Consider the following 115,343-nt stretch of genomic DNA (forward strand, 5'->3'; position numbering starts at 1 on the left):
AGAGGACTGGCCGACCGCCGTCGTCGAGCGCTACCGCGCCGTCGTGCGCTCGCTCGAGGAGCGCGTGGTCCTGGACCCGCGCCCCGGCCGCACGGCCCACGAGGCCGCGGACGAGGCCGCCCTGCGACTGCCCACCCTCACCGACCGGCTCACGACCGGCGCACGCCTGTTCGACGACGTCCGGTACGGCAAGGTGGCGGTCGGCCCCGCGGCCGACCAGACGCTGCGTGAGCTCGACGCCGCGGCCCTCGCCACGACGCCGACGCCTCCCGCTCACCTGCTCGGCGGTCAGGAGCCCGGCTCCCCCGCCCTGGCACCCACCCCCTCCGGAGGCACCCGGTGACGACTGGCCTCGACGCACCCCCGCCCCCGGTCTCGGCGCCCGACACGTCCGCCGCGGCCGTCACCACGGCCTACGTCCCGGTGCGCGTGATGGGTGACGGCACCACGACCGGCTCCCGTGCCGCGCGTCGCTGGCGGGCTGCTCGCTGGCCGCTCGCCGTGCTGCTCCTGATCGCGGTCGTCGCGGGGCTCGCCGCGCTGTCCCGGCCGGCCGTCTCGAGCACACCGTTCGCCCCCGACAACGCCGGACCGAACGGCGCCCGGGCCCTCGCCCAGGTGCTGGGCGACCAGGGCGTCGACGTCGAGCACGTGACCACGACCGCGGACGCGGTCTCGCGCGCCGACGCCGGCACGACGCTCCTCGTGACCTCCGACCTCAACCTCCTGCCCGAGCAGGTCGACGCGATCCTGGCGACCGAGGCCGACCTGGTGCTCCTCGAACCCGGGTACGACCTGCTCGAGGGCGCGACCGACGGCGCGGCGACCCCGGGCGACGACTGGTCGTCGCCCGACGCCCTGCGCAGCCCGCAGTGCACCGACCCCGACGCGACCGCCGCCGAGGAGATCCGCAGCACGGGCTTCGGCCTCACCTCGACCGGCCCGGGGTCGGTCGTCTGCTTCCCCGGCGACGACAGCCCGCCCGACACCGGCGCCTACCTGGTCCACGAGGGCGACCGCCGCGTCGTCGCGCTCGACGACGCAGGACTGATCACCAACGCACGGATCGACCAGGACGGCAACGCGGCCCTCGCGCTGCGCTCGCTCGGCAGGCACGAGACCCTGACGTGGTTCGTCCCCGACCTCCTGGACACCTCGGCCACGGGCGACTCCGCCGTGGGGGCGGCCGCTCTTCCACCGTGGGTGCCGGTCGTCCTCGTCCAGCTCCTCGTGGTCGCCCTGTTCGCGGCGCTCTGGCGAGGTCGTCGCCTCGGGCCGCTCGTGACCGAGGACCTCCCGGTCGTCGTCCGCGCGGCGGAGACGACCCGCGGACGTGGCCGCCTGTACCGCCGGTCCCGCTCGCGCGGCCACGCAGCAGCAGGCCTGCGGGCGCACAGCGCCGACCGCATGGCCGCACGCCTGGGCCTGCCCCGGTCCGCAGCGGCCCCCGCGCTGATCGACGCGGTCGTCCGCGCCACGCACCGCCCGGCCGAGCAGGTCGCGCACCTCCTGTACGGCCCACCACCCGCCGACGACGCAGCGCTGCTCGAGCTCGCACGTCACCTTGACCAGTTGGAGAGCGAGGTCTTCCACCCGTGACGCACCACCCCGAGGGGTCGAACCCCTATCAGCAGCCCGCGGACCGCTACGCGCCGCCGCAGGCCCAGCCTGTCCAGCCGGAGCAGCCCGCACACCCGGTGCCGGCACACCACCAGGGCCAGGCCGAGCCGTCGGCGCAGCCGCCCGCGCACGGCACCCCCGTCGCTCCGGCGCCCACGGCCCCCGCCCCGCCCGCCGTCGCCGACGCACCCGCCCAGGCTGCGCCGTCGGGCCCCTCGCACGAGCTGCGCGCGGCCCTGGCCGCGGTGCGGACCGAGGTCGGCAAGGCCGTGGTCGGGCAGGACGCCGCGGTCACGAGCCTGCTCATCGCGATGCTCTGCAAGGGCCACGTGCTCCTCGAAGGCGTGCCCGGGGTCGCCAAGACGCTGCTCGTGCGCACGCTCGCGGCCTCGCTCGACCTGGACACCAAGCGCGTCCAGTTCACGCCCGACCTCATGCCGGGCGACGTCACGGGATCGCTCGTGTACGACGCGCGCACGGCCGAGTTCTCGTTCCGCGAGGGTCCCGTCTTCACGAACCTGCTGCTCGCCGACGAGATCAACCGCACGCCCCCCAAGACCCAGGCCTCGCTGCTCGAGGCCATGGAGGAGCGCCAGGTCTCGGTCGACGGGACGCCGCGCCCGCTGCCGGACCCGTTCCTCGTCATCGCGACGCAGAACCCCGTCGAGTACGAGGGCACCTACCCGCTGCCCGAGGCCCAGCTCGACCGCTTCCTGCTCAAGCTCGTCCTGCCGCTGCCCGAGCGCGACCAGGAGATCGAGGTCCTCGCCCGGCACGCCGCGGGCTTCAACCCGCGGGACCTCGCCGCGGCAGGCGTGCGGCCCGTCGCGGGCCGCGAGGTCCTGGACCGCGCACGCGCCGAGGTGGCCCAGGTGCAGGTGTCGCGCGAGGTCCTCGGCTACGCCGTGGACCTGTGCCGCGCCACCCGCCACTCGCCGTCGCTGTCGCTCGGCGTCTCGCCGCGAGGCGCCACGGCCCTGCTCGCGACGTCCCGTGCGTGGGCCTGGCTGTCGGGTCGCGGCTACGTCACGCCCGACGACGTCAAGGCCCTGGCCCACCCGACGCTGCGCCACCGCGTCCAGCTCCGGCCCGAGGCAGAGCTCGAGGGCGTGACCGCCGAGAGCGTGCTCGACACGGTGCTGGCCTCCGTGCCGGTCCCACGCTGAGCGCCGCGTGCCTGAAGGGATGACATGGCTCTGACGTGGCGCGCCGTCGCGCTGGCGGCCCTCGGCGTGGTGGCGGTCCTCGTGGTGCCCTCGTACGGCACGGTGCTGCTCTGGGCGCTCGTCGTGGTGGCCCTGTGCGCCCTCGACGTGACGCTCGCGGCCTCCCCGCGCCAGGTCGCCGTCGAGCGGCGCGTGCCGGGCTCGGTACGCCTCACGGGGCGGGCGACGTCGCAGCTCGTCGTGACGAACATGACCGGGCGGCGCCTGCGGGCCGTGGTGCGCGACGCATGGGCCCCCTCGGCGGGCGCGCACGGCAACCGGCACCCCGTCGACCTGCCCCCCGGGGAGTCGGCACGCCTGGTGACCGCTCTCGTCCCGACGCGGCGCGGTGACCGCGCCGCGGGCGCGGTCACGATCCGCTCCTCGGGACCGCTGGGCCTCGCGGCCCGCCAGGTCTCGCTCGAGGTCCCGGGGCGGCTGCGCGTGCTGCCCGAGTTCGCGTCGCGCCGCCACCTGCCGAGCCGGCTCGCGCGGCTGCGCGAGATGGACGGCCGCTCGGCCGTCCAGGTGCGCGGCGAGGGGACCGAGTTCGACTCGCTGCGCGAGTACGTGATCGGTGACGACGTCCGGTCGATCGACTGGCGAGCCTCGGCCCGCCGCGCGGACATGGTCGTGCGGACCTGGCGCCCCGAACGTGACCGCCGCGTCCTGATCGTCCTCGACACCTCCCGGACGTCCGCCGCGCGCATCGGCGACGAGCCACGCCTCGACGCGAGCATCGAGGCGGCGCTGCTGCTCTCGGCCCTCGCAGGGCGCGCGGGCGACCGCGTCGAGCTGTTCGCGTACGACCGCGGCGTCCGGGCCCGGGTCGCAGGGGCGGCAGGACCTCGGCTCATGCCCGCCCTGGCGGACGCGCTCGCCCCCGTCCAGCCCGCGCTGCTCGAGACCGACTGGCCGGGTCTCGTCGGCTCGGTGCACCAACGGCTCTCGCAGCGCGCGCTCGTCGTGCTGCTCACGACGCTCGACCCGGCCGCGGTCGAGACGGGCCTGCTGCCCGTCGTCGGTCAGCTCACGGCCAAGCACCAGGTGGTCGTCGCCTCGGTCGCGGACCCCGAGGTGGCGGCCCTGCGCGACGCCCGCGACTCGAGCGCCGACGTCTACGACGCCGCGGCCGCCGCGCGCGTCGAGCTCGAACGCACCGCGGTGCGGACCGTGCTGTCCCGCAAGGGGGTCGAGGTCGTCGAGGGGCTGCCCGACGAGCTCGCACCGCGGCTCGCCGACACGTACCTCGCGCTCAAGGCCGCGGGGCGCCTCTAGCGGTGTGCTGTCAGAACGAACGTGGCCTCAGGTCCACGCTCGTTCTGACAGCACACGTACCCGGTGCTCACCGCACCGTCACAACGGCCCGTCGAGACACCCCCACCCACCGCCTAGGCTGGTGCATGGAAACCCCCCGACTCCCGAGGAGCACCACCGTGACCCGACCGGCCACCCCGCGCGACCGCGAAGCCCGCAACCGACGGGTCGCGATCATCGTGATCTTCGCGTTGTCCGCGACCTTCGTCATCCCGGCGCTGGGCTTCCTCATCTTCTGACGGGCGCCTCTTCCGACGGCGCCATGCTGGACCGGCAGGGACGGGTCAGCCCGCGACCGGCGCGACGTCCCCCGCGAGGTCGGCCGAGAGGTCGCCCGTCTCCCCCGCCAGCACGGCCCGGCGACCGAGCACGATCGTGTAGACCCAGAAGGCCGCGAGCGCGATCGCGCCGATGACGATCTTGAGCCACCACGCCATGCCCGACCCGGTGACGAACCCTTCGATGAGGCCCGAGACGCCCAGGATGACCACGAGGCCGACGGCGACCGTGAAGAGCGCGCGCCCTTCCTCCGCCAGGGCCCGGAGTCGGGGCCGCGGCCCGGGGTCGACCATGGTCCAGAACAGGCGCAGCCCCGCGGCCCCCGCGACGAAGATCGCGGTGAGCTCGAGCAGGCCGTGCGGGGCGATGAGCGTGAGGAACGTGTCGAGCTCGCCGTAGTACGCCATCATGCCGCCCGTGGACCCGACGGCCACGGCGTTGGAGAACAGGACGTACGCCGGGAAGACACCCGAGATCCCCAGGGCGATGCACTGCGCGGCGATCCAGGCGTTGTTCGTCCAGACCACCGTCGCGAAGTCCGCACCCGGGTCGTAGTAGCTCGCGAAGGCCTCGTTGACGTAGGCCTCGCGCTCGCTGGGCGTGCCCATCGAGGCGAGCGCGTCGGGAGTCGTCGCGACCCACCAGCCCGCGACGACGGCGACGAGGAGGAACAGCGCCGTGACCGTCACGGTCCACCATCGGATCCGGTACAGCGCGGCCGGCACCGAGACGGTGGCGAAGCGGGTCACGTCGCGCCAGGCGGGCTCGTGCGCCCCCGCGAGACGTCCCCGCGCGCGCCCGAGGAGGTCGGAGAGCCGTGTGATGAGCACGGGGTCGGGGGCTGACGAGCGGATCGTCGACAGGTGGGTCGCGACCGACTGGTAGAGGCGGACGAGCTCGTCCGCCTCGGCGCCGTCGAGCGAGCGCTTCTTGGTCAGCTCGGCGAGGCGCGACCACTCGTCGCTGTGCACGGCGCTGAAGGCATCGAGGTCCACGCGGCTACCCTGCCACACCTTGCCCTACAGTGGGCCGGACCCCTCGTCGTCACCGGTCACCGTCCGGGTACGGCGACGATCCCTCGACCTGTGTCGACGACCCTGGAGGAGCACGCGTGCGAGACGGCATCCTGACCGGCGAGGGCGTGGTCCTCGACGCGCGACCGGCGTCCTTCGTGACGCGTGCCCTGGGGGCCGTGATCGACCTGGTCGCCCTCGGGACCTTCCTCGTGCTCGTTCTCTTCGCGGTGGCGGGTGCGGCGCTCAACGCCGTCAGCATCGACTTCGCGCCCGCGGTGTGGATCGTCCTCCTGGTCCTGGTCATGGTCGGCATCCCGACGACGGTCGAGACGCTCTCGAGAGGCCGCTCGCTCGGCAAGCTCGCGACGGGCATCCGGGTCGTGCGCGACGACGGCGGCCCCGTCCGCTTCCGTCACGCCTTCATCCGTGCGCTCGTGGGGGTGGGCGAGCTGTGGATGACGTTCGGCTCGGTCGCGATCGTCGCGTCGCTGTCGAACGACAAGGGCAAGCGGGTCGGGGACATGCTGGCGGGGACGTACGCGATCCGGGTGCGCGGCGGGAAGCCGACGTACGCGGCGATCGCGATGCCTCCCCATCTGGCGGGGTGGGCGGCGCACGCCGACATGCGCAGGCTCCCGGACGGCCTGGCCCTCGCGGTCCGCCAGTTCCTCGGGCGGGCCGCCGGGCTCAACCCGGCCTCGCGCGTCCGGATCGGTCAGGACCTCGCGGGCCGGATCGAGCGGTTCGTGGCGCCGGGCCCGCCGCCCGGGACGCCCCCCGAGGACTTCCTGTGCGCGGTCCTCGCCGAGCGGCGCAGCCGGGACTGGGTCAGCGCCCAGCGGGGACGCGTGCTCGCGCAGGAGCAGGGCGAGATGCTGCACCGCCTGCCGTACTCGGTGCCCGACCCCCGGAGCTGACGGGCACGCCCCGTGCCCCCGCCCGGCGCGGGGTCCCCGCCTCGAAGCGCCCGAACGCGAGCACGAGCGCACCGAGCACGAGCGCGGCCGCCCCGAACCACAGGGGCCGGCTCGCCCACCAGTCGGCGCTCCACGACGCGGGCAGCGGGGTGCCGAGTCCCAGCAGGACCACGCCGAGCACCACGAACATCGCGGTCAGGTGCCACAGGTACAGCGTCATGGACCGCCCGGCGACCCACCCCACGAGGGCCGCGCCACGCCCCTGCGCCCAGCGCACGACGACGTCACGCACCGCGAGCGCCACGCTCACCTGGAGCACGGCATGGGTCACGGCGAGCGCAGTGGGCGGCCCGAGGTTGGAGATCGCGTCGCCCGGCATCCCGATGAGGCTCAGCGGGTAGGGGCCGACGACGACGAGGCCCGCCATCGCCGCGAGCGCGCCGGTGGCCACGAGGGCGAGCGTGCGCCGGGAGGGCAGCGCGTCACGCCGGACGAGGTCGACGTAGGCGATCCCCAGGACGTAGGGCACGGCCCAGCCGAGCAGGACGTTCGCGACGGCCACGTGCTCGACGCCCGCCGCGAAGCGCAGCAGGTCCACGACGAACGGCGCGGCGACGACGACCGCGACCGTGCGCCATCCCCACGCCCGGTACGCCCGCAGCAGGGCCGGGGTGACCGCGAGCAGCAGCAGGTACACCCCGAGGAACCACAGGAGCTGTGGCGCGATCCGGGCGACCTGCAGCACGGCCGTCTCCGGCACGCCTGCGGCGACCAGCGCGACGGCCGCCACGGCCCACGCACCGACGAAGGCCGCGACCGGCTTCCAGATGCGCGGCATCCGGCGCCGCACGACGTCCCAGCCGGCCGCGACGAGGCCTTGCGCGGCGCCCCGGCGACCTTCCCCGGGGAGGCGAGCGGCGCCGTCGGGCCTGCTCGCCGTGCCCGGGCGCCAGAGCTGGTAGGCCGCCGACGCCCCGGCCGCGAGGAACAGCAGCGGCAGGACCTGCAGGACCCACGTGAGCGTCCACGCCCCGCCGTGGGCCAGGGCGTTGCCGATCCCGAGGCGCTCGCCGTCCCACGTGACCTCGGGCATGAGCCAGTGGACGCTCAGGACCGCGAGGGTCGCGAGCGCGCGCACGGCGTCGACGAACACGTCGCGCCGGGTGGGGGCAGCGGCGAGGGCCCGACGGCGGGGCGCCGGCTCCCGGCGTCGGGCAGGGAGGGCAGGACGGGCAGGGCGGGCAGGAAGGCGAGGGACGTCGACGACGGCCACGGGATGCTCCTCGGGACGGAGGGAAGAGGTTCCCCACCAGTCTCGAAACTCCCGGTACGTCCCGGAATGGGAGCCTCCCCCGATGCCCCTGCGGCCGTCCGGTCACGTCCGCGGGGGATGTCCCCCCACAGGTGCCGAACCGCTCAGTCCCGCAGGTACCTGAGCACCGCGAGCACCCGGCGGTGGTCCCCCGCGTCCTGCGGCAGGCCGAGCTTGCCGAAGATCGCCGTGACGTTCTTCTCCACGGCCCCGTAGGACAGGAACAAGTTCTCCGCGATGGCGGTGTTCGAGCGCCCCTGCGCCATGAGCCCGAGCACCTCGCGCTCGCGCGGCGTGAGGCGCGCCAGGCCGTCGTCCGAGCGTGAGGCGCCCATGAGCTGGCTCACGACCTCGGGGTCGAGCACGGTCTGCCCCGCGGCGATGCGCGTCAGGGCGTCGAGGAACTCGCTCACGTCCGCGACACGGTCCTTGAGGAGGTACCCGACCCCCTCGGCCCCGCCCGTGAGCAGCTCGCTCACGAACCGCGTCTCGACGTACTGCGAGAACAGCAGCACCCCCAGCCCCGGCGACGCGGCGCGCAGCGTGAGCGCCGCGCGCAGGCCCTCGTCGGTGAACGTCGGGGGCATGCGGATGTCGATGATGACGACGTCGGGCAGCTCGCCGAGCATGGCCAGGCGCGCGACCTGCGCGACGAGCGCGTCGCCGTCGCCCACGGCCGCGACGACCTCGTGGCCACGACGGGTGAGCAGGGCGACGAGCCCGTCGCGCAGGATGACGGAGTCCTCGGCGATCACGAGCCGCACGGTGGTACCTCTTCTGTGTCGATGGGTCGGCCCGGGCGCCTCGGTCGAGACGTCCGGGCCGCTCCGCGGGTGGGGGCCGGCTACACCCTGCTCGGCAGGACGACCGTGACCACGGTAGGCCCACCGACCGGGCTCACGAGGTCCAACGTGCCGTCGACCGAACGCACCCGCTCCTCGAGGCCCGCGAGCCCCGACCGGTGGCCGCGCGCGTCAGGCGTCGAGATGCGCGCCCCGCCCTGCCCGTCGTCACGCACGCGCAGACGCAGGCGCGATCCCTGCTCCTCGACGAGCACGTAGACGCCCGAGGCGCGCGCGTGCTTGGCGGCGTTCGTCACGAGCTCGGCGACGCAGAAGTAGGCGATCGTCTCCACAGCGGGCGAGGGCGCGATGCCCGGGTCGACGTCGACCGTCACGGGCAGCGGGGACCTGGCCGCGAGCGTCTCGAGGGCCACGGCCAGGCCGTTGTCGAGCGCGGGCGGGTGGATGCCCCGGGCGAGCTCGCGGAGCTCGACGAGCGCCTCCTTGGTCGACGCGTGCGCGTTGTCGACGAGCTCGAGAGCCTCGGACGAGTCGCCGCCCGCCGCGAGCTGCTCCTTGGCCTCACCGAGCTGCATCGCGACCGCGACGAGCCGGGCCTGCGTGCCGTCGTGCAGGTCCCGCTCGATGCGGCGCAGCTTGGCGTCCGCGTCCTCGACGGTCTTGCCGCGGGACTCCTCGAGGGCGGCGACCCGCAGGCACGCCCGGGTGGGGCCGAGCAGGTTGACCGACAGGAGCCGGAAGAGCTGCGCGAACCCGCGCACGAGCTGGGGCCACAGCCACCACATCGCGATGCCCACGGCCGCGAGCGCCGACTGGCGCAGCGGGGTGTCGACGTACCAGTCGGTCCCCATCTGCGCGCCGCGGTGCCACGTGCCGTCCGCGGCCATCTGCGCGGGCAGGAACTGCGACCAGAACCAGTGCGTCGCGGCCCCCAGCGACACGAGGAAGAACGTCACGGACACGACGAACGCGACGAGCGCCAGGAAGAAGCTCACGAACATGAACGTCATGGCCCGCCACCCGGGGCCGTCCGACAGGTTCGACCAGAGCATGCGCCAGAACCCGCGGCGCGGCATGTGCGGCGTGGGGGCCAGCACGTCGACCGACAGCATCGAGCGCGCCATCGAGCGGTACATACCGCCCCAGCCGCGCGCCCCGAGGACCAGGCCGCCCGAGACCACGAGCCCCACGACCGTCACGAGGATCCCCGCCGTGAAGCTCACCGTGAACATCACGTACGTGAACGCGAAGGGCGCGACGAGCAGCGACAGCCACAGGTAGCCGAACTCGCGCCAGGTCTGGCGCGCGAAGGGCGCGGCCAGGAAGCCGACGGGCTCGCGCAGGTCCACGTACCGCGGGTCGAGCCCGGTGGGGGCGTGCCGCAGGTCGCCGGCGGGTTCGGCCGGCCGGGGCCCGACGGACAGGACCGGCTCAGCGGGCGGCGCCGACCCGGGCGCGAGGGCGCCGTCGGGCGCGGCGTCGCCGAGCGGCGGCTGAGGGGATGTCACAGCAGACATGGTGGCAGGACTCCTGGGTCTGGTTCGAGCGGTACCACCAGTCTTGCCGATGGTGCCCGCGCGCCCAGGGTGCGCTCCGCCGTCGTGCAGGGGGGATGTCCCCCCCTTCTCGTGGCGCGCTCAGCGCCCGACGGGCGTCCCGGCCTCCTGCGACGCGGGCCCCTTCTGCCCCGCGGAGCCTTCCTGCTCCGTGGAGCCCTCCTGCCCGACGGCGCCGCCCGGGTCCGGCGGCCCGCTCGCCGTCACCGCGCCGCGAGCAGGCGCGGACACCACCTGGATCGCGACCACGAGGACCGCCGCGACCAGCGCGATGACCAGGATCGTGCTGCCGCTCGGGTAGCGCGAGAACACCAGGACCATCAAGGCCCCTGCCAGGACCAGGGCGATCAGGGGCCAGCGCAACCGCGCGACCCAGACCTCGAACGGATGGGGCGCGCGACCGCTGTCGCCCGCATGCCCGCGACTGGCAGCGCGCACGAGCCAGTTGAACCCGCCGCGGACCGCGACCGCCGACCGGCTGGGGCCCGTGAGGTACGCGGCGAGCACGACGACCACACCGAACGCGAACACCGCGCGCAGCGACGTGCGCAGCGGGACCAGCACCGCGTCGATCAGCGCCGTCGCTGCCGAGGGTGACAGGGCGTCCGACGGTACGGCACCCAGGTACACCGACCGGCCGACCGTGATCGCGACCGCGAGGATCGCCATCGCCACGACGTACGTGACGCCCGCGAGGATCACCGCCCGACGACGACGCCCGGGCGGTGCCGCCCACACCGCGCCGGCCGCGACCAGGAGCGAGAGCCACGGCAGGACGTTCGCCGCCTTGCTCAGGGCAGCCACCGCACGCTGCGCCGTCACGACGTCGTCCGACGTGAACAGCACGAACTGCGGGTTGATCGACGGCAGGTTCTCGACGAACGTGAAACCCCGAGCCGAGAGCCGCTCCGTGACCTCCTCGATCATGGGCCCGAGCGAGAGCGTGACCTGACCGTCCGCGTCGGCCGTGACCGCCGTGTCGCCCTCTCCCGTGAGGACCGACACGAGGTTCCTGTGCGCCTGGCGGTTCGCGACGATCCACAGCTCCTCGAACGTCGGCGACGTGACCATGCGGTCCACGGTCGAACGCACGAACGACTCGCCCTGGCTCGCGAGGAGGGGGGCGAGGCCCTCCACCTGGGGAGGCAGACGGTCGACGTTCTGCGTGAGCGTCGCGAGCGCCTGCGTGGTCAAGGTCTCCAGATCGATCCGCTCGAGGATCGCGTCCGAGACCTTGGTGCTGATCTCGGCCTGGATCGCAGGGTCCGAGCCCAGCGGGGTCACGGTCGCGACGTAGTGGTCCGTGTCGAGGATCTCGCCGCGCACGTACCGGGCGACGACCGAGCCCAGCATGAGGACTCCCGCGAGCACCAGGAGCACCGCGACGGCGGTCCAGCGGAGCCACCCGCCACGGCGGGGCGCCGCGGCGACGACCGGCCCGGAGGGCGGGGCGGCGCGCTCGGCACGCAGGCGCCGGACCTCCGCCCGCAGGGCCTCGAGCTCTGCTCGTTCGGAGTCGCTGATCGTGGGCCCGCTCGGGATCGTCGCCATCGTCTTCTCCTGTCGGCGCGCTGCTGGGACCATCCTTGCGCAGGAGTGCCGAAAGCGCCCACGGTGACGCCCCGGACCGCCGAGGGTGACGCACGAGACCCCCGAGGGTGACGTGCCCACCCGCCGAGGGCGACGCAACGCCGCGCCCAGGGTGACCGCACGCGAAAGGCCGGGCTCCTCCCGGAACCCGGCCCTCCGCCGTCGGGCCCCCTGCTCAGGGGCGCACACGACCGCTCAGTAGCGGTAGTGCTCCGGCTTGTACGGCCCCTCGACAGGGATGCCGAGGTAGTCCGCCTGGCTCGTCGAGAGCTCGGTCAGGCGCACGCCCAGCGCGTCGAGGTGCAGGCGCGCGACCTTCTCGTCGAGGACCTTGGGCAGACGGTAGACCTGGCGCTCGTACGTGCGCTCGCCCTCCGGGCGCTTGCTGTCCTCGAAGAGCTCGATCTGCCCGATGACCTGGTTCGAGAACGAGTTGCTCATGACGAACGACGGGTGCCCCGTCGCGTTGCCCAGGTTCAGCAGACGCCCCTCGGACAGGACGATGATCGAGCACGGCTCCTCGCCGCCCGCGGCCGGGAACGTCCACTCGTGGACCTGCGGCTTGATCTCCGTGCGCGTGACGCCGGGGATCCGAGCAAGCCCCGCCATGTCGATCTCGTTGTCGAAGTGGCCGATGTTCCCGACGATCGCCTTGTTCTTCATCGCGGCCATGTGCTCGGCCGTGACGACGTCCTTGTTGCCCGTGGTCGTGATGAAGAAGTCGGCCTCGTCCAGGACGTCCTCGATGCGCGCGACCTGGAACCCGTCCATCGCGGCCTGCAACGCGCAGATCGGGTCGACCTCGGACACGATGACGCGCGCGCCCTGGCCGCGGAACGCCTCGGCAGCGCCCTTGCCCACGTCGCCGTAGCCCGCGACGAACGCGACCTTGCCACCCATGAGGACGTCGGTCGCACGGTTGATGCCGTCTGGCAGCGAGTGGCGGATGCCGTACTTGTTGTCGAACTTCGACTTGGTCACCGAGTCGTTGACGTTGATCGCCGGGAACAGCAGCTCGCCCGACTCGGCGAGCTGGTACAGGCGGTGCACGCCCGTGGTCGTCTCCTCCGTCACGCCGAGCAGCTGCTCCGCGATGCCCGTCCAGCGCAGCGGGTCGGCCGCGAGCGCCCGGCGCAGGACCGAACGCACGACGTTCATCTCGTGCGTGTGGTCGGGCTCGCCCGGCAGGGTGTCCGGGGGGACCGTGCCGAGGCGCTCGTACTGGAGCCCCAGGTGGACGAGCATGGTCGCGTCGCCGCCGTCGTCGAGGATGAGGTTCGCCCCCTCGGCGCCGTTGCCGCCCGGCCACAGCAGGATCTGCTCGGTGCAGTCCCAGTACTCCTCGAGGCTCTCGCCCTTCCAGGCGAAGACCGGGACGCCCTGAGGGTCCTCGGGAGTGCCGTGCGGCCCGACGACGATCGCCGCGGCGGCCTCGTCCTGCGTCGAGAAGATGTTGCAGCTGGCCCAGCGCACCTGCGCACCGAGCGCGACGAGGGTCTCGATGAGGACGGCCGTCTGGACGGTCATGTGGAGCGAGCCCGCGATGCGCGCACCTGCGAGCGGCTGCGACGCACCGAACTCGGCCCGCAGCGCCATGAGCCCGGGCATCTCGTGCTCGGCGAGGCGGATCTGGTGGCGGCCGGCCTCGGCGAGGGACAGGTCACGGACCTTGTATCGGCCGGGGACCTCGTCGAACGAGGCCTGAGCGGCGGGCGTGGCAGAAGACATGGTGCTCCGAACGACGGTTCTGACGGTGTCGCTCCAGACTACCGGGGGCGGCTCGCCGCGCGCCGAGGGTGACCACCGTGACCACCGACGGCGACGCCGGCAGGCACCGACGGCGACGGGTACGACCGCCGAGGGCGACGCGGGAGGGCGCCGAGGGCGACGCTCCCGAGATGCCGGCCCGCGACGGCGCACCAGGTGCGAGAGGAAGATCGCGCACCGACCTGCAGCGACCCGTGGCTCCCGTAGGAGATACCCCGTGCACAACCGGTCTCCACGGATCGTCGTCCACAGCCGGCCTCGCGTCCCGCACGCCACGGCGACAGCGTTGGGCACGATCCCCGTCATGCGAAGCATCGACGACCACGGCCAGCTCCTCCTGCGTTCGACCGACGTCCCGGACCTCGTCCCGGCGCGTCGGGGCGGCCCGCTCCTGCAACGCGTCGCCCGGGACGTCCTCGCGCCGGCGCAGCACTCACTCACCTATGGCGACCGGGTCCGCGCGGCCCGGCTCACGCTGCCGCCGGACGCCGTCCTGTGCGGCACGACGGCCGCGTGGATCCACGGTGTGGACCAGCTGGGCGCTGCGCACCCGGTCGAGGTCGGTGCCCAGCACGGCCGGCGGGTCCGGTCGGTCGACGGCCGTACCTCTCGCGGCCGTTCGTTCCACCCCGCCGACGTGCAGGACTCCGCGTGGGGACTCGTCACGACACCCGCTCGTACGGCGTACGACCTCGCCCGCGACCCTGTGCTCCTGCGGTCCGTCCCACGGCTGGACGCGCTCGTGCGGGTGACGCCCCTGGCCGTCGCCGACGTCTGGCCCGTCGTCGAACGCAACCCGGGAGCCCGCTGGATCACGATGGTCCCCCGGGCGTTCGACCTCGTGGACGCCGGTGCGGAGTCCGTGCGGGAGTCGATGCTTCGCGTCCTCCTCGCACTGGAGGGCTTTCCACGTCTCGTCGCGCAGCACGAGCTCCACGACCTGGCGGGGGCGTTCGTGGCGCGGCTCGACCTGGCGAACCCTGAGCTCCGCGTCGGCGTCGAGTACGACGGCGCGTACCACCTCGATACCGACCAGGCGGTGAGGGACCGGGTGCGCCGTGAGCGGGTGCGAGCGAACGGGTGGGGACTGCTGGTCGTCGACAACACGCTCTTCACTCAGCGTGGGGCGCTGTTCGCGGCGGTGGCTGCGCTCTTCGCGCAGGCGCAGCGCGCACGCTGGTGACGCCGGCACCCTGCCCGCCCGACGGCGCCGCTCACCGTCACCCTCGGCGCACCGGAGCATCACCCTCGGCGGGCGCGGACGTCACCCTCGGCGTCCTCGCCAGATCAACAGTTCGCGCCCGCGCGCGATAGCAAATCTGCTTGACCAGATCAACGTCACGAAGCAATAACGATCCCGTGAATGGTCAAAACCGCGCGCTTTCAACGATTGCCGGGTCAAGCATCTCCCTCGAAACGGCCATGCACACCGGCCACTCGGTAGCAATTCGCTCTGGGATCGGGCAGGGTGCTGGAGACAGATCGACCTGTCCGCGACCGGCTCACGCCGGCAGCACGACAGGTCAGCGCCCGCTGCGCCTCGCGGCGGCCACCCACCCGGGTGGCCCCCGGCAGCGGGCCTCGATCCGGTGGACCGTGACGCGCCTCGCGGCGCTGAGCGCACCGGGAGGTCGCAGCCAGGTCACCCTGGCGCCCTCCGCGGAGCGTTCCGGACCCGCCACGACACCTGGAAGGTGGCGAGACCCGCCAGCATGACCGCCAGCAGCACCAGCACCGAGCCATCCGCCTCGGCCGCGTCCGTCCCCGTCGAGACCGAGCCCTTCCCAGGCGCTCACGGCGCCGCCCCCCTGCCCGACGACCGCCCCGTGGCCGTGAGCGTCCAGGGGGTCTACAAGGTCTTCGGCCGCCGCCCGCAGGAGGCGGTCCGTCGCCTCAAGGACGGTGCGAGCCGCGCCGACGTCAAGGCCCTGGGCACGGCCGCCGTCATCGACGCGAGCTTCGACGTCAGGCAGGGCGAGATCTTCGTCGTCATGGGCCTGTCCGGATCGGGCAAGTCGACGCTCATCCGCATGCTCAACGGCCTGTGGAAGCCCACGGCAGGCCACGTCCTCCTGGGCGAGGACGACCTCGCGACCGTGAACGCCAAGCAGCTGCGGGCCCTGCGTCGCAGCCGCGTGAGCATGGTGTTCCAGCACTTCGCCCTGCTCCCCCACCGCACGGTCCTGGACAACGCGGCCTACCCGCTCGAGATCCAGGGCATGGGCAAGGCCGAGCGCCGCGAGAAGGCGCAGCAGGCGCTCGACCTCGTGGGCCTCGGCGGCTGGCAGGACTCGCTGCCGTCCCAGCTCTCGGGCGGCATGCGCCAGCGCGTGGGGCTCGCCCGCGCGCTCGCCGCGGACACCGACGTGCTGCTCATGGACGAGGCGTTCTCCGCGCTCGACCCGCTCATCCGGCGCGAGATGCAGGAGCAGCTCCTCGACCTGCAGCAGACGCTCGGCAAGACCATCGTCTTCATCACGCACGACCTCAACGAGGCCATGCACCTGGGCGACCGGATCGCGGTCATGCGCGACGGCCGCACGGTCCAGATCGGCACGGCCGAGGAGATCCTGTCGGATCCCGCGAACGACTACGTCGCGCAGTTCGTCGCCGACGTGGACCGCACGCGCGTCCTGACCGCCTCGTCGGTCATGGTTCGCCCCACGGCGGTCGTCCCGCTCGGCGGTGGCCCGCGCGTCGCGAGCCGCACGATGCGCGAGGCGCAGGTGTCGGCGGCCTACGTCGTCGACCGTCAGCGTGTCCTGCGGGGCGTCGTCCGTGACGCGGACGCGGTCGCGCTGCTCAAGTCGAGCGGCGACCACGCCACGAGCATCGAGTCGATCGTGCACGACGGCGTCGCTCCCGTGAGCGTCGACACCCCCCTCGCGGAGCTCTTCGCCCCGGCGGCCGAGTCGCCCCTGCCCGTCGCCGTGACGGACGACAAGAACCGCCTGGTCGGGGTCATCCCTCGCGTGACCCTCCTCGAAGCCATGGTGCCGCCCACGCTCGACGAGCCCGACGCCGTCGGGCGCGCGGAGAACGAGGGCGACGGGGCCGTCGACGCGGCCGAAGGCGCGACCGCCCCGCTCGACGCCCCCACGACGGAAGGAGCGCGAGCGTGAGCACCACCGACACCTTCGTCCCCCGCCTGCCCCTCGGTGACTGGGTCGACGTCTTCGTCACCTGGCTCATCGCGTCGTTCAAGCCGTTCTTCGCGGTCGTCAAGGACGTCCTGCTGACCTGCTACGACGCGCTCACAGCGGTTCTCCAGGGGCCGCCGTTCATCGTCGTCGCGCTCGTCCTGGCCGCCTTGGCGTTCTTCGCCAAGGGGTGGAAGCTCGCGGTCACGACCCTGGTCGGGTTCGTCGTCATCGCGAGCGTCGACCAGTGGGACAACGCGATGGCGACCCTGGGCCTCGTGCTCGTGGCCAGCGTGATCGCGCTCGCCATCGGCATCCCCCTGGGCATCTGGGCCGCACGGAACGACACGGTCTCGCGCGTCGTGCGCCCTGTGCTCGACTTCATGCAGACCATGCCCGGGTTCGTCTACCTCATCCCCATGGTCATGATCTTCCTCACGGGCGCCGTCCCCGGCATCGTCGCGACCGTGGTGTTCGCCCTCGCCCCCGGCGTCCGCTTCACCGAGCTGGGCATCCGGCAGGTGGACAAGGAGGTCGTCGAGGCCGGCCACGCGTTCGGCTCGTCCCCTCGCCGCATCCTGCGCCAGATCCAGCTGCCCCTCGCGATGCCGACCATCATGGCGGGCGTCAACCAGGTCATCATGCTCTCGCTCTCGATGGTCGTGCTCGCCGGCCTGGTCGGAGCGGGTGGCCTCGGAGGCGACGTCGTCGCGGCACTCCAGCGCATCAACATCTCGCTCGGTTTCGAGGCGGGCCTGTCCGTGGTGATCCTCGCGGTCTTCCTCGACCGCGTGACCTCTGCTCTCAGCACCCGTTCGCCCGTCGCCAAGGCCCTCGCGGCCACCGCGGTCTGAGGCGCTGCGGCCGGGCGGCACCTGCTGCCCGGCCGCACCTCCCGGGGTCCCCCGGTCCCCTGCACCTCCCTGCAACACCACCAACCCAGACGGTCCGCACCGCTCGCGCGGTCGGCCCGCCGAAGGAAGGACATCATGTCTCCCGCACGTCACCACCAGGCCCGTCGTCGCACCGCGATCGTGGCTTCCTCGCTCGCGCTCGGGCTCGGGCTCTCCGCCTGCGCCTCGGGCACCGACGCCGGCTCCGACTCCGGTTCCGGAGCGGCCGACAAGGACATCACGATCGCGATCCACTCGGGCTGGGACGAGGGCATCGCGGTCTCGCACCTGTTCAAGGCCATCCTCGAGGACGAGGGCTACACCGTCCGCACCGAGACGGCCGACCCGGGGGTCGTCTACACGGGCATGGCCGGCGGCGACTTCGACGTCAACTTCGACATGTGGCTGCCCCTCACGCACGCCGACTACCAGAAGCAGTACGGCGACGACCTCGAGGACCTCGGCTACTGGTACGACGACGCCAAGCTGACCATCGCGGTCAACGAGGACGCCCCCGTCGACAGCCTCGCCGACCTGGCCGCGAACGCCGACCTGTTCGGCAACCGCATCGTCGGCATCGAGTCCGGTGCGGGCCTGACCCGCATCACGCAGGACGAGGCCATCCCGACGTACGGCCTGGACGGCATGGAGTTCGTCATCTCCTCGACCCCGGCCATGCTCGCCGAGCTCAAGAGCAAGACCGACGCGGGCGAGAACGTCGCCGTCACGCTGTGGCGTCCGCACTGGGCCTACGACGCGTTCCCCGTCAAGGACCTCGCGGACCCCGAGGGCGCCATGGGTGAGGCCGAGAAGATCCACTCGGTCGCCCGCACGGGCTTCACCGAGGACCACCCCGACGTCGCGTCGTGGATCTCCGCGCTCACGCTGAGCGACGAGCAGCTCTTCTCGCTCGAGAACATCATGTTCAACGAGAACGAGGGCGCCGACAACGACGCCTCGGTGCGCGAGTGGCTCGAGGCGAACCCGACGTTCGTCGACGACCTGAAGGCCGCCGCGGAGGCCTGAGCCGTCTCGGGAGGCGACGGGCCGGCACCCTGCAGGGTGCCGGCCCGTCGTGCGTCCCCGCCCGGGACGCCGCGCAGGACGACGCGAGCCCGGCACCCCTGGGGTGCCGGGCTCGCGTCGTCGACGGAGGTCGCGGGTTCTACGGAGCCTGCACGAGGACCCGCGCGTCGGCTTCGAGCAGCACGGGGATCCCGTCGCGCACCGGGTAGGCGAGCGGGTGCTCCGGGTCCGTCGAGCGCAGCTCGGGGCTGCCGTCCGGGGCCGTGCCGTCCACGAGCGTGGCCCCGGTCACGGGGCACCTCAGCGCCTCACGGACCCACGGGTCGAGGGTGACCGGTCCGGGGGTGCCCGGTGTCGTGTCGTCGCTCATGTGCTCGGCCTCAGCTCTCGTTCTCGGTGGCGGGGTTCTCGGTGGCGCGCACGAGCGACAGGACGTCGTCTCGCACCTTCTCCATGATGTCCTCGTCGGCGGCCTCGACGTTGAGCCGCAGCAGCGGCTCGGTGTTGGACGCACGCAGGTTGAACCACCACTGCGGGTGGGCGTCCCAGTGGGAGACGGTGAGGCCGTCCATCTCGTCGACCACGACCGGTCCTGCCCCTTGCTCGGTCACGTACGCCTGGACGACGCGGGCGCGCGCGGCGGGGACGTCGGCGACCTGGGAGTTGATCTCGCCGCTCGCGGTGTACGGCTCGTAGACCTCGCCGAGCGCGGACAGCGGGTGCTGCTGCCCGCCCAGGGCCGCGAGCACGTGCATGGCCGCGAGCATGCCCGTGTCGGCGAAGAAGAAGTCGCGGAAGTAGTAGTGGGCGCTGTGCTCGCCGCCGAACACCGCGTCGTTGTCGGCCATCTGCGCCTTGATGAACGAGTGGCCGACACGGGTGCGGACGACCTTCGCCCCCGCTGCGGACATGAAGTCGGGGACGGCGCGCGACGTGATGAGGTTGTGGATGATCGTCGGGACCCGTCCCGCGGCCTTCTCGCGCTCGACCTCGCGCAGCCCCACGAGGGCCGTGATCGCAGACGGGGACACCGGGTCGCCGTGCTCGTCGACCACGAAGCAGCGGTCTGCGTCGCCGTCGAACGCCAGGCCCAGGTCCGCGTCGTGCTCGACGACCGCGGCCTGCAGGTCCAGCAGGTTCTTGGGGTCGAGCGGGTTCGCCTCGTGGTTCGGGAACGTCCCGTCGAGCTCGAAGTACAGGGGCACGACGTCGAGGGGCAGCGCCTCCAGACCTGCCGCGGTCCCCAGGACCGCGGGTGCCGTGAGGCCGCCCATGCCGTTGCCCGCGTCGATCACGACCTTGAGCGGGCGGATGCCCCGCAGGTCCACGAGCGAGCGCAGGAAGGCCGCGTAGTCCGCGAGCATGTCGCGGTCGGTGATCTCGCCGCGGTCCGCGACCGGGGCGGGCAGGTCGCCGTCGAGGTACTCCTGGGCGAGCTCGCGCACCGCGACCAGGCCCGAGTCCTGCCCCACGGGCCGCGCGCCCGCGCGGCACAGCTTGATGCCGTTGTAGACCGCCGGGTTGTGCGAGGCGGTGAACATGGCACCCGGGACGTGGAGCGCACCCGACGCGTAGTAGAGGCCGTCGGTCGAGCACAGCCCGATCCGGAGCACGTCCACGCCGGCGTCGGCGAGGCCGTGCGCGAACGCGTCGACGAGCTCGGGTCCGCTGTCGCGCATGTCCTGCCCGACGGCGACGCGCGGGCGGGCGGACACCTCGCCCCCGGTGCTGGTCGCCTCGGGCAGCACGACGACGCGCGCGAACGCGGCACCGATCGCCCGGGCCACCCGGGGGTTGAGCTGGTCCGGGACCGTGCCGCGGACGTCGTAGGCCTTGATGAGCTGGGTCAGGTCGATGGACACCTGGTCAGCCTAGCCGGGACCGCCGGTCGTCAGGTCACGGAAGCGGGCGCGGGTCACTGCCCCGAGCGCGCGTAGCGCGCCTCGGTCGCTTCCTTCGCCGGTCGCCACCAGGCCTCGTTCGCGCGGTACCAGTCGACGGTCGAGGCCAGCCCCTCGGTCAGGTCCGTGAAGCGGGGCGCCCAGCCGAGCTCGCGTCGCAGGCGCGACGAGTCGATCGCGTAGCGCAGGTCGTGCCCCGCCCGATCGGCGACGAACTCGATCTCGTCCGCGGCCCGCCCGAACAGCGCGAGCAGCTCACGGACGATCTCGAGGTTGGAACGTTCCCCGTCGGCGCCGATCAGGTACGTCTCTCCGGGCGCCCCCCGGTCGATGATCCGCCACACGGCGTCGTTGTGGTCGTCGACGTGGATCCAGTCCCGCACGTTGAGCCCGGCCCCGTAGACCCGCGGGGCCCGACCGTCGAGGAGCTCCGTGATCTGGCGCGGGATGAACTTCTCGACGTGCTGGTACGGGCCGTAGTTGTTCGAGCAGTTCGAGATCGTGGCGTGGACACCGAACGACCGCACCCAGGCCCTGACCAGGAGGTCGCTCGACGCCTTGGTGGCCGAGTACGGCGAAGAGGGCTCGTACGCCGTGGACTCCGTGAAGCGGACGGGGTCGTCCAGCGCGAGGTCTCCGTAGACCTCGTCGGTCGAGACGTGGTGGAGCCGCTTCCCGTGCCGGCGCACGGCTTCGAGGAGGGTGAACGTGCCGACGACGTTGGTCCGCACGAACGGGGACGGGTCCAGGAGCGAGTTGTCGTTGTGCGACTCGGCGGCGAAGTGCACCACCACGTCGGAGCCGGCGACCAGGTCGTCGACGAGCTGCGCGTCGGCGACGTCCCCGTGGACGAACGTGACGTCGTCGGCCACCGACGCCAACGACGACCGGTCGCCCGCGTAGGTGAGCGCGTCGAGGACGGTGACGCGTGCGTCGGGTCGCTGCGCGACCGTCGACCGTACGAACCCGGACCCGATGAAGCCCGCACCACCCGTCACCAGGACACGCACGACGACCTCCAGGTAGTACCAGGCGCAGGGGCAGGGGCGGCGGCCCCGACGCGCGCAAGTCTAGCGACCAGCACGCGGGGCGCCCGAGGAGCCGGACGTCATTTCACCCGCCACCGGCTGCGCCCCTGGGGCAGGGCGTGGGATTCTTCCGGGATGAAGGGGATCATTCTCGCCGGCGGCTCGGGCACTCGCCTGCATCCGATCACGCTCGGGACGAGCAAGCAGCTCCTCCCGGTCTACGACAAGCCGATGATCTACTACCCGCTCTCGACTCTCATGCTCGCGGGCATCACGGAGATCCTCGTCATCACGACCCCGCACGAGGCCGAGCCCTTCAGGCGGCTGCTCGGGGACGGCTCGCAGTTCGGGATCTCGCTCGACTACGCGGTCCAGCCGAGCCCCGACGGGCTCGCGCAGGCGCTCCTGATCGGCGCCGACTTCCTCGACGGAGAGCGGGTCGGCCTGGTGCTGGGCGACAACATCTTCTACGGGCCGGGACTGGGCGAACAGCTCCAGCGGTTCGAGCAGGTCGACGGCGGTGCGGTCTTCGCCTACCGCGTGGCCGACCCCTCGGCCTACGGCGTGGTCGAGTTCGACGCCGCCGGGCGGGCCATCTCCCTCGCCGAGAAGCCGAGCTCCCCCAAGAGTCGCTACGCCGTCCCCGGCCTGTACTTCTACGACTCCGACGCCGTCTCGATCGCTGCGGGCCTCCAGCCCTCCGCACGAGGCGAGTACGAGATCACCGACGTGAACAGGCACTACCTGGAACAGGGACGACTCCACGTCGAGGTCCTGCCGCGAGGGACGGCCTGGCTCGACACGGGGACGTTCGACGCGCTCATGGACGCGGGCGACTACGTCCGGGCGATCGAGCAGCGCCAGGGGCTCAAGGTCGGGGCCCCGGAGGAGATCGCCTGGAGGCGGTCCCTCATCACCGACGCGGAGCTGGAGGCCCGTGGTCGGCTGCTCGAGAAGTCGGGCTACGGCCGCTACCTCCTCGACCTGCTCGATGCCCGATGACGTCCGCCGCTCACGGCCCGGACAGCACCTCGTCGGCGGCCGCACGCCATCTCTCGCGCCAGTCCCCGATCGGCGCCACCCCGGCTCGTCGCAGGGCGTCGTGAGCGAGCACCGACCAGGCAGGCCGCGGCGCGGGGCGCGGGAAGGCCGTGCTCGCACACGGACCGACGCGCTCGGCCGGCAGGTGCGCGGACCGCACGACCTCCCGGGCGAACTCGAACCACGAGGCCTTGCCGCTCGCGGTGCCGTGATAGGTCCCGGGGGGGACACCTGCGTCCACGAGCCGCACGAGGAGCTCCGCGAGATCCTTCGCCCACGTGGGCTGCCCGACCTGGTCGTCGACGACGTCGACGTGCTCGCGCTGCGCAGCGAGCGCCGCGATGGTCCGCGGGAAGCACCCGCCCTTCGCGCCGTACAGCCATGCGGTCCGCACGATCAGGTGGTCCTCGAGCTCGGCACGGACGGCGCGCTCGCCGGCCTCCTTGGTCCGGCCGTACGCGCTGCGCGGGGCCGTCGGTGCGCTCGTCGGGATCGGGCCGTCGGACGGGTCCGACGCACCGAAGACGTAGTCCGTCGACACGTGCACGAGTCGGGCCCCGACCTCGCGCGCAGCAGCGGCGAGCAGCCGCGGGGCGAGAGAGTTGACCTCCGCCGCGCACGCCTCGTCCGACTCCGCGTCGTCGACGGCGGTGAAGGCCGCGCAGTTCACCACGACGTCCGCCCCGCGCAGGGCGAGCAGGACCGCGTCCGGGTCGGTGACGTCGAGCCGGTCCCGGGAGAGCGCGACGACGACGTCCTGCTCTCTCGCGGCGAGCAGCTCCACGACCTCGGCACCGAGCATCCCGCCGGCACCCGTCACGACCCAGCGCACACGCACTCCTCTCGACCTCCGACCGGGCACGTCGACGACGCACCCCGGGCTTCGGAGCCCCACGGCGCCGCCGAGCGGCGCGACACGTCCCGCATCCCCCTGAGAGGCTACCCGTGCTCGTGCGAGAACTGACCGTGCCAGGGGCATGGGCCATGACACCGACACATCACCGCGACGACCGCGGCATGTTCCTGGAGTGGTTCACGTCAGGCTCCTTCGAGGGGGCCGTCGGCCATCCGCTGGCCCTGGCGCAGGCCAACCTGTCGGTGTCGGACGCCGGGGTGCTGCGCGGGATCCACTACGCCGACGTCCCGCCGGGACAGGCCAAGTACGTGACGTGCCCCCGTGGTGCGGTGCTCGACGTGGTCGTCGACCTGCGTGTCGGATCGCCGACCTTCGGGCAGCACGACACGGTCCTGCTCGACGACGTCGACCACCGTGCCGTCTACCTCTCCGAAGGTCTGGGGCACGCCTTCATGTCCCTCGAGGCGGGGTCGACGGTGGTGTATCTCTGCTCCACGGGCTACGCCCCCGAGCGCGAGCACGGGATCGACCCGCTGGACAGGTCGCTCGGCATCCCGTGGCCCACGGTCGACCGTGCCGGTCGACCGCTCACCCCCGTCCTGTCCCCCAAGGACGAGCAGGCACCGGACCTGTCCACGGCCCTGCAGCGCGGTGCACTTCCCGGGTGGGAGACGACGAAGGCCTCCGTGGAAGCCCTCCGGCGGGCAGCCGGTCAGTCGCCCTCGGCGCGCAGGACCCGCAGGTGACCTCGACGCCCGACCTCGGTGACGTCGTCGGGCTCGGGGCCCGGGCGCGGGCGGCCCGCCTCCCGGACCGCCTCGGCGAGCGCCGAGAGGTCGTCCGCGCTGGGGCCGGTCTCGACGAAGTGCTGCGCGAGGCGCACGACCTCCCAACCACGAGGCGCGGTGAGGCGCTCCGCGTGCTCGGCACACAGGTCGTAGCTGTGCGGCTCGGCCAGGTGGGCCAGGGGCCCGAGCACGGCGGTCGAGTCCGCATAGACGTAGGTGAGGGTCGCCACCGAAGCACGGGTGCATGCGGTGCGCGAGCACTGTCTGACGGATCTCACGGGCTGACACTACGCCCTGCGAGGTGGTCGCGGTGCCATACACGCCGTGCAGCCGTCCCGCACGTCGTGCCGACGCGTGGTCGCGGCCGACGCCCGACGGTTCGTCTAGGCTCGGGGGCGTGCCCGGTCACTCGCCCTCCCCTGTCCCGCACGGCTCGCGCCGCCGCCCCGAGAAGGCCTCGGCCGACGCCCCCGCGCCCCTCGTCGCGTCGCTGCAGATCCCTCCGCGGGGACCGGACCTCAACGACGTCGGACCGCACCCGCGCCGTCGCGACCGGCGTGGACGAGGCGTCCGGGGCCCGCTCCTCCCACCGTCCGCCCCCGCGAACCGCACGCGCGGCGAGAAGTTCGACGAGCACGTGATCGCGACGATCAGCCTGCTCGAGCGCGGGTGGTCCCGCCAGCTCCACGGCACCGAGTTCGCGGTCGAGGACGTCCCGCCCTCGGACCCAGCCCCCTGGGAGGACGCCGGGGTGCCCCTCGGGCGCTACTTCCCTGCCGACGCCGGCCAACCGGCTCGCATCGTCGTCTACCGCCGCCCCGTCGAGTCGCGGGCGTTCGACGACGACGACCTGGCCGACCTGGTGCGCGACGTCGTCGTCGAGCAGGTCGCGCACATGCTCGCCCGGACGCCCGAGGAGATCGACCCCCGCTACCAGGGCGGCCACTGACAGGTCAGTCGGGCAGCCCCGCGGTCCGCGTGACGCGCACGTCCACGCTCCCCTGGCTCTGCGCCGGAGGAACCGGCAGGAGCACGGACACCAGGGTTCCCGGCGCCCCTTCGGGCGCACCCGCGAGCGGGGCCCCGGCGGTCACGAGGACCGACCAGACGGGCTCTGCCGCGCCCTGGCCGCCCGTCGCCTCGTCCTCGGTCGCGTCGAGCGTCAGGACGGCGGGCTCGGTCCCGGCACCCAGCACCGCGGCGTCGAACGTGGCCGTCGAGCCCGCAGGAACGTCGAGATCCTGCTCCCCGAGCAGGGAGCCGTCCGGTCCGTAGGCACGCAACGTGCCGCGGAACGCCCCCGTGGGTGCGTCGTCCTCGGGACGCTCCCGAGGCACGGCGCCGACACGGACCAGGCTCGACGTACCGGGCACGAGCGTGACGGTGCCGCGATCGAGCGCCCGGGGGGACCTGGCAGGCGTCTCGGCCCCGGAGGCGGTCGCGGCGACCGGGGTCGACGCGATCCACGCACGGTCGACGAGCACCGCGCCCGAGGGCGAACCCTCGACGGCGTCGCCCGCCCGGGCCTCGGACGCCCCGGCCACGACCGGCACCGTGGCGTCCACGACGACCGTGTAGGACCCTGCGGGCAGGCCACCGAGCGACTGGTCGGTCACGGCCCCGGGAGACAGCTCGACCCGCTCCCCCCCACGCACCCGGACGCGACCGTCCGCACCGTAGACCGTCAGCGTCGCGGTCCCCGCCTCGGCACCCGGCGCGAGGAGCCTGACCTGCGGGGCGAGCGCGTCGTCGACGGCCTCACCCGAGCTCGTGAAACCGACGGCCGTGCTGAGGGACGGCGAGGCCCCGGGCACCACGTAGTCGACGCCGAGCGGGACGAGCCCTGCCAGGGTGCTGTGCTGCAGGTAGGCGGCGACCGTCCCCCCCGACGACTCGACACGGACCGTGAGCCGTCGCTGCTCCGGCGCGGCCGCCTCGACCAGCGTCACGACCTCCTCGCCGGGAGGGACCAGGTACTGGCCCCCGCCGCTCAGGACGACCGGGCCACCAGGACCCCACACCTCGATCCGCACGGTCGCAGGGGTGCGGCCCGGGTTCTGCAGCACGAGCTGCGCGCTGCTGCCGACCTCGGTGCTCCCCCCGACGAGCCAGTGGTCGATGTCCGGGGTCGTGCAGCTCGCCGCCGCGAGCCCGCGCAGGTCCCCGGCGATCGTCGTCGACGCCTCGGCGGCCGCGACACGGGTGTCGACCGGCATCCCGGCACCGACCCTCAGCGCCTGCCCCTCGGACACGTCGGCGAACGAGACCACCGTGGCCCCCGCGCCGTCCTGCTCGAGCGGCGCCGCGTCGAGCGCCTCGAGCCCCGTGAGCGTCACCGGTGTCTCACCGGGAGAACCCGTGGTCGAGCCCCCACCGACCACCCCGGCGCGCAGCACGGTCGCCGTCGCGACGGGGGCGGCGCCGAACTGGGCGTCGCCCACCTGTGCCGAGTCCGCCAGACGGACGGGCGCAGGGCACACGAGGGTGCGTTCGGGCGTCGACGCCTCGACCTGCTCGACGTCCGGCACAGCACCGGCGACCGTCCCGAACCCGCCGGGAAGCCCGACGGCAGCGACGGCTCCCGTGAGTGCGACGGCCACCAGGCCGGTGCCGATCGTCGCCACGCGACGCAGCAGGGGGTGCGGTCTGGAGCTTCTGGTGGTCACGGGCACTACCTCGTTCCGGTCCGACGACGTCCCACCGGTACGGCGAGGAGCACGAAGATCAACAGTGTCAGGCCCGCCGCCGCGAGCCAGGGCAACCGGTGCTCGGGGACGAAGTCGACCGACAGCCTGCCCGCCTCGGAGCCGAGGAGGAAGGCCTGACGGCCGTCGACCTCGGCGCGCTCGAGGACGCGACCGTCGAGCGTCGCGACCCAGCCGGGATCTGCGGTCTCGGCGAGCACGACCGCCCGCTCCGGACCGCCCGACTCGACCCGGGTCGCGACGGACCTGTCGTCCGCCGGGAGGAGTCGCTCGACCACGACGGGCCCGTCGTCGTCCCGCCGGTCCGAGGTCGGCAAGGACGCGACCACTCGTGCCCAGGCCGGGGCGTCCGTCTCCAGCGGACCAGGAGCGACCCGCCACAGCACCGAGGTCTGCCCCTCGGTCACCCGCTCGAGGCCCGGCACCATGTCGAGACGCGCCACGAGCTCGGCGCGCTCACGCTCCGCGACCGCGTCCTCGGTCGTCGAGGTCGGCAGCACGACGGCGCCCACTCCCAGGTCACCGAGCTCACGTGCAGCACCGGCGGCGCTCCCCGTCGCCATGCCCGCCACGACCGTCGGCAGGTCCCCCTGCGCGTACGACGGGTCAGTCATGGCGCGCGCCTGCACAACGCTCGACGCATCGATCATCTGTGGTCCGTCCCCGCGCAGCAACGCGTACTCGAGGACCCCGCCGGGGGCGAGCTCGAGCGAGAGCACACGCACCTCGCGCTCGGAGTCCTGCATCTGCTGACCGACCTTGGGAACCACGGGATCGGTCACGACGACCAGATCCCCGACGGCACCGTCACGGTCGGTCGCGCTCACGGTCCACGACGCCAGCGACGCGACGGGGACGAGGACCGCGACCAGGGCGAGCAGGCCGACCCCGCCCGTTCGCCACCGCGCGAGCGCGCGAGCGCGTCGGGCCCTGCGGCGAGGGTGCTTCTCGACGGGCTGACGCGCACCCGTCGTGTCCGACGTGCCCACCCCCGGCGCGTCCACGCCCCCCTCGGAAGCGTCCGCGTCGACCTGCGGATCGCCACGGCGCACCTGACGCAGCCCCGGAGCACCGAGGAGGGCGGCCCCCAGGAGCGCCAGGACGACGACCGAGACCCCTGCACCCGACCAACCACGGACGGGGCCCCCGGCCGAGCCGGCGACCTCGACCGCCCCCGTCACGACGGCGGCGGCGAGGCCCAGCGCGGCGATGAACCAGGCACAGGCCACACCGGCCACCCGCGCACGGAAGAGGGCGAGCACGGCCAGCGTCGCGACCAGCGCTCCCGTCGCCAGGGGCGCGAGGCGCGCAACCTCACCGAGCACCCCGGCGTCGAGACCGAACCACGGGGCACCCTCAACGGGCAGACCGAGGAGCTGCTGCCACGCCGGGGCCGCGTCCGAGCCGACCGGCACGCCAGGACCGGTCGCCAGGAGGCGCCACCCGCCGTCGGTCCAGGTGGTACCGACGTGGTACCAGAAGGGTGCAAGGAGCACGAGGGCGGGAAGAAGGACCAGGAGCAGGTACCGGCGGTGCGCTCGCGCCGCGACCGCGACGACACCCAGCGCCAGGACGAGCACCGGGAGGAGGATCGGGGCCCCGGACACCGCGACCAGCACGGCGAGCCCCGCGGCTGCCGCCGCACCGACCGAGCCCGGCCGCCGTCGCCGGAGCGCTCGTCGGCCCGCTGCCTGCGCACGGCCGCCGACCGGCCCGAGGGCGGGGCTCAGCTCGTCGTACGCCTGGACCCCCAGAGCCCGCAGGACCCCCAGCGCGACCCACGGGAGAGCGGCGTGCGCGACGAGCGCCCCGAGGCGCCCGTCGCCGAGCGCGAGCACGAAGGACGGGGCCGCGACCCACACGAGCACGGCCCATGCCCGCAGCCAGACCGAGCGGGTCACCCCACCCGCCGCGAACCAGGCCCCCAGCCCCGCCACCACGAACGACAGCACCACCATGACACCGACCGCCGGCTGGAGCGATCCGCCACCGAGCAGCACCAACGGGAGGAGGAACGTCGTGAAGGGGTCGGCCGGTGCCGGTGATCCCAGCCCGTCCGCGACCCAGCCACCGGTCGCCGCCCGCCAGACGGCCGCGAAGCTCCCGTCCGCCGGGAGGAGCTCGCCACCGACGAAGCGCCCACCGGCGAAGAGGGCCCCGAGGACCGACCCGAAGACGAGCGCGGTCACCGCGAGCAGGCCGAGCGTCAGCAGCCCGAGCACGACGTGGCGCCGGCGACCGATCGCACGAAGCTCGGCCCGTTCGAGATCGGTGGGAGCCGTGGACACCCGGTGCTCCTCGGCGTTCGCCAACCGGTGGTCCCGGCGCTCCCCGAGGACGTCACGCCAGGTGCCCAGCAGGGGGACCAGCGCGCGTCGGGGAAGGATGCTGGTCCGACGCACCGACCGGCGAGAACGCGCGACCGCCGGGAGCCGGACGACCGCCCACAGCGGCGCGAGGAGCTCGTCCCGCGCCTGCGCGGGGCGCTTGATCGCGAGCCGGTACATGGCCTGGAACGGCGCCCACAGGATCATGGCGAGCACGGTCGGCACGAGCATCGGCCAGGCGACGCTCACGAGCCGGTAGTGCAGGTGGCTGCGCCGCCGGGGTCCGTACGACGCCTCGGCGTCCGGCACCCGGGGCTCGTCCTCGTGGCGTCCTTCGTCGCGGAGGTCGAGGAGCGACGCCTGCGCGTGCCGGACAACGGCACGCGGGACCACGACGACCCGGTGCCCGGCGAGCCGCGCGCGGCGGCAGAGGTCGAGCCCGTCGCCGAAGACCCCGTACTCGGGGTCGGTGCCCTCCAACGCCTGCCAGACCGAGGTGCGCACGAGCGCGCCGGCGAGGCCCACCGCGAAGACGTCCTCACGGGCGTCGTGCTGCCCCTGGTCGATCTCGTGCTCGTCGATACCGGTCATCCTGCGACCGAGCGGGGAGACCGTGAACCCGACCTCGAGGAGCACCCCGTCGGAGTCACCGTCGAGGTCCCACCGGCGCTGCTTCGCGCCGGCGATCGCCACGGTGCTCGAGTGCTCGACCGCCCTGAGCTGCTCCGCCAGGGCGCCGGGCTCGGGGGTGGAGTCGTCGTGCAGGAGCCAGATCCAGGTCGGCGGGTCCTGCGTGTCGCGGGACGCGAGCGCGATGTCCACGGCCTGCCCGAAGGTGCGCGCGTGAGGGGCTGCGAGGAACCGCGCGCCGCCGAGCTGGAGCTCCTGGTACTCGCTCATCGCCTGGGACGCGGCGACGTCGACCACGATCACGGCATCCGGTACGACCGACTGGGACCGGACGGCGTCGAGCGTGTGGGGCAGGTAGCGGGTGTGCCCCTGCGTGACGACCACCGCGGTCACCGAGACGACGCCGGGGACGGAACCGGTCACCGCCGTGACGGCGTGGGGCGCCGCACCACGTGCGCGCTGCTGCGTCGCACCTGGCTGGTGGTAGGGACCGGTCACCGTGGTCGTGTCTGAAGAAGTCATCCTGGCCACATCATGGCCCGCGCTCGCTGCAGATCGTGGGACCTCGACACGGCAGGTCGTCTACCCGAGCGACAGTTCGCCCGCTCCCGACCCGAGAGCCGGAGCGACCTCAGACCACCCGGCGCTTGAGCTTGCGACGCTCACGCTCGGAGAGCCCGCCCCAGATGCCGAAACGCTCGTCGTGCTCGAGCGCGTACTCGAGGCACTCGGCCCGCACCTCGCAGCCCGTGCAGACCTTCTTGGCCTCGCGGGTCGATCCCCCCTTCTCGGGGAAGAACGCCTCAGGGTCGGTCTGAGCGCACAGAGCGCGCTCCTGCCACCCCATCAGCCCGTCGTCCACGACCTCGCCGAAGAGCGGCAGCACCGGAGCCACCGTCTCCACAGGCTGACCTGCGTCCGAGGGAAATGCCCCCAGATCATCGCCCAGCACGTTCCACATGTTGCGCCCCTTCATGCCGTTATTTGAAAACTGCATTGGAGAAATTACACGCGTGTCATCCGCGTCCGTCAAGCCGAAATGTGGTATCCAGACGATTCCGTGGGTGAAATCACGGACACCGAGAGTGTTGACGGGCCCTACCCTGAGCAGATGACAGAGTCCTCCACCACCCCTATGCACATCGCCGACCTGCAGTCGATCCTCACTCGCGATCCCGGGCGGCCACGCGTGACCTGGTACGGGGACGACGACGAACGCGTCGAGCTGTCGGGGGCCGTCCTGCACAACTGGATCAACAAGACCGTGAACCTGCTCGTCGAAGAACTCGATGCAGCACCCGGGGTCCGCGTTCTCCTCGACCTCCCCCCGCACTGGCGCGCCATCGTCTGGGCGCTCGCCACCTGGCGGACAGGAGCCACGCTCGTGCTGCCGCCGGCCACGGAAGGGAGCGCCGCCGTCGGGCCGGAGGACGTTCGTGGCATCGCCGACGCAGACGTCGTGGTGACCTCCCGCCCCGCCGCCTGGGCGGGCACGAGCGCCCAGCTCGTCGCCGTACCGCTCCCCGCCCTCGCGCGCCGGTTCGACGGCGACCTGCCGCCCGGGACGATCGACGCCGGCTCGGCCGTCATGACCTACGGCGACCAGATCGGCTGGGTCGAGGAGATCGACCCGACCGCGGTCGCGATCGAGCAGGACGACGAGCCCGCGGTCCGGCACGCCGACCTCGTCGTGTGGGCCACCGGCACTCAGCCGGCGTCAGGAGGCAACCGCCGCGTCATGCTCGAACCGACCACGCCACGCGACGTGGTTCGTCGCACCCTCGACCTGCTCACCCACGACGGTTCGGTGGTCCTGCTCTCGTCCGCGACCTCGGCACGCCTCACACAGGATCCTGGTGCCCAGGAACGACTGCGGCAGAGCGAACGTCTCACCGCCTGACGCACGGCGGTCGGGGGCACGCGGTGCCGCGTGCCCCCGACCGACCGACCGGGTCGGGAGACGGAGCTAGGAAGCCCGCATCTTGTCCACAAGCACCCTGGTGTCGCCGTCAGCCACGACGACCCCCTTCTCGAGCAGGATCCCTCGGTCGCACAGGTCGGCGACCATGTCGAGATCGTGACTCACGATGACGAGCGTCCGCCCCTCGTCCCGCAGCTCACGGACACGGTCCAGGCACTTGCGCTGAAACGGCTCGTCGCCGACGGCCAGGACCTCGTCGATGAGGAACACCTCGGGGTCCGAGTGGACCGCGACCGAGAAAGCCAGACGGATGAACATCCCCGAGGAGTAGAACTTCACCTCGGTGTCGATGAACTTCTCGATCTCGCTGAAAGCCACGATCTCGTCGAACCTCGCCTCGACCTGTGCCTGGCTGAGGCCGAGGATCGCCGCGTTGAGGTAGACGTTCTCACGCCCCGTCAGGTCAGGGTGGAAACCCGCACCGACCTCGATGAGGCCCGCGACCCTGCCCCGCGTCCCGATCGACCCCGAGTCGGGACGGAGCACCCCCGAGATCAGCTTCAAGAGGGTGGACTTCCCCGACCCGTTGAAGCCGAGGAGCGCGACCGTCTCTCCCTCCTGGACGTCGAACGACACGTCGTCGAGCGCGAGGAACGTGTCCGACAGGTCCTTCCCTCGCACCGCGGCCACCATCAGCTCCTTGAGCGAACGGTTGTGGCGGAGGGTGAAGCGCTTCTGCAGGTTCTTGACCTCGATGGACGTCGTCATCACAGCTCCTGGGCGAAGCGCCCCTCGAGGCGCCGGAAGACGGTCTGGCCGATCAGCACGGTGCCGAGCGAGACCAGGACGGCGATACCTGCGAACATCCACATGTCAGGTGGCATGAGGATCGGGGGCGACGCTGCCGCCCCGGCCGTGGCGGGGAACCAGAAGCAGTAGTGGAACAGCTCGACGGCAGCAGTCAACGGATTGAGCTGGTAGAGCGTGAAGAGCCAGCCCGGCAGGACGTCCGCCACCATCTCCCACTGGTAGAGCACGGGCGAGGCCCAGGTGGCGACCATCGCGATCAGGTCGACGAAGTTCTCGGCGTCCCGGAAGAACACGTTCACGGCGCCGAAGAGCAGCCCCAGCCCGAGCGAGAGCAGCGCCACGATCACGAACCCCACGACACCCGCCGCGAGCTCGACGATCCCCGGGCGCCAACCAGCGATCAAGGTCCCCACGAGCAGGACGATGAGCTGCGGGAAGAAGTGCACCGCGGAGACCCACAGCGAAGCCATCGGGAACAGTTCGCGCGGGAGGTAGATCTTCCGGACGAGCGGCGCGTTCCAGACCACCGACCGCGTCGCGTTGCCGAACCCCTCGCTGAAGAAGTTGATGACAACGATTCCTGAGAACAGGTAGATCGCGTAGTCCTCGATCCTCCCGCTGAGCTGCATGAAGATGCCCAGCGCGACGAAGTAGACCAGGAACTGGACGGCCGGCTTGACGTACGACCACGCCATCCCGAGGACAGACCCTCGGTAGCGCACCCTGAGCTCCTTGCGGACGATGAGCCTCAGCAGGTACCGACGGCGGAAGACGTCGAGCAGTCCGTGGCCGTACCCGGGGGTCGTCAGAGGAACCGCAGGGTTCACGACTCGTCCTGCTGGGTGCTGTCGAAGGTACGCTTCCAGGCCTCCTGACCGACGAGGTCGTCGAGCGCCGACCTGTAGGTGGAGGACAGGGTGCTCCACTCGCGCAGCATCTTCTCGTGGAGCGCGATGCTCCGACCGAGCAGCTCCTTGAAGACGGCAGGGTCACGCTTGTACCAGGCCGCACCAGAGCCGTCCGACGTCGAGACCACAGCCGAGTCGTACTGCGACAGCAGCCACCACCGGGCGTCCATGGCCGCGATCTCGGCCTGAGGATGCTCCTTGCTCATCGGGTTCGCGGGACGGACCGCCTTCGCCAGTCCCAGACCCGCCATGACCAGAGCCGTCACACGATTCTCCGGGAGCACCGCGTCACGCCCCCTCTTGGCGCTCTGAGACCGCAACGCAGGAAATGCCCCCGGGTCGCGCTCGACGCGCGAGTCGTCGAAGCTCGCGCGGGTCGCGCGGATCTCCGCCAGCTTGGTCGCGAGCGTGGCATGCAGGTGCTCCGGACCCGTGAACAGGTCCTCGAGCGCCTGAAGACGGAGCTCGGCCACGGAGTACTGCGCCGCCAGCAGGTGCTTGAGCTGGTGGTACATGCTCTCGCGGACCATACGACCGCCTCGCTCGAACGGCGAGTAGAGCAGCGCGGCCAGAACCCTGTTGCGCTGGTGGTAGTAGGCCTGCCAGTCGAGGCTGTCGTCCTTGTCCGTCCACGGCACGTGCCAGACGGCGGCGCCGGGCAGCGTGACGGTCGGCACCCCGGCCGCTCGAGCGCGCAGCCCGTACTCGGCGTCGTCCCACTTGATGAACACCGGCAACGACAGACCGACCTTGCGCAGGACGGACGTCGGGATGAGCGTCATCCACCAACCGTTGTAGTCCACGTCGATCCGCCGGTGCAGCTTCGGCGACGTGCGCAGCGCCGCCTCGTTGAGGTGGTGCCCTTCCGACCCTGCGATCGCAGGACCCCACCAGAAGCGCCACGGATCGATCCGCTCACCCATCGAGTGGAGGAAGGCGCGGTCGTACATCGAGAACATGTGCCCGCCGACGATCGTCGGCTTCCGGGCGAAGTCCGCGAACGTCACCGCCCGGAGGATGCCCTCCGGCTCGGTCCGGACGTCGTCGTCCGAGAGGAGCACGTAGTCGCTCTCGTCGGCGTCGAGGACCTCGCTCATGCCCCGCGAGAAGCCACCGGATCCCCCCAGGTTCGCCTGGCGGATGATCCGCAGACGTCCGTCGAGACCGCGCTCGGCCTTCTCGAACCCGGGAAGATCAGTCACGTGCTGCGTACCCTGGTCCACGACCAGGACGCGATCGAGGACGTTCAGCAGCGCGTCGTCGGTCGCGACCTGCTCGAGCAGCTGCAGGATGTCGTCGGGCCTGTTGAGCGTCGTGACCGAGATGCTCACGCTTCCCGTCGGGCGCTCGATCGGGGACTCCCACTGGGCCGACGAGAGCGTCGCCCCCGCAGCATCCCCGTCCGCGACGACGTCGAACCAGTACCACCCGCCGTCGGCGAAGTTGGCGAGCGACAGCTCGAAGGTGAACTCGTCCCTCGTCTGGCTCGAGAACGCCCGCGAGGCGACGCGGTAGATGTTCCCCCGCGCGTTGGACCGGTAGACGAAGACCGACCCGGCCCCCTCGACCACGAGGCGCAGGGTGACCTCGTCGACAACGGTCCACCGGCGCCAGTAGCTCGCGGGGAACGCGTTGAAGTAGGTGCCGAACGAGGTGCGCTCCCCGGGCTTGACGCGGAAGGAGCGACGCGAGAGGACCTGTGCGATGTCCTGCCGCTCGGCCGGACCGCTGTGGGAGATGCGCTCCTTGTCGTCCGACCCGATGCTGACCACGGGCTGCCCCTGCGGCCCCTCGACGTACAGCGGCAGGATGTCCTGGTCGCCCTTCAACGGCAGGACGACGCGCTGGAGAACGCGAGGCTCACCCGATCCGGAGATGCTCATGCGTCCACCCCGCCGCTCTGGAGAGCTCCCTGGCCACCGAAGTGGGGAGCCAGCTTGTTGTCGACCATCGAGAGGGCTCCACCGATCGCCATGTGCATGTCGAGATACTTGTACGTGCCCAGACGCCCACCGAAGAGCACGTCCTTCTCCCCCGCCGCCAGGTCGCGGTAGGCCAGGAGCTTCTCGCGGTCCACGCTCGTGTTGACCGGGTAGTAGGGCTCGTCGGACTTCTCGGCGAAGCGCGAGAACTCGCGCATGACGACCGTCCGGTCCGTCGGGTAGTCCCGCTCCGGGTGGAAGTGCCGGAACTCGTGGATCCGGGTGTACGGGACGTCGGCGTCCGCGTAGTTCATGACCGAGGTCCCCTGGAAGTCGCCGGTCGGGAGCACCTCCTGCTCGAAGTCGAGCGTGCGCCAGGACAGCGAGCCCTCGGCATAGTCGAAGTAGCGGTCCACAGGGCCCGTGTACACGACCGGGACGTTCCCGACGACGTTCTTCTTGTTGACCGGCTGTGACTCGTCGAAGAAGTCGACGCCCAGCCGCACCTCGATGTTCTTGTGGTCGGCCATCCGCTCGATCCACGCCGTGTAGCCGTCGACCGGCAGACCCTCGTGCGTGTCGTTGAAGTAGCGGTTGTCGTACGTGTAGCGCACGGGCAGGCGCGAGATGATGCTCGCGGGAAGCTCGGTCGGGTCCGTCTGCCACTGCTTGGCCGTGTAGTCACGGATGAAGGCCTCGTAGAGCGGGCGACCGATCAGCGAGACCCCCTGCTCGTCGAGGTTCGTCGGCTTCTTGCCGCCAAGCTCCGCGGAGAGCTCCTTGACCAGGTCACGAGCGGCGTCCGGGCCGTAGGCCGAACGGAAGAACTGGTTGATGGTCCCGAGGTTGATGGGCATCGGGAACACCTCGCCGCGGTGGGTCGTGTAGACCCGGTGCACGTAGCTCGTGAACGCGGTGAACCGGTTCACGTACTCCCAGACGCGCTCGTTCGACGTGTGGAAGAGGTGCGCGCCGTAGCGGTGGACCTCGATCCCCGTCGTCGGCTCGGCCTCGCTGTAGGCGTTCCCTCCGATGTGGTCCCGGCGGTCGATGACGAGCACCTTGCGCCCGTGCTCCTCCGCCAGTCGTTCTGCCACGGTCAGGCCGAAGAAGCCCGATCCAACCACCACAAGATCCGCGTCCACACATACTCCTCGTTAGCGAAATAGCCGATTCAGCCTAGCGCGGCGCGGATGGCCTCCCGGCCTGGGGGACCCTCCCTGCGACATCGCCACACAACGTTCACAACAGGTCGGGATCACGAGCACGCCGTGATCCGGAGGAGCTCCGCGTCCCCCTCGGAGGCGACGACCTCGGCCACCCCCGACTCGACGAGTCCTTCGAGGCCGGGGTAGCGAGCATCACGCCCCGCAGGGTCCCCTCCCCACAGCGAAGGCCCCATCCTCAGCACGTACCCGAGGTCGAGCGCCCGCACCGCGTCGCAGACCTCGGGGTCCTCCCCGGCCTCGTCGAGACGTTCGGCGACGACCAGCCGCGGGACGTCGAAGACGACGTTGAGGTGCGGGAAGACCGCCTCACGGTCCGCCAGGGCCCACGTGAGAGCACTACCGTCCCATGGGTTCCCCGCGATGGCGACCCCTTCCGGCACCACGTCGCCGATCCGCCCGAGGAGCCTCTCCTCGGCGGCGGACAGCAGACCGCTCGACGTCTCCGCGTGGGGGTCGAGCCGGTACGTCGTCGCGAGCCAGTAGTCGACGTCTCGGGTCGGGGCCATCCGGCCCACGACGAGGACACCCACCGCAGCGACCAGCAGGGAGACGGTCAGGACCAGGACGCCCGAGGGTCGCCACGCGGGCTTCAGCCGACGGAACAGCCACCGGGCCAGGAGGACGAGCGAGAACGCGCCGTAGGCAGCGAGGGGAACCGCGAGAAGCGGAAGAAGGGCCGCCAGCCGTGGCGCGTCCCCGTACCAGTAGCCGGTCAGCTCGGCGCGGCTGGCCGACGAACCAGCGCGTGCGACCACGTACAGGGCCAGGAGCACGAGGTATCCGAACGGGACCCAGCGCAGCGAGCGGTGCCTCAGCATCGCGACGGCGCCGATGGCCACCAGGGCGGCGAACACCCACGAAGGGGCCAGCACGGGGTCGATCGACGAGAACGACAGTGCCGACTTCAACGCCGGCAGGAGATCCATCGTGACCGGCCAGTCGACCTTCGACCGCATGCCGGCGATCACCGGCGACCAGCCGAGCACCACGTACCCGGCGGCCGCAGCCGCCACCGCCAGGAGCCACACGGCCACCCGACGTCCGATCCCGACGCCGCGGAACCGCGCCCTCCGCGAGTACACGACGAGGGCGTGGAACATCAACGGCACGAGGACGAACATCAGTGCGAAGACGGCACTCGTCTGCGCCAGCGCCAGTGTTCCCCACCCCACCAGACCGAGCAGGAGCGCGACGAGCCGGGGCCGCCAGCCTCGCGCGTCCACCGCCAGCACGAACATCGCCAGGACCCCCGGCAGCAGGGCATGGCTCAGAAGCGTCGGGTACAGGATGCCGAACGAGAGAAGACGCACCGGGAACTGCGGCAGCGAGATCGCGAACAGCGCAGCGAGGGCGACCGGCAGCGGGCTGGGACCGACCAGGGCGCGCGTGAGCGCAGCGACTCCCACGGGCCACAGGCCGAACGCGAGCAGGGCCGCGAGCACGTTGCTCGCCTGTGCGACGCCCACCCCGGTGAGCTGGACCAGCAGAGCGACCATCCCGTGCCACAGCGCGGGGTAGAACGACGTGGTGACCGCCGGGTTGGTCAACGTCATGTGCAGCGACGAGGCGTCACCGGTCTCGAGGATCATCTGGACCGTGTTGAGGTGGAACGACGTGTCGTAGGTCTGCGCGATGCGCGCCGGGTCGGGGACCGCCGAGACGAACCTCGCGGTACTGACGACCAGGGTCATGAGGAGCGCGGCGCCCGTCGAGATGCCGATCGCCCGTGCGAGCGCACGGGGTGGTCTCGCCGGCATGGGGCGGAGCCTCAGCACCAGCCGCAGGAGCACCGCCAGCACGAACAGGATCCCGGTGCCGCCCGCCACCACCGCGACCGACCAGGACAGCCCCAGCACGGGGGCGAGGACTGCGGAGAGCGAGATCACGGCACCCGACACGGCCGGCGCGATCCCGAAGGCGATCAGCCCCCTGACGTCGAGAGCCCGCACGACGACGAGCCCAGGCACCCAGATGATCAGCAGACCGACGACACAGGCGAAGGTCAGGGGGATCCACGCCGTCACGGACTACACCTCAGGTTCAGCTCGACAGTTTCAACGCCGGATCGCGCGTCGACGTCACGGACCACGGGCGCACACAGCCTAGCCCAGCGTCCTCACATCCCGACGACCACCTTCCGGTACGCCCGGCGCCGGAGGGACTCCGGCACGAGGCGGTAGCCGCCGCGCACCAGGACGTTGCGGACGAGCTGGCCCTTCGACGTGAAACCGATCCGGTGCATCCGGCGCTGCAGCTCGATCTCGCTCCGCAGGACGAGCGCCCCACCGCGCCGCCCGTAGGCCCCGGCACCCACCCGGTAGAGCAGCAGGACCTCCGGGAGGTTGCCGGCCCGGACCCCTGCCGTGATCATGCGTACCCACAACCAGTAGTCCTCGAGCAGCGGGAGGTCCTGGTAGCCACCCGCCGCACGGACCACCGACCGCCGGAAGACGACCGAGGGATGGTTGAACGGCGAGTAGAGGCGCGACGAGCGGTCGATCTCGTGGCCCGACAACGGAGGCGTCCTGACGACGCCCGGCTCGCTCTCGCTCGCGAACTCCTGGATGGCGGACCCGACGATGTCCAGCGAGTGCATCAGCGGGACCTGTCGTTCGAACCGCTGCGGCAGGGCCACGTCGTCCGCGTCCATTCGCGCGACGATCTCATGGGTGCACGCGTCCAACCCTGCCTCGAGCGCGCGCGCCAACCCGACGTTCGTCTCCAGGACCACGCGCCGCACTGGCTGTGCGCTGGTACTCGTCAGCTTGTCGAGGACGTCGCGCAGGTCGGCCCCCACCGGACCGTCCTGGACGATCACCACCTCGTCGGGAGGGAGGGACTGGTCCTCGGTCACCGACCGGAAGGCCCGGTCGAGGAAGTCGGCCCGGTCACCCGCGTAGACGGGCAGCAGGACGGAGAACGGCAGGAGGGCGGGTTCGGTGGCCCCGGTCATGCGCGACGGCACGAGCGATCATTCCCCCCGACGGCGGGGCGACCCCGCCTCGGCGTCGAGGACCTCGTCCGTCGAGATGCCGCTGCCGTCCAGGACCTTGACCGTGGAACGCGGCCCACGCAGCATCCCGTCCCGGATCCCCTTGATCGCGGCACGACGCAGCACGGCGCGCTGACTCGATCCCGCGAACGTCCGCGTCCACCGGCGCAGCGACGACCCTGCGTACAGGACACGCTCCTCCGGGGAGAGCGAGGTCGAACGGGTGAGCATCCAGATCTTGTTGCGCACCTCGAAGTAGAAGCGGTCGCCCGGGTCCGTGTCCGTCGCGCCGAACTTCTGCGTCCGGTGCTCGACGACGCTCGCCGGCACGTACAGCCCGATCCCACGACGCAGGATCCGGCACGAGTACTCGAAGTCGTCGTTCCAGATGAAGTAGTCGGCGATGGGCAGGCCGTGGTAGCGGACCGCACGGGTGTCGATCAGCATCGACACGAACGACGACGAACGCACCGGTACCGCACCCACTGCCGAGGAGTCCGAGATCTCGTCACGCGTCGCGCCGGGGCGCCGACGCGGGGTGTTCATCGGGTGGTCGCGGCCGTCGTGCCACACGACCCTGCTGCCGAGGAGAGCGACAGGCTCCGGATACTCCTCTCGAGCGCGCAGGAGCTCGTCGAGGGCCGACGGCGTGGGGATGGTGTCGTCGTCCATGAGCCAGAGGCACTCGGGGTCGAACTCCGACAGCGCGTGCGCGATGCCCGCGGCGAAGCCCCCGGCGCCTCCGGTGTTCCGGCTGAGCTCGAGCACGGTCGCACCGATCGGGTGCTCCGCGGCGACGACCGCCGAGTCGTCGTCGGACCGGTTGTCGACCACGACGACGCCGGCCAGAGGGTGCGTCTGGGCGTCGAGAGCGTCGAGAGCGTCCTTGAGCAGGTCACGCCGGTTGAACGCGACGACGACGGCGACGACCTTGACGGACGACCGGTCGGGCAGGGGGCCGGAGCTCATGATGCGCCCCCCTGGCCGATCACGACGCGCGGGGTGCCGACCCACCGTGCCGGATCCGTGCACCGACGACCGTCGACCAGCAGCCTGATTCCCGGAAGGCTCTCCGGGCCGAGGTCCCGGTACTCCGCGTGGTCGGCCTGGAGGACCGCGACGTCGACAGGTTCGCCGTAGTGGTAGGCGTCGAGGCCGAGCTTCGCGAGCTCGTCGTCCTCGTACATCGGGTCGTGGACGAGCACGCTCGCCCCCTGCTTGACCAAGGCCTCGACCGTCGGGAAGACGCCAGAGAGCGCCGTCTCCTTCACGCCGCCCCGGTAGGACGCGCCGAGGACCACGACGCGCAGCCCTTCGAGGCTGCCGATCACCTCGGCCGCGCGTGCGACCACGCGCTCGGGCATCGCGGCGTTCACGCTGCGGGCGTCACGCACGATCGAGGCCTCGGGGTCCACCGACAGGTACAGGCGCGGGTACACCGGGATGCAATGGCCACCGACCGCGATCCCCGGCCGATGGATGTGGCTGTAGGGCTGGGAGTTGCACGCCTCGATGACCGCGTAGACGTCGATGCCCTGCCGGTCGGCGAAGAGGGCGAACTGGTTCGCCAGCCCGATGTTGACGTCCCGGTAGGTCGTCTCCGCCAGCTTCGCCAGCTCGGCGGCCTCGGCGCTGCCGAGGTCCCAGACGCCGTTGGGCCGCGGCAGGTCGGGGCGTTCGTCGAACGTCAGCACCGCCTCGTAGAACTCCCGAGCACGCCGCGCCCCCTCGTCGCCGAGCCCACCGATCAGCTTCGGGTAGCGCTTCAGGTCAGCGAAGATCCGGCCGGTCAGCACGCGCTCGGGAGAGAACACGAGGTGGAAGTCCTGCCCCTCGACGAGACCGGACACCTTCTCCAGGAGCGGCTTCCAGCGATTCCGTGTGACGCCGACGGGCAGTGTCGTCTCGTACGAGACGAGGGTCCCCGGCGCGAGGTGCTCCCCGATCGACCGTGTCGCGGCATCCATCCACGCGAAGTCCGGCTGAGCGGTCTCCTCGTCCACGAAGAGCGGTACGACGACCACCACGACGTCAGCACCGGGGATCGCCTGCGCGTAGTCGGTCGTCGCCCGGAGCCTGCCCGACGCCGTGACCGCGGCGAGCTTCTCGCCGAGGTGCGCCTCGCCGGGGAACGGCTCACGGCCCGCGTCGATCTCCGCGACGAGTGCCGGGTTGACGTCGACCCCGACGACGTCGTGACCGCGGTCTGCGAACTGGACCGCCAACGGAAGGCCGATCTTGCCGAGCGCAACGACGGCGATGTGCATCAAGAAACCTCAATCGTGTGGAGGGATCCCACGGGGTGTGCTGACCTCGGAGACAGGACCCAGGATAGTTGGTCAGGACCACCCGTCGGTCGCGTCAGCGACCTGCGGCGACGGACGCCACCATGAACCTCAACGGCGCCTCACGGTGGAGGACGCGACGCAGGTCGCGCGGGACGAGCGTCGCAGGCCGACCGAACCGTCTACGGGCGACGGACCTGTCGAGGAGCGCCTCGACAGGGACCGACGGGTCGAGCACGGCGTCGAGCAGCGAGCGGTCTGCCCGCGCGAGCGGCGCGGCAGCTCGCGGGGCGAGCGCCAGGACCGTACGGCAGACGGAGGCGAGCTCCTCACGCTCCCCCGAGGACCACCGGTCGGGGTCTGGCCGGTTGTGCACGGCACCGAAGACCTGGACGCGCAAGAACTTCGTCCCGTACGCGTTCAGCACCGCCTCGTCCCGCTTCCTGAGGCCGGAGAGCGCGTCCTGCAGGAAGGAGAACTCGTCGGAGACCGGTCGGGCGGCGCCCGTCACTCGTCCCGAGACGTCGGCCATCACGACGTAGGCGGGTCCTCTCGCCAGGACCAGCCGCGCACCGGAGAACCACATGGAGTTGACGTACTCGATGTCCTCACCGACCGCGACCCCCGTCGTGAACCGCAGCGCGCCGAACTTCGCCCGCGACACCAGCCCCAGGGGGGCGCTGCGGTACGCCAGCCGGTCGCGGACGCCGTCGAGCCCCCGGGTGCGACCGAGACGCGTCGGCGGGGTGCGCACCGGACGACCGTCCTCGTGGCGGACGCGCGCGAGCACGACATCAGCGGACTCCCGCTCGGCGAGGGCCAGCCACGCGTCGACGGCCCCAGGCTCGAGGACGTCGTCCGAGCCCATGACCGATGTGAAGGGGGCGGTCGCCAGATCGAGCCCGTGGTTGAAGGGCCCGGCGGGCGAGCGCACCCCGTCGACGAACGGGACGACGCGGACCCGCTCGTCGTCAGCCAGCCCCCCCAGCCTCGACCTGACTGCCTCGACCCCGAGCCCGTGCGCGACGACCGTCACCCGGACGCGTCGGACAGCCCCCTGGAGGACGGACGCGACCGCCCTCTCGATCGGGCGGCGCTCGTCGTGCACCGCGATGACGACATCGACCTGGGGAGTGACGTGAGGAGCGAGGGTCTCGGGCACGCCGCGACGCTACCAGCCCTGCGCCGGGCCGCCGACGTGCCACCTCCACGCGCCCGCGGCGTGCACGCTCCGGGCCACTGGTAGTCTCACCCGCTGTGGACAACTTGGCGAGCCTTGCACGCATGCCGCGCGCGGACTCCCTGACCGGGCTCCGCTGGTGGGCCGCATTCGGGGTGTTCGCCTTCCACATGGAGGTGCTCGCTCCTCTCCCCATCAACTCCTTGCTGCAGTACGGGAACTTCGGGGTGACGTTCTTCTTCGTCCTGTCCGGGTTCGTCCTGACCTGGTCGTGGTCCCCTCGGACGGATGCACCGACCTTCTGGTGGCGCAGGTTCGCGCGGATCTACCCGTCCCACCTCGTCGCTCTCCTGCTCGCCATCCCGGTCTTCTACGCCGTCGCCCCCGATCCGACCGAGTGGTGGGTCAAGCCCCTCGGGCCGGTCCTGGTGCTCTCCTTCCTCCTGCTGCAAGGGTGGTCCCGAGACCCTGCGATCCTCTTCTCCGGCAACCCGGCCGCGTGGACGCTGACCTGTGAAGCCTTCTTCTACGCGATGCACCCCGCGCTGCAGCGCGCTCTGCGCCCGTTCCGCGTGCGTGGGGCCCTCGTGGGCGCGGCAGTGGTCATCGGCGTCGCGCTCTCCTACCGGATCGCCACGGTGTCCTCCCCCGAGGCCTGGTGGGCCGCCGACATGCCCTGGCCGATCGTGCGCATCACCGAGTTCGCGCTCGGGATGTGCCTCGCCTGGGCAGTGCGCCACGGCCTCCGTGTCCGGCTCACGCCCTGGGTCGGCTACGGGATCGTCCTCGGCTTCCTCGGCTGGCTCGCGTACGCGACCCACCTCGTGCCGAACCCCGGCACACTCACCACGTACGCCATCGCGAGCGCGAACGAGCTCGCGACGATCGCCTGTGCGACGGCCATCGTGCTGGTGGCCGGGCGAGACCTTCGCGGTGGCCGCTCGCTGCTGCGTTCCCGCGTCCTGGTGACCCTCGGCGAGTGGTCCTACGCGTTCTACCTCGTGCACGCCACGATCGTGTACTTCCTGCGCGCACAGCTCGGGATCTTCCCCGTCGGCTGGGACAACCTTCTCTGGTACGCGATCACGTTCGTTCCCGCGCTCGGTGCGGCAGCAGCACTCCACCTGCTCGTCGAGAAGCCTGCCGAGCGGCGCATGCGACGGTGGTGGGACGACCGCCGCGCCGCGCGAGAGGATGCGGTCCCGCCGGCCCGTCCCTCCGCGAGCGGCACCGTGTCCGAGGACACGAGCACCGGTGCCACGGCGCCCCGGCCGCACGTCTAGCTGCACTGCCCAGGGATCTAGCACTGGCCCCGGACGTCGTCGACACGGTCGACGGGGACGTAGACCGTGTCGACCCCGGTACGGGCTCGTCCCGTCGCCGAGCAGGCCGTGGGCCGTCCAGGCCCCTGGCCCTGAGCGGCGGTCGCTCCTCTGGTCGACACCGAGCCGGGTCGGACGGTTCAGAGAAAGAGAAAATGGTCCTCGAGCACACGGCGGGACAGGCGACCGTCGTGAACCGCCCGGACGAACGCGGGCCCTCGTGCAGCCTGCGCCCGATAGTGGTCCCGGCGTGCGACGACGTCTCGAAGGACGTCCTCGAGATCTCCGATCGTGCTCTGCACGATCGGCAGCTCCTCACCCGTCTCGGCCTCGACCGCCTCGCGCGCCTCGGGCAGGACGTGGGAGACCACGAGCCGGCCGGCCGCCATCGCCTCGCACGCAGCGACCCCGTAGTCACCGAGGCGGAACTGGTCGAGCACGACGTCGGCGGCCCCGAAGACGGCCGGCATCTCCTCGTGCTTGACCCCGCTCACGCTCCGGTACTCGAGCACGCCCTCGTCGTGCAGACGCTCGAGCATCGGCACGATCTGAGCCGTCCCCTTGACGTGCGGGTTGGACGGCGCGTGCACCACGACCGGGCGGGAGCGCTCGAGCACCGCGGTCTCCTGCACCCAGTCGTCGGGCGCGATCACCACGGGCAGGAGGTGCGCCCGGGGGACGTCGGGCAGCAGGCCCGGCGTCGAGACGAAGACCGGCGCCCCGAGGTCCTCGAGAACCTTCAGGTTGCCGCGGACGATGGTCTCGAGGGACGCCACCGGGACCCACTCGTCGTCGTGGAACGGAGACCACACGTCGGCCGCCGCATGACGCGAAGGAAGCCGTATGTCGGAGCCGTGGCACAGCATGGCGATCTTGAGCCCGCGCGCTTCGAGGGCTTGCGCCTGCGCCAGGACCTCACCCCCGAGAGCGCTGCCGAGGGGACGCATCTCCGCTTCGATCAGCAGGTGCGTGAACCGCTCCACGAGGGCGCGGTACTGCGCGCGCTGCCACCGGCGCGAGTGCGCCGCGATGCGTCCCGGCACGGGGTTGTCCGCCGGATACCCGAAGGGGTTGATCGAGGAGTAGACCATGTTCATCGCCGCCACGTCGGGGTTCTCCTCGACGGCGCGCGCCCAGCGGTACCCCTGACCCGCATAGTTCGCGGGTGCGATCATCAGCCTCACGTCCCGGTCTCCGGGCTCGGGCGGCGGGGGCACGCGTTCACCTCGCACACGTGCCACCGCCACACCGAGAAGGTCCTGGACGGGCATCGGTAGCGAGCGCCACAGGTCTGTGGTCTTCGGGAACGTCATCGTGCGTCCACCCACCTCTCGAGAAGGACGCTCGCGCTGCGACGTCCGTCGTGCACACGATCGACGAAGTCGACCCCTGCGACCGAGACCTCGGCCCGGTACGCCGGATCGGCCGCCAGCTCGCGCAGCCGTTCCTCGACGGTGTCCGGGGTGGCTTCGACGACCGGGAGCTCCAGGCCGGTCTCGCGCAGCACGGTGTCTCGAACCTGCGGCAGGACGTGTCCCACGACGATCCGTCCCGCAGCCATGGCCTCGCACGCGGCGACCCCGTAGGACCCCAGCCGGAACTGGTCGAGGACGACATCGGCCGCGCCGTAGAGGTCGGGCATCTGCGCCGACGGCACGCCGCTGATCTCGCGGTAGTCGACGATCCCCTCCGTGTGCAGCCGCTCGAGTGCAGGACGTATCAGGTGCGTCCCCTTGATCGTCGAGTGCGAGGGGACGTGCGCGACCACGAGCGGTCCGCCAGGGGCCCGCTGAGGGCGCGCCCACCGGCGTGGGTCGACGACGACGGGGCACCATGTCGCGTACGGGACGTCGACGAGAAGGTCGGGGGTCGACACGAACGTCGGACGGTCGAGTCGGTCGAGCAGGGCACGGTTCCTTCGGGCCTCGTTCTCGTAGCGTTCGAGGTACAGGCCCGGGTCGCGGTACGGCGACCACGGCGTCAGGTCGACGTGCGTGCTGGGAAGACGGACATCGGTGCCGTGGCACATGAACGCGGTCACGACCCCTCGCTCCTCGAGCGCCGCGACCTCGGCGGCCACGTCTCGTGAGAAGAGCCGACCGAACAGCGGGCGTTCAGCCTCGAACAAGACGTGCGTGAAGGCACCGACCGCCTCGAGCTCCCGCTGCTGCCACTCGTGGGACCGGTGGTAGACCGCAACGGGCACCTCGGTGTCGGCGGCGAAGGAGAACCCCCCTGGCACCTCGACCGCCATGTTGCGCGCGCCCACGTCGGCTCCCGACGCGTCCAGGGACCGCGCCCACGACCAGCCCTGCGCCGCGTAGTTCGTTGGGCCGATGTACACGCGCCGCGCCGCGGCCGGGGGGGCTGTCGGAGGCGGGACGTCATCCGGCCCGTAGGTGCCCATCGACCGCGCCGCCAGACGGCCCAGCAACCCGTCGGGGTTGTCCGCGACGTGATCGATCGCACGGTTGACCCATCGGGGGAACGACCGGCGAGAACGGATGGCCCACTCGGCCAGCCGTCGGGGTGCACGCAAGGCCCTGCCCAGGATCGTCATACGGTGATCATTCCTTTCGATACTGTCGCGAGGGCGCAGGTCGTCATCGCCCCAGGCGCATGCGCAACGCTCTGCGAAGCAGCGCGTCACGGGCCAGCGTGTGTCCGAGGCTCGCCGCGACCGCCCGGTCGGACGGACCAGCCGCACCCACCGCTCGGACGGCTGCGACGACCTCGGACACGTCCGTCCCGTCGGCGACGGCCACCACCCGGTGCTCGGCACGCGAGAGCGAGCGTTCCGCGTCAGGAGACAGCGACCTGAGCCACCGGGCGACCCGTGCGAGCGCCTCACGGTCGGCCACGTCCCACTGGTCGGCGTCCGGACGCAGCAGGACCGCGGGCAGGACGTTCAGCCGCCACAGCTTGATCGCCATCGCGCGGCGGTGCGCCGGAGGCAGCTCGAGCGGCCATCGGACCGACGTCAGATGCTCGAGGGCCGACATCTCGTCGGCGAACGACCGTTCGGCGAAGGTCACGCGGACCGGCGCGTCCTGGCCGATCACGTAGGCGGGGAGCGTGGGGACGTGGTCGACGCGCCCGCCCTTGTTGAGGAGTGCGAGCCCCAGCTCGATGTCCTCCCCCGTGGCCAGGCCCTCCGTGAGGCGCACCCCGACCTCTTCGAGGTAGGTCCGGCGGACGAGCCCCAGGGGTGCCGCCCGGTAGTCGAGCCGATCCTTGGCCGGGTCGAGGGCGCCTGTACGGCGGGGTCTGGTCAGAGGATCCCGCCAGACCGCGCCGGACTGGTCCCTGAGAGGCGCGATCAGGTAGTCCGTCCCGTGCGCACGGACGTGCGCGACCCATGCGTCGAGCGCTCCAGGCTCCAGGAAGTCGTCGGAGCCCATGATGGAGACCCAGTCGGCCTCCGCCAGGTCCAGGCCGTGGTTGAACGGTCCCGCAGGCGAGCGGACACCGTCGTCGAGCTCGACGATCCGTACCCTCCCATCAGCCGCGGAAGCTCCCAGGGCCTCGCTCACCTGCTCGGAGGCGATGCCGTGCGCGACGACCGTCACACGCACCGGCGTCCTCGTCCCCTGCAGGAGGGAGCCGACCCCGCGGTCGATACGACGGCGCACGTCATGAACCGCGACGACCACGTCGACCACGGGAGGAGCGACGCTCATCGCTGGGCGTCCGCGCGGCGTGCGAGTCCAGCGAGCCCGACCTGCTCACCGAAGGCGTGCAACGACTCGGCGAGGCCGTAGAACGTATCGAGCCCGAGCACCTTGCCGTCCTCGAGGTAGCAGATCTGGTCGTAGTCCTTGATCGTCGAGAGGCGGTGCGCGACCGAGATGATGGTCATGCCCCCCTGCAGTCCTCGGATCGCCTTCGAGACGTCGTCCTCGGTCTTCGTGTCGAGCGAGCTGGTCGCCTCGTCCAGGACCAGGATCAGCGGGTCCGAGTACAGGGCGCGCGCGATCCCGAGACGTTGCTGCTGCCCACCGGAGAGAGCCACTCCCCGCTCGCCGATCCGGGTGTCGATGCCGCCCTCGCGCTCGGCCACCAGCGAGGAGAGCTGCGCCATCTCCAGCGCTCGCGTCACGCGGTCGCGGTCGAAGTCGGAGTCCCACGTCAGGGCCACGTTCTGGGCGATCGTGCCGTCGAACAGCGCGACCCGCTGCGGGACGTAGCCGACGCGACCCCGCCACTGGCTGAGCACCTCCGTGATCGAGTCGCCGTCGATCATGACCGTGCCCGAGGTAGGAGTGCTCAGGCCGAGGAGGATGTCGATGAGGGTGGACTTCCCGGCACCGGAGGGGCCGACGATCCCCAGCGAGCTGCCGAACGGGATGTCGATGTCGATCCCCTTGAGCACGTCCGCGGCGGCCTTCGGGTAGCGGAACCGTACGTCCTGCAGCCTCAGCATCGCCGGAGACTGCGGCAGGTCCTTGGCGTCCTTGCCTGCTTGCACGGCGACGTTCGTCTCAGCAGCCCGGATGTCACCGATGACGTCCTGAGCCGAGGGGATGCTCGCGCTCGCCTGGATGACGCCGCCCTGGATACCGTTGATCGCGGGAATGAGGCGGAAACCGGTCACGGCGAAGAGGGCCACCGCGACGATCGCCTCCTCAGGCCCGGAGATCAGGTAGGAGGCACCTCCGATGAGGAGGAAACCACCGACGAGAGCCGCTTCGAAGACGAACTTGGGGATGACGCCGAGGAAGGAAGCGTTCGCCCGCGAGCGCACCGCCCGGTGGCGTTCGGTCGTCACGACCCCGAGCACCTGCTCCAGGCTGTTGCGGAGCGTGAGCTCCTTGAGCGCCTCGACCATCTCGGTCATGAAGATCGCGACGCGATAGCTCGAGTCGCGGTTGACCCTCCCGGCCTCGAGTGCGCGGCGGGTGACGAAGACGTTCACCAGCAGCGCGACGAGGCCGAGGTAGGTCAGGGCGATGACGGCCGTCAGGGGCTGGGCCACCACGAGCACGAGGAGGATCAGGGCGAAGGTGGCGACGCTGCTCGGGATGAGCGCGATCGGCAGGATGAAGCCCATGATCGTGTTGGCGATACCTGCGTCCGCGATACGGGTGATCTCGGCGACGCTGCGCTTGGACCGCTCCTCCCACGTCGAGTGGATGTACGCGCCGAAGAGCCGCTGACCGATCTCGAGCTCGTAGCGTGCGAACCGGCGGGTGGCGACCCAGTGCAGGAGCAGCGTCAACGCGCTCTTGAGGATGATGAGACCGCAGGCACCCAGGATCAGCCACGGCGCGGACGAGGCGGGCAACGTCCCCAGAACAGGCAGGGTGATGTCGGACTGGGTGACGATGGGCGTGATGACCAGGGCCAGTACCGACATCGCCGCGACGTCCAGCACCGCAAGCACGCTCGTGAGGACGACGTAGTAGCCGAAGAAGCGGCGAGCGCCCCTCGGGAGCAACGGCATCAGTTCCCGCAGGGTGTTCCAGACGAGCTTCATCGTTGGTCGATGCCATCACTTTCGAGAGAAGGGTTCCAGACCTGCGGCCCGGGACACGGGGTCGAGTTCCGGGCGGCACCATGCTCCCACCCGCGGAAGGAGTCCTCCCAACGATCCTGGGCACGTGCGCCGGGATCCCTGGCCGTGCGTCGCACGGGCGCCACGCCGGACATCTTGCCACCCTCGCCGTACATACCGGGCACCGTGCTCGCGAGGACGGCAGATCGACACCCGATCTTCGCAGGTCCCCCTGACTATGATGGCTGCGCTCGTACGGGGGAACCGTCCTCCGGGCGCGTCGACCTCTTCACCAGTGCCCGTCCACGACCACGACCAGGAGCCATGAGCACACCGACCTCTCGTCCCACGAGCATCGCCTCACGGCTCTTCGCACCGGAACCATCGGCTGCCGGGTTCCGCCTGCTGGCCGCCGCCGTCGCCCTGACCGACTCCGGTCCTGTGAGCGTGCTGACCTCGACGGTCCCCCCGGGCACCCGTCCCAGCCCCCTCGCCGAAGGCATCTCCGTCAGCCGATGGCCCGTCCTGCGGGCTGCGGACGGCGCCGTCCGTGGCTACCTCCCGTACGCCTCGTTCGACGTGCCGCTGGTGCTCCGCCTCCTCGCTCAGCGTCGGCAGGGAGCCGTGCTCGTCGAGCCGCCCCCGACGACAGGGGCCGCCGCGCGGGTCGCCCTGGCCGTCCGGCGGACCCCCTACGTGTACTACGCAGCAGACGTCGTCTCGACGGCCGCCGCGGGCGCCGGCTACCCGCGCGCCGTGGTCGCGCTGTCGCGCGCGGTGGAGAGGTTCGCCCTGCGTGGCGCGGCCGCGGTCGTGGCGGTCAACCAGCACGTCGTCGACGAGGTCGTCGCCCTCGGTGTGCCGCGCTCCCGCGTGCACCTCGTGGGCAACGGGGTCGACACGTCCGTGTTCAGCCCGGTCGGTCCTCTCACGCCTCCACCCGGTGTCCGGGCCGGGTCCCCGTACTTCGTCTACGCCGGAAGCATGAACGATCTCCACGGAGCGCACGTCTTCGTCGAGGCGTTCGTGCAGGTGATCGAACGCAGGCCCGACGCGCGGCTCGTCATGATCGGTCGGGGTACGCAGAGCGACGCGATCCGCCGACGTGGTGAGGAGCTGCTCGGCGAGGCCTTCGTCTTCGAGGACACTCTGCCCGGGCACGAGGTCGCCGGTCGTCTCCGCGGAGCAGTGGCCGGGCTCGCGAGCGTCAGGCCCGACGGCGGGTACACGATGGCGCTCGCGACGAAGGCGATCGCGACGGCCGCGACCGGTGCCCCTGTCGTCTTCGCAGGGTCTGGCACCACCACGCACGTCATCGAGGAGGGGGCGCTCGGCTGGGCCGTCCCGTGGGAGTCGGCAGCCGTCGCCCAGGCGATGCTCGACGCCCTCGAGGCCGCTCCCGACGACGCCGTGCACCGCTCTGAACGGGCTGCTTGGGTCCAGCACAACGCGTCGCTCGCCGGGGTCGGTCACCGCGTCGCGGAGGTCGTCCGGTCGGTGGCTCGACCTCTCGCCTGACCTGCCCGCATCGCAGGCCCCACCATGGGCCTGCGATGCGGGAGGAGGGCCTCGTCTACTCGAACGGCAGGAGGTGCGGGTCCTTGGGGCTCTCCTGTATGTCGAGCTGCAACGAGGAGACGAGCATCTGGACCCCCAGGACGAACGGGGTGACGGCGAGCAGCACGGTCCCGGCCGTCGCCGGCGTCGAGTTCCAGGTCGCCACGATCATCCAGACCCCGGCGACGACTCCCACGAACGTGAGAAACAGCCCGGTGAACAGAAGCAGCGCGACCGGGGAGAAGGACCACAGGACGTAGCGGTACCACAAGCGGTACCAGTAGCCCCGGAAGAGCAGGCTCATGAGCTCCGGCACGACCTTGCCCAACCTGATGCTCGACACCTCGTTGCCGTAGACCGCGGGGATCGGCACGTCGACCGCCGACGTGCCGGCGACGTTCAGGTGGATCAGCAGGTCGTTCTCGAAGCTGTACCTCTCGGAGACCCTGTCCAGGTCGATCTTCTCGAGCACCGATGTCCGGACCGCGGTGTAGCCGTTCTGCGGGTCGAACAGGTGCCAGTACCCCGAGGCGAACTTCGTCATGAACGAGAGCACGACGTTGCCGAAGACGCGGTGCCGAGGCATGCCGACGTAGGAGTCGGGGCGGAAGAACCGGTTGGCCTTGGCGAACCCGAATCCGCCGGACGTCACCTGGTCCAGCAGGTCGGGAAGGTAGGCCGGGTCCATCTGCGCGTCCCCAGCCATGACGACGTCGACGTCGGCCCCCCTCTCCATCGCTGCCCGGTGGCCCGTGACGATCGCCCCGCCGACTCCCTTGTTGACCTCGTGCCGGATGAGCACGACGCGGGGGTCGTCCGACGACTTCACCGCCTCCGACGTCCCGTCCGGGCTGCAGTCGTCGACGATCACGATGAGGTCCACGAACTCAGGCATGGTGTCGATGACCGTACGGATCATCGACTCCTCCTTGTAGGCCGGGACCACTGCCGCGATCCTCGCTCCCTTGTACATTCTCAGTTCTCCTGGGTGGTCGGCCGGGTAGGTTCTTGGTCCGCCTCGGGTGGGCGGCCCGGGGCTCGGGCGCCCGGGGCCGCGAAGACCCAGTAGCGGTACGCGAGGTAGTTCCAGATCGTCTGGGCCAGTGTCACGACGATCTTGCCTGCGGCGAAGCCCCAGCCCATGCGCTCGAACGCTTCGACGACGACGATGTTCACGAGCGAGTTGACGACGAGAAGCGCGCAGTAGCGCAGGAGTGCCCGGCCCGTGGGCGTCTGGCCGCCGAAGGCGAAGCGTCGCTGCAGAGTGAAGTTGAAAGCGAAGCTGCCCCAGAACCCGCACGCCGTAGCGAGCCACAGCGGCGCACCGAATCCACGGTAGAACAGCGTCAGCAGGCCCAGGTCGACGAGCAGCGCCGACCCGCCGACCAGGAGGTACCGCGTCGCGGAGTGGTCGAGGAGTCGGCGCACACCGGACTGACGTGACATCTGATCGCATACCTCTCTATGGCTACCTTGGTCGCCCGCAGCCACCCCTGCGCGTGCAACGCCCGGGCAAGAGTACTCGTTCCCTGCGGTCGCCCAAGCACCGACGTAGCCTGAAGTCGACCGAACCGAGGAGTCTCGCATGCAATCGATGCCCCGTCTGCCCGCAGTGGCGACGTGCCTCACCCTGGCGCTGCTGATGGCAGCCGGCCACGTCCCGCAGGCGACCGCTGCACCCATCTCGACCGTCGACCGCGTCACCCTGCCCGGCACCGGGACGGTCACGGTCGCCGGGCGTGGTTACGGCCACGGGCGAGGCATGTCGCAGTACGGGGCCCGTGCCGCGGCCAGTCAGGGCGTTCAGTACCAGCAGATCCTCGACTTCTACTACCCGGGGACGACCTCCGTCACCCAGGCCGACGAGCCGATCCGCGTCCTGATCTCCGCAGACTCCGACAACGACGTCCGTATCCTCGCCGTCCCGGGCATGACGGCATCGGACAGCGTCAGTCGCAACACCCCGATCGGCTTTCCGGGCCAGACGGTGACGCAGTGGCGCATCACCCGCAGCGGGTCCGGGCTGCTGCTCGACGGGCTCGTCGGTGGCTCCTGGAAGAGGTGGTCGCAAGGCGCCTCGCCCAACTTCCTGAGCATCGCGGCTCCGTCAGGGTTCATCCGCCTGATCGGGCCGACCGGCACCCAGAAGGACTACCGAGGGACGGTCCGAGCAGTCGTCGATGGCGCCTCGCCGCGGATCAGGACCGTGAACGAGGTGCGCATGGACGACTATCTTCGCTCCGTGGTCCCGGCGGAGTCGCCGTCGTCATGGCCTGCCCACGCGTTGCGCGCCCAGAGCGTCGCTGCACGGACGTACGCATCCTTCGAGCGGGCGCAGGACCCGGGAGCGGCCTGGCACACGTGCGACACGACCCAGTGCCAGGTCTACGCCGGCCACAAGTCCTTCACCTCCTCCGGTGTCCAGACCGCCGTGCACGAGGCCGCGACGACCGACGCCGCGATCACGGCGACGGCGAACCAGGTCCGCCACCACGGTGGCCGCCCCGCCTTCACGCAGTTCAGTGCGTCGAACGGTGGCTGGACCGCCGCAGGGAGCCAGCCCTATCTCGTGGCCCGGGCCGACCCGTGGGACGGCACGGGCAACCCCGTGCACGCGTGGTCGGTGAAGTTCAGCGCCGCCCAGCTGCGCTCGGCGTTCCCGTCGGTCGGGACGGTGCGCAGCATCACGGTCCAGTCACGCACGGGGAACGGCGAGTGGGGTGGCCGCGTCGAGCGCGTCGTCGTCGCAGGGTCGACGGGCTCGACGACCGTCACAGGGGCCGGCTTCCGTTCTGCGCTGGGTCTGCGGAGCGACTGGTTCAAGCTCACCGCGTCCTCACGGATCGACTCCGACTTCACCGCCGACGGCCGACCCGACCTGCTCGGCCAGGTTCCCGGTGGCGACCTGCTCGCCTACGAGGGCAACGGCACGGGGGGCTTCCTCGCTCAGACGACCGTGGGGTCGGGCTGGTCCAGCATGCGCCTCGTGGTCCGCGGCGGCGACCTCACCGGCAGCGGCAACCCGGACGTCCTGGCGATCAGCGCCCAAGGGACCTTGTACCGATACCCCTCCAACGGCGCGGGCGGCTTCGGGCCTCGCACCGTCGTCGGTCCGGGGTGGGCCTCCATGGCGACGATCCTGGCCCCTGGAGACGTCGACCGGGACGGCAGCGCGGACCTCCTGGCGATCGACAGCTCCGGTGCGATGTGGTTGTACCCCGGGAACGGCACGGGTGGGTTCGGGGCTCGACGCTTCGTGGGGCCCGGCTGGTCGAGCATGACCTCGGTCCTCGGTGCGGGCGACTGGAACGGTGACGGCACGGCGGACCTCCTGGCCCGCTCGCAGGCGGGAGACCTCTTCCTCTACCGCGGGGACGGCTCCGGGGGCTTCGACCCGGTCCGCATCGGCAACGGCTGGAGCACGATGCGCCACCTCCTCGCCGTCGACGACTGGGACGGCGACGGCATCCCGGACCTGCTCGCGGCAGACGGCACGGGCAGGATGTTCCTCTACCCCTGGTCCGGGAGCTCCTTCCGGGCACCGCGGCAGGTCGGCACGGGATGGAACTCGATCGACCGCATCTTCTGACGTCGCAGATCAGATGCAGACGGCGTTCTGGTCTTCGAGCGGGGCAGGATCGGACGACTGCCAGATGCCGGGAACGCCGGGGTGGCTGTCGTGGGACGCCGCCGCCTCGGCGAACATGGCTTCACCGCCCGGAATCCGGTCCCAGCGGACCTCGTAGGTCCGTGCGATCTCGTTCTCGGCGACCATCTCGAGGGCCTCGACCTGGTCGAGGCCCTCGAGCCCTGCCGGACGCGGGAGATAGCCCCTGACCCGCCCATCGCTCACGTAGACGTGGGTGATGCCGAGCTCTGCTGCGGCCTGCTGCACCTGCGTGTCGGTGTCGAGCTGGTTGAAGTCGTTGAGCAGCAGGAGCTGCCGGTCCGTGGGAACGATCTCGAAGTGGCGGATCATGGGCATCCGGTCGGCCAGGGCGAACATCCAGACCGATCCGTCGCACGCGTCGTTCAGCACCTGCCCCTCGGGCGGCACGATCGCCGTCAGCGACTCCATCATCTGCCGCTCCGCAGCCGTCACGGTGCTTCCTTCCCGGTAGCCGCGCTGCAGCGTCCAGACGTCTCGCGCGACGTCGGCGCGCACGACCGCGCCCAGGACGAGCGCTGCCAGGACGGCTGACGTGACGATGCCCACCTGCCGGAACCTGGTTCCACGCCACAGCTGCACCACCGCGTCCGCGACTCTCTGACCGCCCATCCCGATCACGGGCACGGCGAGCAGGGTGGCGAACCCGACGAGCCTCCACGAGTCGTTGTAGACGAAGGCGGTCAACGAGGTGATGAGCTCCCCGTCCGACCCGGCCGTCATGGCTGCCGCTGCCACTGCCACGAGATAGGCCACCAGGTACCAGCGCACACGGGCGCACCTGAGCATCGCGAAGCAGCCCACGACGAGCAGGACCGCCCAGCTCCACTGCGCCATGCCGTTGCCGTGCGAGAGGAAGAGAACCTCCCCGAAAGCCTGCGGCACCGTCTCGTAGGCCGGCCAGGTGATCTCCGACACCCGGCCGGACTCCCTCATCATCTCCAGGACGAGAGGACCCGCGAGCACCGCGGCGATCAGCCCGGTCGTCACGAGCCCCAGACCACGTCGGGCGAAGGCTCGGGAGGTGGCGGGCACGGCCAGGGCGAACCACACGAGGAGCACGACGACCGCGACGACCGCGATGCTGGCGTGGGCTCCGAACAGCCCGACGGCACCGATCCCCGCCACGAGACGCCAGCGCCACGCGAAGTGATGGCCGGACCGTGCTGCCGCCACGAGGAACGGTCCGAGCAGCGCCAGGCCCACGACGAGCGGGATCAGGGGCCCTCGAAAGAGCAGGTCGTACGGAAAGGAGCTGAGCATGGTGGCCGCGAGCGCCGCGAGCGCCGTCGCGCCGCTGCGGCGCGTCAGGTGCCAGGTCAGGGCGGCGGCGGACACAGGGAGCTGGACCGCGACGATCATCATCTGGAACAGGCTCAGGAACTCTGTGACCGCAAGCCCCGACCCTGGCCACGCGAGCGCTGCCACGGCGTGGAAGGCGATCGGGTAGTTCCGGATCGGCGCGTCCTCGATGACCGTGTCGTAGTAGGCGAAGTTGCCGGCGACAGACGTGGTCCACTCCTGCGTCTCCGCCAGCAGACGGATCATGTTGGCGTGCCACGGGATGTCCCAGTCCTGGTTCAGCAGCATCAAGCCGTCGGTCGCCCGCCACCAGATCACCGCCCCGACCGCGGCCCCCAGCAGGATGCCGGTCGCGACGATCGCGAGTCGGCGCCCCACGAGGGTCGGCGCCCCTGCCGCCTCGTCGAGCCCCTGGGTCGTGGTCTCACCAGCGGCCCCTCCGCCGCCCGATCTCGCGCGCAGTCGCCGCGCGACGAGCAGCCGGGCACCCAGCACGAGGGCAGCGAGGACGACGACCGCCACGGCGACGGTCGTGAGGCTCCATGGCAGCCCGGCGATCCCTGACCAGACACCGAAGGTCGTCAGCACCCCGAGGCTGATCAGCGGGGCGACGGCGACGAGCTGGCGCCAACCGAAGCCGAACGCGGCCCCCACCAGGATCCCTGGTCCCCACCACAACCCCAGGATCAGCGCAAGACCAGGAATCAGCTCCACCACGTTCACCAGTACTCCCACCAGCCTTCGGACGCACGAGCCCGACGTGACTTCGTGCAGGGCACGACCCTACGCGGTCCGGAGACCCGTCCCGGAACGGCCGGACGGCCTGGTCGATCGTCGTCACGATCGACCAGGCCGTCCGGCCGTAGACATGGATCAGGTGGTCACGACACCGCTCCGTCCGCGGGGACGTTCCCGATGCTCCGTGCCACCCCGAACCCGGAAGCACCGTCGCCGGGATAGAGGTAGACCTTCCGGTCGGGGCTCACGGCGAGGATGTCGGGCAAGCCGTCTCCGTCGACGTCACCCGCGCCGACGATCGCCGAGAACGAGGCCCACCCCGAGCCGATCAGCGTCGGAGCACCGAGGGACGCGCCCCCGTTCCCACGGCGCAGGTGCAACCGTCCCGTCCCGCGTTCGCGCGTGACGAGGTCCGGAGCCATCCCCCCTGCCCACTGTCCGACGCTGACGATCATGTCGACCGAGGAGGCGCCCGACCCGATCTGGAACGGCACGCCGAACCCTCCCCTGCCGTCTCCCGGGTACAGCCAGACGAGGCCGGTCGACCGGTTGAGCGCGATGAGGCCGGGCACGCCGGTACCGAGCCAGTCACCGGCCGCGACGACCTGGCTCATGACGCTCCAGCCGGTGCCGACCTGCCGACCTGCCTTGTCGAACCCGCCCCCCGGGAGTCCCGCGTGGAGGTGGAGGGCTCCGTTGGTCCGTCTCGTCAGCAGGTCGGGGCGCCCGTCGCCGTTCCAGTCCCCCGGCGCGATCACCTCGGCGACCCCTGTCGAGGAGATCCCCGTCGAGACCGTCCGATCGATCTTCCCGGTCCCCTGGTAGACGTAGCGGTAGAGGGCTCCGCCCGATGTGATCGCGTAGAAGTCCTGTCCGGGTCCGGCGCGCCCTGCAGGCAGGACGGCGGTGAACCCCTGCCACCCGGAGCCGATGCGAGACCGGCCGAGGTAGCTCCCCGCACCGTCCCCCACGTACACCCACAGGTCTCCGGCCGTGTCCCGTGCCACGAGGTCGACGTTGCCGTCCCCGGTCATGTCGCCCGCTCCGATGATCGCCGTCATGGCGTTCCACCCGGTGCCGAGCGTCAGCACGTCTCCCGAGAACCCGCCCTTGCCGTCTCCGACGTACGTGCGGAGCACGCCGTCTGCACCTCTGGCCGCCAACGCCGGACGCCCGTCTCGCAGGTTGCCGACCATGCTGATCGACGACATGACGTTCCAACCGTTGCCGATCTGCCGGGCTGCGCCGAAACCGCCCTTCCCCGCCGAGGGGTAGAGCCAGAGAGTCCCGTCGCTCGCGCGCCGTGCCAGCAGGTCGTCCCTGCCGTCCCCGTTCCAGTCGTGCCCCCCGATGATCAGGTTCATCGTCTGCCAGCCGGTGCCGATCGCCCGCTGGGTCCCCCAGCCCCCTGCGGCGGTCCCCGGGTACAACCAGAGCCGCCCGTCCGTGCCGAGCAGCATGAGGTCGGGCACCTTGTCGCCGTCCCAGTCGCCGGGTGCGATGGTCCTGGTACCGGTCCATCCGCTGCCGACGAGCGCAGCAGGACGCCATCCGGCGGAGCTCGCGGTGCCGAGCGAGACCGCGCTGGACCCGCGGAGCACGAGGTCGGGCAGTGCGTCGCCCGTCAGGTCCCGGGACGGCCCGCGGTCGAGCGTCGCCCCCTGGAGCGCCGTCGCGGACGCACGGATGCTTCCGAGCAGCGGGTAGAGGTATGCGCCCGGGCAGCTCGTCTGCCCGACGTCGCGGTGACCCACCACGGTGGGCCGCCGCACACCGTTGACCACCGCGGTCCCCTCAGGGTGGACACCGTGCAAGGCCAGCTTCCAGGCGACGACCCTGCTCACGGAGCTGACCGCCGCCTGCGGTACCGCGACCTCCTGATAGTTGCCCATGACCGAGACGCCGAAGAGCTCGGAGTTGAACCCCGACGCGTGCGCGCCGATCACTGCACGGTCGATCCCGCCGCTGCGGCCCTCCCAGATGCCTCCGAACTTGTCGACGAGGAAGTTGTACCCGATGTCGCCCCAGCCACGGGACTGGGCGTGGTACGTGTAGATGCCGCGCAGGATGGAGGGGACGTTGGCGGCTGTGTAGTTGTTGGTCCCTGCCGTGTGGTGGATGACCGCACCCTTGACGACACCGATCTGGGGCGTCCACCTCATGATCGACTCGTCGGCGCCCCACTGTGCCCGTGAGCTGATGGTCGGCACGGGAGCGCTCAGCGCCGTCGGAAGGGCTGACGTCTCCAGCGCGGACGTCGTGGACGACGCCGTCGACCGCAGCACGAGACCGTCCTGCGACGACAGGGCACCCGAGTCGGTCCGTGCTGCAGCGTCGGTCGTCAGGTGGTTCGCGACGAGCTCGACGTCGCCGGCCCCCAGGTCCCCGACGGTCCGAGCCGACGCCGAGGCGCTCGGTGCGCGGCTGCTGGCGGCAGAGTCCGCTCCGGGATCGATGACCACCAGCTCCGGGTTCTCCGGCAGCTCCTCCCCCGTGCCACGGACCACCGCCTGGATCTCGTCGACGACTCCGACGAGCAGCGGCTCGGTCCCGTCACGCAGCACCGGTGCGCCCGTGGGTTCCCCTGTCCCCGGTTCGCTCAACCCTTCGAGCTCGAGCGGCACCCACTCGCTCCAGGTCTCACCGTCCCGTGTCCTGACGGCGACGTTCGTCCCCTCAGGGGCGCTCCCTGCGTCCCACGTGACGCCCACGGTCGCGAAACCCGCCCCTGGGCCGGTCGCGGTGAGCACGGCGTCCGGGGTGGAGAAGATCCGTGTGCCTGGCCCCTGGGGGGCCGCTGGGTCCTGGGCATCTGCGGCGACCAGGGGGTCGACGCCTGCGACGGCCTCTGCCTCGATCTCGACAGCGAGCGCGGGGTCTCCCTCCAGCGCATAGGTGGTCTCGTCGGTGGCGACCGCCGTCTCGTCCTGCGCCGCCACCGCGGCACCCGTGACGCGCCCGGTCGCCTGTCCCGGCACGACCACCGCCACGCTGCTCAGAACGAGCACCGTCCCGAACGCCAGCGCCCTACCGGCGCGTGGATTCCTCATGCTTGCCGCCCCTCGTCTCACGTCACGACGTGCGTCCCGCTCGTCGACCATACGTGAACCTATGGTCGATCGAGCGGTCACAGCCCGCACGTGCGCAGCAGGACGGCGTGTCGACGTGGACGAACAGGCCGCCTGCTCAGACGAGACCGGCGACGATCCCGGTGATGAGTCCCGTGTCGGCAAGGACGACGGCGGCCGCCAGGGCAGCGACGCACAGGAGTGCCGTCGGCCACCGCCCGAGACCGCTCGCACGAGTCAGGGTCAGCAGCGAGGCTGCCCCCGCACCGGCGAGCAGGGAGCCGGTCACCCCCAGGCCTGCGACGAAGACGGCCGCCGGCGGCAGTGCCGTCCACGAGGCGTACCCGAGATAGGGGATCCACGGGGCGGACGCGAAGACGTAGAGCACACCGAGGAGCACGTGGACGGCCGGAAGGGACCTCCACCGTCTCGTGACGACCAGCCCGATCATCCCGCACAGGACCAGAGCAGCACCGACCCACGCGGGCGGCAACCGCAGGGCCGTACCCAGGAGCACCTCACCTGCGGCCTGGGCAGAGGACTCGATCGCCGCCGGCTCCGGCGAGCGGGACGACACCCCGCGCAGGGCGAGCGCGACGAGGACGAGGACGACCAGTCCCCCCGCGACCTGGAGCACACGTCGGGGTCCGCCGCGCAGGCGGCCGTCGAGCACGAGCCCGATGGCCACCGGGATGAAGGACAACGCCACGACGTCGCGCGGCGCGAGCGTCGTCAGCGTCAGCCACGGGTACCACCCGATCGTGACGACCGCGAGCGTCGCCCAGGCCTGGGCCCAGAGGTCCTCTCCCACCAGCCGCCGGAGGACGTACCACTGACCGACCGGCCAGACGACACAGATCGACACCGCGACGAGCACGAACGATCCCGTCGAGAGGTCGACCGCCCCAGCCCGCTGGGCGAGGAGAAGGCGGGCGAGCAGCATCCCCGCCGAGAGCAGGACGGCGAGGGGCACCAGCGCACGACGCAGCGGGTGCCCCTCGCTCAGGACCTCAGAGCTCAACCGTCACGCCGCGCGCAGCCGAGTCGAGGACTGCTTCGGCAACCTTCAGCGTCCGCAGGCCCTCCTCCATGGTGACCACGTCGTTGCTCACGCCGAGGACCGCGTCGCGGAACGCCTCGTGCTCGACGCGCAACGGCTCGCGCTTGGCGATCGCGTAGCGGATGATGTCGCCCTCGGAGACCCCTCGGAACGCCGTGATGGACTCCCACTCGGTCGGGATGACGCCGTTGGCGTAGAACGTCAGGTCGGCGCTCGCGGTGTCGGCGACGTACGCCCCCCGCTCGCCCGTGACCATCGTGAGCCGCTCCTTCATGGGCGAGAGCCAGTTCACGATGTGGTTGACGATCACGCCGTTCTGCAGCTGTCCCGTGGCGAGGACCATGTCCTCGTGCGGACGTCCGCTCCTGTGCGCCGTCTTCGCCGTGATCGACGCGTAGGGGCTCTGCGCGACCCAGGCGGTCAGGTCGATGTCGTGGGTCCCGAGATCCTTGACGACCCCGACGTCGGCGATCCGCGCCGGGAACGGCCCTTGGCGACGCGTCGCGATCTGGTAGACCTCGCCGAGCTCGCCGGCCTCCATCCGTCGACGCATCTCCTGCAGAGCAGGGTTGAAGCGCTCGATGTGGCCCACGCACCCGACGAGCCCGGCGTCCTTGAACGCCTGGGCCACACGTGCACCGGCCTCGCCGTTCTCGGCGATGGGCTTCTCGACCATCGCGTGGACGCCGGCCGCTGCGAGCGCGAGCCCGACCTCCTCGTGGAAGCGTGTCGGTACCGCGACGACCGCCATGTCGATCCCTGCCGCGATCAGCTCGTCGACGTCGCGCAGGACCTCGAGCTCGCCTGCGACGCCGTACGGGTCTCCGCCCGGGTCGGCGATCGCGACGAGGTCCACGCCGGGCAGCTCGCGCAGCACGCGGGCATGGTGCCGACCCATCGCGCCGACGCCGATGAGACCTGCCTTGAGGTCAGCCATCACGCACCTGCCTTGACCACGGCGTTGACCCCGTTCACGATGCGGTCGAGGTCCTCTGCCGACAGCGACGGGTGCACGGGCAGGGAGATCACCTCGGCGGCGGCCTTCTCGGTCTCCGCCAGCTCGAGGCCGGGCGCGAAGTGCTTGAGGCTCTCGAGGCGGTGGTTGGGGATCGGGTAGTAGACCCCCGACCCGACGCCGTGCTCCTCGCGCAGGGCGGTCACGACACGGTCGCGGTCCTCGGCGACGCGGATCGTGTACTGGTGGTAGACGTGGACGGCGCCGTCGGCGACCGCGGGGGTCCGGACTCCTTCGAGGTGCGCGTCGAGGAAGGCCGCGTTCCGCTGGCGGTCGGCGGTCCAGCCGCCGACCTTCGTGAGCTGGACGCGACCGATGGCGGCGTGGACGTCCGTCATCCGCGCGTTGAAGCCCACGACCTCGTTGGCGTACTGCTTCTCCATGCCCTGGTTGCGCAGCAGGCGCACGTTCCGCGCGATCTCGTCGGTCGCGCACGAGACCATGCCGCCCTCGCCCGAGGTCATGTTCTTGGTCGGGTACAGGCTGAACATCGCGAACGCGCCGAAGCTGCCCACGGGGCGCCCACCGAGCGAAGCACCGTGCGCCTGGGCGGCGTCCTCGAAGAGGAGCAGGTCGTGCTCGTCCGCGATCGCCTGAAGCCCGGACATGTCGGCCGGGTGCCCGTAGAGGTGCACCGGCATGATCGCCTTCGTCCGGTCCGTCACAGCGGACCTGACCGACTCGGGAGCGAGGCAGAAGTACTCGGGCTCGATGTCCGCGAAGACCGGGGTGGCTCCCGTGAGCGCGACCGAGTTCGCGGTGGCCGCGAACGTGAAGGACGGGACGATGACCTCGTCACCAGGCCCGATTCCTGCCGCCAGGAGCCCGAGGTGCAGCCCGGAGGTCCCGGAGTTCACGGCCACGGAGGTGCGCCCACCCACCAGGACGTCGCCGAACTCCTTCTCGAAGGCCGCCACCTCGGGACCCTGCGCAATCATCCCGCTGCGTAGGACACGGTCGACCGCCTCTCGCTCCTCGTCGCCGACGATCGGCTTGGCTGCTGGGATTAGCGCCTGGCTCATGGGGCCACTACCTCTCTGATGGAGTTGTCGAACTCTTCGAAACGGGTGCCGTTCACGGGGCAGACCCAGTGGTCTCCCTCCTGCACGAGCGGCTGGCCCGCGTACCCGACCCAGCCCACCCGGCGTGCCGGCACACCGACGACGATCGCGTGAGGAGGGACATCTCTGGTGACGACAGCTCCGGCCGCGACGGTGGCCCAGGCCCCGACGGTCACGGGTGCCACGCACACGGCGCGTGCACCGATGGACGCGCCTTCCTCGATCGTCACTCCGACGGCATGCCAGTCGTCGGCGCTCTTCAGCGAGCCGTCGGGGTTGATCGCACGCGGGTAGGTGTCGTTCGTGAGGACCGCAGCCGGGCCGATGAACACTCCGTCTGCCAGGGTCGCCGGCTCATAGACGAGTGCGTAGTTCTGGATCTTGCAGTGTCGACCCACCTGGACGCCGGTACCGATGTAGGCACCTCGTCCGACCACGCACGACTCGCCCAGTGTGACGCCCTCCCGCACCTGGGCGAGGTGCCAGATCTGGCTGCCCTCTCCGATGCTCGCGTCATCGGAGACATCGGCACTGGGGGCGATGCGAACGCTCATGAAAAATCCCTTCGAGATCTCAGTAGCCAGGAACACTCTAGACCGCGCGCACCTGGCGGATGCACATCACCTTGTGGCATGCATCACCTCTGGTCGACGCGCTGGTTCGACGGAGATCGGCGGTCGATCACGGCGTCGACCGGTCGGGTCGGCCTGCAAGAATACGTGCCATGGAATCCCCCGAGGCCCCGGACCTCGCCGACTCGGCTGCCGTCACACCGTCCCCCGACCGCCGGTCGCTCGACGACGTCTGGCTCGCCGTCCCGCTGTACAACGAGGCCGAGGTCGTCGGCGACGTGATCCGGGCTGCCCTGCGGACCTTCCCCCACGTCGTGTGCGTCGACGACGGCAGCTCGGACGAGTCGGCCGCCCGCGCCGAGGAGGCCGGCGCGACGGTCCTGCGGCACGCCGTGAACCTCGGCCAGGGCGCCGCGCTGCAGACCGCCATCGAGTACGCGCGCAGCCGCCCGGGCGCCGCGTACGTCGTGACGTTCGACGCGGACGGTCAGCACCAGGTCGAGGACGCCGTCGCGATGGTCGAGCGGGCCCGGTCCGAGGATCTCGCCATCGTCTTCGGGTCGCGGTTCCTGGACGACCGGACCCGTCCGGGCCTGCTCAAGCGTGCGGTGCTGCGAACCGCGGTCTGGTTCACCAACCGCAGCACCGGCCTCAGGCTCACCGACGCCCACAACGGACTGCGGGTCCTGCGGGTGGATGCGGCGAGGGCCGTGGACCTCCATCAGGACCGGATGGCGCACGCGAGCGAGATCGTGCACCAGCTCGGGCGCACGGGTCTTCCGTGGCGTGAGCACCCGGTGCACGTGCTGTACACCGACTATTCGCGCGGCAAGGGTCAGTCGCTGTGGAACTCCGTCAACATCCTCGTCGACCTGGTCTTCAAGTAGACCGGAAGGGATTCTCGTGCTGATTCAGGTCATCCTCCTCCTGGCGATCGCCGTCGTCGCCGCCCTCCTCACGCGATCGACCGCCGACGCCCGCCACCAGGCCATCCGGCGTCTGCTCCTCGCGGGCTTCGTGGTCGCGGCCGTGGTCGCCATCGTGTTCCCCCAGGCGCTGTCCTATCTCGCCAACCTCATCGGCGTGGGTCGCGGTACGGACCTGCTGCTGTACGCACTGGTGATCGCCTTCGTCAGCTACATCGCGACGAGCCACCGGCGCGCGAACCAGCTCTCGCGCAAGATCACGCTCCTGACGCGCGAGCTGAGCCTCGCCGAGGCCCGGATCGGGTCCGCGGCGTCTCCGGACGACCCGCCGCCTTCTCCCACGGCCTGATCTGCACAAGTCCTCCACCCGAAGCGCTCCGCCCGCTTGCGGGTCCTCGCGGGTGCCGCAATAGGCTCTAGCCGTGACGTCTCCTCGGCCCTCCTTCTCCGCCACCGGCACTGCCGCAGGTTCGCGGCGCTCGTGGCGCCAGAGCTGTCCCTCGCCGTCCACGACGGCGGAGGGGCGCGCTCCCTCGTGCCTGTTCGTCGTACGGGACGACGACGTCCGGGTCGGCGGCTGACGCGACCATGCCCCACGACGAGACCCCGTCGGGCCGGACCCGCCCACCGAGCTTCACACCGGCGCCAGGTCGTACGGTGCGCCCTCCGAGCGCCGACGACGCGATCCAGGTCGGGTCGGAGGGTGCGCGTCCCGCGCGCCGCGGACCGGCCGAGGCGATCCCGCCGGACGTCCAGGTCGCGCCCGGAGGCGAGCCGCGCATCAGGCGTCAGTCCTCGCGCAGGCCATCCTCACCGCCCGGGCGACCGGGGACACCGCCGTCGGCGGTCCCCTTGCGCGGGGTCGGCCGCCAGGGCGCCACGCCAAGTGACGGCGGCCCGCGACGCGTCGTGAACGGGGCGGACGCACCTCCGTCCGTCCCTCCGGCACCGGGGCGTCGAGCACCGGCGAGCGGTTCCTCGGTCAGGCAGGCGCGCCCTTCGCCCTCCCGTCCCGTGGCAGGGTCCGCTGGTGCGGCTGCGGCTCGACGGACCGCGGGGTCCCGCTCCGACGCCTCCGCGTCCGCCTCGTCCCGTCCCTCGGGGCCGCGGGGCCCCGTCCGCCCTGCCGGAGGTCCACCCCGCCCTCGGCCCGGCGGCTCCCGTCGGCGCGGACGACGCGTCGTCGCGGTCCTGGGGACGACCGCGCTGGTGCTCCTCCTGGCCTGGCCCATCGGGCTGCTCGTCTGGGCCAACGGCAAGATCCAGCACGTCGATGCGCTGTCCGACGCCTCTGGCACCCCTGGCCAGACCTATCTCCTCGCAGGTTCGGACGCGAGAGGGGAGGGCATCAGCGAGGACGGTACCGAAGGGGCTCGTACCGACACGATCATGGTGCTCCACAAGCCGAGCAGCGGTCCGGCGGCGCTGATCAGCCTGCCGCGCGACACGTTCGCGGAGGTTCCCGGCAAGGGTGCGGCCAAGCTGAACGCGGCCTACTCGTGGGGTGGTGCCCCGTTGCTGGTGCAGACGGTCGAGGGGCTCACGGGCCTCACGGTCGACCACTACGTGGAGATCGGCTTCGGGGGTGTCGAGGGCATCGTGGACGCCGTCGGAGGGGTCGAGCTGTGTCTCGACTACGACGTGGACGACCCCAGGAGCGAGCTGGTCTGGACGGCCGGGTGCCACCCTGCCGACGGCCACACCGCTCTCGCGTTCTCGCGGATGCGCTATGCGGACGTCCAGGGCGACATCGGCAGGGCCGAACGCCAGCGACAGGTCATCGGGGCCGTGAGCGCGAAGGCGGCCGACAAGAGCCTGCTGCTCAAGCCCTGGGCCCAGGTCTCGCTCCTCGACGCGGGCCTGGCCTCGATGGTCGTCGACCAGAGGACCGGGATCATCGACCTCGGGCGGATGGCCCTGGCGTTCCGCGAGGCCAACGGCCCCGAGGGCGTCACGGGGACCCCGCCGATCTCCGACCCGGACTACCGTCCTGGTGGCATCGGCTCGACCGTCCGTCTCGACCCGGACCTGGGTCCCGTGTTCTGGACCGACGTCCGAGACGGCACGCTCGCGCCCGGTGTGGTCGGCGGGCTACCGCAGTGAGCCTGCACCGACCGGGGCGAGCCCGTCCCGGTCGGTGCACTGCTCGTCCCCCGACGGGCCTGACGCGCACGGTGGAACGTGCGCACGACGACCTCGTGCGCTGACCGAGACCGCGGGGCTCGTCCTGCGGGGGCCTCTGACGTGCCTACGCCCCGAACCCCGTGCGGCGCTCACCTGCGACCGAGGCGCGCAGCGCGGCCCCCTTGGCGTGGGCCTGCTCGCTGAGCCCCTCCTGGAACGCGACCATCTGCTCGCGCAGGCGCGCGGCGTCGTCGTCCACGCCCGAGGCGAGGATGCGCGCGGCCAGCAGGCCCGCGTTGCGCGCACCCCCGATCGAGACGGTCGCGACGGGCACGCCTGCGGGCATCTGCACGATCGACAGGAGCGAGTCCATGCCGTCGAGGTAGCGCAGCGGCACGGGGACGCCGATGACCGGCAGCGGAGTGACGGCCGCGAGCATGCCGGGCAGGTGGGCTGCTCCCCCGGCGCCCGCGATGATGACGCGGATCCCGCGGCCGGCGGCCTCGCGGCCGTAGTCGATCATCTCGGTGGGCATGCGGTGGGCCGAGACGACGTCGACCTCGATGGCCACGCCGAACTCGCGCAGCGCGTTCGCGGCCTCCTGCATCACGGGCCAGTCGGAGTCGGACCCCATCACGATCCCCACGACGGGGCTGCCGGTCGCGGCGGTGTTCTCGGTCATTGCTCAGGCCTTCGTCTCGTCGGTGGTGCGGTTCTCGGGGAGCGTCTCGCCGCGCAGCAGCGCGGCGGCGCCCAGTGCCCGACGGCGGACCTCACCCAGGTCCTGGCCGCTCACGTTCACGTGGGCGAGCTTGCGTCCGGGGCGCACGTCCTTGCCGTACAGGTTGACGCGCGCGTCGGGGAACGCGCCCAGGACGTCGGGCAGGGCGTCGGTGAGCGCCGGGAGGCTCGAGCCGAGCACGTTGGCCATGACGGTCCACGGGGCCGTGGGCGCGGTGTCGCCGAGCGGCAGGTCGAGGACGGCGCGCAGGTGCTGCTCGAACTGGCTCGTGACCGAGCCGTCGATGGTCCAGTGGCCGGAGTTGTGCGGGCGCATCGCGAGCTCGTTGACCAGGACACGGCGGGCGGGGCGGCCGTCGGCCGAGCCGACGGTCCCGTCAGCGCCGACAGCACCGTCAGCGCCGACAGCGCCGCTGATGACCTCGAACATCTCGACCGCGAGCACGCCGGTCACGTCGAGCCCCTCGGCGATCGCTACCGCCACCTGGCGTGCCTCCTCCGCCTCGTCGGCGGTCAGGTCGGGGGCCGGGGCGATGACCTCGGAGCACACGCCGTCGCGCTGGATCGACTCGACCACGGGCCACGTGCGGACCTCGCCGCTCGGTCTCCGCGCGACCAGGACTGCGAGCTCGCGCGTGAACGGGACCTTCTCCTCGACGAGGAGCTGCGGGCCGCCCGCTGCCGCGGCGGCGAGCCAGTCGGCGGCCTCGTCGGCCGAGGACACGACCCGCACGCCCTTGCCGTCGTAGCCGCCGCGCGACGTCTTGACGACGGCCTGGCCGCCGACCTCGGCGAGGAACCCGGCGAGCGTCGCGTACCCCTGCTCGGGGTCGACGGGCAACGGGACCCAGCGCGGGCACGGCACACCGAGCTCGGTCAGCCGTCGGCGCATCACGATCTTGTCCTGCGCCTGGACCAGGGCGTGCGGCGCGGGCCGCACGGGGGTTCCGTGCTCGATGAGGTCGGTGAGCAGGTCGTTGGGCACGTGCTCGTGCTCGAACGTGAGGACGTCGGCCGGGGCCCTGCCGTCCGCGGGGGCGATGAGGTCGCGGATCGCGGTCTCGTCGCTGGCCGCTCCCACCGGGGCGTCGGTCACGACCTGGGCCGCCGACGTCCCGGGAGCCTCGACGAGCACCCGCAGGTGCACTCCGAGCTCACCGGCCGCAGGGGCCATCATGCGGGCGAGCTGCCCGCCTCCGACAACGGCGATCACTGGTGCTGACACGTGTACCGAGGGTAGTCGCTCGACCGCCCCTCGGCCGACCCGTCCCACCGGGCGGTTGCTCCTGGCAATCTTTCCCAGGTCCACGGCGTACCCTGCCGACCATGTCCAGCCAGGTCGACGAGCTCTCGCTCGCCCCCGTCCGGGCGCCCGTCCCCACCGGGACGGCCGCGCGCCCGACGTCCGGCGCGGCCCGGCACAGGGCGCGCGTCGTCGCTCGTCTCGCAGAGCTGGGTCGGTTCAGCTTCGTGGGGACCGTCGCGTTCTTCGTGGACCTCGGCCTGTTCAACCTGCTGCGCTTCGGCCCCTGGGACGCGCTGAGCGCGAGCCCGGTCGAGGCCAAGGCGCTCGCCGTGAGCGTCGCGACGGTCGTGTCGTGGCTCGGCAGCCGCTACTGGACGTTCTCCGACCGCCGCACGAGCCGGCACGGCCGCGAGCTGCTGACCTTCCTGCTGGTCAATGCCGGGGGCATGGCCATCTCGCTCGGTGTGCTCGCGTTCACGACGAGCGTCCTGGGGTTGACCTCCCCGCTCGCGGAGAACGTCGCGGCGAACGGGGTCGGCCTCGCGCTCGCGAACGTGTTCCGCTACGTCGCCTACCGGCGCGTCGTGTTCACAGGTTCCTCGCCGGGCTGAGGTCGGGCGACGGGTACCGGAGGTCTACCCCTCGGTGTCCTGCCCGCGACGCCTGCGACGCCTGCGCGCGCCGGAGGCCGAGATCGTGGTCCCGGTCGGGAGCACGATCCGCGGGTCGAGGGTACGCGGGACACCTGCGAGGAAGAGCACGAAGATGGGCGGGCGGCGCTGGGCCAGCTCGAGCCGCCCACCGTCGGCCGCGGCCAGGTCGCGGGCGAGCGCCAGGCCGAGCCCTGTCCCGGCACCCGAGGTCGCACCGCGTTCGAAGACGCGCGAGGCCATCTCGTCCGAGACTCCGTCCCCCTCGTCCCCGACCTCGATCGCGACGGCGCCGCTGGTCCCGCTGGGGCGAGCGCGCACGGTCGTGGTGCCCGCCCCGTGCTTGAGGGAGTTCTCGATGAGCGTGGCGAGCACCTGGGCGAGCGCGCCGGGGGTCGCCAGGACCTGGTAGCCGTCCGGTACGTCGACCACGAGCCGGCGGCCCGCCTTGGCGAACGTGGGGACCCACTCCTCCTCCTGCTGGCGTACGACCTCGACGAGGCGCACGGCCTCGGTCGTGCCACCCTGCGCGCGACGGGACTGGGTCAGCAGGTCGTCGACGACCGTGACGAGGCGCTCGACCTGCTCGAGCGAGATGCGCGCCTCCTCCTGGATCCCCGGGTCGTCCGAGGCCATCGAGATCTCCTCGAGGCGCATGCTCAGCGCGGTCAGCGGGGTCCGGAGCTGGTGCGAGGCGTCGGAGGCGAACTGGCGCTCGGCGGCCAGGCGACCCGCGAGGCGGTCCGAGCTGCGCGCGAGCTCGGCGGCCACGAGGTCGATCTCCTCGACCCCGGAGAGCTCGAGGCGGGGCCGGACCTGGCCGGACCCGAGCTGTTCGGCCGAGGCCGCGAGGTACACGAGCGGTGCTGACAGCCGGTTGGCCTGCCACACGGCCATGGCGATGCCTGCGGCGAAGGCGACCACGGAGGCCGCCACGACCAGCAGGACGACCTGCGCGGCGTTCCAGTAGCTCTCCGCGAACGACGTGGTCAGCACCACCGTCGCGTTCTGGTCGGTCCGGTCCGCGGCTTCGTTGACCCGCCCCGAGATGACCTCGCCGGCGGTCATCTGCTCGCCGTCGGGCAGGTTCACGAAGACGTACGCGGGCAGCTCTCCCGGGCGCCCCTCGGACGCGTTGTCCAGGACCGACTGCGGGACCGGCTCGTTCTGCGAGAGCCGGGCGTCGATGTTCCTGGCGAGCGTGTCCACCCGCCCCTGGAGCTGGGCCTTCTCGTTGGCGAGCACGAACTGCGCTCCCAGGAAGGCCAGGGGGAACCCCAGGAGGAGGACGGCGACGGCGACGGCCGCGACCGTCGCCTGCAGCACGCGTCGACGCACGCCCTACTCCTTCGCTCAGCCCTGTCGGCTGATCAGCCCTCGCCGGTCTCGAAACGGAAGCCGAGTCCTCGGACCGTCGAGACGTAGCGCGGCGAGTTGGCGTCGTCGCCGAGCTTGCGACGCAGCCAGGACACGTGCATGTCCAGCGTCTTGGTGGAGCCCACGGGCTCGGAGCCCCACACGTCCCGCATGAGGGTGTCGCGCACGACGACCGAGCCCGCGCTCGCGATGAGCACGCGCAGGAGCTCGAACTCCTTGGTCGTCAGGTGCAGCTCCCGGTCGCCCTGGAAAGCGCGGTGGGCAGCGACGTCGATGCGGACGTCCTGCGCGACCAGCTCCTCCTCGTCGGTGGTGTCACCGTGGGTGCGTCGCAGGAGCGCCCGCACGCGAGCGAGGAGCTCGGCCAGGCGGAAGGGCTTGGTCACGTAGTCGTCCGCGCCGGCGTCGAGACCGACGACGAGGTCGACCTCGTCGGCGCGGGCCGTCAGGACCAGGACCGGCGTGGTCAGGCCCTTGTTGCGGATCTCACGTGCGACGTCCAGGCCGTCCATGTCCGGGAGGCCCAGGTCGAGCACGACGATGTCGACGCCGTTCGCGGCGTCGATCGCTCCTTGACCAGTTCCTTGCACGACCACGTTGTAACCCTCACGCGTCAGCGCACGCGCCAAAGGTTCGGCAATCGCCGGGTCGTCCTCCGCTAGCAGTACGTGGGTCATTCGATCATGCTAGGGCATTCGCAGAACTTTGGCGTTATCCGGCAGGCGTTGTGGGACACCCATGACACACCTGATGGACGCCGGTGGCAGCGGTGCTCTGCTCTGCCCGGGTCTGCCCGGTTGCACCCGGTAGCGCCCGCCATGCCCACGCCGTCCGGACGTCATGGGAAGACGCCCTCCCGACACGCCGGGACGGGGCTCGTGCCAGGGCTTCCCGTCCCGGTCTCGCGCCCGGGTCATGCCCCGGTCGCGCCTGGTCGCGTCGCCGGTCCGCCCACGGGTGGACTCCGTCGGCGACGGGCCGCACCTAGGCTGGCACGCATGGGCTGGTACGAGAACATGGGCAAGTGGTGGGAGCGGCACCGGTTCGGTGTCGACATGACCACGACGCTCGTCATCGCGCTCGCGTTCGTGCCCGCGACCTGGGCGCTCGGCACGTCCGCCACGGGTGGTTCGTCGCTCTCGACGCTGTTCACGATCGGCATGCTGGTCCCGCTGCCGTGGCGCCGGGTCCGCCCCGTCGCGTCGGCGATCACGGTCTACGCGGTCGCGCTTCTCCACCTGCTGTTCGGGATCGTCTTCCTCCCGGCCGACTTCCTCCTGCTGATCTCGCTCTTCTCCGTCACGGTCTACGGCCCCCGCTGGGCGCACCGCACCGCGATGATCTCCTCGGCCGCCGGTTCCCTCGTGCTCGGGCTGTCGCTCGCGATGCAGGCGAGCGGCCCGGGCGAGGCCGCCGGGGTCCTCGTGTTCGCCACGATGTTCACGACCATGATGTTCCTCGCCGTCTGGGCGTTCGGGCTCCTCCGACGGTCGCGCCGCGAGACCATCAACGCACTGGTCGACCGCGCCGAGCGCCTCGAGGTCGAGCGCGACCAGCAGGCTCAGATCGCGACAGCCGCGGAACGGTCCCGCATCGCCCGCGAGATGCACGACATCGTCGCCCACTCGCTGTCGGTCATCATCGCCCAGGCCGACGGCGGCCGGTACGCGGGGGCCGCCGACCCGGCCGCCGCCACGCGCGCCCTGACGACGGTCTCGGAGACGGGTCGCGCCGCGCTGGCCGACATGCGCCGGCTCCTCGGGGTCCTGCGCACCGACGACCGCGACGCCGCGACCTCCGCCGGACCCGCCCAGCTCACGCACGCCCCCGGCCTCAACAACCGGCCCCGCCCGCTCCCCCACGCTCTCCCTGCGGGACCTCCCGGGACACCCGCGGCCTCCGGCGGCGCACCCACCACGGATCCCCGGCCCGTCACGGGCGCGACCCGTCGCGTGGAGCTCACCCCGCAGCCCGACTCGGCCGACCTCGAGTCCCTCGTGGCGCAGGTGCGCAGCAGCGGCATGCGGGTCTCGCTGGTCCGCATGGGCACACCGCGCGCCCTTCCCCCGGGCGCCGGCCTGACCGTGTACCGGGTCTGCCAGGAGGCACTGACGAACATCCTCAAGCACGCGGGCCCCGACCCGACCGTCACGGTGGTCGTGACCTGGGGCGTCGACACGCTCCAGCTCGCGGTCGACGACGACGGACGGGGCGCCTCCGCGGACGGCTCGCACACCCCCGGCTACGGGCTGCTCGGCATGCGCGAGCGCGCCGTGATCTTCGGGGGGGCCGTCACGACGGGTCCACGGCCCGGGGGTGGCTTCCGCGTCCGGTTCACCCTGCCCATCCCCCGGCTCGACGGCGCCGCGCCCCCGGTCCCGCCGGTCCCGCCGGTCCCCGGTCCGCCGTCGGGTCCGACGGGTCCGACGGCGGGTCCCGGCCCCGTACCGCTCCCGCCGGCCCAGCCGTCGGGCAGGATGGATCCCCGCAGCCCCCGCCCCGCACCCGCACCCGCACCCGCACCCGCACCCGCACCCGCACCCGCACCCGACGATCGTCAGGACCCATGACCTCCACGTTCTTCACGCCCGACCTGCCCGAGCGCGCCCCGATCCGGGTCGCGCTCGTCGACGACCAGCAGCTCGTGCGGGCCGGGTTCCGGATGGTGATCGACTCGCAGCCCGACCTGCAGGTCACTGTCGAGGCCGGTGACGGTCTCCAGGCGCTGCGGCTGCTCGCGGACCACCCCGTCGACGTCGTGCTCATGGACGTGCGCATGCCGCACCTCGACGGGCTCGCCGCGACGGCACAGCTCACCGCTGCGGCCGCGGACGGGCAGCACGTGCCCCGTGTCATCGTGCTCACGACGTTCGACCTCGACGAGTACGTCCTCGAGGCCATCCGGTCCGGGGCGAGCGGCTTCCTGCTCAAGGACGCGCCTCCCGAGGAGATGCTCGCGGCGATCCGCACCGTGCACTCGGGCGACGCCGTGATCGCCCCGTCGTCGACGCGCCGGCTCCTGGAGCACCTCGTCGTGGCGCTGCCCGCCGAGCAGCTCGCCGACACCGGCGCCCAGCAGCAGGTCTCCTCGCTCACCGAGCGTGAGCGCGAGGTGCTCGTCCTCATGGCGAGAGGCAGGTCGAACACCGAGATCGCAGCCGACCTGTTCGTCGCCGAGGCCACCGTCAAGACGCACGTCGGGCGCATCCTCGCCAAGCTCGAGGCACGCGACCGCGTGCAGGCCGTGGTGACGGCCTACGAGACGGGACTGGTGCGCCCGGGCGCGTGACGCCGTCGGGCACCTGGCGCCTCACCACGCACCGGACGGGCTCCCGACGCGTCCCTGCTCGACGCGCGGCGTACCCGCACGACCAGGCGCGTACGACCACGGGATGACTCCCCCCGCGACCAGGACCAGCCCCTCGCCGGACGCGGCGGGCACGTCCCCGCTCCTAGTGTCGACATCAGGTGGGAACGAGGGCCTCCGCCCTCCCCCGCACCCCCTCGGCCCCGACGCCGGACGCACCACGCGCCCCGCCCCGGGACCCGGACCTACCGACGACGAACTCCCTGGAGCAGACGTGGACACCACCGTGTACCAGCCCATCCCCGGCACCGCCGCCTCACCGGGCACGCCCGCCGTGCGCGCCCGGTCCCTGACCAAGCTGTACGGCAAGGGCGAGGCGACCGTGCGCGCGCTCGACGGCGTCGACGTCGACTTCGAGAAGGGCGCGTTCACCGCGATCATGGGCCCCTCGGGGTCGGGCAAGTCCACGCTCATGCACCTGCTCGCCGGGCTCGACACCGCATCGAGCGGCCAGGGGTTCATCGGCGACACCGAGATCACCGCGCTGGGCGACAACGAGCTGACCAGGCTCCGCCGCGACCGCGTCGGCTTCGTCTTCCAGTCGTTCAACCTGCTGCCCATGTTCACGGCCGAGCAGAACATCACGCTCCCGATCGAGCTGGCGGGCCGCAAGGTCGACACCGAGACCAAGGAGTGGCTCGCGACCCTCGTCCAGACCCTGGGCCTGGGCGCGCGCCTCACGCACCGCCCCAGCGAGCTCTCGGGCGGACAGCAGCAGCGCGTTGCCATCGCCCGCGCGCTCATCGCCAAGCCCGAGGTCGTGTTCGCCGACGAGCCCACCGGCAACCTCGACTCGCGCTCGGGCGCCGAGGTCCTGAGCTTCCTGCGCCGCTCGGTCCGCGAGCTCGGCCGCACCATCATCATGGTCACGCACGACCCCACGGCCGCCGCCTACGCCGACCGCGTCATCCTCATCGCGGACGGCCGCATCGCGGGCGACATCGACGACCCGACGCCCGAGTCCGTCCTCGCCGGGCTCGACGCGCTGCGCACGCTCGAGAGCGACCCCGCGGACGGTCTCGCCGGCGCCACGGGCCCGACGGCGGTGCGCGCCTGATGGTCCGGCTCACCCTGGCGCAGATGCGCCGCAGCATCGGACGGCTCAGCGCCGCCGGCATCGCGATCCTCATCGGGACCGCCTTCCTCACCGCGACACTGCTCGCGGGCAACATCATCAACCGCGTCACGACCGACTCGATCGCCGCGCAGTTCGCCGACTCCGACCTCGTGGTCTCGAACGGTCCCGGCATCGACCCGGCAGGGCTCGAGGACATCCGCGGGACCGAGGGCGTCGAGGCCGCCGACCCGCAGGTCATGCGGGCCTACGAGCTCGTCTCGGGCGGCAAGCGCACCTACCAGGTCGTCGTCCCGACCGCCTCGGACCCGCGCTTCGAGGCCCAGGAGCTCGTCGAGGGCGCGATGCCCACCCGCACGGGCGAGATCGCGCTGCCGTCCGACGTCGCCGAGCGGCTCGGGCTCGGGCTCGGCGACCCCGTGACGATCGTGCGCTCGGTGTGGACCCCCGGCGCCGAGGACGCAGCGGACGAGACCGGCGCCACGACCGAGGAGAGCACACCGTCCGAGGACGCCGTCGCCCCCGGCGAGGACGCCCCCGCGGGCAGCTACTTCGACACGAACGAGAAGCTGACCCTCGTCGGCACCCTCGACGACCCGATGGGCGCCTACGCCCAGGTGGGCGGCGCCGGAGTCCTGTCGAACGACGACCTGACCGCCTGGGAGGCCGAGGGCTACGCCCCCGGCGAGGCGACGACCTCGTACAACGCGGTGCTCGTCGCCCTGGCGCCCGGTGCCGACCTCGAGGCCGCCCGGTCGTCGATCGCGACCTCGCTCGGGGGAGACACCAGGGTCTGGACGAGCGCCGAGTACGCCAAGGACCAGGCCTCCCAGATGACGGGCGGCGAGGACGTCTTCACCTACGTCATCCTCACGTTCGCGGCGATCGCGCTGCTCGTGGCGGCCCTGGTCATCGCGAACACCTTCCAGGTGCTCGTGGCCCAGCGCACCCGGACGCTCGCGCTGCTGCGCTGCGTCGGCGCGGACCGCAGGCAGCTGGCCCGCTCCGTCCTGCTCGAGGCCGTCATCCTGGGCCTGGTCGCCTCGGTCGCCGGCATCCTGTTCGGCACCGGGCTCGTCCAGCTCGCGCTGACCGTCGCGGGCAGCATGGACCTCGGCATCCCGCTGCCCTCGGTCGTCCAGGCGACGGCCGTCGCGGTCCTGGTCCCGCTGCTCGTCGGGACCGTCGTGACCCTCGTCGCGTCGTTCTCGCCGGCGCGTGCCGCGACCCGGGTCGCCCCGCTCGCCGCGCTGCGCCCCTCCGACGCACCGACCCTCACGTCGGGCGCCGGACGCGTCCGCCTCGCGATCTCCTCGATCCTCGTCGTCGGCGGTGCGGGCCTCCTCGTCCTGGGGGTGCTCCTGGGACAGCAGGGCAGCGCGGAAGCGGGCCTGCTCGCCGCGACCGCCGGTGGCGCGGCCTCGTTCGTGGGCGTCCTCGTCGGAGCGATCTTCTGGCTCCCCAAGGTCGTGAGCCTCGTGGGCAAGGCACTGACGGGCTCGGGCAGCACGGCCAAGCTCGCGGCCGCGAACACGCTGCGCAACCCGCGCCGCACGGCCGCGACGAGCACCGCGCTCCTCATCGGCGTGACGCTCGTGGCCATGATGTCGACAGGGGCCGTGAGTGCCCGGATGAGCATGAACGACGAGCTCGACGGCCGCTACCCCGTGGACGTCTCGCTCGCGACGGACGGCTACGACGAGTTCGGCGGCAACCAGCCCGTCGCGCTCCCGCAGTCCACGATCGGCGCGGCCGAGAAGGTCGACGGCGTCGAGTCCGTCGTCCCGCTGACGGCGACGTCCGTCACGGTCGACCTCGACGGCGACGACATCACGTTCCTCGCACGCGGGGTCGACCCCGAGGCGGCGACGACGCTCGTGCGCGACAAGGAGGCCGTCGAGGGCCTGGCCCCCGGCACGGTCGTCGTCCCGGCGGGGGTCGCCAAGGACTGGGACATCTCCTCGGGCGACCAGCTCGTCCTGACCGCGGCCCCCCTCCCCGACGACGCAGACCCTCAGGGCACGCCCGCGACCCTCGAGGCGCTCGTGACCCCGATGGGTGGTCGTGCCCTGCTCGTCACGCCGCAGACGCTCGAGGGCGTCGCGACGGGTGCGCCCGTCACGAGCGCATGGGTCGGGCTGGCCGACGTCAACGACGCCGCGTCCGTGGTGCCGACCCTCCAGGACGCGCTCACGGAGACCGACGTCCCGATCGACGTCACGGGGGCCGCGGTCGAGCGTGCGATGTACCAGAAGGTCGTCGACACGATCCTCGGCGTCATCGTGGGCCTCCTCGCGGTCGCGGTCGTCATCGCCCTCATCGGCGTCGCGAACACGCTCTCGCTCTCGGTCATCGAACGCCGCCGTGAGTCCGCGACCCTGCGAGCCATCGGCCTGAGCCGGTCGCAGCTGCGGTGGATGCTCGCGATCGAGGGCATGCTCATCGCCGGGGTCGGTGCGGTGCTCGGCATCCTGCTGGGCCTCCTGTACGGCTGGGCCGGCGCGTCCGCGGCCCTGGCGGTGATGGGCGAGGTGACGCTCGCCGTGCCGTGGCGCGACGTCGCCCTGGTCATGGTCGTGGCGCTCGTCGCCGGTCTGCTCGCCTCGGTGATCCCGGGCCGCTCGGCAGCCCGTACGTCCCCCGTGGAGGCGCTCGCGGTCGACTGACCCTGCCACCCTGCGCAAGGACGCCGGACGGCGCGCCTGTGGACGATCTCCTCGTCCACAGGCGCGCCGTCCGTGCGTGCGCGGAGCCGAGCATGCCCACGAGGATCGTCGGGTGCTCATCACCCTCCATCCCGGCGTCGACCTGGACGTGGTCCCCGGTGCCCGCCTGGGAGACCTCCGACCGGACCTCGCGCGCGTCGCGTGCCGCCCCGAGGTCGCGACCGCTCCGCTCGAGGTCGACGGGGTCCCGCTCGGTGACGACCACCGGGTCGGGACACGGCCTCTCCTGCCCGGGGCGACGCTCCGTGCGACGATCACCGGGACGCACGGCCGACCTGCGCGCACCCCCGGGACGGTGCGCGCCGACCCCGTCGAACCGGACGCCGCCGCGCTGCGTGCCCCCTGGCACGTCGCGGTGCTCACAGGACCTGAGTGCGGCGCCCTGCTGCCGCTGGAACCGGGCTCCCCGCTCGACCTCGGGCACGAGACCGGCCCGACCGTCGTCGTCACGCTGAGGGCGTCACGCCGCCCGAGCGCGCGGAGGTGGACCACGAGGGCACGGGTGCAGGTGCGGGTCGGTCGGCGCGTCCCGGCCCGCGTGACGGGTCGCCTCTCCGCCCAGGTCCGCACGGCCGAGGCGGTCCGGGTCCACCGACAGCCCGAGGGCAGGGCGCGGCGCGTGCGGCGCCGGACCGCTCGTCGGTGGCGTCCGGGTCACGTCCTCCAGGTCGGGGCCACGACCTACGACCTGCGTCCACGGCCCGACCTCGACGCGTGGGACGTCCCGAGCGGGCTCTCCCTCCCGGCCCCGGCCGTGCCACGAGGACTCCTCGACCCTGCGTCGCTCACGATGGCGATCACGCCGGCGGTCGGGTCTCTCGCGCTCGCTGCGGGCACGCGCCAACCGCTGTTCGCGCTCCTCGCGCTGGTCGGCCCGCTCGCACTCCTGGTCCCCCTGCTCGCCCGACGGCGCCGCGCCGCCCTGCGCGACCGGCCCGGCACGCGAGGGGGCCACGCCGTGCCGCACGGGTCGGCCCCCGGAGGGCCGGGCATCGATCCGGCGCGGTCCGCGGACCGGTCCCGGACGTCGGGGCACCGTTCCTCGCCCGCGTCGTCGTCCCCGCACGAGGAGCGCACCCCTGTCCCCGGCTCCCTGCTCGACCGGTCCCGGTACCCCGCCCCGCACCCGGCCGACCTCATGACCGCCGCGTTCGCCGCGCACCACGCGACCGAGTCGCGTTCGCCGGCCGCGTCCCCGGTCGTGGCCTCCCACTCCCTCGGCGGGATCTCGCCCCGGGCCGCCCTCCCGAGGGCCCAGGGGGCCCTCCTGCCCGACGGTTGCGTGGCAGTCGTCGGACCTCGCGGCGCCCGGCTGGCGGCCGCCCGTGCCCTGCTCCTCGCCCAGGTCGCCTCGGGGGCCGAGATCGACGCCGTGCACCGGGAGGACCTGGCGTCGGACTGGTCCTGGCTGCGCTGGCTGCCCGGCGCCCGCAGGAGCGACCTCGTGGTGTGCACGCCCCAGGACGAGGCAGGAGACGGCGGCGAGCACCACCCCCGACCGGTCCGGTGCGTCGTGGTGGACCTCGCGACCGCTCCCGGACGCCGGGGCGTGACGTCCCACGACCTGGTCGAGGCCCTCGAGACGTGGTGGGCACGACGGACGGGGACCGAGCGGCTGATCCTGCTCGCCGCCGACCGGCGATCGGTCCCGGCCTGGTGCCGCACCGTCCTCGACACGGCCGGGCACACCTGGCACCTGCCCGACGGCACGGTCGAACCCGCCGCACAGGTCGGGGTCGGCGTCGACCGGGCCGAACGGTACGCGCGGCACATCGCCGCCGCGGCACGCCTCGGCCGCTGGCCTGCCGGTATCGAGACCGCGGGCCCCGTCGACCCCACGGACCCTGCCCACCCCGACCTCGCCGCGAACGTCTCGCTCGCGGCGCTCCTGCACGCGCCGCGCCGCCACGAGCCCGGCGCGTCGTCCGCCTGGGTCGCCGCCCGGTGGTCGGTGCCCGCGAAGCACGCCCACCCAGGCCTGGACGTCCCGATCGGCTCCGACGCGCAGGGCGCGACCGTCCGTGTCGACCTCGTCCGCGACGGGCCGCACGCCCTCGTCGCCGGGACCACGGGGGCGGGCAAGTCCGAGCTGCTCCAGTCGCTCGTGCTGGCGCTGGCCCTCACCTACAGCCCGCGCGACCTCGCGATCGCGCTCGTGGACTTCAAGGGCGGGGCCGGCTTCGGCGCCTGCGTGGGACTTCCGCACGTCGTCGGGCAGGTGACGGACCTCGAGCCGGGACTCGCAGGTCGCGCGCTCACCGGTCTGCGCGCCGAGCTGCGCAGGCGCGAGCACGCCCTGGCGGAGGCCGGCGTGTCCGACGTCGACGACCTGCCCCGCGGGACGCTGCCCCGGCTCGTCGTGGTGATCGACGAGTTCCGGGCCCTCGCCGACGACCTGCCGGACTTCCTCCCCGGTCTCCTGCGCCTCGCGTCGCAGGGCCGGTCGCTCGGGGTGCACCTCGTCCTGGCCACGCAGCGCCCCGCCGGGGCCGTGACGGCCGACATGCGCGCGAACATCTCCCTGCGGCTGGCGCTCCGCCAGATCGACCCGGGCGACTCGCGGGACGTGATCGACTCACCCGACGCCGCGAGCATCCCGACCGGTCGCCCCGGGCGGGCGGTCCTGCGGCGCGGGAACGAACCGCCGCTCGCGCTCCAGTGCGCGCACGCGGGAACACCCGCGTCGGCACCGAGCGACCGGGTGCAAGCCGTCGGGCGATGGGGGACGCCCCGGGGCCCGGGCCGCACCCACGTCGAGCCCGCGACCGACCCCGTGAACGACCTCGTCGCGGCCGTGGTCGCCGCAGCGGACGCCGCCCGCCTCCCCGCCCATGCGCCGCCGTGGCTCCCCGCCCTCCCGGCTCGCGTGACGCCGTCGGACCTGGAGGGCGCGCTCCTCGACGAGGCGACGCCGGACGCCCTGCCCCTGGCCCTGGCCGACCTGCCGGACCAGCAGCGGCGCGGCCTGGTCTCCTGGCGCCCCGAGGACGGGCACCTCGCCGTGCTCGGGCGCCCACGATCCGGGCGGTCGACGGCCCTGCGCGCGCTCGCGGTCTGCGCCCTCGACCGCGGATGGGACGTCCACGTCGTCGGCGCTGCGGCGACGCTCACGGACGGGCTCGCGCAGCACCCACGGTGCGGGACGGTCGTACCACGGCACGACGCGCGACGGGTCGCACGCCTCGTCGACCTGCTGCTCCGCGGTGCGCAGGTCCACCCGACGCTCGTGCTGCTCGACGACGTGGAGGACCTGCGCACGTCCCTCGGCCGTCTCGCGTCGGGGGCGGGTGCCGACCAGCTCGGTCGACTGCTCGCGGAAGGACCGGCGCACGGCGTGCACGTCGCGCTCGCGGGTGGCTCCGCGGGCCTCGCGGGGCTGTCCCAGCGCGTCGGGCCTCGCCTCGTGCTGGCCTCGGACACCGTGCCCGACGACGTCGCGCACGGTGTCCCGTCACGGCTCGCCGGGCGCGGAGGGCGTCCCGGACGGGCGGTCTGGCTCGGCGCGGGCGACGCCGTCGAGTGCCAGGTGGTCGTCGACGCCACGCCCGGCGGTGCGGTCGAGGGCGCGGACGGTCCCGGCGGGGCGACGGGCCGCCGCGCGCCGGTGCGCCTGCTCCCGCTGCCCCGGTACGTGGCCGAGGCCGACGTCGTGGACGCCGAGGCGACCTGCCACGTCGTCGGCGCGGGCGCGGGTGGGGGCGCGGATGCGGGTGCGGGCGTGGCCCGCGCCGCGGTCCTCCCGCCCGGAGGCCTGGTCGTGGGGCGCGGAGGCGACCACGCGGGCCCAGTCCACCTCGATGCCGCGCGCGGCGCCCTCGTCGTGGGCCCCGCGGGCAGCGGGCGAAGCAGCACCCTGCTGGTCCTCGCGCGCCAGGCGCACGCCGCCGGGAGGCTGCGGGTCGTCGTCTCGCACGACGCACGGTTCGAGTACCTCGTCCGGGACGGAGCGCACCGCGTGCACGGCGTGCACGTCGTCACCGGGCCGTCGTCGGCCGAGGTGCGGACGGTTCTCGGAGCACTGTCGGCGGGCGGGCTCACGGCGGGCGACGTGGTGGTCGTCGACGACCTGGACCTGCTGGGCAAGGTGCTCCCCGTCGAGGTGGACGGTCTCACCGACCTGGTGCGCGCCGGTGTCGCCGTCCTCGCGTCGGCGGCGACGGTCGCGGCCGCGACCGCTCACCGGGGCCTCCTCGCCGAGCTGCGCAGCGTGCGCAGCGGCCTCGTCCTGGCCCCCGAGGAACGCGGCAGCGGCGAGGTCTTCGGGAGACCTCTGGGCTGGTCGGTCGATCCCGAGGTCTCGCCCGTGGGTCGCGCGGTCGCGGTCCGTGGCAACGAGCTGGTCCCCGTCCAGCTCGCCTGGCCCGCGACGGCACCGGTCGCGGACGAGGCCGGGCCGGGCGAGGGACGGCCGGGCGAGGCGCCTCGGGTCGAGCGACGGCCGCGACCAGGTTCAGCCGTCGGCGCGGACCGCGTCCCGAGTCGTGGCGACGACGACCGGGCGGAGCATGAGACCGACGAGCACGACCAGGGCGAGCGCCATGGTGCCGATCCCGCCGAGCGTGACCTGGTACTGGAGCCAGCTGAAGGCGACCACGATCTGGAGGAGCTGCCAGGTGGCCACGGGTGACCGGGCCCAGCGCTGACCGCGGAGCAGTCCACGCGCACCTGCCGCGAGGACGACCGCGACCCCGAGGCAGAACAGGGCGAGGAAGATCGAGACCCCGGCCGAGAAGGAACCGCCCGCGAGGAGCTCGGCGAGGACGACCACGGCCGCGGTCGCGAGGGCCAGCACCTCGAGAGCGATCCCCGCGACCACGACCCACAACGCGGGCGGCCTCGCTCCGGCGGGACGCGTCACCGACGGGCCCGCCCCCTCCTCGGGAGGCTCGGGGGATGATTGATTCGGGGTGCTCACAGGTGCCACGACAACCCAGAGTACGCGTGACCTGCACCTTCACCGAAGTGTGACCAAGACCTCACGGTTCACCCCGAAGAAACTTTCCGGTAACCCCTTGTGCTGGGCTTCACGAGATGTGAACCTAGTTCAAGCATCAATTACCCCCCACCTGAGCCCGAAGCCCATTGTGGACGTGCGTCCGACACATTCACGAAGTGGCCTTGCTCGCCATGCCAAGGAGACCTCACATGGACTGGCGCCACCGCGCTGCCTGCCTGGAAGAAGACCCGGAGCTGTTCTTCCCGATCGGGAACACCGGCCCCGCCCTCCTGCAGATCGAAGAGGCGAAGGCCGTCTGCCGCCGCTGCGACGTCGTCGACACGTGCCTCAAGTGGGCGCTCGAGTCCGGCCAGGACGCGGGTGTCTGGGGCGGCCTGTCGGAGGACGAGCGTCGCGCGCTCAAGCGTCGCACCGCTCGCGCCCGTCGCGCCGGCTGAGCTTCACATACTTTTCTCATAATGGGCCGTCACCTGCGGGTGACGGCCCTTTATGTTGCCCACGGAAGAGAATTGTCGGACCGTCCGATCCTCTCCGTGAGGCCAGGTCTCAGCCCTGGCGCGAGCCCGCGCCGTCGCGCAGGACGAGCTCCAGGACGACCTGCGTCCCACCTCCTGGACGCGTCGACCACTCGATCGTCCCGCCCAGCTCGTTCGTGACGAGCGTCGCGACGATCTGCGACCCCAGACCGCTCTTCTTGGCCTTGACGGTGGGCGCGGCCCCCGGCAGCGGCATGCCGACACCGTCGTCCGCGACCACGATCCGCAGGGCCGAACCGCTGCGCCGCGCGTCGATCTCGACCGTCCCGTCCGTGCGGCCTGCGAGCCCGTGCTCGACCGCGTTCGTCACGAGCTCGGTCAGGACGAGCGCGAGCGGGGTCGCGTCCTCGGCCGGGACCAGCCCGAAGCTCCCCGTCTGCACCGTGCGGACCTTGGTGTCGGCCGAGGCGACGTCGGCGGCCAGGCGCAGGGCCCGCCCGCCCATGTCGTCGAACTCGACCTCCTCGTCGAGCGTCTGGGACAGGCTCTCGTGCACCAGGGCGATGGTCGCGACGCGGCGCATGGCCTCCTCGAGCGCCGCCCGCGCCTCCGGCACGTCCATGCGCCGTGCCTGCAGGCGCAGCAGCGCGGCGACCGTCTGCAGGTTGTTCTTGACCCGGTGGTGGATCTCGCGGATCGTCGCGTCCTTGGTGATGAGCTCGCGCTCGCGGCGACGCAGCTCGGAGACGTCGCGGCAGAGCAGCACCGCACCGATGCGCTGCCCCGACTCGGTGAGCGGCAGGGCGCGCAGCGACAGCGCCACCCCACGGGCCTCGATGTCGGTGCGCCACGGCGCCCGCCCCATGACCACGAGAGGCAGGGACTCGTCGACCGGGGTCTGGTGCTCGATGAGGTCGGTCGTGACCTCGATGAGCGAGCGCCCCACGAGCGGCCCGATCACGCCGAGACGGTGGAAGCAGCTCAGGGCGTTGGGGCTCGCGTAGAGCACCTCGCCCTCGGAGTTGAGCCGGATCAGCCCGTCGCCCACGCGAGGGGCGCCCCGGCGGGGGCCGGTCGCCGCGTTGGGCGCGGGGAACTCGCCGCGGGAGATCATCGCGATGAGGTCGTCGGCGGCCTCGACGTAGTTCAGCTCGAGCCGGCTGGGCGTGCGTCCGCTGCCGAGGTTCGTCTGCCGGGCCACGACGGCGATCGCGTGCCCGTTGTGCACGACGGGGATGGCTTCCTCACGCACGGCGTACGCCCCGAACCAGCGGGGCTCGCGGGACCGCTGGGAGCGGGCCTCCGACAGGGCGCGCTCGAGCTGGGGTCGCTGACCGTCGGGGGCCATCGAGCCGACGATGTCGTCGTAGTGCACGGTGGCCCCGGTGCTCGGCCGGCACTGGGACACCGCGACGAAGTTCCCGTCGCCCGTGGGCAGCCACAGGACGAGGTCGGCGAACGCCAGGTCGGAGATGACCTGCCAGTCCCCGACGAGAAGGTGCAGCCACTCGTTGTCGGCAGGCGACAGCTCGGCATGGCGGGAGATCAAGTCACTCATGGCAGACACGGGCTCCAGCGTACGCATGCACCGGCGTCTTCACGGGATCGACGCCCTTCCTTGGGTAGAGTCGGTGTCCCCGGCGCACCCTGCGCGCCGGTCGGCACGTCCCGAGGAGAGCCTGTGCACCTGAGCGTCGATCTGCACTACCCCGCCGGCCTGGAGGACGTCACCCGGATGCTCGCGAGCGAGGCGTTCGTCAGGTGGCGCGCACAGCGTACGGGCGGCCCGCAGAGCCTCGTGGACCTCGCGGACGTGACGGGGTCGCTCGACGAGGGATTCTCGGTCGTCGTCCGCCGCACGTTGCCCACCGACCAGATCCCCGGGCACCTGCGCGCGTTCGTGGGCAGCGAGCTCGAGATCCGTCAGGCGGAGGTCTGGGAGCCCGCGGCGGGGGGGTCCAGGCGAGGCACGGTCTCGCTCGAGATCACGGGGGCTCCCGTCCGGATGACAGGTACGGTCACGCTCGTGGCCCTGCCCGACGGCGGCACGCGCCAGTCGTACGAGGGCGAGCTCAAGGCGACGGTGCCGCTGTTCGCGGCGGCTGTCGAGGAGGCCGCAGCGGGTGCCGTCCGGGCCACGCTCGCGTCCGAGGAGCAAGCAGGCGTGGAGTGGCTCACGGCCCCCTGAGGGTGCCGTCGTCCGCCGTCGCCCCGGCCTGTGCCGCGTGCTGGACGCCGGGCTCGGACGGGCACGCAGCCCGCCCCCTCAATCCCGCACACGCGGTCGGCATCTGATAACGATTCGAGCACGGGGTCCGGCATGAAAACGCCGTGACCTGCACAGACGCAACCGTGGGAGCGTTTCCACAACACCCTGTCACCTTCTGAGGTTGACAGTGCGAGAAGTCACCGGCCACCATCGTGGCAACTTCGTGGGAGCGCTACCACTCAAGGGGGATGGGAGCGCTGCCACGCCGAACATCGACAAGGGAGTCACCGTGCTGAGCAGTACCCGTTCGACCCGCACCCGCACAGCGACCGTCGCCGTAGCCGGCCTCGCGACACTCGCCCTGACCCTGACCGCCTGCTCCTCGGGCTCCGGCTCCACCGACGAGGGCAGCGGTTCGTCCGACGGCAAGATCACCCTCACCGTCGCGACGTTCAACGACTTCGGATACACCCAGGAGCTCCTCGACGCCTACACCGCGGAGCACCCCGACGTCACCGTCAAGCAGACCAAGGCCGCCAAGGCCGAGGACGCACGCACCAACATGACGACCAAGCTCGCCGCAGGCGGCGACGGCCTGGCCGACATCGAGGCCATCGAGGTGGACTGGCTCCCCGAGCTCATGCAGTACCCCGACCTCTTCACCGACCTGACCGACGCGTCCCTCGACGGCCGCTGGGTCGACTGGAAGGTCCAGCAGGCCACCACCACCGACGGCAAGGTCATCGGCTACGGCACCGACATCGGCCCGAGCGCGATCTGCTACCGCCAGGACCTGTTCCAGGCAGCAGGCCTGCCCACCGAACCCGCCGCGGTCGCAGAGCTCCTCGGCGGCGCGGACGCCACCTGGGACGACTACTTCGCGGCAGGTGCCACCTTCACCGCTGCGAGCGACTCCGCGTGGTACGACAGCGCGATGTCGATCTCCCAGGGCATGGTCAACCAGATCGACAACGCCTACGAGGAGTCCGACGGCACGCCCAAGGACCTCGCGACCAACACCGAGATCCAGGACATCTACACCACCGTCGTGGAGCAGTCCACCACGAACGGCCTGTCGGCCGGCCTCGAGCAGTGGAGCGCCGACTGGGACGCCGCGTTCCAGAACGACGGCTTCGCCACGATGATCTGCCCGGCCTGGATGACCGGCCCGGTCGAGGAGCGCTCGGGCGGCGTGACCGGCTGGAACGTCGCTGACGTCTTCCCCGGGGGCGGCCTCAACTGGGGTGGCTCCTTCCTCACGGTGCCCGCCTCCGGCAAGAACGCCGAGGCCGCCAAGGAGCTCGCCGCCTGGCTGACCGACCCGGCCCAGCAGACCGCAGCCTTCGAGAACGCCGGCACCTTCCCCTCGCAGATCGAGGCGCAGGAGTCCGAGGCCGTGCAGACCTTCACCAACGACTTCTTCAACGCGGCCCCCGTGGGCAGCATCTTCGTCAACCGCGCCCTCGCGATCGACGGCGCACCGTTCAAGGGCGCCAACTACTTCTCGATCCACCAGACCGTGCAGGACGCCATCAAGCGCGTCGACGTCGAGAAGACCGACGAGGCAGCGTCCTCGTGGGACAAGGCCGTCCAGGCCTACAAGGACCTGGGCCTGAGCTGATCCGGCGCGCGGGGTGACCACCGGACGTGGTCACCCCGCGCACCCACGCCCCAGCCCGCCGTCGGGCACCGCGTCCCCGCTCGACCCAGCACAGGAAAGTCGGATGAGCGTCCTCACTCCCACCCAGCCCAACCAGGGCCTCGACGGACCGCCGCGCCGCCCGCAGCGGCGTGTCGGCTTCTCCCAGCGCCTCGGCCGCTGGGACGTCAAGCTCTCCCCCTACCTCTACATCTCCCCGTTCTTCGTCCTCTTCGCCATCACCGGCCTGTTCCCCCTGGCGTACACCGCGTTCGTGTCCGTGCACGAGTGGAACCTGCTGGGCGGGCAGGGCGACTTCGTCGGCCTGCAGAACTTCACCGACGTGCTCGCGCAGCCCACGTTCTGGAAGTCGCTGCGCAACACGTTCTCGATCTTCGTGCTCTCCTCCGTCCCGCAGGTGATCTGCGCGATCGTCATCGCCGCCCTGCTGGACCAGAACCTGCGTGCCGCGACCTTCTGGCGCATGGGGGTCCTGCTGCCGTACGTCGTGGCCCCCATCGCGGTGAGCCTCATCTTCGGTCGCCTGTTCGCCGACCAGTACGGCCTCATCAACGGCCTGCTCGGCGTCGTCGGCATCGACCCGATCCGATGGCACGCGGACGCGTTCGCGAGCCACGTCGCGATCGCCTCGATGGTCAACTTCCGCTGGACCGGGTACAACGCGCTCATCTTCCTCGCGGCGATGCAGGCCGTCCCGCGCGAGCTCTACGAGGCCGCGATCATCGACGGCGCAGGCCGCCTCCGACAGTTCTTCTCCGTGACCGTCCCCCAGATCCGCGCCACGATCATCTTCGTCATCATCACGTCGACCATCGGCGGGCTGCAGATCTTCGACGAGGTCCGCGCGTTCGACGCGCAGGGTCTCGGAGGCGCCGACCGCCAGTGGATGACGACCGTCCTGTACCTGTACGACGTCGCGTGGGGCAACCAGAAGAACTTCGGCCGAGCCGCGGCGATCGCCTGGATCCTGTTCATCGTCATCCTGCTCATCGGCCTCGTGAACTTCGCGATCACGCGCAGCATCTCGACGTCGGGCCCCAGCAAGAAGGCGCCACGAGCCGTCCAGCGCGCACGCCGCAAGGCGGCCGCCGCCGCGGTCCGCGCCCAGAACGCGTCCAGCCCGCGCGGAGGACCTCCCGCCCGCCGACCCAGCGCGCCCACGAGCGCACCGAACGAACGGAACAAGCGATGAGCTCGATCCCCGTCGTCGCGCAGACCGCCGGTGCGGGCGCCGCCCGCGCCGCCGCCCGGCGCCCGAACCGCCGCCCGGTCCGCAAGGGCACCGGTGGCTACACCCGCCGTCCCGGCTGGATCACGTACGCGATCCTCGGCCTCGTGCTCCTGGTCTCGGTCTTCCCCCTGTACTTCACGCTCATCCTCGGCTCGTCGACGCCCGAGGCGATCTCCAAGGACGCCCTGCCCCAGCTCCTGCCCGACGCGAGCCTGTTCACGCAGTTCGCGGAGGTCATCGGGTCGAGCGCGATCAACTTCTGGAAGGCCTTCACCAACTCGGTGATCATCGCGGTCATCACGTCGCTGTCCGTGGTCCTGTTCTCCACGCTCGCGGGATACTCGTTCGCCAAGCTGCGGTTCCGTGGCCGCGGCCCGCTGCTCGTCTTCGTCATCGCCACCATGGCCGTGCCGACGCAGCTCGGCGTGATCCCCATGTTCATCCTCATGTCCGACCTCGGGTGGATCGGCAAGCTGCAGGCCGTGATCGTGCCCTCGCTGGTCACCGCGTTCGGCGTGTTCTGGATGACCCAGTACCTGTCCGAGTCCCTGCCCTTCGAGCTCATCGAGGCCGCACGCGTCGACGGCGCCTCGATGTTCCGGACCTTCTGGTCGATCGCGCTCCCGGCGGCCAGGCCCGCCGCCGCGATGCTCGGACTGTTCACGTTCGTCCAGCAGTGGACGAACTTCTTCTGGCCGTCCATCGTGTTGAACCAGGAGAACCCGACGCTACCGCTCGTGGTGCGGTCGCTGCAGGCGAACTACTTCGTGGACTACTCGCTCGTCATGGCGGGCGTGTTCCTCGTGACCCTGCCGCTCATCGTGCTGTTCGTCTTCACCGGTCGCCAGCTGGTCGCCGGCATCATGCAAGGAGCTGTCAAGGGATGACCGAGATCATCACCCCCCGTCACCTGGGCACGACCGGCCGTGTCGACTTCCCCCAGGGCTTCCTCTGGGGAGCCGCGACCGCCGCGTTCCAGATCGAGGGAGCCACGCACACCGACGGCCGCGAGGACTCCGTGTGGGACACGTTCTGCCGCGTCCCGGGCGCGGTCCTGGGCGGCGACGACGGCCAGGTCGCGTGCGACCACTACCACCGCTACCGCGAGGACGTCGCGCTCCTGTCCGACCTGAACCTGGACACGTACCGGTTCTCGTCGTCGTGGGCCCGCGTCCGGCCCGGCGGCGGGGCGGTCAACCAGAAGGGGCTGGACTTCTACTCCCGACTGGTCGACGAGCTGCTCGCCAAGGACCTGCTGCCCTGGATCACGCTGTACCACTGGGACCTGCCGCAGGCGATCGAGGACCAGGGCGGCTGGACCAACCGCGACACGGCCTACCGGTTCGCGGACTACGCCGTGACGATGCACGAGGCTCTCGGCGACCGCGTCGGGGTCTGGACGACCCTCAACGAGCCGTGGTGCTCGGCGTTCCTCGGGTACACGGGCGGCGCCCACGCTCCCGGCCGCCAGAGCCGTCCCGACGGTCTCGCCGCGGCGCACCACCTCCTGCTCGGCCACGGGCTCGCGGTCCAGGCGCTGCGCGAGCGGGCACCCGAGGCGAACCTGGGGATCACGCTCAACTTCACGGTCGCGGACCCGGTAGACCCCGAGGACGCGGGCGACGTCGACGCGGCCCGCCGCATCGACGGGCAGTTCAACCGGATCTTCCTGGACCCCGTCATCAAGGGCGAGTACCCGGCCGACGTCCTGGCGGACGTCGAGGAGTACGGCTTCGCCGACCACATCCGGGACGGTGACCTCGAGATCATCTCGTCGCCCATCGACGCGCTCGGTGTGAACTACTACCACGGCGAGCTCGTGTCCTCGCGGCCCGCGGCAACCTCGCTCGACGGCTCCGCGCCGGTCGAGCGCCCCACGTCGAGCCCGTACCCCGCGGCCGACGGCGTGTTCAACCACCCGCGCGGCCTGCCCGTCACGGACCAGAGCTGGGAGGTCCAGCCCGAGGGGCTCACGCGCCTGCTCAACCGTCTCCAGGCGGACTACACGGGACCCGCGGGGGTGCCGCTCTACATCACCGAGAACGGCTGCGCCTACGACGACGTCGTGGAGGCCGACGGGTCGGTCGACGACCAGAACCGGGTCGAGTTCTTCGACGCCCACCTGCGGGCCGTCAAGGACGCGATCGACGACGGCGCCGACGTGCGCGGCTACTTCGCGTGGTCGCTCCTGGACAACTTCGAGTGGTCCTGGGGCTACTCGAAGCGCTTCGGGATCGTCCGGGTCGACTACGAGACCCAGGAGCGCACCGTCAAGGCGAGCGGGCACTGGTTCGCCCAGGTCGCGTCCCAGAACGCGGTCCCGGCCCGTCCCTGAGGGCGAGCCTGCGAACGTGGCAGTTCTCTCATCCAGGCCTGGCAGGATACTGAGACCATGAGCACCCTGAGTTCCGCGCCGACCCTGGACGAGGTCGCACAGACGGCCGGCGTGTCCCGCTCGACGGCGTCGCGTGCCATCAACGGCGGCCTGCGCGTCTCCCCCGAGGCGCAGGCCGCCGTGGACGCAGCCGTCGCCCAGCTCGGGTACACCCCCAACCGGGCGGCGCGGTCCCTCGTGACACGGCGTACCGACTCGATCGCGCTCGTCGTCCCCGAGCCCGACGAGCGCATCCTCACCGACCCGTTCCTGTCGGGGACGCTGCGCGGGGTCAGCGCGGCCCTCGCGCCCACGGACCTGCAGCTGGTGCTGCTCATCGCCCGGCCCGACGAGCACGCGGGCCGCATCGTGCGGTACCTGCGCAGCGGTCACGTCGACGGCGCGATCATCACGTCGCACCACCGTGAGGACGACCTCGAGGGCGCGGTGCTCGCGTCCCCGCTGCCCGCGGTCTTCGTCGGCCGCCCCTTCACCGCGATGGACGACCTGGTCTACGTGGACGTCGACAACGTCGAGGGCGGGCGCATCGCGACCCAGCGCCTGATCGACGGCGGCTACCGGCGCATCGCGACGATCAGCGGCCCCCAGGACATGACCGCGGGCGTGGACCGCCTCGCGGGGTGGCGCAAGGCGCTGCGCGCGGCGGGCCTGCCCGACGACGCGATCGCCTCGGGGGACTTCGCCGCGGCCGGCGGGGCGGCAGCCATGGAGGAGCTCCTGGACCGCCACCCCGACATCGACGCGGTCTTCGCCGCCTCGGACCTCATGGCCGAGGGCGCGCTGCGCGTCCTGCGTGCACGGGGCAAGTCCGTGCCGGGCGACGTGGCCGTCGTCGGTTTCGACAACCTCGGCGTCGCCGGGGCGAGCAGCCCGGCACTGACGACCGTGCAGAACCCCGTCGTGGAGATGGTCAAGGCCGCGACCGGGATGCTGCTCGACCTCATCGCGGGCCACCCGGTCTCGCGGTCGCCGCGCGTCTTCGCCCCCGAGCTCATCCGCGGGGCGTCGGACTGACCGTGCGCCGCTAGTCGACGTCCCACTGGCCGGGGCGCTCGTCCCCCTGACCCGCGTCCGCACCGCGCGCCGCGACCTCGGCGACCACCGCCGCCGCGAACCCCTCGGTGAGGAACGCCCCGGCGACGGCGAAGAACACGACGTCCGTGGCGCCGTCGGGACCCATGATGCTGCCGACGACCGCGAGCGCCGTCACGAGCGCCGCGCCCGGCAGCACGACCGTGAGCGCGGCCCGGTGCCCGGCGATCCACCCTGCGTCGCTGCGCTGTGTCGCGGGGGTCCGGATCCCGATCAGGGCGTTGCGGGTTATCCGGTCGGTGGCCCCGAGCCAGGCGAGCCACGCGACGAGGAGCGCCACGACGACGATGATCCAGACAGCCAGCACGGGGCCTCCTCCTCGGCGAGGTCGGACGTGCGCCGCGGTCGGCGGGCGAGGCCGGGCCGCGGGTGCACGGCACGAGCCTAGGCCCCGCCGCACGGTGGTGGGCGCGGGCGTCCCGGCCGCGACCCGGATCATGCTGACAACCTCTTGTGAAAGTTCTCACAAGGCTGTTCGGTGCGTTGCACGTCACCTCGCCGTACCGTCGAGGCACGTCGTGCCGACCCCGACCCGAGCCTGCCCGGGAACCGCTCCACGACCCCTGACGACCGGCCGGAAGGACACGACATTGACCGCCACCGCAGGCACCCTCGAGGCGCGCGTGCTCTCACCCCTCGTGGTCGCGGGCCTGACCACGCTCTCGACCGTCGACTGGCCGGGCCGGCTCGTCGCGACGGTCTACCTCCAGGGATGCCCGTGGCGCTGCACGTACTGCCACAACCCGGACCTCGTCACGGCCCCTCCCCGCGGGGCCCAGGGCGCCATCCCCTGGACCGACGTCCTGGCGTTCCTCACGGAACACCCCGGGCCCCTCGACGGCGTGGTCTTCTCGGGCGGCGAACCGACCCTCCAGGCCGCGCTCCCGGCGGCGATCGCCGACGTGCGAGCGCTGGGGCTCGGCGTCGGGCTGCACACCGGGGGCGCGTGGCCCGTGCGCCTCGAGCACGTCCTGCCCCTCGTCGACTGGGTGGGTCTCGACATCAAGGACCTGCCCGACCAGTACGCACGGGTCACGGGCGCCGGCCCCTCGGGAGAGGCCGCGTACCGGTCGCTCGCGACCTTGCAACGCTCGGGCGTCCCGCACGAGGTGCGGACCACGGTCGACCCGACCGTGCACTCGCGCCACGACGTCCTCGAGCTCTGCGGGCAGCTCTCCGCGATGGGAGTCAGGGGTCACGTGCTCCAGGAGGCGCGCGGCGTCGGAGCGGACCCCGCGTACGCCGCAGCGCTCGCCGGACGGCGCTTGTCCGACGTCCTGCACGACGACGACCTGCCCCTGACCCGGCGACGCACCTGACCGCGCCTCCGGTCACCCTCGTGTCAGAACCAGCGTGACCCCTGCGTCACGCTGGTTCTGACACGTCCGGGGATCAGCGCGTCACGTGCCCGAACCGGTGCATCGTCCGGCTGATCGCCTGCTCGCGCAGGACCGTCAGCAGCTCGCGCCGACCGCTCGCGAGCACCGGGTGGTCCAGCACCGTCACGTCGCCCACGTGGCCCGCCGCGGCCTCGCGCAGCCCGGGCGCCGAGCCCACGACGCGCACCCGCCCCGTGACGTCGCCGCGTGCGACGGCCGCGGCGAACGCCTCGTGGCTCACGGCCGACGGCCCGTCGGCGCGGCTCACGACGACCGGCACCCCGGCCGTGCGCGCCGCGGACAGCACACGCTCGACCTCGACCGGCGCAGCCCCGTCCCCGACACGGACCGTCAGGACGTCGACCGGCCGGTACCGGAACACGTTCGACTCGACGTGGAGCGCCGACGGGTCGTGCTCGACCGCGAACTCGTGCGCCCACCAGCGGGCGTCGTCGGCCCGGGCCCACGCGAGCCACGCCTCGGGCGAGGTCTCGCGCGCGGGCACGGGTCCGCCGTCGGGCAGGCCGCCCACGGGGGCCGAGCCCGCGGCGGCCGCGTCGCTCCACGTGCCCAGCTCGGCCACGTAGTTGGGCCCGCCCGCCTTGGCGCCGGGCCCCACGGCCGAGCGCTTCCAGCCGCCGAACGACTGACGCTGCACGATCGCGCCCGTGATGACCCGGTTGACGTACGCGTTGCCGACCTGGACGCGGTCCAGCCAGGTGTCGACCTCGGTGCCGTCGAGGCTGTGGATGCCACCCGTGAGGCCGAACGAGACCGCGTTCTGCAGCTCGATGGCCTCGTCGAGCGTCGCGGCCGTCATGATGCCCAGCACCGGGCCGAACACCTCGGTGAGGTGGAAGAACGAGCCCGGCGCGACGCCCGAGCGCAGCCCAGGCGTCCAGAGGCGCCCGTCCTCGTCGAGGCGGCGCGGCGCGACGAGCCACTGCTCCCCGGGCTCGAGCGTCGTCAGGGCGTGCAGCAGCTTGCCGCCCGCGACCTCGGTGAGCGGCCCCATGGTCGTGGCGACGCCCGTCGCCGGGCCGACCACGAGCGAACGGACCGCGTCCACGAGCTGCACCTGGAACCGGCGCCCCGTCTCGGTGCGCTGGTCGCCGACCGAGCCCACGAGGATCACGAGCGAGGCCGCCGAGCACTTCTGCCCCGCGTGGCCGAACGCGGAGCGCACGACGTCGGCCGCTGCGAGGTCGAGGTCCGCCGAGGGGGTCACGACGATCGCGTTCTTGCCCGACGTCTCGGCGAGCACGTCGAGGCCGGGACGCCACGACGCGAACATCTGCGCGGTCTCGATGGCCCCGGTGAGGATGACGCGGGCCACGCCCTCGTGCGTCACGAGGTGGCGGCCCAGGTCGCCGTCGGGCACGCGCGAGAGCTGCACGACGTCGCGGACGGACTCCGTGGTCAGGGTGCTCCCGGCGGGCGCACCCGCCACGGCGTCCGCGAGCCCCGCGTGGATCGCGTCGACCGCGACCTCCAGGCAGCGCGGTGTGGCCGGGGCCGGCTTCGCGATCACGGCCGAGCCGGCCGCGAGCGCCGCGACGATCCCGCCCACGGGGATCGCGACGGGGAAGTTCCACGGCGGGGTCACGAGCGTCACGCCGTCGGGCGTGAACCTCGCGCCGGGCACCTGGTCGAGCGCATCGGCCGACTGCGCGTAGTAGCTCGCGAAGTCGACGGCCTCGCTGACCTCGGGGTCCGCCTCGGCGACGGTCTTGCCGGGCTCGTGCACCATGGCGGTCACGAGGTCGGTGCGGGCTGCCTCGAGCCGGGCGGCCACGGCGCGCAGCGCGCGGGCGCGGTCCGTGGGGGCGACCTGCGCCCAGGCCGCGGTGGCCTTCCGGGCGCGCGCGACGACGTCGTCCACCTGGTCCGTGCTGGTCATCTCGGGCGACTGCGCGGGCACGTACCCGGAGTCCGGGCCGACGACCCGCGCGGCCCAGGCGCGGTTGGCCGCGACGGCCGGGTCGGTGTCGACGGCGTTGGTGAACCGCTTCCCGGCGGCGACCTGCCCGACGGCGTCGCGCGCCTGACGACGTGGCGTCACGTCCGCCGCGGAGTAGCGGGTGCCGAGCTCGACCGAGGCACGGTAGGCGGCCTCTTGACGGTCCATCGCGCTCCCCCCGGGCTTGTCAGAACCAGCGTGAGCCCGAGGGCTCGCTGGTTCTGACAGGTCCGAGCCGGCGGGCGCGAACATGGCGTGCAGGAAGTTCTGCTCGGCCGCGTTCTCCTCGAGACGGCGCACGAGGTAGGAGATCGCGACGTCGAAGTCCTCGCGGGCCACGACCGGGGTGTAGAGGACGACGCGGCCCGCGTCGAGGGCGACCTCGTCCCGCACCGCCCGCGCCTCGCCCGGTGCCATGCCCTGGAGCATCTCGATGTCGAGCGCGTGGGCGACACCGCGCGCACGCGCGGCGAGGATCGCGAGCGCGACGTGGAACAGGTTGTGGCTCGCGACGCCGATCCGCACCGCGTCGGTCCGGGGGGCGCGCAGCGCGTGGTCGACGAGGCGCACGTAGTTGGCGTCGACGTCGGGCTTGGTCGGGTAGGGGGCCTGGGCCCAGCCGTGGAGCTCGGCCTCGACCTTCTCCATCGCGAGGTTCGCGCCCTTGACGAGGCGCACCTTGACGGGGGCGCCGCCCGCCGCGACGCGCTCGGTCGCGAACGCCGTGATGCCGTCGAGCGCACCCAGCGCGTCGGGGAGGTACGCCTGGAGCACGATCCCGGCCTCCAGGCCGCGGAACTCCTCGCGCCCCAGGACCGCCTGGAAGACCTCGGTCGTCAGGGCCAGGTCGCGGTACTCCTCCATGTCGAGGTTGAGGAACACCCCGTGGTCGCGCGCGGCGCGGTACAGCGGCAGGAGGCGCTCGACGACGCGGTCGCGCGAGCCCTCGAGGTCCCACGTGACGAGCTGGGACGCGACCGAGGACACCTTGACCGAGACGTAGTCGACGTCGGGACGCTCGACGAGCGCGATGGTCCGCGCGAGGCGGGCCTGGGCCTCGTCCTCGCCGAGCACGGCCTCCCCGAGGAGGTTGACGTTGAGCGCGTAGCCCTCGGCGCGCGTGCGCGCGAGGTGCTTGCCGAGGCCCGGGCCGGCGTCGGCCACGAGGTGACCCACGAGCTGGCGCAGGCGGATCCGCGCGGCGGGCACGACGACCTTCGGCAGCACGGGCGCCATGCGCGCCCCGAGGCGCAGGAGCGCGGTGTCGACCCGGCCGAGGAAGCCCTTCGCGCCGCCTGCGAGGTCGCCCAGGAGGCCGAGCTCGTGCGCGGCGACCTGGACGTCCTGAGGGCGGGCGACGTTGTCGACGAAGCGCACCGCGAGCTCGAGGCCCGCGGGGTCGGACACGAGCGCGCCGAGGCGCTCGGCGGTCCTGCGCTCGCGCGCGCCCTCCGAGGCCGCGGCCGCGGCGGCGATCCAGCTGCGGGCGAGGCGCGCGGCGTCGTCGGTCAGGGAGTCGATGCCGACCGTGGCGTCGATGCGGTCGTCGACGCTGGTCAGGGGCGAGGAGGCACCGGCTCGTGACCGGTCGTCCGCGCGTGGAGCACCCGCTGGGGCGCTCGAGTCGTGGCTGCTCATCCTCCTAGCGTGCCTCCGTTGCTGACGCTTCGTCTTGTACGATCCGGGCTGTCATGGCATCGCTTCCGGACAAGTCCACCCCACCACGCACCTGGCCAGGCGGCGAGGCGCTGCTCGCTGCCCTCAGCCCCGCGATGGTCGACCTCATGGACGAGCTCTCCTCCACCATGTTCTGCGCCAAGGACGTCACGGGCAGGTACGTGCTGGTCAACCGGGTCTTCGTGGCCCGCACCAACGAGCGCTCTCGCCGCGCGGTCCTCGGCAAGCGCGCCACGGACCTGTTCGTCCCGCAGCTCGCCGAGCGCTACGACCAGCAGGACGCCGAGGTCCTGCGCACGGGGCGTCCGCTGCGCAACGAGCTCGAGCTCATCCGCCGCCTGGGCGGCACGCCCGGCTGGTTCCTCACGTCCAAGCTCCCTGTGCACGACGGCGCCGGTCACCTCGTCGGGCTCGTCTCGGTCTCGCAGGACCTGCGCGAGGACGACGCCGACGACGCGTCGATGGACTCGATGACGCGGCTCGTCGCCGGGATCGAGCAGCGGCTCGGGGAAGCCCTCACGGTCGCGGACCTCGCGGCTCTCGCGGGCTGCACGCCCGCGGTCCTCGACCGGCGCGTGCGCCGCGTGTTCTCCCTCAGCCCGCGCCAGCTCGTGCTCCGCGCCCGCGTCGGCCGGGCGGCCGAGATGCTCGCGGGCTCCGACACCGCGATCGCGCAGATCGCGGTCGTCACGGGCTTCTACGACCAGCCCGCGTTCACCCGGACCTTCGCGCGCCTCACGGGCGAGACGCCCTCGTCGTTCCGGCGGCGGGCGCGACGGTAGGCGCGCACTCCGGGTCCGGCATGGCCCCGGGTGAAATGCGCCCGAGGCAACCTTCTCGATGAGCGAGGCGCGGCGAGGACCGGGAGAGTGACACCTACATATCGGCACATCTCTTCCACTACCAGGGTCTTCATGGGCGAAGACGCTCACCGTCGCACGGCGGGCCACCTGCCAGCCGCTCGGCCACCGGAGACCACACGACACTCCTTCCCGGCGTCGTCACGCACCACATGACGCGCCATTCCGCCTCATCAGGAAGCAGGCCACACATGCCACACCCACGCCGTCCGCTCGCGCTCGTCGCGATCTGCGCGATCTGCGCGATCGCCAGCGTTCCCTTCTCGCTGGTCGCGACACCAGCGGCAGCTGACCGACAGGCGCCCCCCCACCGCCACCGCCGCCGCCGCCGAGCCCCTCTCGATCGACCTTCCGCACCCGCTCTCGCTCGACGGCGCCCAGGACCTCGCAGAGGCGCTGGGAACCGAGGTCGACTCGTTCCGATTCAGCCAACCCGGCGTGGAAGGCGAGTACTTCCCCACCGCGGAGTACCCACACGACGCGTTCCTCAGGGACTTCGCCCTGGACTTCGGCACGACTCCCGAGATCGTCTCCCTCGACGTCACGACGCCGACGATCTCCCGCGCCGCCTCGACATCAGGGCCCTTCGAACGCTCCCGCGCACTCGCCGCTGAGATTCCCGAGCACCAGGCTCAGCCCGTCAACAACCCCCGCGCTGACAATATCTTCGCTCGCGGAGTCGCCGAGGCGAAGAGCAAGTCACTGCAGCCGCTCGCCGCAGGCGTGCCGACCTGGGGTCCGGGATACACCGAGATCGCCGCCATGACGGATCGCGATGGACGCGCGGTCATCTACACCTACAACTCCTGGGCGAACGGCCGAAGCCCCGCACAACTGCACTGGGACTGGGGGATGGAGATCGATGTCTCACAGTTCAACAACAACTTCTCGGGCACCCGACCGGGCTGTGCCAGCGGATTCCAGAACGCCTTCTTCGCCACACAGACATACCCGAGTGGGAACGGCGTCCACTCCTGGGCGGTCTATGAGGGCTCCGACATGAGCACGACGACGAAGATCTCCCCGTACTTCGACAAGAACTCCGACTTGGACCCGTGCAACCGCCAGTCGATGGCCATCGGGCTCGGGTCGCCCCAGGAGATCAGGATGCAGAACGGTGGCGGTTCCCTGCAGACCATCATCCGAGCACCGCGAGGCAACGTCGCCGGGAGCCCGATGTCAGCCGCCGCCCAAGCGCTCTCCAATGACTGCAACGACCTGGGCATGATCGCGCAGAGCGACTGCATGGGGATCAACGTCAGCAGGCCCTTCCCAGGACCGGGCAGCCAGTCGATGCCGATCGTGGGCGCGCACCGGAACATCCGTGTTCCCACCTGCACCTACACCACGCAGCCCAGCACGGTGTTCGAGTGGAAGGAAGGCATCGGAGCCGCGGGCTGCATCCAGGGATGAGCGCTCGGGGCGCGGCCCGCTACGTCCTCGCGACAGCGCGCCGCGCCCCCAGGGCAGCGCTCGCCAGTCCGCCGACCACGCCGACCACGGCCACGGAGAAGACGATCAACAGGGCATTCTGCCGAGACGGGGGCGCGAGCTCGAACGACTGTCGTGACGTCCCGCCATCTGCTGTCGGCCAGCCGCATTCCAGGGTCGCGCTCAGCCAGTCCACCCGGACGTCCGTCGGAAGGTCCTGAATGGCACCTGTCGCGCTCTGGGAATGGCGGGCCAAGCAGGCGCCTTCTGGGCCGTTGTCACTCCGGAGCGCCGCATACATCGGACCGGCGAGTCCGACCACGGAGAGCACTACGACAAGGCCGCTCACGATCGCCACCCACACACCGCCGCGGACGATTCTCGGAGCATCACGCCTCTGTCGATCCACCGAGCCAGGCTAACCGCTGCGGAGATCTCCGCCCGCAGGACGCGCCCGGCCACGGACGACGCGCGAGGAAGACGTCCGCCCTCCCGGCTCGCGCTCCCCCATGTCCCGTGCCAAGACTGGGAACCATGATCTCGATCCCCACCGCCGCCCTGCCCGGCGGAGACATCCCCCTGCTCGGCCTCGGCACGTGGCAGTCCGAGGGTGACGACTGCTACCGCGCGGTGCGCCACGCGCTCGACGTCGGGTACCGGCACATCGACACCGCGACCATGTACGGCAACGAGGAGCAGGTGGGCCGGGCGCTCGCCGCGTCCGGCGTGCCGCGCGAGGACGTGTTCCTCACGACCAAGTTGCGCCCCGCCGACGTCGGCCGTGAGCACGAGACCCTCGCGCAGTCGTTGCGCCTGCTCGGCACCGACTACCTGGACCTGTGGCTGATCCACTGGCCGCCGTCGGGCGACGCCTCCCCGTGGGTGTGGGCCGAGCTGCTCGCGGCCCGGAACGTGGGGCTCGTGCGGTCGGTCGGGGTGTCGAACTACTCGGTCGACCAGCTCGACGTCCTGTCCGAGCAGACGGGCGAGACGCCCGCGGTCAACCAGATCCCCTGGGGCCCGGACGACTACGACGCCCACGTCGTCGAGCAGCATGCCCAGCGTGGCGTGGTGCTCGAGGGGTACAGCCCGTTCAAGCGCACGAACCTCGACTCGCCCGCCCTGCAGGCGGTCGCGCGGGCCCACGGGGTCAGCACCGCGCAGGTCGTCGTGCGCTGGCACCTGGACCACGGTTTCGTCGTGATCCCCAAGTCGGTGACCCCGGCCCGGATCGAGGCGAACTTCGACGTCTCGGGCTTCTCGCTGAGCCCCGACGAGCTTGCGAGCATCGACACGCTCGGGTGACGATCCGGCGGGCGACGTGAAACGGTCCCCGACCTGGCGGTACGTTGGACGGGCACGGTCCCTCACCTCGGGACCGAAGAATCCCTCATCACCCGGAGGAAGAGTGACGACGACGTCGACGCCGCCCACCAGCGGTTCCCCCCAGGCCGGATCCACCGCCGAGCCGCCCCACCAGAAGGCCTCGGCCCTCGCGACGGCCCACAGCCAGCTCGCGAACGCGGTCGAGATCCTCGGGTACGACCCGGGCCTGCACGAGATGCTCGCGACCCCGCGCCGTGAGGTGAACGTCTCGGTCCCGCTGCGTCGGGACAGCGGCGAGATCGTGCTGTTCCGCGGCTACCGCGTGCAGCACAACGTCTCGCGCGGCCCCGGCAAGGGCGGGCTGCGCTACCACCCGAGCGTCGACATCGACGAGGTGCGTGCGCTCGCCATGTGGATGACCTGGAAGTGTGCCGTCGTGGACCTGCCGTACGGCGGGGCCAAGGGTGGCGTGTCGATCGACCCGCGCGAGTACACGCAGGCCGAGCTCGAGCGCGTGACCCGGCGCTACACGAGCGAGATCATGCCCGTGATCGGCCCCGAGCGGGACATCATGGCCCCGGACATGGGGACCAACGAGCAGACCATGGCGTGGGTCATGGACACCTACTCGGTCAACCAGGGGTACACGATCCCGGGTGTCGTGACGGGCAAGCCGATCCCCGTGGGCGGCTCGCTCGGGCGCACCACGGCGACGTCGCAGGGCGTGGTCCACACGACCAAGGCGGCGCTCGCCGAGGCGGGGCTCGAGGTCTCCGACGCGTCGGTCGCGGTGCAGGGCTTCGGCAAGGTGGGCTCGCACGCCGCCGCGATCCTCGCGGGCCAGGGTGCCCGGGTGGTCGCGGTGAGCGACCAGTACGGCGGCATCCACGACGTGGACGGGCTCGACGTCGCCGCGCTGTTCCGGCACGTCGCCGAGACCGGGACCGTGGTCGGCTTCGAGGACGCCGAGCCGATCGACAACCACGCGCTGCTCGCGCTGCCCGTGGACGTCCTCATCCCGGCCGCCGTGGAGGGTGTGCTCGACGACGAGACCGCGCACACCGTCAAGGCCCGCTGGGTCGTCGAGGGGGCGAACGGTCCGACCACCGCTGCGGGCGACCGGATCCTCGCGAAGAACGGTGTGACCGTGGTGCCGGACATCCTCGCGAACGCGGGCGGCGTCGTCGTGTCCTACTTCGAGTGGGTCCAGGCGAACCAGGCGTACTGGTGGACCGAGCAGGAGATCGGGGAGAAGCTCGAGCACCGCATGCACGTGGCCTACCAGGGCGTGTCGTCGCTGGCTCGTCGCGAGGAGCTGAGCCTGCGCGACGCCGCGCTCGTCATCGGTATCCAGCGCACGGCCGAGGCGCACCAGATCCGCGGGCTCTACCCGTAGCGGTCGTCGCTCGACCCGGGCAGGGCGGTCCTCGCGTGGCGAGGGCCGCCCTGCCCGCGTCCGGGCCGGGCGCCTGCGGCCCCGGACCTCCCTGCCCGACGGCGCCGCGTCAGCCCCGGCGCGCGCGCAGCGTGGTCAGGACGGGGGCCAGGAGCGCGACGCCTGCGGCGATGCCGGCCGCGACCGCGACGGTGCCGTCGACGAGAGGTCCGTTCGCGCGGCCGTACGCGATCCATCCGAGCCCCCAGGCCATGGCCAGGCCGGTGCCGATCGCGACCACGGGCCTGCGGGCAGCGAAGAGGGCGTAGGCGACGGCCAGGACCGCGCCGGCCGCGACGACGAGCACTCCCCAGCCGGTCGCCCCGAGACCACCTTCGCCCACGCCCGCGTCGGTGAGCGCGGCGGCGACGTTCGCGAGCGTGGCCACGCTGGCCCAGCCGAGGTAGAGGCCGACCGTGCCGTCCAGGACGAGGGTCTGGACGGCGCTCGTGGGCGGGGTCCGCACGAGCCGCACGAGGATCACGGCGAGGACCGCGACGAGCACGCCGATCACGACGACGCTGAGCGGCAGGATGCCCGTCTGGACCACGCCGATCCAGGCCGCGTTGAGCAGCATCGAGGCCAGGACCCACCAGGACACGGACCGCAGCCGGGGGTCCGTGGCCTGGCGCGGGACCGCCTGGTAGACCGCGAAGACCGCGAGCCCCAGGTAGATGACCGACCAGATCGAGAAGGCGGGGCCGTCGGGCGCGACGGGGGTCGCGTCGGCGGCGAGGGCTCCCCCGGCGGCGTCCTGGATCGCCTGGCCGCCGAACGCTCCGGAGCCGAACGCCGCGCCGACGATCGCGACCGCCGCCCCGACGAGGACCGTGACCTGGCGGACCCGGTCGGCGGACGTGGGGGCTGCGGCGGGCTGGGCTGACGTGGTTGCTCGGGCGGTGCTCATGCCCCCAGCATGCCAACGCTCAGCATGCTGAGCATCTCGTGCGCACCCCACTGGCGTCGCGTGCCCTCGACCGGTTACGCTCCGGCGCCAGCAGATCGCCGCGACGCGGCCCGCCGTCGGAGAACCACATGAACAGCATGCTGCGAGCGGCGCTCGGCACGCTCGTCCACGTCCTGACCCCCGGGGCCGAGACGTCCGGCGACAGTGCGGCGTCTGCAGCGGCGTCGGCAACGGGGTCGGCGGCGTGGTCGGTCGACCTGTTCGGGGCGCTGGGCCGCCTCCTCGACGCCAGGGTCCCCGGGGAAGTCCAGGACACCCCGGAGACGCTGAGTGCGGAGTAGTTGTCGCAGATTGGGCGGATCGGCGACAACTGCTCCGCACTCAGCGGCACGAGGTCAGGACAGCGGCTGCCGGCCCGCCCACTCGATCAGCGTGGTCCGGGGGCCCGTGAAGAACGGCGTCTCCTCGCGCACGTGGCGGCGCGCCTCGGTGGCCCGCAGGTCGCGCATGAGGTCCACGATGCGGTGCAGCTCCTGGGCCTCGAAGGCCAGCAGCCACTCGTAGTCGCCGAGGGCGAACGACGCGACCGTGTTGGCCCGCACGTCGGCGTAGTCGCGGGCCGCGAGCCCGTGGTCACGCAGCATGGTGCGGCGCTCGGCGTCGGGCAGCAGGTACCAGTCGTAGGACCGCACGAACGGGTACACGCACAGGTACGACCCCGGCTCCTCGTGCATGAGGAACGCCGGGACGTGCCCACGGTTGAACTCGGCCGGACGGTGCAGGGCCGCGTTCGACCAGACCGGCTCGAGGTGACGGCCGAGCTCGCTGGCCCGCAGGCGCTGGTAGGCGCCCTGGACGGACTCGATCGTCGGACCGTGCCACCAGACCATGAGGTCGGCGTCGGAGCGCAGGCCGCCCAGGTCGTACCAGCCGCGGACCACGAGGTCGCCCTCGACGGCCGCCGGGTCGTCGCCGCCACCGACCGCGGCGAGCGCGGCCTCGACCATCTCGGTGCGCTCGGCGGCGTCGGTCGGCAAGGACTCGGCCAGCGCGAAGACCGACCACATCGTGTAGCGGATCGAGTCGTTGATCTGCTCGTGGTCCACGGGGACGCGGTGCGCGTCGTTCATCGTCGTGCCTCTCTGGAGTACGTGCTCCCGGTTCGTCGACGTCCCGGGAGTCGTGCGGGTCGTCGGGTCAGCGGCGCAGGTCGCTGCTGCACAGCGCGGGGATGCCGCTCGGTTCGCCGTCGCGGCGCAGGCAGCAGTCCGGTGCGCACACCGAGCGGAACGGGCCGAGCTCGCCGACCACGGCCTCGGTGAACTTCTCGTCGCGCGCGATGGCCGCACGCTCGAGGACCAGGTCCACGAGGCCCTTGACGAAGGGCGCCCGCGTGCCGACGGTCCCGGCGCGCACCGCGGTGATCCCGAGTCGCGTCGCGGTCTCCATGGCCTCGGTGTCGAGGTCGTACGCGACCTCCATGTGGTCCGACACGAAGCCGATGGGCGAGAGCACGACGTTCGTGACGTCGTCGGCGGCCAACGTCTCCAGGTGGTCGTTGACGTCCGGCTCGAGCCACGGCTGCGCGGGCGGGCCCGAGCGCGAGCAGAACGTGAGGTTCCACTCGACCTCGTGGCCGAGGCGCGTCGAGACCTCCTCCGCGACCACGCGAGCCAGGTCCAGGTGCTGGCGCGAGTAGGTCGCGTGCGAGATGCGCGACGCGGCCTCCATGGTCAGCGGGATCGAGTGCGTGACGAACACGAGGCGGGCCTCGCGCACGTCGCCCCCCTTGGCCGCGAGCGCCTCGTACCCCTCGAGCACGGCGTCGATGTTGGCCTGCGCGAAGCCGGGGTGGTTGAAGTAGGAGCGCACCTTGTCGAACTGGATGCCGGTCGAGCCGTCGGCGCCGAGCTCGCCGCGGGCGTCGAGCGTGAGCGCGAGGTCCTCGCGGTACTGGCGGCACCCGGAGTAGGACGAGAAGGCAGAGGTCACGAGGGCGACCACGCGCTGCGCGCCCGTTCCGGAGAGCTGCTCGACGGCGTCGCGCGTGTAGGGCTCCCAGTTGCGGTTGCCCCACACGACGGGCAGGTCGATCCCGCGGTCCGCGAGCTCTTCCTCGATCGCGGCCTTGAGGGCGAGGTTCTGCTCGTTGATGGGGCTCTTGCCGCCGAACCCGTAGTAGTGCTCGCCGACCTCCTCGAGCCGTTCGTCGGGGATCCCCTTGCCGACCGTGACGTTGCGCAGGAACGGCACGACGTCCTCGGGCTTGTTGGGTCCTCCGAACGAGTAGAGGAGGAGTGCGTCGTAGGGGCGGACTTCTGCGGCAGCGGCAGGAGCGGTGCTGGTCCGTGCACCGGGTCCGGCGGCCGTCGTCTGAGGCGAGAACGAGGGCATGTCCGCATCATCTCAGCCGTACCTGGGGGTTCTTCCCCGGAGGGCTGCACCGCGGACGTGACATTGACGGGACAGTTCGTCAGATCGGCAGGCGCCTGCGCAGAGGGGCGCACCGCACCACGGTCAGCGCCCGCCCGCTCCCCGTGCCACCGAGTGCCCCGCGTCGACCAGGACCTCCACGGCGGACTCGACCGAGTCCTCGGGAACGAGCACCAGGTCTGCGTGGAACGTCGACGCGACGAAGACCGCGATCCCCGCGTCGGCGAGCGGGCCGACGATCGCCGCGAGCATGCCGGGCTTGCCGAGCCCGTGGGGGTCGCCGTAGAACCCGGCCCACCGGTCGCCGCCGCCACCGAAGGGCGAGGCCTCGCGCAGGACGGTCAGACCCTCGGGTGCGCGGACGAGCGCGACCCACTCGTCGTCGTCGGGGAAGGACGCGTGGGGCTCGTGCGCGAGCGTGAAGAACGAGTCGAGGAGGCGGAGCTTCTGCGCGGACATGCCCGCGAGCCTAGGCCGTACCACCGACACAGGGATCACCCCGAGGGGTGTCGTGCAGTGCACAACAACCCGTGTGCGCGGCACACTCCGAGCGCCGCACCGTGGTTAGGCTCGACGCGTGAGCGCCCCCACCCCCACACCCGGGCTCCTGCCCGCACCCGTGAGCCTGCAGCCTGCCGCCGGCTCGTTCCCGCTGGCCGACGGCACCCCGGTCCGCACCGACCCGGCCCTGGCCGTCGCGGCGCGCTGGTGGCGCCGGGTCACCGAGGACGCGTTCGGCCTGGACCTGCCGTTCGCCGTCGGACCTGCCGCCCCCGCAGGCTCGGCAGGTCCGTCGTCCGAGGCGACCGACCTGCCCGACGCCGCCGCTCCCGCGGGCGTGACCCTCGCCCTCGCCGCGGCGCGCCCCGCAGGTGGCTACCGCCTCGAGGTCACCCCCGAGTCCGTGCTGCTCACTGCCGCCGACGCGGCCGGTGCCCACGCGGGCGTCCAGACGCTGCGCCAGCTCGCGGGCCCTCAGGCGTACCGTCGCGCGCCCCTCACGCCCGGGGCCCCGGCGAGCACCGTCCACCTGCCAGCCCTCACGATCGAGGACCACCCCCGCTTCGGCTGGCGCGGCGTGCTGCTCGACGTCGCCCGGCACTTCCTGCCCCCGCGCGAGGTCCTGCGGTTCATCGACCTCGCGGCGGCGCACAAGCTCAACGTCGTCCAGCTCCACCTCACGGACGACCAGGGCTGGCGCATGCAGGTCCACCGCTACCCGCTCCTCACGGAGGTCGGCGGCTGGCGCGCCGAGTCGAACGTCGGGACGTGGCGCACCGGGGTCTTCGACGGTCGCCCGCACGGCGGCTTCTACACCCAGGACGACCTGCGCGAGATCGTCGCCTACGCGCGCGAGCGGGGCGTCGTCGTCGTGCCGGAGATCGATGCCCCCGGGCACGTCGAGGCGGCCGTCGCGGCCTACCCCTTCCTCGGGACGCGCAAGGCGCCGCACGCGGTGCGCACCACGTGGGGTGTGAGCACCGAGGTGCTCGACCCCTCGGACGAGGCGCTCGAGTTCTTCCAGAACGTGCTGGACGAGGTCCTGGACGTCTTCGACTCCCCCTGGATCGCGATCGGCGGCGACGAGGTCCCCACGACGCTGTGGCGCGAGAACCCGGCGATCGTGGCTCTCGCCGCCGAGCGCGGCCTCGCGGACGTCGCGGACCTCGCGGGCTGGTTCCTGGCCCGACTGAGCGAGCACGTCACGGCCAAGGGGCGTCGGGCGGTCGTGTGGGACGAGGGCTTCGGCGAGCAGCTCCCGCGCGACGTCGTCGTGACCGCGTGGCGCGGTTTCACCGTGGGTGCGGACGCGCTCGAGGCGGGCAACGACGTCGTCATGGCCCCCGAGCAGGTCGTCTACCTGGACCACCGCGCGGGCGACGGCGAGGACGAGCCCGTCCCCGTCGGGTTCCTGCGCACGGTCTCCGACGTCTACGCGTTCGACCCGTTCCCGCCCGAGGTCCTCGCGCAGCACCCGGGCCTCGACGCCGCGCCGGGCCGCCTGCTGGGCGCGCAGGCCGAGGTCTGGTCCGAGCACCTCGACTCCCCCCGCCGCGTCGACTACGCGACGTTCCCGCGCCTCGCGGCGTTCGCGGAGGTCGTCTGGAGCCCGACGGCGGAGCGCACCCCGGGCGGGTCGGCCTCGGCCGAGTTCCTCGCGCGGCTCGAGCACGACCACCTGCCGCGCCTCGACGCGGCAGGGGTCGAGTACCGCCCGCTCGACGGACCGAGGCCCTGGCAGCAGCGCCCCGGCGTGCACGGGTTCCTGCGCCACCTCGACCAGGAGATGGCGGCGGGCGGCTGGGCGGGCGTGGGCGGCTGGGTCGAGGGACGCGACGAGCACTCGGAGGGACAGGCATGAGCACCACGGACCAGCCGGGCGACCAGGTCGCGACGGGCGTGACGCTCGTCGTACGCGGCGCACGGCTCACGACCCCCGAGGGGCTGTCGGAGCCCGTCGACCTGCTGGTCGCGGGCGACACGATCGACGACGTCGTCCCGGCCGGCACCGTGCCCGTCCCCCCGGGGGCCCACGTGGTCGAGGCCGCGGGGCGCATCGCGTTCCCCGGCTTCATCGACTCCCACGTGCACGGCGAGGCCGCGGTCCTGGACCCGGACGTGCAGCTCGCGATGCTGCGCCAGGGAATCACGAGCATCGTCGTCGGGCAGGACGGCGTGTCGTACGCCCCCTCGGCGCCGCTGCCCGTCGCGGACGGCGCCCCCGACGCGCACACCTGGGCCACGGGCTACTTCAGCGCGATCAACGGCGAGCACCCGACGTTCCGGGGCGGCTCGGTCGCGGACCTGCTCGCGACCTACGAGGGCACCACGCCGCTCAACGTCGCCTACCTCGTGCCGCACGGCACGCTGCGCTACGGCGTCCTGGGCGGCGCGGCCCGCGCCACGACGCCCGAGGAGACCGAGCACATGGTCGCCACGCTGCGCGAGGCGCTCGACGACGGCGCGTGCGGCCTGTCCACGGGTCTCGAGTACGCCCCGGCCTCGAACGCGACCGACGACGAGCTGATCGCCCTGGCCCGCGTCCTCGCCGAGCGCGACCTGCCGCACGTGAGCCACATGCGCGGTTACGAGGACAAGGCCGGGACCGCGATAGCCGAGCTCGTCCGCATCGCCCGGGCGTCGGGCGTCGCGACCCACGTCTCGCACTACCACGGCCCCGCGGCCGAGCTCGTGGGCTACGTCGAGGACGCGCACGCGGCCGGTCTCGACGTCACGTTCGACTCCTACCCGTACCTGCGCGGGTGCTCCATCCTGTCGATGGTCTCGCTGCCCACGTGGCTGCCCATCGCGGACCCGGACGCCACGGTCGCGATGCTCCAGGACCCGGGTGTCGTCGCGTGCCTCAAGGCCGAGCACTTCCCCCGACTCACCGACCTCTGGGAGCGCGTGACCATGGCCGCCGTCCCCGGCGAGCTGCGGTGGAGCGAGGGCATGGCGCTGCTCGACGTGGCGGACCGCCTCGGCCTCGACCCCGTGGACACGACGCTGCGCATCCTCGTCTCGACGCACCTGCGCGCGGGCTGCGTGTTCGCCCAGCCGCCGACCAACTCCCCCGAGTCCGTCCGCACGCTCCTGCGCCACCCGGCGCAGATGGGCGGCTCCGACGCGATCTACCAGGGTGGGCGACCCCACCCGCGCGGCTGGGGGGCGTTCGCGCGGTTCCTCGCCGAGCACGTGCGCGAGCTCGGCGACTGGACGTGGCACGACGCCGAGCGGCACCTGTCGACCGCGGCCGCCGAGCGCTTCGGGTTCACGGACCGGGGCCGCCTGGCGCCCGGAGCCCGCGCCGACGTCGTGCTGCTCGACCCCGGGACCGTGCAGGACGTCGCGACGTACGAGGACCCGCGCCGCCCCGCGACCGGGATCGACGACGTGCTCGTCGCCGGCGTCCCCGTGCTCGTGGGCGGGCTGCCCACCGGGGCCACCCCCGGGCGGGCCCTGCGGCCGACCGTCCCGGCGGACCGCGCATGACCGTCGGCTCACGGGGCACCGCAACCGCCGTCACCACCGCGACCACGACCGGGCCCACCGCCGCCGCGACCGCCGACGCCGCGAGCAGGAACTCGTCCCGGTCGCTGCGGCGCGCGCTCGGGATCCTCGACGCGCTGCGCCACGACGCGGCGCGCGGCCTGAGCCTCGTCGAGCTCGCGGACGTCCTCGGGACGCACAAGAGCACGGTCTCGCGCCTGCTCGCTCCCCTCGTCGAGGTCCACCTCGTCCGGCGCACCCCGGCCGGGCGCTTCGTGCTGGGCGCCGGCACGCTGCGCCTCGGCCAGGCGTACCTCGAAGGGCTCGACCTGCGCACGGTCGCCGAGCCGCACCTCGCAGCCCTCATGCGCGCCTCGGGGGCCACGTGCCACCTCGTCGTGCACGACGGCCTCGACGTCGTCTACATCGACAAGAAGGAGAACACCGCGGTCGTGCGCATGGCATCGCGCATCGGGCGCCGCATGCCGCTGTACTGCACGGGCGTCGGCAAGGCGATCCTCGCGGCGAGCGACCCCGAGCTCCTCGACGCCGTGCTCGAGCACCCCATGCCCGCCGTCACCGCGCGCACCGTCACGGACCCCGACCACCTGCGCGCCGAGATCCGCACGGTCGCCCAGCGCGGCTACGCGATCGACGACCGCGAGAACGAGGCCGAGGTGCGCTGCGTCGCGGCTGCCGTCGTCGACCACACGGAGACCGCGATCGGCGCCCTCTCCGTCTCCGCCCTCGCCTCGCACATGCCGCCCGCACGGGTGCGCGAGCTGGGCCCGCTCGTCGTGCAGGCCGCCCGTGCGGTCTCCGCCGGGATGGGCTCCGTGCGCTGCGGCTACGAACCCACCGGGAGGAACGCATGACCCACCCCACCCAGCCGTCCGGCCGCGCGACCGCGCCGGCGGACCCGAGCGCCGTCGTCGGGCCCGCGACCAAGGGCCTGCGCCTCGACGCCGGACGGACCGTCGCCGACGTGCTCGCCGACTCGCCCCGCATCACCGACGACGCGTTCTCCTGGCCGCTCCTCACGCTCGACGACGCGGCGCTCGACCACAACGTCGCGCTCATGGCGCGACTGTGCGCCGAGCACGGCGTCGAGCACGCACCGCACGTCAAGACCGCGATGTCCCGCTCGCTCTACGCGCGTCAGGCAGGCGCCGGGGCGTGGGGCGCGACCGTCGCCACCCCGTCCCAGCTGCGCGTCGTGCGCACGTGGGGGGTCGAGCGGGTGTTCCTCGCGAACGAGCTCATGGACCCGCGCGACATCGCGTGGCTGCGCCGCGAGCTCGAGGCCTCGGTCACGCCGGGCGGCACACCGTTCGAGGCGTGGGTGTACGTCGACTCGATCGAGGGCGTCGGGCTCCTCACGCGCGGCTTCGCGGGGGCGCCCCCCGAGGTCGTCGCGGGGCTCGGCGTGCTCGTCGAGGTCGGCGTCCCGGGCGGGCGCACGGGTGTGCGCAGCACGGCCGACGCGCTGGGCCTGGCCCGCGCCGTGCGCGCCGCAGGCCTGCGCGTGCCGGGCGTCGCCGGGTACGAGGGGTCGGCCGCGGGCGGTACCACGCCCGAGGACCTCGCCCAGGTCACGGCCTACTGCCGGGGCCTGCGTGACGTCGCGGCCGCGTTCGTCCGCGAGGGCCTCGTGCCCGACGACGAGCCCGTGGTCGTGACCGCGGGTGGCAGCTCGTTCCTCGACGTCGTGCTGGCCGAGCTCCCCGGACCGCTCACCATCCCGGGCAGCGTCGGGACCGACGGCCCCGACGGGTCCTCGGTCACGCGCGACGTGCGCGTCGTCGTGCGCTCGGGCGCGTACGTCACCCACGACCACGGCTTCTGCGCGCGCATGGACCCCTGGGACCGCGTCCCGGGCGGCGAGCCGATGCACGCGGCCGCGGTCGTGTGGGGGCAGGTGCTCTCGGTCCCCGAGCCCGGGCTCGTGCTGTGCGGCGTGGGCCGGCGCGACGTGTCCTACGACATCGACCTGCCGACGGCCCTGTGGCTGCGCACGCTCGACGAGAACGGCGGGCTGCGCCCCGCGCAGGACCTCGCGGGGGCCCGCGTCACGGGCCTCAACGACCAGCACCTGTACCTGATGGTCGACCCCACGCCCGCGGGCAGCGCCCCGGTCACGACGCAGATCCGGCCCGGCGACGTCGTCGGGTTCGGGATCTCGCACCCGTGCACGCTGTTCGACAAGTGGCGTGTGGCCGCCGTCGTGGGCGACGACGACCAGGTGGTCGACATCGTCGGCACCGAGTTCTGACCCCGGTCCCCCGGACCACCCGCACCACCTGCACCACCCCGAGAGAGACCCGAGAGAAAGAAGCACGATGAGCACCGCCAAGACCCCGATCAGCACCCCGCACGCACCGGCACCGGCCCACACCTTCCACCAGGGTGTGCGCAAGGGCCCGTTCGTCCAGGTATCGGGCCAGGGCCCGGTCGACCCCGCGACGAGCGAGTACCTGTACCCGGGGGACGTCGCGGCGCAGACCACGCGCACCCTGGAGAACGTCAAGGCCATCGTCGAGGGCGCGGGCGCCACGTTCGACGACGTCGTGATGCTGCGCGTCTACCTCACCAAGCGCGAGGACTTCCCGATCATGAACGACGCGTACGGCGCGTTCGTCGAGGCCAACTGCCCGGGTGGCGTCCTGCCGGCCCGCACCACGGTCTTCACGGGCCTGCCCCGCGAGGAGATGCTGGTCGAGATCGACGGGCTCGCGATCACGGACTGACGCCCTGCTGCCGCTGAGTGCGTGATTCGGCTGCGACTCGCCGGGCGTTTCGCAGCCGAATCACGCACTCAGCGGGCGCACGCCGTGGGTGGCCGCGCCTAGCCTGGCGGGATGATCGAGACGCTCGCCATCGAGGGCTACCGCTCGCTGCGGCACCTCGTCCTGCCGCTCGGCCGCCTCACGGTCGTGACGGGCGCCAACGGCGTGGGCAAGTCGAGCCTGTACCGCTCGCTGCGCCTGCTCGCCGAGTGCGCGCTGGGCGGTGCGGTCGGGGCGCTGGCCCGCGAGGGTGGCCTGCCCTCGACGCTGTGGGCCGGGCCGGAGGTCGTCGGGCGCGCGGTGCGCGAGGGCGTGCACCCCGTCCAGGGCACGGTGCGCGGCGGCCCGGTCGCGCTGCGGCTGGGCTTCGCGAGCGGCCCGGACCCCCTGCCCGACGGCGCCGCGCCCGCAGGTGGGTCGCTCACCGGCGCGTACGGGTACGCGATCGACCTGGGGCTGCCGCAGGACGGCGGCGCGTCGTTCGGCCTGGACCCCGAGATCAAGACCGAGGCCGTCTGGTCGGGACCTGTCCTGCGCCCCGCGACGCTCGTCGCCGACCGGCACGGCCCCTCGGTCCGGCTGCGCGACGAGGACGGCGTGTGGCAGGCGTCAGGGCGCCGGCTGCGGTCCTTCGACAGCATGCTCTCGGAGGTCGTGGACCCCGTGGGCGCTCCCGAGCTCGTGCTGGTGCGTGAGCGCCTGCGCTCCTGGCGTTTCTACGACCAGTTCCGCACCGACGCCCTGGCCCCGGCCCGCGCCTCGCACGTCGGCACCCGCACCCCGGTCCTCGCGCACGACGGCGCGGACCTGGCCGCGGCCCTCGAGACGATCCGCGAGCTGGGCCTGGCCGACGACCTGGACGCCGCGGTCGAGGACGCGTTCGGCGGGTCGAGCGTGCGCGTGCGCGTGGCGGACGACGGCCGGTTCTCGCTCGAGCTGCGCCAGCACGGCCTGCTGCGCCCGCTGGGCAGCGCCGAGCTGTCGGACGGCACGCTGCGCTACCTGCTGTGGGTCGCGGCACTGCTCACGCCCCGCCCGCCCGAGCTGCTCGTGCTCAACGAGCCCGAGACGAGCCTGCACCCCGAGCTGCTGCCCGCGCTCGGGGCCCTGGTCGCCGGGGCCGCGCGGCGCACGCAGGTCGTGGTCGTGACGCACTCGCAGGCGCTTGTCCGGGCCATGGAGGACGCGGCCGGCGGGGCGCGAGCCGCCTCCCGGGCGCTCGTGCACGTCGAGCTCGTCAAGGAGCTCGGCCAGACGACCGTCGCAGGCCGCGAAGGTCCGCTCGACCAGCCGCAGTGGCACTGGCCCAAGCGCTGAGCAGCCGGGATCAGCGGCGCACGGACCCCAGGTACAGGCTCGTGACCGACGCCGCGACCTCGGTCAGCCGGCTCGCGGTGCGCCCCACGAGCTCCTCCACGTCGATCGGTCCGGGAGCGATCGAGAACGCGGCCGTGATCCCCGCGGCGCGCGCCTGCCACGCGGGCAGGAGCACCTGCCCGGCGATCATCACGACGGGTGGGCGGCCCGGTGCAGCCGCCGCGAGCGCCCCGATCCCGTCGGCAACCTTGCCGTGGACGGACTGCGAGTCGAACGATCCCTCGCCCGTGAGCACCAGGTCGGCGTCCGCGACGGCCGCGGGCAGCCCGATCGCCTGCGCGACCAGGGTCGCGCCGTGCTCGAGCTCGGCACCGAGCACCGCGACGAGGGCCGCGGGCACCCCGCCGGCGGCGCCCGCCCCCGACAGGTCGTGCGTGCGGACCCCGGTCTCGCGTTCGAGCAGGTCGGCCCAGCGCACGAGTGCCGCGTCGAGGAACGCGACGTCCGCGTCGCTCGCCCCCTTCTGCGGCCCGAACACCGCGGCCGCCCCGCGCTCGCCGACGAGCGGGTTCGTCACGTCGACGGCCAGCCGCCACCGCACCTCCCGGGCCCGTGGGTGCAGTCCCCCGAGGTCGAGGCCGACGACGCGCGCGAGCCCCTCGCCGCCGTCGGGCACGAGGGTCCCGGCGAGCTCCCCGTCCGTCGACGAGGCGACCGTCGCGACCGAGTGTGCGACGAGCCGGGCCCCGAGGCCCGTGAGGACGCCCGCGCCGCCGTCGGTCGAGGCAGACCCGCCGAGGCACAGGACGACCTCCTCGACCCCGGCGTCGAGGACCGCGGCGCACGTCGCTCCCGTGCCGCGCGTGTGCGCATGGAGCGGTTGGAGGACGACGTCGCTCACGGCGGGCAGGCCGCTCGCCGCGGCGAGCTCGACCACGCCGATGCGACCGTCGGCCGACACCCCGTAGCGTGCCCGGCGGGGGCGCCCGATGGCGTCGACCGTCGCGACCTCGCGCGCCTCGACCCCCCACACGGACAGGAGCGCGTCGAGCGTGCCCTCGCCGCCGTCGGCCATGGGCAGGAGCCTGACCTCGGCGTCGGGCGCCGCTGCCAGGACGCCGTCGGCCATGTGCCGGGCCACGTCCGCGGCGGTCGCGGAGCCCTTGAACGAGTCGGGCGCGATCACGACGCGCAGCGGTCGCGGGCCGGTGGGCGCGAGGTCGGCGGTCGGTGCGGCGTTCGTCGTCGGAGGCACGCCCCGATCGTAGCCAGCCGGTCCGGCCGCCGCCGGGTGGAGGGCCTGGTCAGGAGGACGCCGTCGCGTGCGTGGGGTCCGCGGCGGTCGTGGTGTCCGTCCGCGCCGCGACCGCGGCGTCGATCCGCGCCTGCGTGCGTGCCTCGCGGCGCCGGCGCGCGCGCAGCACCGTGAGCACCGCACCGACCAGGACGAGGAGCGCCCCGAGCTGGACCCACGGCAGGGTCCACGCCGTGTAGCTCCCGGTCGCCGGGGCGAGCGCGACCTCGATCACGTCGTCGCCCACGACGAGAGGAGTCGTGGTCAGGTCGCCCGAGACCTTGCCGAGCGGCCAGACGCCGTCGAGCACGACGCTCCCGCTCGCCTCCTGACCGGGCAGCACCTCACGCTGGGCGGGGGCCACGACGTCGCGCGCGTTCCAGCCGAAGAGGCCGGATCCCACGACCTGGGTGTCCGCGCCGAGGCGCACGTTGCCCTCGTTCGCGAGCGTGTAGTCGATGCGCACCGCGCCGGGC

The 115,343-nt window shown here is 72.3% G+C and carries 93 protein-coding genes (2 of these 93 only partly in view); 44 read left to right on the forward strand and 49 right to left on the reverse strand.

The window, feature by feature from the left end; genetic code table 11:
* The 4 genes from IE95_RS0102290 to IE95_RS0102305 all read left to right on the forward strand — a co-directional run.
* Positions 1 to 343: the 3' end of a DUF4129 domain-containing protein gene (locus tag IE95_RS0102290; RefSeq protein ID WP_240666298.1), read on the forward strand. Its footprint begins 407 nt before the window's first position; 343 of the gene's 750 nt are visible here — the last part of the coding sequence; the start codon falls outside the window, past its left edge; it ends in the stop codon at positions 341 to 343.
* On the forward strand, positions 340 to 1,599 hold the full coding sequence (locus tag IE95_RS0102295) for a DUF4350 domain-containing protein (RefSeq protein ID WP_240666299.1): 1,260 nt from the start codon (positions 340 to 342) through the stop codon (positions 1,597 to 1,599). Before IE95_RS0102290 ends, IE95_RS0102295 begins: the two co-directional genes overlap by 4 nt.
* 98 nt (positions 1,600 to 1,697) lie before the next feature.
* Entirely contained in the window at positions 1,698 to 2,786 is a 1,089-nt protein-coding gene (locus tag IE95_RS0102300) for an AAA family ATPase (protein ID WP_084689742.1), read from the forward strand.
* Between the two features lie 24 nt (positions 2,787 to 2,810).
* The gene (locus IE95_RS0102305) at positions 2,811 to 4,103 is read left to right on the forward strand and encodes a DUF58 domain-containing protein (RefSeq protein ID WP_030150014.1); all 1,293 of its coding nucleotides are present in this window, start codon (positions 2,811 to 2,813) and stop codon (positions 4,101 to 4,103) included.
* A 323-nt stretch (positions 4,104 to 4,426) separates the two neighbouring features.
* Here IE95_RS0102305 and IE95_RS0102315 read toward each other — a convergent pair whose 3' ends face one another.
* Positions 4,427 to 5,416, reverse strand: a complete 990-nt coding sequence (locus IE95_RS0102315) for a stage II sporulation protein M (RefSeq protein WP_030150015.1) — start codon at positions 5,414 to 5,416, stop codon at positions 4,427 to 4,429.
* 116 nt (positions 5,417 to 5,532) lie between these two features.
* On the opposite strand from IE95_RS0102315, the gene IE95_RS0102320 reads away from it, so the two are divergent.
* Entirely contained in the window at positions 5,533 to 6,354 is an 822-nt protein-coding gene (locus IE95_RS0102320; RefSeq protein WP_030150016.1) for an RDD family protein, read from the forward strand.
* Here IE95_RS0102320 and IE95_RS0102325 read toward each other — a convergent pair.
* The 5 genes from IE95_RS0102325 to ahcY all read right to left on the reverse strand — a co-directional run bounded on the left by IE95_RS0102325 (position 6,266) and on the right by ahcY (position 13,343).
* Positions 6,266 to 7,627 carry an acyltransferase family protein gene (locus IE95_RS0102325; RefSeq protein WP_084689719.1) on the reverse strand — a complete coding sequence of 454 codons (1,362 nt, stop codon included), beginning with the start codon at positions 7,625 to 7,627 and terminating at the stop codon, positions 6,266 to 6,268. The genes IE95_RS0102320 and IE95_RS0102325 overlap by 89 nt on opposite strands.
* A 143-nt stretch (positions 7,628 to 7,770) precedes the next feature.
* Positions 7,771 to 8,430 carry a response regulator transcription factor gene (locus IE95_RS0102330; protein ID WP_030150018.1) on the reverse strand — a complete coding sequence of 220 codons (660 nt, stop codon included), beginning with the start codon at positions 8,428 to 8,430 and terminating at the stop codon, positions 7,771 to 7,773.
* Positions 8,431 to 8,510: 80 nt separating this feature from the next.
* Positions 8,511 to 9,986 carry a sensor histidine kinase gene (locus IE95_RS0102335; RefSeq protein WP_084689720.1) on the reverse strand — a complete coding sequence of 492 codons (1,476 nt, stop codon included), beginning with the start codon at positions 9,984 to 9,986 and terminating at the stop codon, positions 8,511 to 8,513.
* Between the two features lie 120 nt (positions 9,987 to 10,106).
* A complete protein-coding gene (locus tag IE95_RS0102340; RefSeq protein ID WP_084689721.1) occupies positions 10,107 to 11,576 on the reverse strand; it encodes a hypothetical protein in 1,470 nt (489 codons plus the stop codon).
* A gap of 234 nt (positions 11,577 to 11,810) precedes the next feature.
* Entirely contained in the window at positions 11,811 to 13,343 is a 1,533-nt protein-coding gene (gene ahcY / locus IE95_RS0102345; RefSeq protein WP_051702604.1) for an adenosylhomocysteinase, read from the reverse strand.
* Between the two features lie 343 nt (positions 13,344 to 13,686).
* On the opposite strand from ahcY, the gene IE95_RS19380 reads away from it, so the two are divergent.
* The 4 genes from IE95_RS19380 (at position 13,687) to IE95_RS0102365 (ending at position 18,441) form a co-directional block, all read left to right on the forward strand.
* A complete protein-coding gene (locus IE95_RS19380) occupies positions 13,687 to 14,565 on the forward strand; it encodes a hypothetical protein (protein ID WP_051702605.1) in 879 nt (292 codons plus the stop codon).
* Between the two features lie 529 nt (positions 14,566 to 15,094).
* Complete coding sequence (locus tag IE95_RS0102355; RefSeq protein WP_084689722.1) at positions 15,095 to 16,504, forward strand: quaternary amine ABC transporter ATP-binding protein; 1,410 nt, start codon at positions 15,095 to 15,097, stop codon at positions 16,502 to 16,504.
* Positions 16,501 to 17,376: an ABC transporter permease gene (locus tag IE95_RS0102360; RefSeq protein ID WP_030150024.1), complete on the forward strand. Its 876-nt coding sequence runs from the start codon at positions 16,501 to 16,503 to the stop codon at positions 17,374 to 17,376. The genes IE95_RS0102355 and IE95_RS0102360 overlap by 4 nt, the downstream gene beginning before the upstream one ends.
* 135 nt (positions 17,377 to 17,511) lie before the next feature.
* Complete coding sequence (locus IE95_RS0102365) at positions 17,512 to 18,441, forward strand: glycine betaine ABC transporter substrate-binding protein (RefSeq protein ID WP_030150025.1); 930 nt, start codon at positions 17,512 to 17,514, stop codon at positions 18,439 to 18,441.
* Positions 18,442 to 18,580: 139 nt separating this feature from the next.
* On the opposite strand, the gene IE95_RS0102370 is transcribed toward IE95_RS0102365, so the two are convergent.
* The 3 genes from IE95_RS0102370 to rfbB are packed head-to-tail and all read right to left on the reverse strand — an operon-like array spanning position 18,581 to position 21,352.
* A complete protein-coding gene (locus IE95_RS0102370; RefSeq protein ID WP_030150026.1) occupies positions 18,581 to 18,811 on the reverse strand; it encodes a Trm112 family protein in 231 nt (76 codons plus the stop codon).
* A gap of 10 nt (positions 18,812 to 18,821) precedes the next feature.
* Complete coding sequence (locus tag IE95_RS0102375) at positions 18,822 to 20,303, reverse strand: phosphomannomutase/phosphoglucomutase (protein ID WP_036570543.1); 1,482 nt, start codon at positions 20,301 to 20,303, stop codon at positions 18,822 to 18,824.
* Between the two features lie 53 nt (positions 20,304 to 20,356).
* The gene (gene rfbB / locus IE95_RS0102380) at positions 20,357 to 21,352 is read right to left on the reverse strand and encodes a dTDP-glucose 4,6-dehydratase (protein WP_030150028.1); all 996 of its coding nucleotides are present in this window, start codon (positions 21,350 to 21,352) and stop codon (positions 20,357 to 20,359) included.
* Between the two features lie 153 nt (positions 21,353 to 21,505).
* On the opposite strand from rfbB, the gene rfbA reads away from it, so the two are divergent.
* A complete protein-coding gene (gene rfbA, locus IE95_RS0102385) occupies positions 21,506 to 22,372 on the forward strand; it encodes a glucose-1-phosphate thymidylyltransferase RfbA (RefSeq protein WP_030150029.1) in 867 nt (288 codons plus the stop codon).
* A 10-nt stretch (positions 22,373 to 22,382) separates the two neighbouring features.
* Here rfbA and rfbD read toward each other — a convergent pair whose 3' ends face one another.
* Positions 22,383 to 23,243: a dTDP-4-dehydrorhamnose reductase gene (gene rfbD / locus IE95_RS0102390; protein WP_030150030.1), complete on the reverse strand. Its 861-nt coding sequence runs from the start codon at positions 23,241 to 23,243 to the stop codon at positions 22,383 to 22,385.
* Positions 23,244 to 23,356: 113 nt separating this feature from the next.
* On the opposite strand from rfbD, the gene IE95_RS0102395 reads away from it, so the two are divergent.
* A complete protein-coding gene (locus tag IE95_RS0102395) occupies positions 23,357 to 24,013 on the forward strand; it encodes a dTDP-4-dehydrorhamnose 3,5-epimerase family protein (RefSeq protein WP_036570546.1) in 657 nt (218 codons plus the stop codon).
* Here IE95_RS0102395 and IE95_RS0102400 read toward each other — a convergent pair.
* Positions 23,980 to 24,333, reverse strand: a complete 354-nt coding sequence (locus IE95_RS0102400) for a DUF3499 domain-containing protein (protein ID WP_030150032.1) — start codon at positions 24,331 to 24,333, stop codon at positions 23,980 to 23,982. The two genes, IE95_RS0102395 and IE95_RS0102400, sit on opposite strands and share 34 nt — an antisense overlap.
* A 119-nt stretch (positions 24,334 to 24,452) precedes the next feature.
* Here IE95_RS0102400 and IE95_RS0102405 point away from each other — a divergent pair, with 119 nt between their 5' ends.
* On the forward strand, positions 24,453 to 25,004 hold the full coding sequence (locus IE95_RS0102405) for a metallopeptidase family protein (RefSeq protein ID WP_420819370.1): 552 nt from the start codon (positions 24,453 to 24,455) through the stop codon (positions 25,002 to 25,004).
* 4 nt (positions 25,005 to 25,008) lie between these two features.
* On the opposite strand, the gene IE95_RS0102410 is transcribed toward IE95_RS0102405, so the two are convergent.
* From IE95_RS0102410 to IE95_RS0102420, 3 genes are all read right to left on the reverse strand, one after another.
* The gene (locus IE95_RS0102410) at positions 25,009 to 26,721 is read right to left on the reverse strand and encodes a DUF5719 family protein (protein ID WP_129429426.1); all 1,713 of its coding nucleotides are present in this window, start codon (positions 26,719 to 26,721) and stop codon (positions 25,009 to 25,011) included.
* A gap of 5 nt (positions 26,722 to 26,726) precedes the next feature.
* A complete protein-coding gene (locus IE95_RS21220) occupies positions 26,727 to 30,239 on the reverse strand; it encodes a glycosyltransferase (RefSeq protein WP_084689723.1) in 3,513 nt (1,170 codons plus the stop codon).
* A gap of 109 nt (positions 30,240 to 30,348) precedes the next feature.
* On the reverse strand, positions 30,349 to 30,678 hold the full coding sequence (locus IE95_RS0102420) for a WhiB family transcriptional regulator (protein WP_036570549.1): 330 nt from the start codon (positions 30,676 to 30,678) through the stop codon (positions 30,349 to 30,351).
* A 150-nt stretch (positions 30,679 to 30,828) separates the two neighbouring features.
* Between IE95_RS0102420 and IE95_RS0102425 the strand changes: the two genes are divergently transcribed.
* Complete coding sequence (locus IE95_RS0102425) at positions 30,829 to 31,617, forward strand: TIGR03089 family protein (RefSeq protein WP_030150037.1); 789 nt, start codon at positions 30,829 to 30,831, stop codon at positions 31,615 to 31,617.
* Between the two features lie 66 nt (positions 31,618 to 31,683).
* Here IE95_RS0102425 and IE95_RS0102430 read toward each other — a convergent pair whose 3' ends face one another.
* The 9 genes from IE95_RS0102430 to IE95_RS0102470 form a co-directional block, all read right to left on the reverse strand.
* Positions 31,684 to 32,406: an ABC transporter ATP-binding protein gene (locus IE95_RS0102430; protein WP_030150038.1), complete on the reverse strand. Its 723-nt coding sequence runs from the start codon at positions 32,404 to 32,406 to the stop codon at positions 31,684 to 31,686.
* On the reverse strand, positions 32,406 to 33,275 hold the full coding sequence (locus tag IE95_RS0102435) for an ABC transporter permease (protein WP_030150039.1): 870 nt from the start codon (positions 33,273 to 33,275) through the stop codon (positions 32,406 to 32,408). The genes IE95_RS0102430 and IE95_RS0102435 overlap by 1 nt, the downstream gene beginning before the upstream one ends.
* Entirely contained in the window at positions 33,272 to 35,239 is a 1,968-nt protein-coding gene (locus IE95_RS0102440; RefSeq protein WP_030150040.1) for a glycosyltransferase, read from the reverse strand. Before IE95_RS0102440 ends, IE95_RS0102435 begins: the two co-directional genes overlap by 4 nt.
* A complete protein-coding gene (glf, locus tag IE95_RS0102445; protein ID WP_030150041.1) occupies positions 35,236 to 36,423 on the reverse strand; it encodes a UDP-galactopyranose mutase in 1,188 nt (395 codons plus the stop codon). The genes IE95_RS0102440 and glf overlap by 4 nt, the downstream gene beginning before the upstream one ends.
* 113 nt (positions 36,424 to 36,536) lie before the next feature.
* Positions 36,537 to 38,531, reverse strand: coding sequence for a DUF6541 family protein (locus IE95_RS0102450; protein ID WP_030150042.1), 1,995 nt, complete (start codon positions 38,529 to 38,531; stop codon positions 36,537 to 36,539).
* 92 nt (positions 38,532 to 38,623) lie between these two features.
* Positions 38,624 to 39,472 (reverse strand): glycosyltransferase, encoded by an 849-nt coding sequence (locus IE95_RS20805; RefSeq protein WP_240666277.1) that lies wholly within the window; start codon positions 39,470 to 39,472, stop codon positions 38,624 to 38,626.
* 6 nt (positions 39,473 to 39,478) lie between these two features.
* The gene (locus IE95_RS20810; RefSeq protein WP_030150044.1) at positions 39,479 to 40,468 is read right to left on the reverse strand and encodes a glycosyltransferase; all 990 of its coding nucleotides are present in this window, start codon (positions 40,466 to 40,468) and stop codon (positions 39,479 to 39,481) included.
* Positions 40,465 to 41,766: a nucleotide sugar dehydrogenase gene (locus IE95_RS0102465; protein WP_030150045.1), complete on the reverse strand. Its 1,302-nt coding sequence runs from the start codon at positions 41,764 to 41,766 to the stop codon at positions 40,465 to 40,467. Before IE95_RS0102465 ends, IE95_RS20810 begins: the two co-directional genes overlap by 4 nt.
* A gap of 94 nt (positions 41,767 to 41,860) precedes the next feature.
* Positions 41,861 to 42,946 carry a glycosyltransferase gene (locus IE95_RS0102470; RefSeq protein ID WP_051702608.1) on the reverse strand — a complete coding sequence of 362 codons (1,086 nt, stop codon included), beginning with the start codon at positions 42,944 to 42,946 and terminating at the stop codon, positions 41,861 to 41,863.
* A gap of 122 nt (positions 42,947 to 43,068) precedes the next feature.
* Between IE95_RS0102470 and IE95_RS0102475 the strand changes: the two genes are divergently transcribed.
* Entirely contained in the window at positions 43,069 to 44,247 is a 1,179-nt protein-coding gene (locus tag IE95_RS0102475) for an acyltransferase family protein (RefSeq protein ID WP_051702609.1), read from the forward strand.
* 179 nt (positions 44,248 to 44,426) lie between these two features.
* On the opposite strand, the gene IE95_RS0102480 is transcribed toward IE95_RS0102475, so the two are convergent.
* The 4 genes from IE95_RS0102480 to IE95_RS0102495 form a co-directional block, all read right to left on the reverse strand.
* Positions 44,427 to 45,461 (reverse strand): glycosyltransferase, encoded by a 1,035-nt coding sequence (locus IE95_RS0102480; RefSeq protein WP_129429427.1) that lies wholly within the window; start codon positions 45,459 to 45,461, stop codon positions 44,427 to 44,429.
* A gap of 134 nt (positions 45,462 to 45,595) precedes the next feature.
* Positions 45,596 to 46,846: a glycosyltransferase family protein gene (locus IE95_RS0102485; protein ID WP_030150049.1), complete on the reverse strand. Its 1,251-nt coding sequence runs from the start codon at positions 46,844 to 46,846 to the stop codon at positions 45,596 to 45,598.
* A gap of 43 nt (positions 46,847 to 46,889) precedes the next feature.
* A complete protein-coding gene (locus IE95_RS0102490) occupies positions 46,890 to 47,966 on the reverse strand; it encodes a glycosyltransferase family 2 protein (RefSeq protein WP_051702611.1) in 1,077 nt (358 codons plus the stop codon).
* A complete protein-coding gene (locus tag IE95_RS0102495; RefSeq protein WP_030150051.1) occupies positions 47,963 to 49,762 on the reverse strand; it encodes an ABC transporter ATP-binding protein in 1,800 nt (599 codons plus the stop codon). Before IE95_RS0102495 ends, IE95_RS0102490 begins: the two co-directional genes overlap by 4 nt.
* Before the next feature lie 342 nt (positions 49,763 to 50,104).
* Between IE95_RS0102495 and IE95_RS0102500 the strand changes: the two genes are divergently transcribed.
* The gene (locus IE95_RS0102500; RefSeq protein ID WP_036570560.1) at positions 50,105 to 51,298 is read left to right on the forward strand and encodes a glycosyltransferase; all 1,194 of its coding nucleotides are present in this window, start codon (positions 50,105 to 50,107) and stop codon (positions 51,296 to 51,298) included.
* A 55-nt stretch (positions 51,299 to 51,353) separates the two neighbouring features.
* Here the strand turns inward: IE95_RS0102500 and IE95_RS0102505 are convergent, their stop codons facing one another.
* On the reverse strand, positions 51,354 to 52,310 hold the full coding sequence (locus IE95_RS0102505; RefSeq protein WP_036570562.1) for a glycosyltransferase family 2 protein: 957 nt from the start codon (positions 52,308 to 52,310) through the stop codon (positions 51,354 to 51,356).
* A gap of 2 nt (positions 52,311 to 52,312) precedes the next feature.
* Entirely contained in the window at positions 52,313 to 52,783 is a 471-nt protein-coding gene (locus tag IE95_RS19995; protein ID WP_164984127.1) for a GtrA family protein, read from the reverse strand.
* A 139-nt stretch (positions 52,784 to 52,922) separates the two neighbouring features.
* On the opposite strand from IE95_RS19995, the gene IE95_RS18560 reads away from it, so the two are divergent.
* Positions 52,923 to 54,926, forward strand: a complete 2,004-nt coding sequence (locus tag IE95_RS18560) for a SpoIID/LytB domain-containing protein (protein WP_084689724.1) — start codon at positions 52,923 to 52,925, stop codon at positions 54,924 to 54,926.
* Positions 54,927 to 54,935: 9 nt separating this feature from the next.
* On the opposite strand, the gene IE95_RS0102520 is transcribed toward IE95_RS18560, so the two are convergent.
* From IE95_RS0102520 to IE95_RS0102545, 6 genes are all read right to left on the reverse strand, one after another.
* The gene (locus tag IE95_RS0102520; protein WP_157283408.1) at positions 54,936 to 57,029 is read right to left on the reverse strand and encodes a DUF6541 family protein; all 2,094 of its coding nucleotides are present in this window, start codon (positions 57,027 to 57,029) and stop codon (positions 54,936 to 54,938) included.
* 158 nt (positions 57,030 to 57,187) lie between these two features.
* A complete protein-coding gene (locus IE95_RS19385) occupies positions 57,188 to 60,094 on the reverse strand; it encodes an FG-GAP-like repeat-containing protein (RefSeq protein WP_129429430.1) in 2,907 nt (968 codons plus the stop codon).
* 136 nt (positions 60,095 to 60,230) lie between these two features.
* Entirely contained in the window at positions 60,231 to 61,133 is a 903-nt protein-coding gene (locus tag IE95_RS0102530) for a hypothetical protein (protein WP_030150058.1), read from the reverse strand.
* A complete protein-coding gene (locus tag IE95_RS0102535; RefSeq protein WP_030150059.1) occupies positions 61,123 to 62,109 on the reverse strand; it encodes a Gfo/Idh/MocA family protein in 987 nt (328 codons plus the stop codon). Before IE95_RS0102535 ends, IE95_RS0102530 begins: the two co-directional genes overlap by 11 nt.
* On the reverse strand, positions 62,109 to 63,209 hold the full coding sequence (locus IE95_RS0102540) for a DegT/DnrJ/EryC1/StrS family aminotransferase (RefSeq protein WP_030150060.1): 1,101 nt from the start codon (positions 63,207 to 63,209) through the stop codon (positions 62,109 to 62,111). The genes IE95_RS0102535 and IE95_RS0102540 overlap by 1 nt, the downstream gene beginning before the upstream one ends.
* Complete coding sequence (locus tag IE95_RS0102545; protein WP_030150061.1) at positions 63,206 to 63,802, reverse strand: acyltransferase; 597 nt, start codon at positions 63,800 to 63,802, stop codon at positions 63,206 to 63,208. The genes IE95_RS0102540 and IE95_RS0102545 overlap by 4 nt, the downstream gene beginning before the upstream one ends.
* A 170-nt stretch (positions 63,803 to 63,972) precedes the next feature.
* Between IE95_RS0102545 and IE95_RS0102550 the strand changes: the two genes are divergently transcribed.
* The 3 genes from IE95_RS0102550 (at position 63,973) to IE95_RS20980 (ending at position 66,849) form a co-directional block, all read left to right on the forward strand.
* A complete protein-coding gene (locus tag IE95_RS0102550) occupies positions 63,973 to 64,707 on the forward strand; it encodes a glycosyltransferase family 2 protein (RefSeq protein ID WP_030150062.1) in 735 nt (244 codons plus the stop codon).
* Positions 64,708 to 64,723: 16 nt separating this feature from the next.
* The gene (locus IE95_RS0102555; protein ID WP_036570566.1) at positions 64,724 to 65,095 is read left to right on the forward strand and encodes a DUF2304 domain-containing protein; all 372 of its coding nucleotides are present in this window, start codon (positions 64,724 to 64,726) and stop codon (positions 65,093 to 65,095) included.
* 860 nt (positions 65,096 to 65,955) lie between these two features.
* On the forward strand, positions 65,956 to 66,849 hold the full coding sequence (locus tag IE95_RS20980) for an LCP family protein (protein ID WP_240666278.1): 894 nt from the start codon (positions 65,956 to 65,958) through the stop codon (positions 66,847 to 66,849).
* A 145-nt stretch (positions 66,850 to 66,994) separates the two neighbouring features.
* Here the strand turns inward: IE95_RS20980 and purE are convergent, their stop codons facing one another.
* Both purE and IE95_RS0102570 read right to left on the reverse strand, forming a co-directional pair.
* Entirely contained in the window at positions 66,995 to 67,552 is a 558-nt protein-coding gene (gene purE / locus IE95_RS0102565; RefSeq protein WP_030150065.1) for a 5-(carboxyamino)imidazole ribonucleotide mutase, read from the reverse strand.
* A 3-nt stretch (positions 67,553 to 67,555) separates the two neighbouring features.
* Entirely contained in the window at positions 67,556 to 68,836 is a 1,281-nt protein-coding gene (locus IE95_RS0102570; protein WP_051702614.1) for a 5-(carboxyamino)imidazole ribonucleotide synthase, read from the reverse strand.
* Between the two features lie 101 nt (positions 68,837 to 68,937).
* Here IE95_RS0102570 and IE95_RS0102575 point away from each other — a divergent pair, with 101 nt between their 5' ends.
* Positions 68,938 to 69,468: a GtrA family protein gene (locus tag IE95_RS0102575; protein ID WP_084689726.1), complete on the forward strand. Its 531-nt coding sequence runs from the start codon at positions 68,938 to 68,940 to the stop codon at positions 69,466 to 69,468.
* A 24-nt stretch (positions 69,469 to 69,492) separates the two neighbouring features.
* On the opposite strand, the gene IE95_RS0102580 is transcribed toward IE95_RS0102575, so the two are convergent.
* Positions 69,493 to 70,845 (reverse strand): ATP-binding protein, encoded by a 1,353-nt coding sequence (locus IE95_RS0102580; RefSeq protein ID WP_030150068.1) that lies wholly within the window; start codon positions 70,843 to 70,845, stop codon positions 69,493 to 69,495.
* A gap of 32 nt (positions 70,846 to 70,877) precedes the next feature.
* Positions 70,878 to 71,561, reverse strand: a complete 684-nt coding sequence (locus IE95_RS0102585; protein ID WP_030150069.1) for a response regulator transcription factor — start codon at positions 71,559 to 71,561, stop codon at positions 70,878 to 70,880.
* 321 nt (positions 71,562 to 71,882) lie between these two features.
* On the opposite strand from IE95_RS0102585, the gene IE95_RS0102590 reads away from it, so the two are divergent.
* Together IE95_RS0102590 and IE95_RS0102595 are read left to right on the forward strand one after the other, a co-directional pair.
* Entirely contained in the window at positions 71,883 to 73,454 is a 1,572-nt protein-coding gene (locus IE95_RS0102590) for a sensor histidine kinase (protein WP_084689727.1), read from the forward strand.
* Positions 73,451 to 74,173, forward strand: a complete 723-nt coding sequence (locus IE95_RS0102595; protein WP_051702615.1) for a response regulator — start codon at positions 73,451 to 73,453, stop codon at positions 74,171 to 74,173. The genes IE95_RS0102590 and IE95_RS0102595 overlap by 4 nt, the downstream gene beginning before the upstream one ends.
* Positions 74,174 to 74,194: 21 nt before the next feature.
* On the opposite strand, the gene IE95_RS21225 is transcribed toward IE95_RS0102595, so the two are convergent.
* Positions 74,195 to 74,326, reverse strand: coding sequence for a hypothetical protein (locus IE95_RS21225; RefSeq protein WP_276319041.1), 132 nt, complete (start codon positions 74,324 to 74,326; stop codon positions 74,195 to 74,197).
* 139 nt (positions 74,327 to 74,465) lie between these two features.
* Here IE95_RS21225 and IE95_RS0102605 point away from each other — a divergent pair, with 139 nt between their 5' ends.
* The 4 genes from IE95_RS0102605 (at position 74,466) to IE95_RS0102620 (ending at position 83,446) form a co-directional block, all read left to right on the forward strand.
* Positions 74,466 to 75,308, forward strand: a complete 843-nt coding sequence (locus tag IE95_RS0102605; RefSeq protein ID WP_030150072.1) for an ABC transporter ATP-binding protein — start codon at positions 74,466 to 74,468, stop codon at positions 75,306 to 75,308.
* A gap of 23 nt (positions 75,309 to 75,331) precedes the next feature.
* Positions 75,332 to 77,992, forward strand: coding sequence for an ABC transporter permease (locus IE95_RS0102610; protein ID WP_240666279.1), 2,661 nt, complete (start codon positions 75,332 to 75,334; stop codon positions 77,990 to 77,992).
* Positions 77,993 to 78,104: 112 nt separating this feature from the next.
* Entirely contained in the window at positions 78,105 to 82,679 is a 4,575-nt protein-coding gene (locus tag IE95_RS0102615; protein ID WP_030150074.1) for an FtsK/SpoIIIE domain-containing protein, read from the forward strand.
* 518 nt (positions 82,680 to 83,197) lie between these two features.
* The gene (locus IE95_RS0102620; RefSeq protein ID WP_030150075.1) at positions 83,198 to 83,446 is read left to right on the forward strand and encodes a WhiB family transcriptional regulator; all 249 of its coding nucleotides are present in this window, start codon (positions 83,198 to 83,200) and stop codon (positions 83,444 to 83,446) included.
* Positions 83,447 to 83,555: 109 nt separating this feature from the next.
* Here IE95_RS0102620 and IE95_RS0102625 read toward each other — a convergent pair whose 3' ends face one another.
* Complete coding sequence (locus tag IE95_RS0102625; protein WP_036570569.1) at positions 83,556 to 85,043, reverse strand: sensor histidine kinase; 1,488 nt, start codon at positions 85,041 to 85,043, stop codon at positions 83,556 to 83,558.
* 123 nt (positions 85,044 to 85,166) lie between these two features.
* On the opposite strand from IE95_RS0102625, the gene IE95_RS0102630 reads away from it, so the two are divergent.
* The 6 genes from IE95_RS0102630 (at position 85,167) to IE95_RS0102655 (ending at position 91,994) form a co-directional block, all read left to right on the forward strand.
* Positions 85,167 to 85,673, forward strand: a complete 507-nt coding sequence (locus IE95_RS0102630) for a DUF2505 domain-containing protein (protein ID WP_030150077.1) — start codon at positions 85,167 to 85,169, stop codon at positions 85,671 to 85,673.
* Between the two features lie 310 nt (positions 85,674 to 85,983).
* Positions 85,984 to 87,315: an ABC transporter substrate-binding protein gene (locus tag IE95_RS0102635; protein WP_030150078.1), complete on the forward strand. Its 1,332-nt coding sequence runs from the start codon at positions 85,984 to 85,986 to the stop codon at positions 87,313 to 87,315.
* A gap of 103 nt (positions 87,316 to 87,418) precedes the next feature.
* A complete protein-coding gene (locus IE95_RS0102640; protein WP_051702616.1) occupies positions 87,419 to 88,546 on the forward strand; it encodes a carbohydrate ABC transporter permease in 1,128 nt (375 codons plus the stop codon).
* Positions 88,543 to 89,472, forward strand: coding sequence for a carbohydrate ABC transporter permease (locus IE95_RS0102645; RefSeq protein WP_030150080.1), 930 nt, complete (start codon positions 88,543 to 88,545; stop codon positions 89,470 to 89,472). The genes IE95_RS0102640 and IE95_RS0102645 overlap by 4 nt, the downstream gene beginning before the upstream one ends.
* Positions 89,469 to 90,920: a GH1 family beta-glucosidase gene (locus tag IE95_RS0102650; RefSeq protein WP_030150081.1), complete on the forward strand. Its 1,452-nt coding sequence runs from the start codon at positions 89,469 to 89,471 to the stop codon at positions 90,918 to 90,920. The genes IE95_RS0102645 and IE95_RS0102650 overlap by 4 nt, the downstream gene beginning before the upstream one ends.
* Positions 90,921 to 90,977: 57 nt before the next feature.
* Positions 90,978 to 91,994 (forward strand): LacI family DNA-binding transcriptional regulator, encoded by a 1,017-nt coding sequence (locus IE95_RS0102655; RefSeq protein WP_030150082.1) that lies wholly within the window; start codon positions 90,978 to 90,980, stop codon positions 91,992 to 91,994.
* Positions 91,995 to 92,004: 10 nt separating this feature from the next.
* Here the strand turns inward: IE95_RS0102655 and IE95_RS0102660 are convergent, their stop codons facing one another.
* Complete coding sequence (locus tag IE95_RS0102660; RefSeq protein WP_030150083.1) at positions 92,005 to 92,379, reverse strand: SdpI family protein; 375 nt, start codon at positions 92,377 to 92,379, stop codon at positions 92,005 to 92,007.
* A gap of 283 nt (positions 92,380 to 92,662) precedes the next feature.
* Here IE95_RS0102660 and IE95_RS0102665 point away from each other — a divergent pair, with 283 nt between their 5' ends.
* Complete coding sequence (locus tag IE95_RS0102665) at positions 92,663 to 93,391, forward strand: anaerobic ribonucleoside-triphosphate reductase activating protein (RefSeq protein WP_240666280.1); 729 nt, start codon at positions 92,663 to 92,665, stop codon at positions 93,389 to 93,391.
* A gap of 73 nt (positions 93,392 to 93,464) precedes the next feature.
* Here IE95_RS0102665 and IE95_RS0102670 read toward each other — a convergent pair whose 3' ends face one another.
* Positions 93,465 to 97,049 (reverse strand): proline dehydrogenase family protein, encoded by a 3,585-nt coding sequence (locus IE95_RS0102670; RefSeq protein WP_084689728.1) that lies wholly within the window; start codon positions 97,047 to 97,049, stop codon positions 93,465 to 93,467.
* Between the two features lie 53 nt (positions 97,050 to 97,102).
* On the opposite strand from IE95_RS0102670, the gene IE95_RS0102675 reads away from it, so the two are divergent.
* From IE95_RS0102675 to IE95_RS0102695, 4 genes are all read left to right on the forward strand, one after another.
* Positions 97,103 to 97,870 (forward strand): AraC family transcriptional regulator, encoded by a 768-nt coding sequence (locus IE95_RS0102675; protein ID WP_030150086.1) that lies wholly within the window; start codon positions 97,103 to 97,105, stop codon positions 97,868 to 97,870.
* Positions 97,871 to 98,386: 516 nt separating this feature from the next.
* Complete coding sequence (locus IE95_RS0102680) at positions 98,387 to 99,361, forward strand: hypothetical protein (RefSeq protein ID WP_030150087.1); 975 nt, start codon at positions 98,387 to 98,389, stop codon at positions 99,359 to 99,361.
* A 552-nt stretch (positions 99,362 to 99,913) separates the two neighbouring features.
* Entirely contained in the window at positions 99,914 to 100,684 is a 771-nt protein-coding gene (locus tag IE95_RS0102690; protein ID WP_030150089.1) for an aldo/keto reductase, read from the forward strand.
* A 103-nt stretch (positions 100,685 to 100,787) separates the two neighbouring features.
* Positions 100,788 to 102,101 carry a Glu/Leu/Phe/Val family dehydrogenase gene (locus tag IE95_RS0102695; RefSeq protein WP_030150090.1) on the forward strand — a complete coding sequence of 438 codons (1,314 nt, stop codon included), beginning with the start codon at positions 100,788 to 100,790 and terminating at the stop codon, positions 102,099 to 102,101.
* A gap of 109 nt (positions 102,102 to 102,210) precedes the next feature.
* On the opposite strand, the gene IE95_RS0102700 is transcribed toward IE95_RS0102695, so the two are convergent.
* On the reverse strand, positions 102,211 to 103,047 hold the full coding sequence (locus tag IE95_RS0102700; RefSeq protein WP_030150091.1) for a tryptophan-rich sensory protein: 837 nt from the start codon (positions 103,045 to 103,047) through the stop codon (positions 102,211 to 102,213).
* A gap of 128 nt (positions 103,048 to 103,175) precedes the next feature.
* Between IE95_RS0102700 and IE95_RS0102705 the strand changes: the two genes are divergently transcribed.
* Positions 103,176 to 103,388 carry a hypothetical protein gene (locus IE95_RS0102705; RefSeq protein ID WP_030150092.1) on the forward strand — a complete coding sequence of 71 codons (213 nt, stop codon included), beginning with the start codon at positions 103,176 to 103,178 and terminating at the stop codon, positions 103,386 to 103,388.
* A gap of 54 nt (positions 103,389 to 103,442) precedes the next feature.
* Here the strand turns inward: IE95_RS0102705 and hemQ are convergent, their stop codons facing one another.
* The 3 genes from hemQ to IE95_RS18575 form a co-directional block, all read right to left on the reverse strand.
* Positions 103,443 to 104,177 (reverse strand): hydrogen peroxide-dependent heme synthase, encoded by a 735-nt coding sequence (gene hemQ / locus IE95_RS0102710; RefSeq protein WP_030150093.1) that lies wholly within the window; start codon positions 104,175 to 104,177, stop codon positions 103,443 to 103,445.
* A gap of 67 nt (positions 104,178 to 104,244) precedes the next feature.
* Complete coding sequence (locus tag IE95_RS0102715; RefSeq protein WP_036570572.1) at positions 104,245 to 105,441, reverse strand: ferrochelatase; 1,197 nt, start codon at positions 105,439 to 105,441, stop codon at positions 104,245 to 104,247.
* A gap of 123 nt (positions 105,442 to 105,564) precedes the next feature.
* The gene (locus tag IE95_RS18575) at positions 105,565 to 105,939 is read right to left on the reverse strand and encodes an ACT domain-containing protein (RefSeq protein ID WP_036570573.1); all 375 of its coding nucleotides are present in this window, start codon (positions 105,937 to 105,939) and stop codon (positions 105,565 to 105,567) included.
* A 118-nt stretch (positions 105,940 to 106,057) separates the two neighbouring features.
* Here IE95_RS18575 and IE95_RS0102725 point away from each other — a divergent pair, with 118 nt between their 5' ends.
* From IE95_RS0102725 to IE95_RS0102750, 6 genes are all read left to right on the forward strand, one after another.
* The gene (locus IE95_RS0102725; protein ID WP_030150096.1) at positions 106,058 to 107,842 is read left to right on the forward strand and encodes a beta-N-acetylhexosaminidase; all 1,785 of its coding nucleotides are present in this window, start codon (positions 106,058 to 106,060) and stop codon (positions 107,840 to 107,842) included.
* The gene (locus IE95_RS0102730; RefSeq protein ID WP_051702617.1) at positions 107,839 to 109,473 is read left to right on the forward strand and encodes an N-acyl-D-amino-acid deacylase family protein; all 1,635 of its coding nucleotides are present in this window, start codon (positions 107,839 to 107,841) and stop codon (positions 109,471 to 109,473) included. Before IE95_RS0102725 ends, IE95_RS0102730 begins: the two co-directional genes overlap by 4 nt.
* Positions 109,470 to 110,345 (forward strand): IclR family transcriptional regulator, encoded by an 876-nt coding sequence (locus IE95_RS0102735; protein WP_084689729.1) that lies wholly within the window; start codon positions 109,470 to 109,472, stop codon positions 110,343 to 110,345. The genes IE95_RS0102730 and IE95_RS0102735 overlap by 4 nt, the downstream gene beginning before the upstream one ends.
* Positions 110,342 to 111,742, forward strand: a complete 1,401-nt coding sequence (locus tag IE95_RS0102740; protein WP_084689730.1) for a type III PLP-dependent enzyme domain-containing protein — start codon at positions 110,342 to 110,344, stop codon at positions 111,740 to 111,742. Before IE95_RS0102735 ends, IE95_RS0102740 begins: the two co-directional genes overlap by 4 nt.
* Positions 111,743 to 111,809: 67 nt before the next feature.
* On the forward strand, positions 111,810 to 112,217 hold the full coding sequence (locus IE95_RS0102745; RefSeq protein ID WP_030150100.1) for a RidA family protein: 408 nt from the start codon (positions 111,810 to 111,812) through the stop codon (positions 112,215 to 112,217).
* A gap of 111 nt (positions 112,218 to 112,328) precedes the next feature.
* Positions 112,329 to 113,573 carry an AAA family ATPase gene (locus IE95_RS0102750; RefSeq protein ID WP_030150101.1) on the forward strand — a complete coding sequence of 415 codons (1,245 nt, stop codon included), beginning with the start codon at positions 112,329 to 112,331 and terminating at the stop codon, positions 113,571 to 113,573.
* Between the two features lie 10 nt (positions 113,574 to 113,583).
* On the opposite strand, the gene IE95_RS0102755 is transcribed toward IE95_RS0102750, so the two are convergent.
* Together IE95_RS0102755 and IE95_RS0102760 are read right to left on the reverse strand one after the other, a co-directional pair.
* A complete protein-coding gene (locus IE95_RS0102755; protein WP_051702618.1) occupies positions 113,584 to 114,828 on the reverse strand; it encodes a glycerate kinase in 1,245 nt (414 codons plus the stop codon).
* A 49-nt stretch (positions 114,829 to 114,877) separates the two neighbouring features.
* Positions 114,878 to 115,343, reverse strand: the 3' end of a protein-coding gene (locus IE95_RS0102760) for a WxL protein peptidoglycan domain-containing protein (protein WP_051702619.1). 623 nt of this gene lie beyond the right edge of the window; only the last 466 of its 1,089 coding nucleotides appear in the window; its start codon lies beyond the right edge, outside the window; the stop codon is at positions 114,878 to 114,880.

Origin of the sequence: Oerskovia turbata, from assembly GCF_000718325.1 — a bacterium.
In the GTDB taxonomy this organism is placed as follows: domain Bacteria; phylum Actinomycetota; class Actinomycetes; order Actinomycetales; family Cellulomonadaceae; genus Oerskovia; species Oerskovia turbata.

What these genes read in the sequence shown, in the direction of transcription:
- hemQ (WP_030150093.1), bottom strand. Translation starts at nt 104,177, where the DNA reads ATGAACGACGCGCACCGCGTCCCCGTGGACCACGAGCAGATCAACGAC.
- IE95_RS19995 (WP_164984127.1), bottom strand. Translation starts at nt 52,783, where the DNA reads ATGTCACGTCAGTCCGGTGTGCGCCGACTCCTCGACCACTCCGCGACG.
- IE95_RS0102595 (WP_051702615.1), top strand. Translation starts at nt 73,451, where the DNA reads ATGACCTCCACGTTCTTCACGCCCGACCTGCCCGAGCGCGCCCCGATC.
- purE (WP_030150065.1), bottom strand. Translation starts at nt 67,552, where the DNA reads ATGACCGAGAACACCGCCGCGACCGGCAGCCCCGTCGTGGGGATCGTG.
- IE95_RS19385 (WP_129429430.1), bottom strand. Translation starts at nt 60,094, where the DNA reads ATGAGGAATCCACGCGCCGGTAGGGCGCTGGCGTTCGGGACGGTGCTC.
- IE95_RS0102585 (WP_030150069.1), bottom strand. Translation starts at nt 71,561, where the DNA reads ATGACCCACGTACTGCTAGCGGAGGACGACCCGGCGATTGCCGAACCT.
- IE95_RS0102610 (WP_240666279.1), top strand. Translation starts at nt 75,332, where the DNA reads ATGCGCCGCAGCATCGGACGGCTCAGCGCCGCCGGCATCGCGATCCTC.
- IE95_RS0102425 (WP_030150037.1), top strand. Translation starts at nt 30,829, where the DNA reads ATGACAGAGTCCTCCACCACCCCTATGCACATCGCCGACCTGCAGTCG.
- IE95_RS18560 (WP_084689724.1), top strand. Translation starts at nt 52,923, where the DNA reads ATGCAATCGATGCCCCGTCTGCCCGCAGTGGCGACGTGCCTCACCCTG.
- IE95_RS0102475 (WP_051702609.1), top strand. Translation starts at nt 43,069, where the DNA reads ATGCCGCGCGCGGACTCCCTGACCGGGCTCCGCTGGTGGGCCGCATTC.
- IE95_RS0102305 (WP_030150014.1), top strand. Translation starts at nt 2,811, where the DNA reads ATGGCTCTGACGTGGCGCGCCGTCGCGCTGGCGGCCCTCGGCGTGGTG.
- IE95_RS0102700 (WP_030150091.1), bottom strand. Translation starts at nt 103,047, where the DNA reads ATGAGCACCGCCCGAGCAACCACGTCAGCCCAGCCCGCCGCAGCCCCC.
- IE95_RS0102715 (WP_036570572.1), bottom strand. Translation starts at nt 105,441, where the DNA reads ATGCCCTCGTTCTCGCCTCAGACGACGGCCGCCGGACCCGGTGCACGG.
- IE95_RS0102535 (WP_030150059.1), bottom strand. Translation starts at nt 62,109, where the DNA reads ATGGCTGACCTCAAGGCAGGTCTCATCGGCGTCGGCGCGATGGGTCGG.
- IE95_RS0102355 (WP_084689722.1), top strand. Translation starts at nt 15,095, where the DNA reads ATGACCGCCAGCAGCACCAGCACCGAGCCATCCGCCTCGGCCGCGTCC.
- IE95_RS0102740 (WP_084689730.1), top strand. Translation starts at nt 110,342, where the DNA reads ATGACCCACCCCACCCAGCCGTCCGGCCGCGCGACCGCGCCGGCGGAC.
- IE95_RS0102465 (WP_030150045.1), bottom strand. Translation starts at nt 41,766, where the DNA reads ATGCACATCGCCGTCGTTGCGCTCGGCAAGATCGGCCTTCCGTTGGCG.
- IE95_RS0102480 (WP_129429427.1), bottom strand. Translation starts at nt 45,461, where the DNA reads ATGATCGCACCCGCGAACTATGCGGGTCAGGGGTACCGCTGGGCGCGC.
- IE95_RS0102485 (WP_030150049.1), bottom strand. Translation starts at nt 46,846, where the DNA reads ATGACGATCCTGGGCAGGGCCTTGCGTGCACCCCGACGGCTGGCCGAG.
- IE95_RS0102335 (WP_084689720.1), bottom strand. Translation starts at nt 9,986, where the DNA reads ATGTCTGCTGTGACATCCCCTCAGCCGCCGCTCGGCGACGCCGCGCCC.
- IE95_RS0102575 (WP_084689726.1), top strand. Translation starts at nt 68,938, where the DNA reads ATGTCCAGCCAGGTCGACGAGCTCTCGCTCGCCCCCGTCCGGGCGCCC.
- IE95_RS0102500 (WP_036570560.1), top strand. Translation starts at nt 50,105, where the DNA reads ATGAGCACACCGACCTCTCGTCCCACGAGCATCGCCTCACGGCTCTTC.
- IE95_RS0102505 (WP_036570562.1), bottom strand. Translation starts at nt 52,310, where the DNA reads ATGTACAAGGGAGCGAGGATCGCGGCAGTGGTCCCGGCCTACAAGGAG.
- IE95_RS0102745 (WP_030150100.1), top strand. Translation starts at nt 111,810, where the DNA reads ATGAGCACCGCCAAGACCCCGATCAGCACCCCGCACGCACCGGCACCG.
- IE95_RS0102590 (WP_084689727.1), top strand. Translation starts at nt 71,883, where the DNA reads ATGGGCTGGTACGAGAACATGGGCAAGTGGTGGGAGCGGCACCGGTTC.
- IE95_RS0102650 (WP_030150081.1), top strand. Translation starts at nt 89,469, where the DNA reads ATGACCGAGATCATCACCCCCCGTCACCTGGGCACGACCGGCCGTGTC.
- IE95_RS0102495 (WP_030150051.1), bottom strand. Translation starts at nt 49,762, where the DNA reads ATGAAGCTCGTCTGGAACACCCTGCGGGAACTGATGCCGTTGCTCCCG.
- IE95_RS0102620 (WP_030150075.1), top strand. Translation starts at nt 83,198, where the DNA reads ATGGACTGGCGCCACCGCGCTGCCTGCCTGGAAGAAGACCCGGAGCTG.
- IE95_RS0102625 (WP_036570569.1), bottom strand. Translation starts at nt 85,043, where the DNA reads ATGAGTGACTTGATCTCCCGCCATGCCGAGCTGTCGCCTGCCGACAAC.
- IE95_RS0102370 (WP_030150026.1), bottom strand. Translation starts at nt 18,811, where the DNA reads ATGAGCGACGACACGACACCGGGCACCCCCGGACCGGTCACCCTCGAC.
- IE95_RS0102705 (WP_030150092.1), top strand. Translation starts at nt 103,176, where the DNA reads ATGAACAGCATGCTGCGAGCGGCGCTCGGCACGCTCGTCCACGTCCTG.
- IE95_RS0102655 (WP_030150082.1), top strand. Translation starts at nt 90,978, where the DNA reads ATGAGCACCCTGAGTTCCGCGCCGACCCTGGACGAGGTCGCACAGACG.
- IE95_RS0102750 (WP_030150101.1), top strand. Translation starts at nt 112,329, where the DNA reads ATGATCGAGACGCTCGCCATCGAGGGCTACCGCTCGCTGCGGCACCTC.
- IE95_RS0102640 (WP_051702616.1), top strand. Translation starts at nt 87,419, where the DNA reads ATGAGCGTCCTCACTCCCACCCAGCCCAACCAGGGCCTCGACGGACCG.
- IE95_RS0102730 (WP_051702617.1), top strand. Translation starts at nt 107,839, where the DNA reads ATGAGCACCACGGACCAGCCGGGCGACCAGGTCGCGACGGGCGTGACG.
- rfbA (WP_030150029.1), top strand. Translation starts at nt 21,506, where the DNA reads ATGAAGGGGATCATTCTCGCCGGCGGCTCGGGCACTCGCCTGCATCCG.
- IE95_RS0102365 (WP_030150025.1), top strand. Translation starts at nt 17,512, where the DNA reads ATGTCTCCCGCACGTCACCACCAGGCCCGTCGTCGCACCGCGATCGTG.
- IE95_RS0102440 (WP_030150040.1), bottom strand. Translation starts at nt 35,239, where the DNA reads ATGAGCATCTCCGGATCGGGTGAGCCTCGCGTTCTCCAGCGCGTCGTC.
- IE95_RS19380 (WP_051702605.1), top strand. Translation starts at nt 13,687, where the DNA reads ATGCGAAGCATCGACGACCACGGCCAGCTCCTCCTGCGTTCGACCGAC.
- IE95_RS0102735 (WP_084689729.1), top strand. Translation starts at nt 109,470, where the DNA reads ATGACCGTCGGCTCACGGGGCACCGCAACCGCCGTCACCACCGCGACC.
- IE95_RS0102420 (WP_036570549.1), bottom strand. Translation starts at nt 30,678, where the DNA reads ATGTGGAACGTGCTGGGCGATGATCTGGGGGCATTTCCCTCGGACGCA.
- IE95_RS0102540 (WP_030150060.1), bottom strand. Translation starts at nt 63,209, where the DNA reads ATGAGCCAGGCGCTAATCCCAGCAGCCAAGCCGATCGTCGGCGACGAG.
- IE95_RS21220 (WP_084689723.1), bottom strand. Translation starts at nt 30,239, where the DNA reads ATGACTTCTTCAGACACGACCACGGTGACCGGTCCCTACCACCAGCCA.
- IE95_RS18575 (WP_036570573.1), bottom strand. Translation starts at nt 105,939, where the DNA reads ATGTCCGCGCAGAAGCTCCGCCTCCTCGACTCGTTCTTCACGCTCGCG.
- IE95_RS0102690 (WP_030150089.1), top strand. Translation starts at nt 99,914, where the DNA reads ATGATCTCGATCCCCACCGCCGCCCTGCCCGGCGGAGACATCCCCCTG.
- IE95_RS0102675 (WP_030150086.1), top strand. Translation starts at nt 97,103, where the DNA reads ATGGCATCGCTTCCGGACAAGTCCACCCCACCACGCACCTGGCCAGGC.
- IE95_RS0102550 (WP_030150062.1), top strand. Translation starts at nt 63,973, where the DNA reads ATGGAATCCCCCGAGGCCCCGGACCTCGCCGACTCGGCTGCCGTCACA.
- IE95_RS20810 (WP_030150044.1), bottom strand. Translation starts at nt 40,468, where the DNA reads ATGAGCTCCGGCCCCCTGCCCGACCGGTCGTCCGTCAAGGTCGTCGCC.
- IE95_RS0102490 (WP_051702611.1), bottom strand. Translation starts at nt 47,966, where the DNA reads ATGAGCGTCGCTCCTCCCGTGGTCGACGTGGTCGTCGCGGTTCATGAC.
- IE95_RS0102340 (WP_084689721.1), bottom strand. Translation starts at nt 11,576, where the DNA reads ATGGCGACGATCCCGAGCGGGCCCACGATCAGCGACTCCGAACGAGCA.
- IE95_RS0102430 (WP_030150038.1), bottom strand. Translation starts at nt 32,406, where the DNA reads ATGACGACGTCCATCGAGGTCAAGAACCTGCAGAAGCGCTTCACCCTC.
- ahcY (WP_051702604.1), bottom strand. Translation starts at nt 13,343, where the DNA reads ATGTCTTCTGCCACGCCCGCCGCTCAGGCCTCGTTCGACGAGGTCCCC.
- IE95_RS0102545 (WP_030150061.1), bottom strand. Translation starts at nt 63,802, where the DNA reads ATGAGCGTTCGCATCGCCCCCAGTGCCGATGTCTCCGATGACGCGAGC.
- IE95_RS0102670 (WP_084689728.1), bottom strand. Translation starts at nt 97,049, where the DNA reads ATGAGCAGCCACGACTCGAGCGCCCCAGCGGGTGCTCCACGCGCGGAC.
- IE95_RS0102645 (WP_030150080.1), top strand. Translation starts at nt 88,543, where the DNA reads ATGAGCTCGATCCCCGTCGTCGCGCAGACCGCCGGTGCGGGCGCCGCC.